The 109,977-nt window shown below is 72.1% G+C and carries 111 protein-coding genes, 1 rRNA gene, 1 pseudogene and 1 riboswitch (1 of these 114 only partly in view); of the genes and pseudogenes, 47 read left to right on the top strand and 66 right to left on the bottom strand.

Going from position 1 to position 109,977, the window contains the following annotated elements:
• Together purB and mug are read left to right on the top strand one after the other, a co-directional pair.
• Nucleotides 1-1,071: the 3' portion of an adenylosuccinate lyase gene (purB, locus tag ACZ4SW_RS12440; RefSeq protein WP_468241508.1), read on the top strand. 372 nt of this gene lie to the left of the window's left edge; 1,071 of the gene's 1,443 nt are visible here — the last part of the coding sequence; the start codon falls outside the window, past its left edge; the stop codon is at nt 1,069-1,071.
• Complete coding sequence (gene mug / locus ACZ4SW_RS12435) at nt 1,068-1,658, top strand: G/U mismatch-specific DNA glycosylase (protein WP_468242001.1); 591 nt, start codon at nt 1,068-1,070, stop codon at nt 1,656-1,658. Before purB ends, mug begins: the two co-directional genes overlap by 4 nt.
• 166 nt (nt 1,659-1,824) lie before the next feature.
• Here the strand turns inward: mug and ACZ4SW_RS12430 are convergent, their stop codons facing one another.
• Nucleotides 1,825-2,268, bottom strand: coding sequence for a hypothetical protein (locus ACZ4SW_RS12430; protein ID WP_468241505.1), 444 nt, complete (start codon nt 2,266-2,268; stop codon nt 1,825-1,827).
• A 208-nt stretch (nt 2,269-2,476) separates the two neighbouring features.
• On the opposite strand from ACZ4SW_RS12430, the gene ACZ4SW_RS12425 reads away from it, so the two are divergent.
• Nucleotides 2,477-3,631, top strand: a complete 1,155-nt coding sequence (locus tag ACZ4SW_RS12425; protein WP_468241503.1) for an ROK family transcriptional regulator — start codon at nt 2,477-2,479, stop codon at nt 3,629-3,631.
• 131 nt (nt 3,632-3,762) lie between these two features.
• Here the strand turns inward: ACZ4SW_RS12425 and ACZ4SW_RS12420 are convergent, their stop codons facing one another.
• Entirely contained in the window at nt 3,763-4,518 is a 756-nt protein-coding gene (locus ACZ4SW_RS12420; protein WP_468241501.1) for a GntR family transcriptional regulator, read from the bottom strand.
• A 394-nt stretch (nt 4,519-4,912) separates the two neighbouring features.
• Here ACZ4SW_RS12420 and ACZ4SW_RS12415 point away from each other — a divergent pair, with 394 nt between their 5' ends.
• From ACZ4SW_RS12415 to ACZ4SW_RS12405, 3 genes are all read left to right on the top strand, one after another.
• Entirely contained in the window at nt 4,913-5,743 is an 831-nt protein-coding gene (locus ACZ4SW_RS12415) for an alpha/beta fold hydrolase (protein ID WP_468241498.1), read from the top strand.
• Nucleotides 5,744-5,938: 195 nt separating this feature from the next.
• Nucleotides 5,939-7,525: an alkaline phosphatase D family protein gene (locus tag ACZ4SW_RS12410; protein WP_468241496.1), complete on the top strand. Its 1,587-nt coding sequence runs from the start codon at nt 5,939-5,941 to the stop codon at nt 7,523-7,525.
• A 236-nt stretch (nt 7,526-7,761) separates the two neighbouring features.
• Nucleotides 7,762-9,147: a GNAT family N-acetyltransferase gene (locus tag ACZ4SW_RS12405; RefSeq protein ID WP_468241999.1), complete on the top strand. Its 1,386-nt coding sequence runs from the start codon at nt 7,762-7,764 to the stop codon at nt 9,145-9,147.
• Between the two features lie 78 nt (nt 9,148-9,225).
• Here the strand turns inward: ACZ4SW_RS12405 and ACZ4SW_RS12400 are convergent, their stop codons facing one another.
• Nucleotides 9,226-10,443, bottom strand: a complete 1,218-nt coding sequence (locus ACZ4SW_RS12400; protein ID WP_468241494.1) for a trans-sulfuration enzyme family protein — start codon at nt 10,441-10,443, stop codon at nt 9,226-9,228.
• 60 nt (nt 10,444-10,503) lie between these two features.
• Here ACZ4SW_RS12400 and ACZ4SW_RS12395 point away from each other — a divergent pair, with 60 nt between their 5' ends.
• The gene (locus ACZ4SW_RS12395; protein ID WP_468241492.1) at nt 10,504-10,989 is read left to right on the top strand and encodes an Lrp/AsnC family transcriptional regulator; all 486 of its coding nucleotides are present in this window, start codon (nt 10,504-10,506) and stop codon (nt 10,987-10,989) included.
• Between the two features lie 186 nt (nt 10,990-11,175).
• Nucleotides 11,176-12,870: a DUF885 domain-containing protein gene (locus ACZ4SW_RS12390; protein WP_468241489.1), complete on the top strand. Its 1,695-nt coding sequence runs from the start codon at nt 11,176-11,178 to the stop codon at nt 12,868-12,870.
• Nucleotides 12,871-12,909: 39 nt separating this feature from the next.
• Here the strand turns inward: ACZ4SW_RS12390 and ACZ4SW_RS12385 are convergent, their stop codons facing one another.
• Nucleotides 12,910-13,755 carry an SDR family oxidoreductase gene (locus ACZ4SW_RS12385; RefSeq protein ID WP_468241486.1) on the bottom strand — a complete coding sequence of 282 codons (846 nt, stop codon included), beginning with the start codon at nt 13,753-13,755 and terminating at the stop codon, nt 12,910-12,912.
• Nucleotides 13,756-13,831: 76 nt separating this feature from the next.
• The gene (locus tag ACZ4SW_RS12380) at nt 13,832-14,308 is read right to left on the bottom strand and encodes a rhodanese-like domain-containing protein (protein WP_468241997.1); all 477 of its coding nucleotides are present in this window, start codon (nt 14,306-14,308) and stop codon (nt 13,832-13,834) included.
• Between the two features lie 129 nt (nt 14,309-14,437).
• On the opposite strand from ACZ4SW_RS12380, the gene ACZ4SW_RS12375 reads away from it, so the two are divergent.
• Nucleotides 14,438-14,884 carry an Lrp/AsnC family transcriptional regulator gene (locus ACZ4SW_RS12375; protein WP_468241483.1) on the top strand — a complete coding sequence of 149 codons (447 nt, stop codon included), beginning with the start codon at nt 14,438-14,440 and terminating at the stop codon, nt 14,882-14,884.
• Nucleotides 14,885-14,890: 6 nt separating this feature from the next.
• Here ACZ4SW_RS12375 and ACZ4SW_RS12370 read toward each other — a convergent pair whose 3' ends face one another.
• The 3 genes from ACZ4SW_RS12370 to ACZ4SW_RS12360 all read right to left on the bottom strand — a co-directional run bounded on the left by ACZ4SW_RS12370 (nt 14,891) and on the right by ACZ4SW_RS12360 (nt 19,812).
• Nucleotides 14,891-17,884: an AAA family ATPase gene (locus ACZ4SW_RS12370; protein WP_468241480.1), complete on the bottom strand. Its 2,994-nt coding sequence runs from the start codon at nt 17,882-17,884 to the stop codon at nt 14,891-14,893.
• Nucleotides 17,885-17,915: 31 nt separating this feature from the next.
• Entirely contained in the window at nt 17,916-19,079 is a 1,164-nt protein-coding gene (locus ACZ4SW_RS12365; RefSeq protein ID WP_468241478.1) for an exonuclease SbcCD subunit D, read from the bottom strand.
• Nucleotides 19,080-19,185: 106 nt separating this feature from the next.
• Entirely contained in the window at nt 19,186-19,812 is a 627-nt protein-coding gene (locus ACZ4SW_RS12360) for a YigZ family protein (protein ID WP_468241476.1), read from the bottom strand.
• Between the two features lie 339 nt (nt 19,813-20,151).
• Here ACZ4SW_RS12360 and ACZ4SW_RS12355 point away from each other — a divergent pair, with 339 nt between their 5' ends.
• A complete protein-coding gene (locus ACZ4SW_RS12355; protein WP_468241474.1) occupies nt 20,152-22,143 on the top strand; it encodes an APC family permease in 1,992 nt (663 codons plus the stop codon).
• Between the two features lie 7 nt (nt 22,144-22,150).
• On the opposite strand, the gene ACZ4SW_RS12350 is transcribed toward ACZ4SW_RS12355, so the two are convergent.
• Entirely contained in the window at nt 22,151-22,696 is a 546-nt protein-coding gene (locus ACZ4SW_RS12350; protein ID WP_468241471.1) for a SixA phosphatase family protein, read from the bottom strand.
• Nucleotides 22,693-23,376: a hypothetical protein gene (locus tag ACZ4SW_RS12345; protein WP_468241469.1), complete on the bottom strand. Its 684-nt coding sequence runs from the start codon at nt 23,374-23,376 to the stop codon at nt 22,693-22,695. Before ACZ4SW_RS12345 ends, ACZ4SW_RS12350 begins: the two co-directional genes overlap by 4 nt.
• Nucleotides 23,377-23,545: 169 nt before the next feature.
• Between ACZ4SW_RS12345 and ACZ4SW_RS12340 the strand changes: the two genes are divergently transcribed.
• Nucleotides 23,546-23,953, top strand: a complete 408-nt coding sequence (locus ACZ4SW_RS12340; RefSeq protein ID WP_468241466.1) for a CoA-binding protein — start codon at nt 23,546-23,548, stop codon at nt 23,951-23,953.
• A gap of 356 nt (nt 23,954-24,309) precedes the next feature.
• Nucleotides 24,310-24,492 (top strand): hypothetical protein, encoded by a 183-nt coding sequence (locus tag ACZ4SW_RS12335; protein WP_103844673.1) that lies wholly within the window; start codon nt 24,310-24,312, stop codon nt 24,490-24,492.
• A gap of 18 nt (nt 24,493-24,510) precedes the next feature.
• Here the strand turns inward: ACZ4SW_RS12335 and ACZ4SW_RS12330 are convergent, their stop codons facing one another.
• The 6 genes from ACZ4SW_RS12330 to ACZ4SW_RS12305 all read right to left on the bottom strand — a co-directional run bounded on the left by ACZ4SW_RS12330 (nt 24,511) and on the right by ACZ4SW_RS12305 (nt 29,147).
• Nucleotides 24,511-25,371 carry an ABC transporter permease gene (locus ACZ4SW_RS12330; RefSeq protein ID WP_468241463.1) on the bottom strand — a complete coding sequence of 287 codons (861 nt, stop codon included), beginning with the start codon at nt 25,369-25,371 and terminating at the stop codon, nt 24,511-24,513.
• Nucleotides 25,331-26,185 carry an ABC transporter ATP-binding protein gene (locus tag ACZ4SW_RS12325; RefSeq protein ID WP_468241461.1) on the bottom strand — a complete coding sequence of 285 codons (855 nt, stop codon included), beginning with the start codon at nt 26,183-26,185 and terminating at the stop codon, nt 25,331-25,333. The genes ACZ4SW_RS12330 and ACZ4SW_RS12325 overlap by 41 nt, the downstream gene beginning before the upstream one ends.
• Nucleotides 26,182-26,637 carry a MarR family winged helix-turn-helix transcriptional regulator gene (locus ACZ4SW_RS12320; protein WP_468241458.1) on the bottom strand — a complete coding sequence of 152 codons (456 nt, stop codon included), beginning with the start codon at nt 26,635-26,637 and terminating at the stop codon, nt 26,182-26,184. The genes ACZ4SW_RS12325 and ACZ4SW_RS12320 overlap by 4 nt, the downstream gene beginning before the upstream one ends.
• A gap of 83 nt (nt 26,638-26,720) precedes the next feature.
• Nucleotides 26,721-27,731 carry a cation diffusion facilitator family transporter gene (locus ACZ4SW_RS12315; protein ID WP_468241455.1) on the bottom strand — a complete coding sequence of 337 codons (1,011 nt, stop codon included), beginning with the start codon at nt 27,729-27,731 and terminating at the stop codon, nt 26,721-26,723.
• Between the two features lie 155 nt (nt 27,732-27,886).
• Nucleotides 27,887-28,438 carry a DinB family protein gene (locus tag ACZ4SW_RS12310; RefSeq protein ID WP_468241452.1) on the bottom strand — a complete coding sequence of 184 codons (552 nt, stop codon included), beginning with the start codon at nt 28,436-28,438 and terminating at the stop codon, nt 27,887-27,889.
• Nucleotides 28,439-28,466: 28 nt separating this feature from the next.
• The gene (locus ACZ4SW_RS12305) at nt 28,467-29,147 is read right to left on the bottom strand and encodes a TetR/AcrR family transcriptional regulator (RefSeq protein ID WP_468241450.1); all 681 of its coding nucleotides are present in this window, start codon (nt 29,145-29,147) and stop codon (nt 28,467-28,469) included.
• Between the two features lie 150 nt (nt 29,148-29,297).
• On the opposite strand from ACZ4SW_RS12305, the gene ACZ4SW_RS12300 reads away from it, so the two are divergent.
• From ACZ4SW_RS12300 to ppk2, 4 genes are all read left to right on the top strand, one after another.
• Nucleotides 29,298-29,855, top strand: coding sequence for an NAD(P)H-dependent oxidoreductase (locus tag ACZ4SW_RS12300; protein WP_468241447.1), 558 nt, complete (start codon nt 29,298-29,300; stop codon nt 29,853-29,855).
• A gap of 193 nt (nt 29,856-30,048) precedes the next feature.
• Nucleotides 30,049-31,203, top strand: coding sequence for an inorganic phosphate transporter (locus ACZ4SW_RS12295; protein ID WP_468241445.1), 1,155 nt, complete (start codon nt 30,049-30,051; stop codon nt 31,201-31,203).
• A gap of 19 nt (nt 31,204-31,222) precedes the next feature.
• The gene (locus ACZ4SW_RS12290; protein WP_468241443.1) at nt 31,223-31,456 is read left to right on the top strand and encodes a hypothetical protein; all 234 of its coding nucleotides are present in this window, start codon (nt 31,223-31,225) and stop codon (nt 31,454-31,456) included.
• Between the two features lie 41 nt (nt 31,457-31,497).
• Entirely contained in the window at nt 31,498-32,385 is an 888-nt protein-coding gene (gene ppk2 / locus ACZ4SW_RS12285) for a polyphosphate kinase 2 (RefSeq protein ID WP_468241441.1), read from the top strand.
• 12 nt (nt 32,386-32,397) lie between these two features.
• Here ppk2 and ACZ4SW_RS12280 read toward each other — a convergent pair whose 3' ends face one another.
• Nucleotides 32,398-32,787, bottom strand: a complete 390-nt coding sequence (locus tag ACZ4SW_RS12280) for an ArsR/SmtB family transcription factor (protein WP_468241438.1) — start codon at nt 32,785-32,787, stop codon at nt 32,398-32,400.
• 167 nt (nt 32,788-32,954) lie between these two features.
• On the opposite strand from ACZ4SW_RS12280, the gene ACZ4SW_RS12275 reads away from it, so the two are divergent.
• A complete protein-coding gene (locus ACZ4SW_RS12275; protein WP_468241995.1) occupies nt 32,955-34,040 on the top strand; it encodes a cation diffusion facilitator family transporter in 1,086 nt (361 codons plus the stop codon).
• A gap of 28 nt (nt 34,041-34,068) precedes the next feature.
• On the opposite strand, the gene ACZ4SW_RS12270 is transcribed toward ACZ4SW_RS12275, so the two are convergent.
• Complete coding sequence (locus ACZ4SW_RS12270) at nt 34,069-34,623, bottom strand: YbaK/EbsC family protein (RefSeq protein ID WP_468241435.1); 555 nt, start codon at nt 34,621-34,623, stop codon at nt 34,069-34,071.
• Between the two features lie 51 nt (nt 34,624-34,674).
• Complete coding sequence (locus ACZ4SW_RS12265) at nt 34,675-35,247, bottom strand: helix-turn-helix domain-containing protein (protein WP_468241433.1); 573 nt, start codon at nt 35,245-35,247, stop codon at nt 34,675-34,677.
• Between the two features lie 93 nt (nt 35,248-35,340).
• Between ACZ4SW_RS12265 and ACZ4SW_RS12260 the strand changes: the two genes are divergently transcribed.
• Nucleotides 35,341-36,198, top strand: a complete 858-nt coding sequence (locus ACZ4SW_RS12260; protein ID WP_468241431.1) for an EamA family transporter — start codon at nt 35,341-35,343, stop codon at nt 36,196-36,198.
• Nucleotides 36,199-36,200: 2 nt separating this feature from the next.
• Here ACZ4SW_RS12260 and ACZ4SW_RS12255 read toward each other — a convergent pair whose 3' ends face one another.
• Nucleotides 36,201-36,965 (bottom strand): acyltransferase, encoded by a 765-nt coding sequence (locus ACZ4SW_RS12255; RefSeq protein WP_468241428.1) that lies wholly within the window; start codon nt 36,963-36,965, stop codon nt 36,201-36,203.
• 105 nt (nt 36,966-37,070) lie between these two features.
• On the opposite strand from ACZ4SW_RS12255, the gene ACZ4SW_RS12250 reads away from it, so the two are divergent.
• Nucleotides 37,071-37,604 (top strand): gamma carbonic anhydrase family protein, encoded by a 534-nt coding sequence (locus tag ACZ4SW_RS12250; RefSeq protein ID WP_468241426.1) that lies wholly within the window; start codon nt 37,071-37,073, stop codon nt 37,602-37,604.
• 29 nt (nt 37,605-37,633) lie between these two features.
• Here the strand turns inward: ACZ4SW_RS12250 and ACZ4SW_RS12245 are convergent, their stop codons facing one another.
• Nucleotides 37,634-38,293, bottom strand: coding sequence for a DedA family protein (locus tag ACZ4SW_RS12245; RefSeq protein WP_468241423.1), 660 nt, complete (start codon nt 38,291-38,293; stop codon nt 37,634-37,636).
• 579 nt (nt 38,294-38,872) lie between these two features.
• Between ACZ4SW_RS12245 and ACZ4SW_RS12240 the strand changes: the two genes are divergently transcribed.
• The 3 genes from ACZ4SW_RS12240 (at nt 38,873) to ACZ4SW_RS12230 (ending at nt 41,938) form a co-directional block, all read left to right on the top strand.
• Nucleotides 38,873-39,289, top strand: a complete 417-nt coding sequence (locus tag ACZ4SW_RS12240; protein ID WP_468241420.1) for a DUF485 domain-containing protein — start codon at nt 38,873-38,875, stop codon at nt 39,287-39,289.
• The gene (locus tag ACZ4SW_RS12235; RefSeq protein WP_468241418.1) at nt 39,283-40,893 is read left to right on the top strand and encodes a sodium/solute symporter; all 1,611 of its coding nucleotides are present in this window, start codon (nt 39,283-39,285) and stop codon (nt 40,891-40,893) included. Before ACZ4SW_RS12240 ends, ACZ4SW_RS12235 begins: the two co-directional genes overlap by 7 nt.
• 241 nt (nt 40,894-41,134) lie before the next feature.
• A complete protein-coding gene (locus ACZ4SW_RS12230; protein WP_468241415.1) occupies nt 41,135-41,938 on the top strand; it encodes an acetate uptake transporter family protein in 804 nt (267 codons plus the stop codon).
• Nucleotides 41,939-42,394: 456 nt separating this feature from the next.
• On the opposite strand, the gene ACZ4SW_RS12225 is transcribed toward ACZ4SW_RS12230, so the two are convergent.
• From ACZ4SW_RS12225 to tuf, 3 genes are all read right to left on the bottom strand, one after another.
• Nucleotides 42,395-42,832: a DUF4442 domain-containing protein gene (locus tag ACZ4SW_RS12225; RefSeq protein WP_468241993.1), complete on the bottom strand. Its 438-nt coding sequence runs from the start codon at nt 42,830-42,832 to the stop codon at nt 42,395-42,397.
• A gap of 88 nt (nt 42,833-42,920) precedes the next feature.
• A complete protein-coding gene (locus ACZ4SW_RS12220) occupies nt 42,921-43,766 on the bottom strand; it encodes a spermidine synthase (RefSeq protein WP_468241413.1) in 846 nt (281 codons plus the stop codon).
• Nucleotides 43,767-43,826: 60 nt separating this feature from the next.
• Nucleotides 43,827-44,996, bottom strand: coding sequence for an elongation factor Tu (gene tuf / locus ACZ4SW_RS12215; RefSeq protein WP_468241411.1), 1,170 nt, complete (start codon nt 44,994-44,996; stop codon nt 43,827-43,829).
• A 377-nt stretch (nt 44,997-45,373) separates the two neighbouring features.
• On the opposite strand from tuf, the gene ACZ4SW_RS12210 reads away from it, so the two are divergent.
• Nucleotides 45,374-46,177: a TVP38/TMEM64 family protein gene (locus ACZ4SW_RS12210; protein ID WP_468241409.1), complete on the top strand. Its 804-nt coding sequence runs from the start codon at nt 45,374-45,376 to the stop codon at nt 46,175-46,177.
• Nucleotides 46,178-46,406: 229 nt separating this feature from the next.
• Here the strand turns inward: ACZ4SW_RS12210 and ACZ4SW_RS12205 are convergent, their stop codons facing one another.
• Nucleotides 46,407-47,576, bottom strand: coding sequence for a thiolase family protein (locus tag ACZ4SW_RS12205; RefSeq protein ID WP_468241407.1), 1,170 nt, complete (start codon nt 47,574-47,576; stop codon nt 46,407-46,409).
• 115 nt (nt 47,577-47,691) lie between these two features.
• Between ACZ4SW_RS12205 and ACZ4SW_RS12200 the strand changes: the two genes are divergently transcribed.
• Complete coding sequence (locus ACZ4SW_RS12200; protein ID WP_468241405.1) at nt 47,692-48,162, top strand: winged helix-turn-helix transcriptional regulator; 471 nt, start codon at nt 47,692-47,694, stop codon at nt 48,160-48,162.
• Between the two features lie 20 nt (nt 48,163-48,182).
• On the opposite strand, the gene ACZ4SW_RS12195 is transcribed toward ACZ4SW_RS12200, so the two are convergent.
• The 3 genes from ACZ4SW_RS12195 to ACZ4SW_RS12185 are packed head-to-tail and all read right to left on the bottom strand — an operon-like array spanning nt 48,183 to nt 51,093.
• On the bottom strand, nt 48,183-48,905 hold the full coding sequence (locus ACZ4SW_RS12195) for a cupin domain-containing protein (RefSeq protein WP_468241402.1): 723 nt from the start codon (nt 48,903-48,905) through the stop codon (nt 48,183-48,185).
• Nucleotides 48,899-49,828, bottom strand: a complete 930-nt coding sequence (locus ACZ4SW_RS12190; protein ID WP_468241400.1) for a DUF6807 domain-containing protein — start codon at nt 49,826-49,828, stop codon at nt 48,899-48,901. Before ACZ4SW_RS12190 ends, ACZ4SW_RS12195 begins: the two co-directional genes overlap by 7 nt.
• The gene (locus ACZ4SW_RS12185; RefSeq protein ID WP_468241397.1) at nt 49,825-51,093 is read right to left on the bottom strand and encodes a Gfo/Idh/MocA family protein; all 1,269 of its coding nucleotides are present in this window, start codon (nt 51,091-51,093) and stop codon (nt 49,825-49,827) included. Before ACZ4SW_RS12185 ends, ACZ4SW_RS12190 begins: the two co-directional genes overlap by 4 nt.
• Before the next feature lie 345 nt (nt 51,094-51,438).
• Here ACZ4SW_RS12185 and ACZ4SW_RS12180 point away from each other — a divergent pair, with 345 nt between their 5' ends.
• Entirely contained in the window at nt 51,439-52,314 is an 876-nt protein-coding gene (locus ACZ4SW_RS12180) for an undecaprenyl-diphosphate phosphatase (protein WP_468241395.1), read from the top strand.
• Nucleotides 52,315-52,399: 85 nt separating this feature from the next.
• Here the strand turns inward: ACZ4SW_RS12180 and ACZ4SW_RS12175 are convergent, their stop codons facing one another.
• On the bottom strand, nt 52,400-53,038 hold the full coding sequence (locus tag ACZ4SW_RS12175) for an ATP-binding cassette domain-containing protein (RefSeq protein ID WP_468241392.1): 639 nt from the start codon (nt 53,036-53,038) through the stop codon (nt 52,400-52,402).
• A gap of 303 nt (nt 53,039-53,341) precedes the next feature.
• On the opposite strand from ACZ4SW_RS12175, the gene ACZ4SW_RS12170 reads away from it, so the two are divergent.
• From ACZ4SW_RS12170 to ACZ4SW_RS12155, 4 genes are all read left to right on the top strand, one after another.
• Complete coding sequence (locus ACZ4SW_RS12170) at nt 53,342-54,229, top strand: MBL fold metallo-hydrolase (RefSeq protein WP_468241390.1); 888 nt, start codon at nt 53,342-53,344, stop codon at nt 54,227-54,229.
• 340 nt (nt 54,230-54,569) lie between these two features.
• A complete protein-coding gene (locus ACZ4SW_RS12165) occupies nt 54,570-55,979 on the top strand; it encodes a DUF2079 domain-containing protein (RefSeq protein WP_468241388.1) in 1,410 nt (469 codons plus the stop codon).
• A 94-nt stretch (nt 55,980-56,073) separates the two neighbouring features.
• Nucleotides 56,074-56,745 (top strand): hypothetical protein, encoded by a 672-nt coding sequence (locus tag ACZ4SW_RS12160; protein ID WP_468241385.1) that lies wholly within the window; start codon nt 56,074-56,076, stop codon nt 56,743-56,745.
• 144 nt (nt 56,746-56,889) lie between these two features.
• Complete coding sequence (locus tag ACZ4SW_RS12155; RefSeq protein ID WP_468241383.1) at nt 56,890-57,069, top strand: hypothetical protein; 180 nt, start codon at nt 56,890-56,892, stop codon at nt 57,067-57,069.
• 42 nt (nt 57,070-57,111) lie between these two features.
• Here the strand turns inward: ACZ4SW_RS12155 and ACZ4SW_RS12150 are convergent, their stop codons facing one another.
• The gene (locus ACZ4SW_RS12150) at nt 57,112-57,852 is read right to left on the bottom strand and encodes an SDR family oxidoreductase (RefSeq protein ID WP_468241381.1); all 741 of its coding nucleotides are present in this window, start codon (nt 57,850-57,852) and stop codon (nt 57,112-57,114) included.
• A gap of 286 nt (nt 57,853-58,138) precedes the next feature.
• Between ACZ4SW_RS12150 and ACZ4SW_RS12145 the strand changes: the two genes are divergently transcribed.
• From ACZ4SW_RS12145 to lnt, 3 genes are all read left to right on the top strand, one after another.
• On the top strand, nt 58,139-58,801 hold the full coding sequence (locus ACZ4SW_RS12145) for a hypothetical protein (RefSeq protein WP_468241379.1): 663 nt from the start codon (nt 58,139-58,141) through the stop codon (nt 58,799-58,801).
• A gap of 94 nt (nt 58,802-58,895) precedes the next feature.
• Nucleotides 58,896-59,372 (top strand): nuclear transport factor 2 family protein, encoded by a 477-nt coding sequence (locus ACZ4SW_RS12140; protein WP_468241376.1) that lies wholly within the window; start codon nt 58,896-58,898, stop codon nt 59,370-59,372.
• A 106-nt stretch (nt 59,373-59,478) separates the two neighbouring features.
• Nucleotides 59,479-61,077: an apolipoprotein N-acyltransferase gene (gene lnt, locus ACZ4SW_RS12135; RefSeq protein WP_468241374.1), complete on the top strand. Its 1,599-nt coding sequence runs from the start codon at nt 59,479-59,481 to the stop codon at nt 61,075-61,077.
• Here lnt and ACZ4SW_RS12130 read toward each other — a convergent pair.
• Both ACZ4SW_RS12130 and ACZ4SW_RS12125 read right to left on the bottom strand, forming a co-directional pair.
• A complete protein-coding gene (locus ACZ4SW_RS12130; protein ID WP_468241372.1) occupies nt 60,995-61,906 on the bottom strand; it encodes a Gfo/Idh/MocA family protein in 912 nt (303 codons plus the stop codon). The genes lnt and ACZ4SW_RS12130 overlap by 83 nt on opposite strands.
• Nucleotides 61,903-63,111 carry an FAD-dependent monooxygenase gene (locus ACZ4SW_RS12125; protein WP_468241371.1) on the bottom strand — a complete coding sequence of 403 codons (1,209 nt, stop codon included), beginning with the start codon at nt 63,109-63,111 and terminating at the stop codon, nt 61,903-61,905. The genes ACZ4SW_RS12130 and ACZ4SW_RS12125 overlap by 4 nt, the downstream gene beginning before the upstream one ends.
• Before the next feature lie 103 nt (nt 63,112-63,214).
• On the opposite strand from ACZ4SW_RS12125, the gene ACZ4SW_RS12120 reads away from it, so the two are divergent.
• The 3 genes from ACZ4SW_RS12120 (at nt 63,215) to ACZ4SW_RS12110 (ending at nt 64,946) form a co-directional block, all read left to right on the top strand.
• On the top strand, nt 63,215-63,805 hold the full coding sequence (locus tag ACZ4SW_RS12120; RefSeq protein ID WP_468241368.1) for a TetR/AcrR family transcriptional regulator: 591 nt from the start codon (nt 63,215-63,217) through the stop codon (nt 63,803-63,805).
• Between the two features lie 63 nt (nt 63,806-63,868).
• The gene (locus ACZ4SW_RS12115; RefSeq protein ID WP_468241366.1) at nt 63,869-64,381 is read left to right on the top strand and encodes a DinB family protein; all 513 of its coding nucleotides are present in this window, start codon (nt 63,869-63,871) and stop codon (nt 64,379-64,381) included.
• A 112-nt stretch (nt 64,382-64,493) separates the two neighbouring features.
• Nucleotides 64,494-64,946, top strand: a complete 453-nt coding sequence (locus ACZ4SW_RS12110; protein ID WP_468241364.1) for a hypothetical protein — start codon at nt 64,494-64,496, stop codon at nt 64,944-64,946.
• Between the two features lie 78 nt (nt 64,947-65,024).
• On the opposite strand, the gene ACZ4SW_RS12105 is transcribed toward ACZ4SW_RS12110, so the two are convergent.
• From ACZ4SW_RS12105 to ACZ4SW_RS12055, 11 genes are all read right to left on the bottom strand, one after another.
• Nucleotides 65,025-65,600, bottom strand: a complete 576-nt coding sequence (locus ACZ4SW_RS12105) for a hypothetical protein (protein WP_468241991.1) — start codon at nt 65,598-65,600, stop codon at nt 65,025-65,027.
• Nucleotides 65,601-65,808: 208 nt separating this feature from the next.
• Nucleotides 65,809-66,492 carry a uracil-DNA glycosylase gene (gene ung / locus ACZ4SW_RS12100; RefSeq protein ID WP_468241361.1) on the bottom strand — a complete coding sequence of 228 codons (684 nt, stop codon included), beginning with the start codon at nt 66,490-66,492 and terminating at the stop codon, nt 65,809-65,811.
• Nucleotides 66,493-66,582: 90 nt separating this feature from the next.
• Nucleotides 66,583-68,205 carry an ABC transporter substrate-binding protein gene (locus ACZ4SW_RS12095; RefSeq protein WP_468241359.1) on the bottom strand — a complete coding sequence of 541 codons (1,623 nt, stop codon included), beginning with the start codon at nt 68,203-68,205 and terminating at the stop codon, nt 66,583-66,585.
• A gap of 161 nt (nt 68,206-68,366) precedes the next feature.
• Nucleotides 68,367-69,125: an SDR family oxidoreductase gene (locus tag ACZ4SW_RS12090; RefSeq protein ID WP_468241357.1), complete on the bottom strand. Its 759-nt coding sequence runs from the start codon at nt 69,123-69,125 to the stop codon at nt 68,367-68,369.
• 19 nt (nt 69,126-69,144) lie between these two features.
• Entirely contained in the window at nt 69,145-69,906 is a 762-nt protein-coding gene (gene fabG, locus ACZ4SW_RS12085) for a 3-oxoacyl-ACP reductase FabG (protein ID WP_468241354.1), read from the bottom strand.
• 191 nt (nt 69,907-70,097) lie between these two features.
• Nucleotides 70,098-70,481 (bottom strand): DUF3037 domain-containing protein, encoded by a 384-nt coding sequence (locus ACZ4SW_RS12080; protein ID WP_468241352.1) that lies wholly within the window; start codon nt 70,479-70,481, stop codon nt 70,098-70,100.
• Complete coding sequence (locus tag ACZ4SW_RS12075) at nt 70,478-71,251, bottom strand: HipA family kinase (protein ID WP_468241349.1); 774 nt, start codon at nt 71,249-71,251, stop codon at nt 70,478-70,480. The genes ACZ4SW_RS12080 and ACZ4SW_RS12075 overlap by 4 nt, the downstream gene beginning before the upstream one ends.
• 218 nt (nt 71,252-71,469) lie before the next feature.
• Nucleotides 71,470-73,308, bottom strand: coding sequence for an MFS transporter (locus tag ACZ4SW_RS12070; RefSeq protein WP_468241347.1), 1,839 nt, complete (start codon nt 73,306-73,308; stop codon nt 71,470-71,472).
• On the bottom strand, nt 73,308-73,775 hold the full coding sequence (locus ACZ4SW_RS12065; protein WP_468241345.1) for a MarR family winged helix-turn-helix transcriptional regulator: 468 nt from the start codon (nt 73,773-73,775) through the stop codon (nt 73,308-73,310). Before ACZ4SW_RS12065 ends, ACZ4SW_RS12070 begins: the two co-directional genes overlap by 1 nt.
• 62 nt (nt 73,776-73,837) lie before the next feature.
• Nucleotides 73,838-75,712, bottom strand: a complete 1,875-nt coding sequence (locus ACZ4SW_RS12060) for a chloride channel protein (protein ID WP_468241342.1) — start codon at nt 75,710-75,712, stop codon at nt 73,838-73,840.
• 247 nt (nt 75,713-75,959) lie between these two features.
• Nucleotides 75,960-76,208 (bottom strand): hypothetical protein, encoded by a 249-nt coding sequence (locus tag ACZ4SW_RS12055; protein ID WP_468241340.1) that lies wholly within the window; start codon nt 76,206-76,208, stop codon nt 75,960-75,962.
• 139 nt (nt 76,209-76,347) lie between these two features.
• On the opposite strand from ACZ4SW_RS12055, the gene ACZ4SW_RS12050 reads away from it, so the two are divergent.
• Entirely contained in the window at nt 76,348-76,914 is a 567-nt protein-coding gene (locus ACZ4SW_RS12050) for a MarR family winged helix-turn-helix transcriptional regulator (protein WP_468241338.1), read from the top strand.
• Nucleotides 76,915-77,093: 179 nt separating this feature from the next.
• Nucleotides 77,094-77,588 (top strand): Rieske (2Fe-2S) protein, encoded by a 495-nt coding sequence (locus tag ACZ4SW_RS12045; protein WP_468241335.1) that lies wholly within the window; start codon nt 77,094-77,096, stop codon nt 77,586-77,588.
• 6 nt (nt 77,589-77,594) lie between these two features.
• On the opposite strand, the gene ACZ4SW_RS12040 is transcribed toward ACZ4SW_RS12045, so the two are convergent.
• Nucleotides 77,595-78,248, bottom strand: a complete 654-nt coding sequence (locus tag ACZ4SW_RS12040; RefSeq protein WP_468241333.1) for a cysteine hydrolase family protein — start codon at nt 78,246-78,248, stop codon at nt 77,595-77,597.
• Between the two features lie 135 nt (nt 78,249-78,383).
• On the opposite strand from ACZ4SW_RS12040, the gene ACZ4SW_RS12035 reads away from it, so the two are divergent.
• A complete protein-coding gene (locus ACZ4SW_RS12035) occupies nt 78,384-78,851 on the top strand; it encodes a pyridoxamine 5'-phosphate oxidase family protein (RefSeq protein WP_468241331.1) in 468 nt (155 codons plus the stop codon).
• A gap of 4 nt (nt 78,852-78,855) precedes the next feature.
• Here ACZ4SW_RS12035 and ACZ4SW_RS12030 read toward each other — a convergent pair whose 3' ends face one another.
• On the bottom strand, nt 78,856-79,767 hold the full coding sequence (locus tag ACZ4SW_RS12030; RefSeq protein ID WP_468241328.1) for a LysR substrate-binding domain-containing protein: 912 nt from the start codon (nt 79,765-79,767) through the stop codon (nt 78,856-78,858).
• 75 nt (nt 79,768-79,842) lie between these two features.
• On the opposite strand from ACZ4SW_RS12030, the gene ACZ4SW_RS12025 reads away from it, so the two are divergent.
• Entirely contained in the window at nt 79,843-80,778 is a 936-nt protein-coding gene (locus ACZ4SW_RS12025) for a DMT family transporter (protein WP_468241326.1), read from the top strand.
• 132 nt (nt 80,779-80,910) lie between these two features.
• On the opposite strand, the gene ACZ4SW_RS12020 is transcribed toward ACZ4SW_RS12025, so the two are convergent.
• On the bottom strand, nt 80,911-82,242 hold the full coding sequence (locus ACZ4SW_RS12020; RefSeq protein WP_468241322.1) for an aminotransferase class I/II-fold pyridoxal phosphate-dependent enzyme: 1,332 nt from the start codon (nt 82,240-82,242) through the stop codon (nt 80,911-80,913).
• A 36-nt stretch (nt 82,243-82,278) separates the two neighbouring features.
• On the opposite strand from ACZ4SW_RS12020, the gene ACZ4SW_RS12015 reads away from it, so the two are divergent.
• Both ACZ4SW_RS12015 and ACZ4SW_RS12010 read left to right on the top strand, forming a co-directional pair.
• Nucleotides 82,279-82,965, top strand: a complete 687-nt coding sequence (locus ACZ4SW_RS12015; protein WP_468241320.1) for a pyridoxamine 5'-phosphate oxidase family protein — start codon at nt 82,279-82,281, stop codon at nt 82,963-82,965.
• On the top strand, nt 82,965-83,612 hold the full coding sequence (locus ACZ4SW_RS12010; RefSeq protein WP_468241318.1) for an FMN-binding negative transcriptional regulator: 648 nt from the start codon (nt 82,965-82,967) through the stop codon (nt 83,610-83,612). The genes ACZ4SW_RS12015 and ACZ4SW_RS12010 overlap by 1 nt, the downstream gene beginning before the upstream one ends.
• 54 nt (nt 83,613-83,666) lie before the next feature.
• Here the strand turns inward: ACZ4SW_RS12010 and ACZ4SW_RS12005 are convergent, their stop codons facing one another.
• From ACZ4SW_RS12005 to ACZ4SW_RS11995, 3 genes are all read right to left on the bottom strand, one after another.
• On the bottom strand, nt 83,667-84,638 hold the full coding sequence (locus tag ACZ4SW_RS12005; protein ID WP_468241315.1) for a DMT family transporter: 972 nt from the start codon (nt 84,636-84,638) through the stop codon (nt 83,667-83,669).
• A 181-nt stretch (nt 84,639-84,819) separates the two neighbouring features.
• A complete protein-coding gene (locus ACZ4SW_RS12000; protein WP_468241313.1) occupies nt 84,820-85,824 on the bottom strand; it encodes an EamA family transporter in 1,005 nt (334 codons plus the stop codon).
• A 46-nt stretch (nt 85,825-85,870) separates the two neighbouring features.
• Nucleotides 85,871-86,413 (bottom strand): peptidase, encoded by a 543-nt coding sequence (locus ACZ4SW_RS11995; protein WP_468241311.1) that lies wholly within the window; start codon nt 86,411-86,413, stop codon nt 85,871-85,873.
• 269 nt (nt 86,414-86,682) lie between these two features.
• Here ACZ4SW_RS11995 and ACZ4SW_RS11990 point away from each other — a divergent pair, with 269 nt between their 5' ends.
• A complete protein-coding gene (locus ACZ4SW_RS11990; RefSeq protein WP_468241308.1) occupies nt 86,683-87,111 on the top strand; it encodes a type II toxin-antitoxin system Rv0910 family toxin in 429 nt (142 codons plus the stop codon).
• A gap of 82 nt (nt 87,112-87,193) precedes the next feature.
• On the opposite strand, the gene ACZ4SW_RS11985 is transcribed toward ACZ4SW_RS11990, so the two are convergent.
• Nucleotides 87,194-87,841 carry a PadR family transcriptional regulator gene (locus ACZ4SW_RS11985; RefSeq protein ID WP_468241307.1) on the bottom strand — a complete coding sequence of 216 codons (648 nt, stop codon included), beginning with the start codon at nt 87,839-87,841 and terminating at the stop codon, nt 87,194-87,196.
• A gap of 596 nt (nt 87,842-88,437) precedes the next feature.
• Between ACZ4SW_RS11985 and ACZ4SW_RS11980 the strand changes: the two genes are divergently transcribed.
• On the top strand, nt 88,438-88,953 hold the full coding sequence (locus ACZ4SW_RS11980) for a DinB family protein (protein WP_055703923.1): 516 nt from the start codon (nt 88,438-88,440) through the stop codon (nt 88,951-88,953).
• A gap of 13 nt (nt 88,954-88,966) precedes the next feature.
• Here the strand turns inward: ACZ4SW_RS11980 and ACZ4SW_RS11975 are convergent.
• Both ACZ4SW_RS11975 and ACZ4SW_RS11970 read right to left on the bottom strand, forming a co-directional pair.
• Nucleotides 88,967-89,392: pseudogene (locus ACZ4SW_RS11975) on the bottom strand (transposase); the annotation flags it as partial.
• A gap of 105 nt (nt 89,393-89,497) precedes the next feature.
• On the bottom strand, nt 89,498-90,394 hold the full coding sequence (locus ACZ4SW_RS11970; RefSeq protein ID WP_468241306.1) for an aminoglycoside phosphotransferase family protein: 897 nt from the start codon (nt 90,392-90,394) through the stop codon (nt 89,498-89,500).
• A 205-nt stretch (nt 90,395-90,599) separates the two neighbouring features.
• Between ACZ4SW_RS11970 and ACZ4SW_RS11965 the strand changes: the two genes are divergently transcribed.
• On the top strand, nt 90,600-91,409 hold the full coding sequence (locus ACZ4SW_RS11965; RefSeq protein WP_468241305.1) for a PhzF family phenazine biosynthesis protein: 810 nt from the start codon (nt 90,600-90,602) through the stop codon (nt 91,407-91,409).
• Nucleotides 91,410-91,458: 49 nt separating this feature from the next.
• On the opposite strand, the gene ACZ4SW_RS11960 is transcribed toward ACZ4SW_RS11965, so the two are convergent.
• A complete protein-coding gene (locus ACZ4SW_RS11960) occupies nt 91,459-92,259 on the bottom strand; it encodes a CPBP family intramembrane glutamic endopeptidase (RefSeq protein WP_468241303.1) in 801 nt (266 codons plus the stop codon).
• A gap of 167 nt (nt 92,260-92,426) precedes the next feature.
• The gene (locus ACZ4SW_RS11955) at nt 92,427-93,944 is read right to left on the bottom strand and encodes a glutamate-cysteine ligase family protein (protein WP_468241300.1); all 1,518 of its coding nucleotides are present in this window, start codon (nt 93,942-93,944) and stop codon (nt 92,427-92,429) included.
• 545 nt (nt 93,945-94,489) lie between these two features.
• Here ACZ4SW_RS11955 and ACZ4SW_RS11950 point away from each other — a divergent pair.
• A complete protein-coding gene (locus ACZ4SW_RS11950) occupies nt 94,490-95,077 on the top strand; it encodes a hypothetical protein (RefSeq protein ID WP_468241298.1) in 588 nt (195 codons plus the stop codon).
• A 473-nt stretch (nt 95,078-95,550) separates the two neighbouring features.
• Entirely contained in the window at nt 95,551-95,757 is a 207-nt protein-coding gene (locus ACZ4SW_RS11945; protein WP_103840200.1) for a DUF5999 family protein, read from the top strand.
• Between the two features lie 90 nt (nt 95,758-95,847).
• On the opposite strand, the gene gcvP is transcribed toward ACZ4SW_RS11945, so the two are convergent.
• A complete protein-coding gene (gene gcvP / locus ACZ4SW_RS11940) occupies nt 95,848-98,733 on the bottom strand; it encodes an aminomethyl-transferring glycine dehydrogenase (RefSeq protein WP_468241296.1) in 2,886 nt (961 codons plus the stop codon).
• Nucleotides 98,734-98,910: 177 nt separating this feature from the next.
• Nucleotides 98,911-99,006, bottom strand: a riboswitch (glycine riboswitch).
• A 126-nt stretch (nt 99,007-99,132) separates the two neighbouring features.
• Between gcvP and ACZ4SW_RS11935 the strand changes: the two genes are divergently transcribed.
• The gene (locus ACZ4SW_RS11935) at nt 99,133-99,501 is read left to right on the top strand and encodes a PRC-barrel domain-containing protein (RefSeq protein ID WP_468241293.1); all 369 of its coding nucleotides are present in this window, start codon (nt 99,133-99,135) and stop codon (nt 99,499-99,501) included.
• A gap of 37 nt (nt 99,502-99,538) precedes the next feature.
• Here the strand turns inward: ACZ4SW_RS11935 and ACZ4SW_RS11930 are convergent, their stop codons facing one another.
• From ACZ4SW_RS11930 to rrf, 11 genes are all read right to left on the bottom strand, one after another.
• Nucleotides 99,539-100,924 carry a DNA polymerase IV gene (locus tag ACZ4SW_RS11930; RefSeq protein WP_468241291.1) on the bottom strand — a complete coding sequence of 462 codons (1,386 nt, stop codon included), beginning with the start codon at nt 100,922-100,924 and terminating at the stop codon, nt 99,539-99,541.
• A gap of 55 nt (nt 100,925-100,979) precedes the next feature.
• Nucleotides 100,980-101,615, bottom strand: a complete 636-nt coding sequence (locus tag ACZ4SW_RS11925; protein ID WP_468241289.1) for a MerR family transcriptional regulator — start codon at nt 101,613-101,615, stop codon at nt 100,980-100,982.
• Nucleotides 101,616-102,052: 437 nt separating this feature from the next.
• The gene (locus tag ACZ4SW_RS11920; protein WP_004002801.1) at nt 102,053-102,526 is read right to left on the bottom strand and encodes a bifunctional nuclease family protein; all 474 of its coding nucleotides are present in this window, start codon (nt 102,524-102,526) and stop codon (nt 102,053-102,055) included.
• 83 nt (nt 102,527-102,609) lie between these two features.
• Nucleotides 102,610-103,365: a transcriptional regulator FtsR gene (gene ftsR / locus ACZ4SW_RS11915; RefSeq protein ID WP_468241286.1), complete on the bottom strand. Its 756-nt coding sequence runs from the start codon at nt 103,363-103,365 to the stop codon at nt 102,610-102,612.
• Between the two features lie 19 nt (nt 103,366-103,384).
• Complete coding sequence (locus ACZ4SW_RS11910; protein ID WP_468241284.1) at nt 103,385-104,188, bottom strand: FHA domain-containing protein; 804 nt, start codon at nt 104,186-104,188, stop codon at nt 103,385-103,387.
• Between the two features lie 130 nt (nt 104,189-104,318).
• On the bottom strand, nt 104,319-105,173 hold the full coding sequence (locus ACZ4SW_RS11905) for a DUF881 domain-containing protein (protein ID WP_468241282.1): 855 nt from the start codon (nt 105,171-105,173) through the stop codon (nt 104,319-104,321).
• Between the two features lie 5 nt (nt 105,174-105,178).
• Nucleotides 105,179-105,511, bottom strand: a complete 333-nt coding sequence (locus tag ACZ4SW_RS11900; RefSeq protein ID WP_019708255.1) for a small basic family protein — start codon at nt 105,509-105,511, stop codon at nt 105,179-105,181.
• On the bottom strand, nt 105,508-106,344 hold the full coding sequence (locus ACZ4SW_RS11895; protein ID WP_468241279.1) for a DUF881 domain-containing protein: 837 nt from the start codon (nt 106,342-106,344) through the stop codon (nt 105,508-105,510). The genes ACZ4SW_RS11900 and ACZ4SW_RS11895 overlap by 4 nt, the downstream gene beginning before the upstream one ends.
• Before the next feature lie 168 nt (nt 106,345-106,512).
• Nucleotides 106,513-109,008, bottom strand: coding sequence for a sugar phosphate nucleotidyltransferase (locus ACZ4SW_RS11890; RefSeq protein WP_468241277.1), 2,496 nt, complete (start codon nt 109,006-109,008; stop codon nt 106,513-106,515).
• A gap of 104 nt (nt 109,009-109,112) precedes the next feature.
• On the bottom strand, nt 109,113-109,730 hold the full coding sequence (locus ACZ4SW_RS11885; protein ID WP_468241275.1) for a CDP-alcohol phosphatidyltransferase family protein: 618 nt from the start codon (nt 109,728-109,730) through the stop codon (nt 109,113-109,115).
• Nucleotides 109,731-109,886: 156 nt separating this feature from the next.
• Nucleotides 109,887-109,977: ribosomal RNA gene (gene rrf, locus ACZ4SW_RS11880) — 5S ribosomal RNA — on the bottom strand; the annotation flags it as partial.

The following is a 109,977-nucleotide window of genomic DNA, read 5'->3' as shown; positions in this document are numbered from 1 at the left end:
CTGATGCGCGACCGCACGGTGGCCGTCCTTGCGCGTCTGGGCAAGCTCGCGGGCGAGTACGGCGAGCTGGTGATGGCCGGCCGCTCCCACAACGTGGCGGCGCAGGCCACCACCCTCGGCAAGCGTTTCGCCACGGCCGCCGACGAGCTGCTCGTCGCCTACAGCCGGGTCGAGGAGCTGCTCGGCCGCTACCCGCTGCGCGGCATCAAGGGCCCCGTCGGCACGGCCCAGGACATGCTGGACCTGCTGGGCGGCGACGCCGGCAAGCTGGCCGAGCTGGAGCGCCGGATCGCCGGGCACCTCGGCTTCTCACAGGCCTTCACCTCCGTCGGGCAGGTCTACCCGCGCTCCCTCGACTACGAGGTGGTCACCGCGCTGGTGCAGTTGGCCGCGGCGCCGTCGTCGCTGGCGAAGACGATCCGGCTGATGGCCGGGCACGAGCTGGTGACCGAGGGTTTCAAGCCGGGTCAGGTCGGCTCCTCCGCGATGCCGCACAAGATGAACACCCGCTCCTGCGAGCGCGTCAACGGTCTGATGGTGATCCTGCGCGGCTACGCCTCGATGACCGGCGAGCTGGCGGGCGACCAGTGGAACGAGGGCGACGTGTCGTGCTCGGTGGTGCGCCGGGTCGCGCTGCCGGACGCGTTCTTCGCACTGGACGGGCTGCTGGAGACGTTCCTGACGGTGCTCGACGAGTTCGGCGCCTTCCCTGCGGTCGTCGCCCGCGAGCTGGACCGCTACCTGCCGTTCCTCGCCACCACCAAGGTGCTGATGGCCTCCGTGCGCGCGGGCGTGGGCCGTGAGGTCGCGCACGAGGCCATCAAGGAGAACGCGGTCGCCTGCGCCCTCGCGATGCGCGAGCAGGGCGCCGAGCGCAACGAGCTGCTGGACCGCCTGGCCTCCGACGAGCGCATCCCGCTGGACCGCGCCGAACTGGACGCGCTGATGGCGGACAAGCTATCCTTCACGGGCGCCGCGGCCGACCAGGTGGCCTCGGTCGTCGCCCGCGTCGAGGAGATCGTGAAGCAGCACCCGGAGGCCGCCGGCTACACCCCGGGGGCGATCCTCTGACCCGGTTCACCCCGGCTCAACTCGAGGCCGCCCGCGACCGTCTGGTACCGGACGTGGTCGCGGACGGCCTCGACGTGCTGTTCTGCGGTATCAACCCGGGGCTGATGACGGCGGCCACGGGCCATCACTTCGCTCGCCCCGGCAACCGCTTCTGGCCCGTACTGCACCTGTCGGGCTTCACTCCGCGCCTGTTGAAGCCGTCCGAGCAGGCCGAGTTGCCGTCGTACGGGCTCGGGATCACCAACGTGGTGGCGCGGGCGACCGCGCGGGCCGACGAGCTGACCGCCGAGGAGTACCGCGAGGGCGGACGGATTCTCCGCGCCAAGGTGGAGCGGCTGCGGCCGACGTGGCTGGCCGTGGTCGGTGTGACCGCGTACCGGGCGGCCTTCGAGGACCGCACGGCCCGTGTCGGTCCGCAGGAGCGGACGATCGGCTCCAGCCGCATCTGGGTGCTGCCCAATCCGAGCGGCCTCAACGCGCACTGGACGGCGGAGACGATGGCGGAGGAGTTCGCACGGCTGAGGCGGGCGGCGCGGGACGGCGATCTGCCGCGACAGCGGAGGGCCGGCACGGACCCGACGTCCTAGCCGGTGGCGTCGAGCGCCGTTCCGTACAGCCGGTCCACCTTCGGCCGGACGACCACTCGGCACCCTCAGCCGGATGACCACTCGGCGCTCGGCCACCAGCCGTTCCGGGAACGCGTCCCCGTCCTCCGGCTGTGCCGTGCCGTGCAACGCTGCCCGGCCCGGTCGGTCAGGGCGGGTCTATGGCCGTGACGACCGCGAGGAGTCGTATCTCGTCGGTCTCGTCGCGCTCGGCCACCCCCAGGGCGACCCACCGGCCGGTGCCGTCCGCCTGCCACATGCACACCTCGTGCACCTGGTCACCGAGGAGCGCCCAGGGCTCCGGTATCTCCTCGCCGCGCGCCCTGCGCACGCCGAGGGTCAGCATGCCCCAGCGCTGCCCCTGCCCCCACCGGTCGTTCAGCCGCTGGGCGATCGCTTCCTTCCACGCGTCGATGTCCTCCGCCGTCCGCTCCCGCGCCGCGCCGTCGCCCGTACCGAGGCCGACGCTCACCGTTAACTCGGCGATGTGGAACCCGGGCCCCCCGTAGCCCACGTCCGACCGGCCGGGCCGCGCGGGGAACTCCCGCACGCACAGCCGGTCGATCGTGGCCAGGTGATGGTCGATGGTCATGCGTCCAGTAGACCAGTCACCACTGACAATTGGCGCAGCGTCACAGGCCCGGCCCTCGGGCGTCCCGGCGCCGCACGTTCCAGGTCCGGGCGAGCAGCGTCACCGTCGCCCGCACCCCGGACCGCACGCCCGCCCCGCCCGGCCCTCGCGGGCGCGGGCGGTGCCGAGTACGATCCGGCCCACACGCGCACGAGCTGGGAGGACGACGGTGGGGCTGACCGGCGGGGACCCCTCTCTGCTGCGGCGGATCAACTCCGCGGTGGTGCTGCACGCGCTGCGCGCCTCGGACTGCGCGACGCTCACCGAGATCACCCGGGTGACCGGGCTGTCCCGGCCGACCGTCGAGGGGGTCGTCGAGGGTCTGATCGAGGCCGGGCTGGTGGTGGAGGCGGCGGCCGAGGAGGGCACGGCCCGGCGGCAGGGACGGCCCGCGCGCAGGTTCCGGTTCCGGGCGGAGGCGGGGCACCTGCTGGGGCTGGACGTCGGCGCCCACCGGGTGACCGCGCTGCTGGCCGATCTCGACGGACGTGAGCTGGGCAGCCTGACCAAGGAGGTCTCCGAGACCGCGCCGGCCGACGAGCGGCTGGAGCGGCTGCGCAGCACGGTGGCCGAACTGCTGCGCCGGTCGGGAGTGTCCCGTGCTTCACTGCGCGCGGTCGGCGTGGCCAGCCCGGGGATCGTGGAGGCGGACGGCACGGTGCGCCTCGGCACGGCCCTGCCCGAGTGGACCGGTCTGAAGCTGGGCGAACGGCTCAGCCGCTCCTTCAAGTGCCCGGTCCTCGTCGAGAACGACGCCAACGCTGCGGCCGTCGCGGAACACTGGAAGGGGGCCGCCACCGAGTCCGACGACGTGGTGTTCGTGCTGGCCGGGCTGAGCCCGGGCGCCGGTTCGCTGATCGGCGGGCGGCTGCACCGCGGCTACGGCGGGGCGGCGGGGGAGATCGGCGCGCTGCACCTGCTGGGCCGCGAGGCGAGTCCGGAGACGCTGCTGTCGACCACGGACGAGCCGCTGCAGCCGCTGGACGAGCAGCAGGTGGCCGATGTGTTCGCGCTGGCCCGCGAGGGCGACCAGCGGGCCCGCGCCGCCGTGGACCGTTTCCTGCAGCGCCTGGTGCACGACGTGGCGGCCCTCGTCCTGGCCCTGGACCCCGAACTCGTGGTGGTCGGCGGCTGGGCGGCGGGCCTGGACGCAGTACTGGATCCACTCCGTCACGAGCTGGCCCGCTACTGCCTGCGGCCGCCCAGGGTGACGGTGTCGCGGCTGGGCGAGGCGGCGGTCGCGACGGGAGCGCTGCGGCTGGCGCTGGACCACGTGGAGGAGCAGCTCTTCGCGGTGGAGGGGACGGTCACGGCGCGGCGCTGAATCCCGCCTCGTGCCCCTGCGTCTTCGCGAGGCGTCGCGCCCCTGCGTCTTCGCGTGACGTCGCGCCCCGGAGGGGCCCGGGGCGCGACGGCTGCTGCTCTCGGCGGTGGCCGCCGGCACCGGCGGCGCGGTCAGGAGGCGCGGCGCTCCGGACCGTGGTGGATCTCGATGTCGCCCCCGAACGTCAGGCGGCAGGTGTCGGCGCGGTAGGTCGCGACCGAGACCGCGGCGGTGCGTCCGCCGGCGCGGAACCGCGTGGTGACGACGAGGACGGGCGAACCGGGCAGCCGGTCGAGTTCCCTGGCGTCCTCCGCACCGGCCGAGCCGAGTTCGACGGACTGGTCCCGTCCCTCCAGCTCCAGGTGCTGCAGCTCGCGCAGCACGGCACGCGCGCGTGCCGCACCCGAGGGCGCGTCGATCGCCGAGAGGTCGGGCACGGAGGAGTGCGGGATGTAGAGCAACTCCGCGGCGACGGGCTGACCGTGCGACACGCGCGAGCGGCGCACCGTGCGCACCGGCTCCTCCCGGTCGGCCTCCAGGAGGTCGGCCACCGCGGCGGGCGGAGCCGCGTCCGTGCAGTCGGTGGGCTGCCAGTCGTCGCCGGCGGCCCCCGGCCAGGCGTGCTCCCCGGAGCCGACGGCCACCCCGACGCGCGGTGGGGCGACGGTGGTGCCGACGCCGCGGCGGCGCTGCAACCGGCCTTCCAGCTCGAGCTGTTCCAGCGCCTGACGGAGCGTGGCGCGGGCGACACCGAAGCGGGCCGCGAGGTCCCGTTCGTTGGGCAGGATCTCGCCCACCGAGAACTCCGAGTCGAGTGCTTCGGTGAGCACGGTCTTCAAGTGCCAGTACTTGGGCTCCGGCACCGATTCGAGCTGCGTGTCCCCCACCCTGTCCTCCGCGATCGCCGTGGCCCGGCGGCGTTTAAGCGCCCTTGTTTTTTAAAGGTTGTTGCAGTTCTCTGCGACCATAGGGCGACCCCCACCCTTGGTCAAGACCAATCCTCGCTCGGCCGGCGCGCTCCCGCGCGGTCCGTCACGGAGGGTTCACGGAGCGTTCGCACGGGGCGGCGCGGACGACATGCCGACGAAGCCTCCGTTCACGGTCGTCGCCGGCCGTCCCGCCCGACACGCCCCCACCCGGCCCAGGGGGCAAGGCGGTTGGGGGAACATGGCCGGCGGACCGCTTGCGGCCGACGGCATCGAGACAGGGGCTACCCGTGGGTAGCAATTGCTGACAAGCTGTCTACCGCATCGCCCGTGTCCCCAGACGAGGAGCAGCACCATGCCGGCCACGGTCTCCTTCAGCGTCCCCTCCCCGCACGGCCCGCGGACCGTGACCGTCTCCTACGCGCGCGCGGGCGCGGGCGAACCCCTCCTGCTGCTGCACGGCATCGGCCACCACCGGCAGGCCTGGGACCCCGTCGTGGACATCCTGGCGACCGAACGGGACGTGATCGCGGTCGACCTCCCGGGCTTCGGCGCGTCCCCGGCCCTGCCGGACGGACTCGCCTACGACCTGGCGACCGTGGTCCCCGCGCTCGGCTCGCTGTGCGAGGCGCTGGGCGTCGAGCGTCCCCATGTGGCGGGCAACTCCCTGGGCGGTCTGCTGGCCCTGGAGCTGGGCCGGAAGAAGCTCGTACGGTCCGTCACCGCCCTGGCGCCCGCCGGGTTCTGGACCCCCGTCGAGCGCCGGTACGCGTTCACGGTCCTCGCCGCGATGCGGCAGGCCGCGCGGACCACACCGCTTCCGGTGGTGGAGCGGCTGTCGCGCACGGCGGCCGGACGGACGGTCCTGACGAGCACCATCTACGCCCGCCCCGGCCGCCGTTCACCCGAGGCCGTCGTCGCCGAGACGCTGGCGCTGGCCCGCGCCGAGGGGTTCGCGCAGACCCTCCGGGCGGGCACGTCCGTCCAGTTCACCGAGGACGTGCCCGGGCTGCCGGTCACCGTGGCCTGGGGTACCAGGGACCGGCTGCTGCTGCACCGTCAGGGGGTGCGCGCCAAGCTGATCATCCCCAAGGCCCGGCTGGTACGGCTGCCGGGCTGCGGGCACGTCCCGATGAACGACGACCCCGCGCTGGTCGCCCGGGTCATCCTGGACGGCAGCCGCTGACGCCGCCGGGCGGGCCAGGGCAGGCGGCCGTGGCCGCTCGGGGAGGGCATGGGCCGGACGGCACGCGCGCGTCACGCGTGTCGTCCACCGTGCGGCCGCGGTGCGTTGTTCACTTGTGGTTTCCGTGCGCGCTGCGGCGCCCCAGTAGGTGTTGCGGTGTCCATTGGCCGGAACACGCCCCCGGAGGCGCATCCCATGTCACACCGTCCCTTCCCCGGCCGCCGCAGCGTGCTGCGCGGCTCCCTGGCCGCGTCGGCGGCCCTGACCCTGCCCACCACGCTCGGCGCGGCGCCGGCGTTCTCCCTGTCGGGACGCCCGCAGGCGGGATGGGGCGTCCAGGCCGGTGACGTCACGGCCCACTCGGGCCTGGTCTGGGTGCGCTCGGACCGCCCGGCCCGGATGATCGTCGAGACGGCCGCGACGGAGTCGTTCCGCAACCCGCGCAGATGGCAGGGGCCGCTGCTGGGCCCGGACACCGACTTCACCGGCACGACGCGGCTGCACGGACTGCCGGCCGGCGAGCAGATCCACTACCGGGTGCTGCTGGCCGACCCGGACGACCCGCGCCGCACCGGCGAGCCGGTGACCGGCACCTTCCGCACGACGCCGGCCGGGCGGCGCGGCGGAGTGCGGTTCCTGTGGTCGGGCGACCTGGCCGGACAGGGCTGGGGCATCAACCCCGACCTCGGCGGCTACCGGATCTACGACGCGATGGCGAAGCTGGACCCCGACTTCTTCCTGTGCAGCGGTGACAACATCTACGCCGACGGCCCCATCTCGGCCACCCAGGCCCTGCCCGGCGGCGGCACCTGGCGGAACATCACCACCGAGGAGAAGTCCAAGGTCGCCGAGACCCTGGCCGAGTACCGCGGCAACTTCCGCTACAACCTGCTCGACGAGAACCTCAAGCGGTTCAACGCCCAGGTGCCGTCGATCATCCAGTGGGACGACCACGAGGTCCGCAACAACTGGTACCCGGGCGAGGTGATCGCCTCCTCCGACACCCGCTACACCGAGAAGAGCATCGACGTGCTCGCCGCCCGGGCCCGGCGCGCGTTCAGCGAGTACTTCCCGATCTCCACGCTGCAGCCGGGCGACAAGCACGGCCGGGTCTACCGGGTCATGCGGCACGGCCCGCTGCTGGACGTGTTCGTGCTGGACATGCGCACGTACCGGAACCCGAACTCGCCCGACGACCAGACGGTCGACCCGCAGGGCATCCTCGGCGCCGAGCAGCTCGCGTGGCTCAAGCGGGAGCTGGCCGGGTCCCGCGCGGTGTGGAAGGTCATCGCCGCGGACATGCCGCTGGGCCTGGTCGTGCCCGACCCCATGGAGAACAAGCCGAACTTCGAGGCGGTGGCGCAGGGCGACCCGGGCGCCCCGCTCGGGCGGGAGCTGCAGATCGCGGAACTGCTGCGGTTCATCAAGCACCGGAAGATCACGGGCACGCTGTGGCTGACGGCCGATGTGCACCACACCTCGGCGCAGCACTACCACCCCTCCCGGGCCGCCTTCACCGACTTCGAGCCGTTCTGGGAGTTCGTCTCCGGCCCGCTCAACGCCGGCGCGTTCCCTGCGAGCGCGCTCGACGGCACGTTCGGCCCGGAGCGGGTGTTCGTGAAGGCGCCGACCGCCTCCAACGTCTCGCCCGCCGGGGGTTACCAGTTCTTCGGCGAGGTCGACATCGACGGCGACAGCGGTGAGTTGACGGTCCGTCTGCGCGAGCAGGACGGTACTGTTCTGTTCACCCAGGTGCTGCAGCCGGGCCGCGTGGGCCAGTAACGGGCCCGCCGCTCGGCTACTCTCGATCACCGCGCCGCGCACCGGCGTCATCCCCCGGTGCGCGGCATCGCGGGCGCCGCCGCGTACGAAATCTCGTACAAAAGGCAACAAAAAGGACAGATCTATACTTAACCGATCAGTCACAAAGCGTTCGTGATCACGCAACACCGTTCCTGCACAGTACTTGCATGACTCCAGACATGTCTGATGTGAGGCGCGCCAAGAACGGCCGCCCGGTGCACCACTGGCGACGCGACCTGGTGGAACTCGCCGCCCTGTTCACGGCGGTCGCGGTGGCGGACGTGACGGCCAACCTGGTCGGGCACGGGCCCGACGGCCCCGCCCTGCTGGTGATCTCGGCGGTGGCGCTGGTGGCGACGGCCGGGTTCCACGCCTGGTGGTCACGCCGCCACGGCCATGCGCCGCCCTCGGCCCATACCGGCGCCCGGCCGCTCCCCGAGACGGAGCAGGCCGGGCCGTCCGGGACCGACGCGGTCGGCGGGGCGAGCACACTGTGGCGGATGCGGACGACGGTGCAGGACGAGCCGGGCTCGCTGGCCGCGCTGTGCACGGCGCTGGCGGAGCTGCGCATCGACATCCTCAGCCTGCAGACGCACCCGCTGGCGAACGGCACCGTCGACGAGTTCCTGCTGCGCGCGCCCGCCCGCGTGGAGGCGGGTGAGGTCACCCGGGCGGTTTCGCGGGCCGGCGGCGACGGGACCTGGATCGAGCGGGCCGACGCGCACGACCTGGTGGACGTCCCGACCCGGGTGCTCGGGCTCGCCGCGCGCACTGCCCTGGACCCGGCCGAACTGCCGCTCGCACTGCGCCAGTTGCTCGGCCGATGCACCATCCGCTCCCTGCCCGCCGTCTCCCCCGGGTCCGGCCGGGCGGAGCAGGACGCTCCCGTCGAGGGCGCCCTGGAGGACACGGTGATGCGGCTGCGGGCGCCGGAGGGCGCGGTGATCACGGTCGAGCGGCCCTATCTGCCGTTCACCCCGACGGAGTTCGCACGGGCACGCGCGCTGGTGGAGCTGGACACGCGGCTCGGTCCGCGGATCCCGCGCGGCCAGGACGTGCTGACGCTGCCGGAAGGCAACGCCATCACCGTGCGGCGCGCCGACACCTCCGACCTGAAGGCGGCGAAGGAGATGCACGCCCGGTGCTCGGCGCGCACGCTCGGCATGCGCTACCACGGGCCGGTCGGTGACGCCGACCGCTATTTGGGCCACCTGCTCAGCCCGCGCTTCGGCCGCACCCTGGCGGTGCAGACGAAGTCGGGCCGCATCGTCGGCCTCGGGCACCTGCTGTGGGACGGCGACGAGACGGAGGTCGCCCTGCTCGTCGAGGACGAGTGGCAGCGGCGCGGCATCGGCGGTGAACTCCTCGGCCGTCTGGTGTCGATGGCGGTCGAGGCGGGCTGCGAGCACGTCTACGCGGTCACGCAGGCGTCCAACACGGGCATGGTCGCCGCGATGCGCGGCCTCGGGCTTCCCCTCGACTACCAGATCGAGGAGGGCACCCTCGTCATCACGGCCCGCCTCGGCGCCACCCCGGTGGCCTCCCGTCTCCCGTTCGGCGAGGCGTACGGGCGGCCCGGCTCGCGGGGAACGCACGACTGACCACGCGTACGGCGCACACGGTGCGGGAACGGCCCGGCGGAGTGCGCCGGGCCGTTCCGCTCGCCGCGGTGCGGGCCCCTACCGGCCCGCGACCTCCTCCCGGCGCCGATCGCCTCCGCCCTGTTCCGCTCCCAGGGCCCGCTCCAGGTCGGCCCACAGGTCCTCGACGTCCTCCAGCCCCACCGACAGCCGCAGCAACCGGTCGCTCACCCCGGCACCCCGGCGGTCCGCGGCGTCGACGATGCGGTGGCTGATGGACGCCGGGTGCTGGATGAGCGTGTCGACGCTGCCGAGGCTCACCGCGGGCGTGATCAGACGGACTCCTGCGATCACCGCGTGCGGGTCCCCGTGCACCTCGAAGGCGACCATCGCGCCCCCGATGCGCGGGTAGTGGACGCGGGCGATCCGCGGGTCGGCGGCGAGACGGCGGGCCAGTTCGGCGGCCGTGGCCGACGCCGCCCGCACCCGTACCGGCAGCGTCGCCAGACCCCGCAGCAGCAGATACCCGGCGAGCGGATGCAGCACCCCTCCGGTCGCGAAGCGCACCTGGCGCAGCCGGCGGGCCAGTTCCTCGTCGCAGGCCACCACCCCGCCCATCACATCGCCGTGCCCGCCGAGGTACTTGGTGGCGCTGTGCAGCACCAGGCGCGCCCCCTGCCCGGCGGGCCGCTGCAGCACCGGCGTGGCGAAGGTGTTGTCCACCAGCAGCGGAACCGTGCCGCACGCGTGCGCGACCGCCCGCAGGTCGACCTCCGCGAGCGTCGGGTTGGCCGGGGACTCGACCATGACCAGACCGGTGTCGGGCCGCAGCGCCTCCTCGATGCCCGCCGGGTCGGTCCAGGTCACCTCGGAACCCAGCAGCCCGGCGGTCAGGAGGTGGTCGCTGCAGCCGTACAGCGGTCGTACGGCGACGACATGCCGCAGGCCCAGCGCGCCCCGGGCCAGCAGCACGGCGCTCAGCGCGGCCATGCCGCTGGCGAAGGCGACCGCGCTCTCGGTGCCCTCCAGCCGGGCGAGCGCGGTCTCGAAGCGGGCGACGGTCGGGTTGCCGAGCCGCGCGTAGACGGGCGGACCCTCCAGTTCGGCTCCATCGGCCGCGAAGGCGTCGAGACGGGCGGCCTCGCCCCTGCTGTCCGGGGAGGGGTAGGTGGTGGAGAGATCGAGGGGCGGCGCGTGCAGCCCCAGGGCGACGAGGTCCTCGCGCCCGGCGTGCACGGCCTCGGTGGCGAGCGCCCGGCGCCCGGACGGACCGCCCGCGGGGAATCCGTTCCGCGTGTCATGAGTACGGGAATCCATGGACGGCAGACTGAACACAGGCCGGGGTCACAGCGGCGCATCCCGTGTTACGTTCGGCACATGCCCGAATCCGTCGTACTGGACCCGGTGGATCTGCATCTGCTGCGGCTGTTGCAGAACGACGCCCGGACCACCTACCGCGACCTCGCCGCACAGGTCGGGGTCGCGCCCTCGACCTGTCTGGACCGGGTGACCCGGCTGCGCCGCTCGGGCGTGATCCTGGGCCATCAGCTCCGGCTGGACCCGGCGAAGCTGGGGCGCGGCCTCGAAGCGCTGCTGTCGGTCCAGGTCAGGCCGCACCGGCGGGAGCTGGTGGGGCCGTTCGTGGAGCGCATCCGGGCGCTGCCGGAGTCCCGTACGGTCTTCCACCTCACCGGTCCGGACGACTACCTCGTGCACGTCGCGGTCGCGGACATGGCGGATCTCCAGCGCCTGGTGCTCGACGAGTTCACGGCACGGCGGGAAGTGGCACGGGTGGAGACCCGGCTGATCTTCCAGCAGTGGGACTGCGGCCCGCTGCTGCCCCCGGGACAGTCCGCTGCGTGAGTCCGCCGGGCATCGGCCGCCGCGTGGGACCGGCCGCCGCGTGCCCGCGGGAGGAGCCGCGCCCGGCCCCGGAGCCGTTTGCCTGCCGTGACACGGGCAGACCGTGCCGAAACCCGCTGGACAGGGCGTAAGCCGAGCGCTGAATCCGGGTGACGCGCACCACGCGGCCGTATGAGGATTGTCCGCATGTCAGACACGACCAGAAGCCCCCTGCCCCGGGAGGTCGCCGACGCCTACGTCGACGACCTCGTCGCCCTCGACCCGGTCACCGGTACGTACCTCGGCGTGAAGGAGAGTTCGAGCCGGCTGCCCGACACCTCGCCCGCGGGCCAGGAGGCGCTCGCCACGCTGGCGCGGGAGACCCTCGCCCGGCTCGACGAGGCGGAGCGCCGACCAGGCGCGGACAGTGACATCGAGCGCCGTTGCGCGCGCCTGCTGCGCGAGCGGCTCACCGCCGAACTCGCCGTGCACGAGGCCGACGAAGGCCTCAGGGCGGTGAGCAACATCCACAGTCCGGTGCACTCGGTGCGCGAGGTCTTCACGATCACGCCCACCGAGACGGAGGAGGACTGGGCCGCGGTCGCCGAGCGGCTGCGCGCCGTGCCGGCCGCCCTGCGCGGCTACCGCGAATCACTCGCCCTCGGTCTGGACCGCAAGCTGTACGGCGGGCCCCGACCGACCGCGACGTTCATCCAGCAGCTCACCGAGTGGTCGGACACGGACGGGCGAGGGCGCGGCTGGTTCGAGGACTTCGCCGCGCAGGGCCCCGATGCGCTGCGTACTGAGCTGGACGAGGCCGCCCGGACGGCGACCGCGGCCGTGGTGGAGCTGCGGGACTGGATGCGCGACGTGTACGCGCCGACGGTCCAGGGCGCGCCGAACACCGTGGGCCGTGAGCGCTACGCCCGCTTCGCGCGCTACTTCAACGGTGCCGACCTGGACCTCGACGAGGCGTACGCGTACGGCTGGTCGGAGTACCACCGCATCCTCGGCGAAATGAAGAAGGAGGCGGAGAAGGTCCTGCCCGGCGCCGCCACTCCCTGGGTGGCGCTCGCGCACCTGGACGAGCACGGCACCCACATCGAGGGCGTCGACGAGGTCCGCGCCTGGCTGCAGGGCCTGATGGACGAGGCGATCGAGGCGCTGGACGGGACGCACTTCGAACTCGCGGAGCCGGTGCGGAAGGTGGAGTCGCGCATCGCGCCGCCCGGCAGCGCGGCGGCCCCTTACTACACGGCCCCGTCCGCCGACTTCTCCCGCCCGGGCCGGACCTGGCTGCCGACCATGGGGCAGACCCGCTTCCCGGTCTACGACCTCGTCTCGACCTGGTACCACGAGGGTGTCCCCGGGCACCACCTCCAGCTCGCCCAGTGGGTGTACGTGGCGGAGAACCTCTCCCGGTACCAGGCCACGGTGGGCGGCGTCAGCGCCAACGCCGAGGGCTGGGCGCTGTACGCGGAACGCCTCATGGACGAGCTGGGCTTCCTCACGGACCCGGAGCGGCGGCTCGGTTATCTGGACGCGCAGATGATGCGTGCCGCCCGCGTCATCGTCGACATCGGCATGCACCTGGAGCTGGAGATCCCCGCGGACTCGCCGTTCCACCCGGGCGAGCGCTGGACACCGGAGCTCGCGCAGGAGTTCTTCGGTGCCCACAGCAGCCGTCCGGCGGACTTCGTGGAGAGCGAGCTGGTCCGGTATCTGTCGATGCCCGGCCAGGCGATCGGCTACAAGCTGGGCGAGCGGGCCTGGCTGCTGGGCCGTGAGAAGGCACGGGAGCGCCACGGCGACTCGTTCGACGCCAAGGCCTGGCACATGGCGGCGCTCTCGCAGGGCTCACTGGGCCTGGACGACCTGGTGGACGAGCTGTCCCGGCTCTGACCGCCCCCGGACGGCCGGACTCCTCCCCGGGTCCGGCCGTCAGCGGCGGAAGCCGCCCTCGGAGTCGATGACCTGACCGGTGATCCAGCCCGCCTCGTCCGTGGCGAGCCAGGCGATGAGGCGGGCCGGATCGTCGGGCATGCCCCAGCGCCCGGCCGGGAACCTCGCGGCGACGGCCTCGTAGGCGTCACCGGTCAGGTAGTCCGTGTCCACGGGACCGGGGTTGACCGTGTTGACGGTGACGGCGTGCTCGGCGAGGGCCGTGGACAGCGAGCGGGTGATCGAGGCGAGGGCGCCCTTCTGCAGCGCGTAGGCGATCTCGCCGGGCATGCCGCCCGCGATGTCCTGTCCCGAGGTCATCATCACCACGCGCCCGCCGGGGGTGCTCCGCGGCGGCGCGGCGCGCAGCCGGGCGTACGCCTGGACCAGCAGGATCACCGAGCGGGTGTCCACCGCCCAGTGGGCGTCCAGCATGGCGGCGTCGATGGTGTCGAGTGTGCCGTCGCTGCCGCTGAGCGCATGGTTGGCGACCAGGATGTCGATCCGTCCGCCGAGCGCCTCGGCGGCCCGCGCGATCAGCTCGGCGGGAGCCGCCGGGTCGGACAGGTCCGCGGGACCGGCCGCCACAGGTGCGCCCGGGTCGGCGAGTGCCGCGCGCACGCCGGCGACGACGTCCTCGACGCGGTCGGCGCCCCAGGGCATCGCCGCGTCGTGCGGCACATGGTGGTGCAGGTAGACGCCTGCGCCGTACGCGGCCAGCCGCCGGGCCACCGCGTACCCGATGCCGCCGCGCCGGCTCGCACCGGTGACGAGGGCGGTGCGGCCCCGCAGCGGCAGGGGATCGCGGCGGAGGTCTTCGGGCGGGGGATGCGGGAGTCGGGGCACGGTCGCCATGATGGGCACGGCGGGCGGCGCCCGCACCCGGTTTTCCACGCCCCGGGATGCGGCGGGCGACGCTCGGTCAGCAGCCGCAGTCCGCGTTCCGGGCAGGTGCCGTCAGAGGGGCGGCGGCGCGCTGCCCGGGACCCTGCCAGGTCTCGTACGCGAAGCCCTCGCGCACCCAGTACTCGAAGCCGCCCAGCATCTCCTTGACCTGGTAGCCCAGTTCGGCGAGGGCGAGGGCCGCACGGGTCGCGCCGTTGCAGCCCGGGCCCCAGCAGTAGGTGACCACCGGCACCGACCTGTCGAGGAGTTGCTCGGCCCGTGTGGGGATGAGCGCGGTGGGCAGGTGGACCGCGCCCGGGATGTGGCCCTGGTCCCAGGCCGCGGTGGAGCGCGAGTCGAGGAGGACGAACCCGGGGCCGCCGTCGGCGGCGAGCGCGGCGGCGACGTCGGACACGTCGGTGTGGAAGGCGAGACTCGCCCGGAAGTGTGCGGCGGCGGTGGCCGGCGCGGCCGCTGGGACGCGCAGGACGGGGTTCTCGGTGGTCGTGCGGATGCTCACGGGGTGACCTTTCGCCGGTGGAGTTCGCCGACCGCAAATCTAAGGCGGCTGATCGCCGCCCTGAACGGACGATCAACGGCGTACGTCTTGATCGTCCGGGGATTCCCCTGCTATCCCGCGGGGATGACCGCGTATTCCCCGGACGCCACCGACTGGCGCATCCTCGATGTCCTCCAGCGCGACGGCCGCGCCACCTACGCGGAGCTGGCCCGTGCCGTCTCCATGTCCGCGAGCGCGGTCACCGAACGGGTGCGGCGGCTGGAGGAGGCCGGCGTCATCCAGGGGTACGGGGCGGTCGTCGACCCGGAGCGGCTGGGCCTGCCGATCCTGGCGTTCGTGCGGCTGCGCTATCCGAACGGCAACTACAAGCCCTTCCACGACCTCGTGGCCGCGACCCCCGAGATCCTGGAGGCGCACCACGTCACCGGCGACGACTGCTTCGTCATCAAGGTCGCGGCCCGCTCGATGCGCCACCTGGAGGAGGTGTCCGGCAGGATCGGCACCCTGGGCTCGGTGACGACGAGCGTCGTGTACTCCTCCCCGCTCCCCCGCCGTCCTCTCGGACGCTGACCGCGCTCAGCCGACTCCCCGCTGCCGTACGACCGAGCCGGTCCGGCCCTTGACGACCTCGAGCTGCGCGTGGATCCGGCGCCGCAGGTCCGCGACATGGCTGACGATGCCCACGCTGCGGTCCCGTTCCCGCAGCGAGTCGAGCACGTCGAGGACCTCGTCGAGGGTCTGGTCGTCCAGGCTGCCGAACCCCTCGTCGATGAACAGCGTGTCCAGGCGCACGCCGCCCGCCTCGTCGGTGACGACGTCGGCGAGGCCGAGCGCCAGGGCGAGGGAGGCGAAGAACGTCTCCCCGCCGGACAGGGTCGCCGTGTCGCGCTCCCGCCCCGTCCAGGCGTCGACGACGTGCAGCCCGAGGCCGCTGCGCCCGCGTCCGGACCGGTCGTCGGAGTGGACGAGGGTGTAGCGGCCCGAGGACATGCGCTGCAGCCGTACGGTCGCGGCGGCCGCCACCTGTTCGAGGCGGGCGGCGAGCACGTACGACTCCAGGCGCATCCTGCGTTCGTTCTCGGCGGAGGTGCCGGCGGTCAGGGACGCCAGCCGGGCCACCCGGTCGTAGGCGTCCCGCAGGGGCGCGAGGCGCCGTACGGACGCGGTGGCGCGCGCTGACAGCCGGTCCAGTTCGGCGCAGCGGCGGGCCGCCTCGTCCTGGGCGGAGACCGCCGCCTGCAGCCGGCGGGCCGCGGCCTCGGCGGCCTGTTCGGCGCCGTGGAGGTCGGCTGGGGGCTGCTGGGCCGCCGCCGCGGTGTCGGCCTCGGCGAGCATCGCGCGGACGGCGGCCTCCTCCTGCTGCCAGGCGTCCAGGCGTCGTTGCAGCTCGCGATGGGCGGTGTCGTCGAGGAGGGCGGCGGCCGCGGCCTGCGGGGTGTCGAATCCGGCGCGGAAGGCCGCGTCGGCCAGGCGGGCGTCGGCCTCCTTGAGGCGCTGTGCGCAGTCCCCGGCGGTGCGGGCGGCGTCGGCGGCCTCGGTGAGGAGAGCGGCCCGGCGCTCCAGGTGCGCGGCGCGCGCGGCCACGCTCACGGCGTCGCCCAGGGCCCGGCCCAACTCCTCTTCCAGCGCCGCCCGTTCGCGCTCCAGCCCGTCCCGGCGCGAGATGCGCGCCGCCACCCGCAGTGCGGCTTCCTGCCGGGCCGTACCGCGCCGCTCCCGCTCCTGTTCGGCCCGCCGCAGCTCTTCCTGCGCGGCGTGCAGTTGCGAGGCGCCCGCGCGTGCGGCGCTGTAGAGCCGCTCCAGTTCCTCGGCCTGCGCGGCGAGTCGGCCGGTCGGCGCGTCGGACGCCTCGGCGGTGGCGGCGGCCAGTGCCTCCCGCACGGCCGCGAGCCGCCGTTCGTCCTCGGCGTGCTCCTCCTCGGCGCGCCGATAGGCGGCGAGCGCCCGCTCCTCCGCCTCCCGGTCGACGTGTCCGGCGACCTTCCGGGCGGGCGCGGGGTGGTCGGTGGCACCGCAGACGGCGCAGGGTTCGCCGTCGACCAGTCCCGCGGCCAGTTCCGCGGCGATGCCCTTCAGCCGCTGTTCCTTGAGGTCGAGCCAGTGTTCGTGGGCCTTGAGCGCGCGCTCGCGGGAGGCGAGGGCGCGGGCCCGGGCCGCCTCGCTGTCCTCGGTGAGCCGATCGCGTTCACGGGCCGCCCTGAGCCGGTTCCGGGCCGGCTCGCGCTGCACGGCGAGCTGCTCGGCCCGGGTGGCGGCCTCCTGAGCGGAGTCGATCCGTTCCTGCAGGGCGGAGCGGGTCCGCTCCCACTGGGCGAGCCAGCTCTCGGCATCCTGCAGGACCTCTTCGTCGTCGCGTTCCTGACGGTCCATCTCCGCCTGCTCGGCGGCGAGTTCGTCCAGTCGCCGCTCGGCGCGGCGGGCCGATTCCAAAGAGCCCAGTTCCTCGGCCGCCCGGCGCGCGGCGGCGGCGAGTCCGGCGGCCCCGGCGTCCGCGTAGGTCTCCGGGAGCCGGGCACGCGCGTGTGCCTCGGCGTCGGCGGCGCGACGGTGCTCGGCCTCGGCGGACTCGCGCAGCTCCAGGGCGGGCGCCACGGCCTCGGCCTTGCGGGCGCGTTCCATGCGCGTCTGCGCCTCCCGGTGGGCGTCGGCCCGCTGCTCCAGGAGGGCTGCGCGCTCCCGCGCCTCGGCGAACCTGCGCTGCAGCCGCGCCCGTTCCCGTACGTCGTCCAGGGTGCGCTCGGCGGCGGCCCGCGCCGACTCGGCCGCGGTGCGCGCGCACCGGGCGATGTCCAGCCGCTCACGGGCCGTGCTGCGGGCCACGGCGGCCCAGTTCAGGACGGCCTCGGCGAGCCCGGGGTCGCCCGGGGCGAGGTCCGGCAGGGGCGCGGGGTCACCGGCCGCCTGCTGCATGCGGTGGGCGTCGGCGAGCAACGCGGCGTCGCCGTCCCGCACTTCGGCCTCTGTCGTCCGGCGCCGCTCCGCGAGGCGTTTTTCGACCTCGGCGAAGCGGTGGGTGTCGAAGAGGCGGCCGAGCAGCTTGCCGCGGGCCTCGGCGTCGGCGCGGAGGAAGCGGGCGAAGTCGCCCTGGGGCAGCAGGACGACCTGGCAGAACTGCTCGCGGCTCATGCCGAGAAGCTGGGTGATCTCCTCGCCGATCTCCTGGTGGGAGCGGCTGAGGTCCTTCCAGGTGCGGGCGGCGCCGTCGTACTCGCGCAGCCAGGTCTGGGCCTTGTCGGTCGTCGTGCCGCTGCCGCGCTTCTTCCGGCGCTCCCAGGGCGGCTGCCGGGTGATCTCCAGCCGCCGTCCGGCGACGGTGAGTTCGAGGCGGATCTCGGTGCGCGTGCCCGGCGCGGCGTGGTCGCTGCGCAGGGTCAGGCCCTGGCCGCTCTGCCGGGCGCCGGGCACGGCTCCGTAGAGCGCGTAGCACACGGCGTCCAGGACGGATGTCTTGCCGGCGCCGGTCGGCCCGTGCAGCAGGAAGAGTCCGGCCGCCGAGAGGGCGTCGAAGTCGACCTGCTGGGTGCCGCCGAACGGGCCGAAGGCGGTGATGTCGAGTCGGTGCAGCCTCACTGGTCCCCCTCCGTTGCACGCGTGTGCGAGATCACCGGGCGCCCTCCCGGACCGCCTGGTCGGCGCGCACGGCGTCGAACGCCTCCCGCAGGACGGCCCGTTCGCGCTCGTCGGGCCCCGTCCCGCGCACATGGGCCACGAAGTCCTCCGCGATCTGCTGGTCGGATCGGCCCGCCAGCCTGCGCGCGTACGACACGCCGTGCTCCTCGGGGGCGCGCTCGGGGTCGAAGACGAGGCTGAGGGTGTGCGGGAAGCGCTCGGTCAGCCGGGCCATGGGCTCGGCGGGCCGCACCGGGTCGGTGAGCGTGGCCTCCACCCACGCCTCCTCGTGCCGCGCCAGCTCCGGGTCCGCGAGCAGCTCCTCCAGACGCCCCCGCAGCCGGGCGAGGGGCCGCGGCACCGGGCAGTCCACACGCTCGGCCGCGACCGAGCCGTCGGCGCCCAGGTCGACGAGCCACATGCTCTTGCGGTGGCCGGCCTCCGAGAACGAGTACGGCAGCGGGGAGCCCGAGTAGCGCACGCGCTCGGTGATGGTCTGGCTGCCGTGCAGATGGCCCAGCGCCACGTAGTCCACGCCGTCGAAGACGCCGGCCGGCACGGCGGCGACGCCGCCGACCGTGATGTCCCGCTCGCTGTCGCTCGGTTCGCCGCCGGTGACGAAGGCATGGGCGAGGACGACGGAACGGGTGCCCGGTGCGCGCGTGGCGAGGTCGGCGCGGACCCGGTCCATGGCGGCCGCGAGCACCGCCTCGTGGCCCGCCCTCTCGACGGCGAACTCGTCCTTGACCAGGGCGGGTTCGAGGTACGGCAGGCCGTAGAACGCCACGTCCCCGTGCGCGTCGGCCAGCACGACCGGGGTTCCGCAGGCCGCGGGCTCCGTCCGCAGATGGATGCCCGCGCGGCCGATGAGGCCGGCGCCGACACCCAGACGGCGGGCCGAGTCGTGGTTCCCGGAGATCATCACCGTGGGCACGCCGAGGTCGGCGAGGCGGTGCAGGGCGTCGTCGAACAGCTCCACCGCGGCGAGCGGCGGCACCGCCCGGTCGTACACGTCTCCCGACACCACGACCGCGTCGACACCGCGCTCGCGCACGGTGGTGACGAGGTGGGCGATGAACTCGGCCTGGGCGTCGAGCATGTTCACGCGGTGGAACGCCCGGCCCAGATGCCAGTCGGAAGTGTGCAGCAGTCTCATGATCCTCGAGACTAACGGCCGGGTCTGACATCACGGGCGGTTGCTCCCGTACCGGCCCGCGCACGGTGGAGGCGGCGCGACGGCCCGTCGGACGCCGGTGCGTCCGTCATGCGTCCCCGTAGGCCTCTGCGCCCAGTTCGAGCCGGGCCGTGCCCGCGGTCGCGTCGGCGAGCCACGCCCGGAACGCCTCCACGTCGGCGTCCGGCAGCCCGACTTCGATGGCGACGTTCTCGCCGTAGCGCACGTCCCGTACCTCACGGCCGGTCGCGCGCAGGTCGTTCTGCACCTTGCCCGCGCGCTGGTGGTCGACCGTGACCGTGGCGAGCCGGAAGCGGCGGCGGGTCAGGGTGCCGAGTGCGTCCAGGGCCTCGCCGACCGCTCCCCCGTACGCCCTGATGAGCCCGCCCGCGCCCAGCTTGACCCCGCCGTAGTAGCGGGTGACGACGGCGACGACGTACCGCATGTCGCGGCGCAGCAGCATCTGGAGCATGGGGACGCCCGCGGTGCCGCCCGGTTCGCCGTCGTCGCCCGCCTTCTGGATCGCGGCGTCGGCACCGATGACGTACGCGTAGCAGTTGTGGGTGGCGTCGGCGTGCTCCTTGCGGACGCCCGCGATGAAGTCCTGCGCCTCCTCCTCGGTGGCGGCCGGGGCGAGAGCGCACAGGAAACGGGAGCGGTTGACCTCGGTCTCGTGCACGCCCGCGCGGGCGACTGTGCGGTACTCGTCCTGCATCACGTCAGCGTATGCGGCCCGCGCGCGGGTTCCGCACGCGGGCCGGTGCCCGCCCCCGCCCGGGTCACGCGCGCGTGGTGCTCGTGCCCCGTCCCGGTCGCGCGCGCGTGGCGCTCGTCACGGTGGTGCGGGCGCCACGCGCGCGTGGTGCTCATCGCAGGTGGACGTCCTCGCGCGCGTGCCGCTCATCGCGCGCGAGAACCCCGCGCGCGTGACTGCCGCGCGGTCACCCGCATGGGCGTGTCGCAGGCGTTCGGCCCCGCCATCGGGGCACACCACCGGGTAGTGGATACTCGCTCGTCGTTGTCCGACGTCCGACGATCTGAGGGAGAGCACCGCATGACCGGCACCCAGGTGGAGAGCCCGGACGCCGCCGAGCCCGACCATGCACGGCCCTCCACCGCGACGGCCCGCTTCCGTGCCTGGCTCCTGCAGGGCCTGAGCGAGCGCGCGGCCCGCCACCCGGGCCCGCACGCCACCCGGGACGAAGGGCACGAGGGCCACGCCTGGTGGCGGGTGATGTGCCTGACCGGCGTGGACTACTTCTCCACCCTGGGCTACCAGCCCGGGATCGCCGCGCTCGCGGCCGGGTTCCTGTCGCCGCTCGCCACGCTGGTGCTGATCGCGCTGACGTTGTTCGGCGCGCTGCCGGTGTACCGCCGGGTGGCCCACGAGAGCCCGCACGGCGAGGGCTCGATCGCCATGCTGGAGCGGTTGCTGCCGTGGTGGGCGGGGAAGGTCCTGGTCCTCGTGCTCCTCGGCTTCGCGGCCACCGACTTCCTGATCACCATGACGCTGTCGGCCGCGGACGCCGCCGCCCACGTGGTGGAGAACCCTTTCGCTCCGCGCTGGATGGACGGCGGCAACACCTGGATCACCCTGCTCCTGGTCGCGGCGCTCGGCGCCGTGTTCCTGAAGGGATTCAAGGAGGCCATCGGCATCGCGGTCGCGCTGGTGGCCACGTACCTCGCGCTCAACGTCGTCGTGATCGCGGTCTCGGCCTGGGAGGTGCTCAGCCACCCGGTGCGGATCGGCGACTGGACGCACGCGATGACCGCACAGCACTCCTCGCCGCTGGCGATGATCGGGGTGGCGCTGCTCGTGTTCCCGAAGCTGGCCCTCGGCATGTCCGGCTTCGAGACGGGCGTGGCGGTGATGCCGCAGGTCAAGGGCGACCCGACGGACACCTACGCGGATCCGGCCGGCCGGGTGCGCGACACGCGCAAACTGCTCACCACCGCCGCCGTGATCATGAGCTGTCTGCTGCTGCTGTCCAGCCTGGCGACGACGATCCTGATCCCGCAGGACGCCTTCAAGAGCGGCGGCCCCGCCAACGGGCGCGCGCTCGCCTATCTCGCGCACGAGCACCTGGGCGGGGCGTTCGGCACGGTCTACGACATCTCGACGATCGCGATCCTGTGGTTCGCGGGCGCCTCCGCGATGGCCGGCCTGCTCAACCTGGTGCCGCGCTATCTGCCGCGCTACGGCATGGCCCCCGAGTGGACCCGGGCCGTCAGGCCCCTGGTGCTGGTCTTCATGGCGGCCGCGGTCCTCATCACCCTGTGGTTCCACGCGAACGTCGACGACCAGAGCGGAGCGTACGCGACGGGGGTGCTCGTGCTGATGCTCTCCGCGGCGTTCGCCTCCACGGTCGCCGTGCACCGCCACGGCCACCGGGCGGCCGCGCTCGGCTTCGGCACGATCACCGCGGTGCTCGGATACACCCTGGTCACCAATGTGATCGAGCGGCCCGACGGCATCAAGATCGCGCTGATCTTCATCGTGGCGATCCTCGTCACCTCGTTCGCCTCGCGCGTGCACCGTGCCTTCGAGCTGCGGGCGGCAACGGTCACCTTCGACGAGGCGGCGGCCCGGCTGATCGACGAAGCCGCGGCGAGCGGGCCGCTGCTGCTGATCGCCAACGAGCCGCAGGAGCACAGCACCAGGGAGTACCGCGCCAAGGAGTCCAGCCAGCGGGAGCAGACGCACATACCGGACGGGCGGCCGGTGCTCTTCCTCGAGGTCTTCGTCACCGACTCCTCGGACTTCACCGCCGATCTGACCGTCCACGGCGACGAGAAGCACGGGGTGCGCAGGCTGCGCGTCGAGGGCGCGACCGTGCCCAACACCATCGCGGCGGTCCTGATGGAGCTGCGCGACCGCACCGGCCAGGTGCCGCACGCCTACTTCAACTGGACCGAGGGCGCCCCGTTCAGCCACCTGCTGCGCTTCCTGGTGTTCGGGGACGGCGAGGTCGCCCCCGTCACGCGGGAGGTGCTGCGCCGCGCGGAGCCCGACCCGGAGCGGCGCCCCCGGATCCACGTCGGCTGAGCGGGCCCTACTTCGGTTTCCTCCCGCGCGCCACGACCACGTCCGTCAGGAGCGCCGCGCCGGGGACCAGCGCGTTCCAGGCGGGGCCGTGCCAGGCGAGGACGGCGATGGCCGCGGTGGGGAACTTGGTGCGGACCCGGTCGAGCGTGTCGTCGAGGCCGTCCCCGGCGAGTTCCAGCACCAGCTCGGCGAGCCCCGGGTTGTGCCCGATCAGCAGCAACGTCCGTACCGCGGCGGGCACTTCGTGCACGGCGTCCAGCAGATCGGGGACGTCGGCGGCGTACAGCCGCGGCTGGAGTCGTACGGGCGGCGGGGTGCCCCACTGCGCCGAGGCGAGCTCCCAGGTCTGGCGGGCGCGGACGGCGGTCGAGCACAGGGCGAGATCGGGCAGCCAGTCGGCCTCGGCGAGCGCGCGTCCGGCGGCCGGGGCGTCCCGGCGGCCACGCGCCGCGAGCGGCCGTTCGTGGTCGGGGACGCCGTCGGGCCAGGCGGACTTGGCGTGCCGCAGCACGACGAGCCTGCGCAGCGGGGCCTGCCGGGCCGGGGTGCTCATGTCCGGGTGCCAATCTCGCGGGTGAGGTCGAGTCCGAGCAGCCGGTCGGCGTAGGCGTAGGTCTCGAAGCGCGCGCCGTCCGGCACGTCGTCGGCGCTCTCCACGCACCGCAGGACATCGAGGACGGCGGGGATGTCCAGATCGTCCTCCCAGGCGGTGCGCAGCTCCTGCCGCACCTGCTCGGGGATCGGTCTGGAGGGGCGGGTCGCCCAGGTGGCGACTGCCTTGCGCCAGCGGAGCAGGGTCTCGCGCGCCGCGGTGAGGGCGGCCTCGTCCAGGTCGGCGGGCTGCCGGCGCGGGCGGGCGAGCAGGGCGAGGCGTACGGCCGACGGCGGGGCGGCGGGGTCGGCGGGGCCGGTCGCGGGGGCGACCTCGACACGCACACCGCCGGGTCCGGCGGTGTGGGCCCCGACCACGTGCAGCACCCGCCCGATGCCCGGCGCGTCCGGTTCGGCGGGGCGGATGCCGAGGTCGTCGGCGCGCGCCCGCAGCGCGGCGGGCGGTGCGCCCACCGTGACCACGGGTGTTCCGCCGAGTTCCAGGGCCCTGGCCAGTACGTCGGCCACCAGCAGCACCCGCAGCGCGGAGGTGTCGTCACCGGCGGGGTGCGCGTGGACCCTGACCAGGCCCGGACGGACGTCGGTGGGCCCGCCGCTGCGGGCGTCGGTGATTCGGAGCACGAGGCGAGCGTAGGCGGGCGACGTCCCGGGCGCAGCCGAACGGACTCCGTTCCGGCCGGGCCCGCCGACCCGGCCGCCCCTCGGGAATCAACCGCCTCCCACCGGCTGTTGCCGCCCACAGCAGGCGGCACGGGACTGCCGGGCCGCGAGACGTCGAAGGGAACCGGGCGTGTACGGCGACTCCGCAACGATCCGCAAGATCCTCACCGAGCTGGGCGACACCTGGGCGGTCGTGGGGCTGTCCACCAACCAGCGCCGGCCGGCCTACGGGGTCGCCGCCGTCCTGCAGCGCTTCGGCAAGCGCATCGTGCCGGTCCACCCCAAGGCCGAGACGGTCCACGGCGAGAAGGGCTACCCGTCGCTGGACGCGATTCCTTTCCCGGTCGACGTGGTGGACGTCTTCGTCAACAGCGACCTGGCGGGCCCGGTCGCCGACGAAGCGGTCGCGATCGGTGCCAAGGCCGTCTGGTTCCAGCTGGGCGTCATCGACGAGCAGGCCTACGAGCGGACCCGTGCGGCCGGGCTGGACATGGTCATGGACCGCTGCCCGGCCATCGAGATCCCCTCCCTGAGCTGAGGTCGCGACAACCGGCCGAGGGCCGAGGGGGCTGCGAGAGTGAACCGGCGCGCGCGCCACACGGGTCCCTGCCGTCCTCCCGGATATCTTGATACGACGAAGTAACTGGTCGGGCGGCGGCGAGGAGTTCCGCCCCGCCTCCGCCGACGTCGACGCGACCGAACCGCTCAGGGCGCCGAGCTGCTCGACGTACGGGCCCCTCACCTTCGACCGGGACCGGCACACGGGCTGCAGCAGCCGGCGCCGCCGACCCGACACAAAGCACCACGGAGATCGATCGACCTGCCTTCGTCGAGGGGCTTCGCGCCCTGCCGGAGTCTCTCGGACGCAGCGGCTGGAAATGTCCGGGAGGCGCTATGTGGTCCGTACTGGAGCAGGTGGCCGTGGCGGCCCCTCAGCTTTTCGTCTACGCCGTCGGCCTCTTCGTCGCCATGATCCTTCTGTCGCTCGCCATCAGTCTGCGGCAGGCGGAGGCGTCGCAGCGCCCGGAGATCATCAGGGCGCTGGCGGATCTCATGGCGTTCTGGAAGAAGAGGTGACCTGTCCCTTGCCCCGCCTCAGCGGGCCAGCCGGCCGAGCAGCGACGAGGCCGACGTGATGCCGAGGGCCGCCGCCACCAGCAGCACCAGGAAGTCGGTGAGCAGGTGGGAGGGCGTGCCGAGGAGGAGGCCGCGCAGGGCGTCGACCTGGTAGCTCAGGGGATTGACCTTGCTGATGGCCTGCAGCCAGCCGGGCATGACGTGCACCGGGTAGAGGGCGTTGGAGCCGAAGAACAGCGGCATCGTGATCGCCTGGCCGATGCCCATGAGGCGGTCGCGGGTCAGGACGATGCCCGCGATCGTCATGGACAGGCAGGAGAAGAACGCCGAGCCGAGGACGACCGCCACCGCGACACCCAGCAGCCGCAGCGGGTTCCAGGTGAGCGCGACTCCGAGCAGCGCCGCGATCAGGACCACCACGACCGCCTGCACCAGCGCCTTCACCCCGGCGGCGAAGGCCTTGCCGGCGATCAGAGCGGCCCGCGGGGTCGGGGTGACCAGCAGTTTGGTGAGGATGCCGGAGTCACGCTCCCAGATGATCATGATGCCGTAGAAGATCGCGATGAACATCGCGGACTGGGCGATGATCCCGGGTGCGAGGTAGTCGAGGTAGGGGATGCCGCCGGTGGGGATCGCCCTGATCCGGGTGAACGTCTCCCCGAAGATCAGCAGCCACAGCGCAGGCTGGATCGCCCGGGTGTACAGCTCGGTGCGGTCGTGGCGCAGCTTCTGCAGCTCGACGGCGCACATGGCGGCGACCCGGGCGGGGAGCACCTTCCAGCCGGTGCGGGCCCGCGGTGGGGCCACCAGCAGGTCGAGGTCCGCCGGGTGGGCGCGGTCAGCCGACGCGGGACGCGGTGCGGCGGGTGCTTCGGACATCGCGGAAGTCTCCTGACTGGTCGTCGAGTCCGCTGCCGGCGACGTCGCGGAAGACGTCCTCCAGCGTCGGCAGCGGGCCTTCGGTGCCGAGCCGCTGCGCGAGGCCGTTCCGCAGCTCCTCGGGGGTGCCGAGGGCACGGACGCGGCCGCGGTGCATCAGGGCGACGCGGTCGCAGTACTGGTCGGCCTCGTCCATGTAGTGGGTGGTGACGAGGACGGTCATGCCGGTGGCGGCGCGCACGGCGTTGATGTGCTCCCACACACTGGTCCGGGCGATCGGGTCGAGGCCGATGGTCGGCTCGTCGAGGATCAGCAGCCGGGGCGCGCTGACCAGCGCCTGGGCGAGTTCGAGGCGGCGGACCATGCCACCGGAGTACGTCTTCGCGAGCCGGTCGGCCGCGGCGGTGAGGTCGACGGCCGCGAGAGCCTGGTCCACGCGCCGGGCCCGCTCATGGCGGGAGACGTCGAAGACGCGGGCGAACAGGGCGACGTTCTCCCGGCCGGTGAGCCCGGCGTCGGCGGAGAGCTGCTGCGGTACGTAGCCCAGCAGGCGCCGCACGGCCATGCGGTCGCGTGTCGCGTCGTGGCCGAAGACGCGCACCATGCCGGCCGGGACGGGAAGGAGTGTGGTCATGCAGCGGATGGCGGTGGTCTTGCCCGCACCGTTGGGGCCGAGCAGTCCGAAGACCTCGCCGTCGCGGACGGTGAGGTCGAGTCCGTCGACCGCGTTGGTCTCCCCGAAGGAGTAGCGCAGTCCGGCACAGGTGACGGCGTCGACCGCCGGGTCCTCGCCGCCGGTCGCGTTCCGGGTCATGTCTCCTCGGCCTCCTCGTGCAGGTTCTCCGCCAGCTTGCGCAGGGCCGGAAGGGCCGCCTCGAGCGCCTTGCGGTCCGCCTCGTCGAGGCGTGCCACCTGGCCGCGTACGAGGGCCGTCCGCCGCGCGCGCCAGTCGTGCAGCCGCGCCTTGGCCGCCTCGGTGGGCAGCAGGCGCGCGGCGCGCCGGTCGGCCGGGTCCGTCTCACGGATCAGATAGCCGTCGCGGACCAGGTGTTTGACGAGCGTGGAGACCGAGTTGCCCGCCAGGAAGAGCTCCTTGGCGGCGTCCGACACCCCGACGCCCGGCCGTTCCACCACCAGGCGCAGCAGTTCGACCTCGGCTCCGCGCAGCGGCGGTGCGGCCATTCCGCCGCGCACGCGCCGGCGGATCAGCCGCTGCACTCCGATCAGCGCGGCCCCCAGGTCGTCGGCGAGGCTCTCCGATTCCATGCCTTCGACATTAGCTCTGCTTCAGAGGTATTCGGGGAAAGGGACGGTCAAGGATCGCGGGGAAGGGGGCGCGCGGCCGCCCGTCAGTGGTGGTGCGGCTCTTCGCGGTGCACGGGGCCGTGCGGGGCGTCGCAGTGCGCGGGGTCCTCCGCGGCGTCCCGGTCGCCGGGCAGGGCCACCTGCAGGATCTGTTCCGGAGCGTGGTCGACCTGGAGGGTGGTGTGGGTGATGCGGTAGTCGTGGCGCAGCACCTCCTCCAGGTCGCGGCGCACGGCGTGGCAGTCGCCGCCGGGTTCGACCAGGATGTGCGCGGACAGCGCGGCCTGGCCGGAGGTGATCTGCCAGACGTGCAGGTCGTGCACCTCGACGACGCCGGACCGGGCGACCAGCCGGTCGCCGAGCGCGTCCGGGTCCACGTCGGCGGGCGCCGCCTCGAGGAAGATGCGGCCGGAGTCGCGCAGCAGCCCGTACGCGGCCTTCACCATCAGCGCGACGACCACCAGCGTGGCGATCGGGTCGGCGCGCCGGAAGCCCGTCAGGACGACGACGAGCGCGGCGATCGCGGTGCCGATGAAGGCGAACAGGTCGTTGAGCACGTGCTGGTAGGCGCCCTCCACGTTCAGCGAGGTGCGGTTGGCCTTCGAGATGCAGTAGGTGGCGGCCACGTTGACGACGATCCCGGTGAGGGCGGTGGCCAGCATGAGGCCGCCTTCCACGCGGGGCGGCTCGATCAGGCGTCGTACGGCCTCGTACGCCAGCCAGGCGCCCAGCAGAAGCAGGGTCAGGCCGTTGGCCTGGGCGGAGAGGATCTCGGCACGCTTGAGGCCGTAGGTGAAACCGCCGCGGGCCGGGCGCGCGGCCAGCCGCATCGCGATGAGGGCGAGCACGATGGACGCGGCGTCGGTGAGCATGTGGGCCGCATCGGAGATCAGCGCCAGGGAGCCGGCGACGATGCCGACGGCCACCTCGGCCGCCATGAACACGGTGATCAGGCCGAGCGCGAGGCCGAGCCAGCGGCGGTCGGCATCCGCCGACACCCCGTGGGAGTGCCCCGAATGGCCCGCCTGGCCGTGCTCATGACCGTGGCCGCTCATGTGGTCCGCCTTCCCCCTCGCTTCCGGTGTCTCGAGGCAGTGAAACGCATGGTCACGCCCCGGGGCAAAGGCTGCACCGGTGACCGTTGTCATGTCCGATAATAAGCCGCTGACCTGCGCAAACGTTACGGCGGCGAGGGACGGGCGAAGCGGTGTCAGATTCCGATCGCCCCGTCGATGCGCTCGCGCAGGAGGTCGGCGTGGCCGTTGTGGCGGGCGTACTCCTCGATCATGTGCATGAGGACCCATCGCAGCGACACGGTTCCGCGCCAGGAGTCGTGCCCCTCGATGTCCAGGTCGGGCGCGGCGGCGACGAAGGCGTCGGCGAAGGCGATCTCCGCACGCCAGGCCTTCCAGGCCAGGGCCACGACGTCCGGGTCCGGGAGGGCGCCGGTGAAGTCGCCGTCGGGTTCGGAGGGCGAGGAGAACAGGGGCGGAGCGTCCTGACCGGCCAGGACCCGGCGGAACCAGCGGCGTTCGACGTCGGCGAGGTGCCGCACCAGGCCGAGGAGCGAGAGCGTGGACGGCGCGACCGAGCGCTGCGACAACTCGCCGTCCAGGCCCGAGCACTTGAGCTCCAGCGTGGCGCGCTGGACGGCCAGGAAGTCGGCGAGGAGCGTGCGTTCGTCACCGGTGGCGGGACCGAGGACGCGGGGGTCCCGGTCGGCGGGGACGAACATCTCGGCTCTTCTGCTCGTGGTCGTCATGCCCTCATCATGCGGGACGCGAAGTCGGTCAGTCGGCACATCGGCCCGGATGGTCGGTACATCGGCCGGTGTACCGGTCGACCAGGTCGCACCAGCCGGCCTCCACGCGCTCCAGGGAGATCCCGAGGCCGGAGACCAGGTGGTCGATGACCGCCGTCTCCAGGTAGGCCAGCAGCGCGTGGGCGACGATCTCGGTGTCGCCGCCCGCCCGCGCCTCGCGGAGCAGCATGCAGACGTGGGCCAGCCGGAACCGGTACGCCGGGTGGGCACGCCGCCGGGCCGGGTCCGTGTGCGCCGCCACGTACAGGTCCCGCTGCGCGTGTTCGTGGCGGATGACGGCACAACCGAAGGCGTGCAGGCGCTCCCGGGGCGGGGCGCCCGGGCCGAGCGGGGGCGGCCCGGAGAGGAAGGCCGACTGGAGTTGCGCCTCCTGGTGACTCAGCAGCTCCGTGAGCAGGCCGAGACGGTCGCCGAAACGCCGGAACACGGTGCCCTTGCCGACGCCCGCGCCACAGGCGATGTCCTCCATGGTGACGTTCCCGATGCCGCGCTCCGCGGCCAGGCGGGCCGCGACCTCCAGCAGGCGGGTGCGATTGCGCGCGGCGTCGGCGCGCAGCCGGCCGGTCTCCCCGGTGGGCATCAGGGCCAGGTCGGTCGGGCTGTCGACGCTGCCCGGGGGCGGCAGAAGGGGCGGGAGCGGCTCGGTCATGGCAACAGACTAACGCCCGGGGAAGACAATCGGACCCTGGTCCGTTTAAGGTGACACGGGAAGTGGACCGCAGTCCGATTAAAGTGGTACAACATTCAACGGACTTCCCCGGTCCACTTGCATTGATCACACGATTCCGGGAGTTTCGCCATGTCCGTACGCATCCTCGCCCTGGTCGGCAGCCTTCGCGCCGGTTCCCACAACCGCCAGCTCGCCGAGGCCGCCGCGAAGCACGCCCCCGAGGGCGTCGAGGTGGTCCTGCACGAGGGCCTGGGCCAGGTGCCCTTCTACAACGAGGACATCGACGTCGAGGGCACCGTCCCCGAGGCCGCGACCGCGCTGCGCAACGCCGCCGCCCAGGCCGACGCGCTGCTGCTCTTCTCGCCCGAGTACAACGGCACCATCCCCGCCGTCCTGAAGAACGCCATCGACTGGCTGTCCCGTCCGTACGGCGCCGGCGCCCTGACCGGCAAGCCGGTCGCCGTCGTCGGCACCGCCTTCGGCCAGTACGGCGGCGTGTGGGCGCAGGACGAGACCCGCAAGGCCGTGGGCATCGCCGGCGCCCACGTCGTCGAGGACGCCAAGCTGTCCATCCCCGGCTCCCTGACCCGCTTCGCCGAGACCCACCCGGCGGACGACGTCGAGGTCGTCGAGGGCCTGACCAAGGTCATCCAGCAGCTCTCCCAGGCCAAGCCGGTCGCCGCCTGACCTCCCGGACACCGGGCCGAGAACGGCCCGGAACGTGACCCGGCTGTGGGCCAGGACCGTGGAGTCCCGGCCCACAGCCGTTTCCATCCCCGGCGGGGACACCCTTGGTCCTTGCCTTTTCAACCATGAGACGCATGCTCCGGCTTTGCCTGGACGTCGCCAGGCGGTCGCCTTCGGTTGCTTGCATCGAGGAATGGACCACATCACGTTCCTCGTGGCCGTCGTCATCGTCACGGCGCTGGCCTTCGACTTCACGAACGGATTCCATGACACCGCCAACGCGATGGCCACCTCCATCGCCACCGGCGCCCTCAAGCCACGAACAGCGGTCCTGATCAGCGGGGTCCTGAACATCGCGGGTGCCTTCCTGTCCACCGAGGTCGCCAAGACGATCTCCGGCGGCATCGTGGACGACACCCTGGTGAGCCCCGGCATGATCTTCGCCGGACTGGTCGGCGCGATCCTGTGGAATCTGCTGACCTGGCTGCTCGGGCTGCCGTCGAGCTCCTCCCACGCGCTGTTCGGCGGCCTGATCGGGGCCGTCTGGGTCGGTGCGGGCAGTCATGGAGTGCACTTCGACAAGGTTGTCGAGAAGGTGTTGATCCCGGCCGTCGCCTCGCCGCTCGTCGCGGGTCTCGCCGCGCTGCTGGCCACCTACCTCGCCTACAAGATCACCGCCCGCGCCCGCAAGGAGTCCGTGACCAAGGGCTTCCGCCTCGGGCAGATCGCCTCCGCCTCCCTGGTCTCCCTCGCCCACGGCACCAACGACGCCCAGAAGACCATGGGCGTGATCACCCTGACGCTGATCTCCGCCGGCGCCCTGGGGCATGACGCGGGCCCGCCGGTGTGGGTGATCGCCTCGGCGGGACTGGCCATAGGCCTCGGCACCTACCTCGGTGGCTGGCGGATCATCCGCACCATGGGCAAGGGCCTCACCGACATCCAGTCCCCGCAGGGCTTCGCCGCCGAGGCGGCGTCCACCACCGTCATCCTGACCTCCGCCCACCTGGGCTTCGCGCTGTCCACCACCCAGGTCTGCTCCGGCGGCATCCTCGGCGCGGGCCTCGGCCGTCGGCTGGCCGAGGTGCGCTGGGGCGTCGCGGGCCGGATGGTGATCGCCTGGATGATCACCCTCCCGGCCGCGGCCCTGGTCGGCGGTCTCTCCGCGGGCGTCGTCAAGCACGGCGGCAACGCCGGCACCGTGGTGATCGCCCTGGTCGCCGCCGCCGTCGCCGCGGGCATCGTGGCCGTCTCGCGCCGCAACCCCGTGCGCGCCGACAACGTGAACGAGACCCACGAGGTCACCCTGCGCAGCACCCCGCCCGCGACCGTCGGCACCGCCGCCTGAACCCGAAGGAGTACGCGCCATGCACCTCGACTGGACCGCCCTCGGCCAGGTCACCGCGGTCAGCATCGGAGTCACCGTCGCCGTGGTCGTCGTCTTCGCGCTCGGCGTCCTCGGCCTCGCCCAGGTCGAGTCGGCCCGCGACAGGGACGGCGGCACGCCCGCCCTCGGCCTCGCCCAGGCCGGGCTGTGCTTCGTGGCCTGCGCGGCCGTGGTGGCGTACGGGATCTACCTGATCGTGCCGCAGTTCCACTGATCCCGCCGAGGCGCCCCCATGAAGGGAAGAGGGAAGGACGGATGACACCTCTGGTCACGGACGGCCTGCGGGTCGACTACACCGACCACGACGATCCCGTGCTGATCCGGCCGGACGGCAGCCCGGTGGACACCTGGCGGGAGAACTACCCGTACGACCACCGGATGGAGCGCAAGGAGTACGAGTGGCACAAGCGGCTCCAGCAGATCGAGCTGCTGAAGCTGCAGAACTGGATCAAGGAGACCGGCCGTCGGCTCGTCATCGTGTTCGAGGGGCGTGACGCGGCGGGCAAGGGCGGCACGATCAAACGTTTCACCGAGCACCTGAACCCGCGTGGCGCCCGCGTGGTGGCCCTGGAGAAGCCCACCGAACGCGAGCGCGGGCAGTGGTACTTCCAGCGGTACGTCCAGCACCTGCCGACCGCGGGCGAGATCGTGCTGTTCGACCGGTCCTGGTACAACCGGGCCGGGGTGGAGCGGGTGATGGGCTTCTGCACGGACGACGAGTACCGACGCTTCATGCGGCAGGCCCCGCTGTTCGAGCGGATGCTCGTGGACGACGGCGTGGACCTCGTGAAGTTCTGGTTCTCGGTCTCCCAGAGCGAGCAGCGCACCCGTTTCACGATCCGCCAGGTCGACCCGGTACGGCAGTGGAAGCTCAGCCCGATGGACCTGGCCTCGCTGGACCGCTGGGACGAGTACACCGCGGCCAAGGTCGCCATGTTCCGCGAGACGGACACCGACCACGCCCCGTGGACCGTGGTGAAGAGCAACGACAAGAAGCGGGCCCGGGTCGAGGCGATGCGCAGCGTGCTCGCCCGCTTCGACTACACCGACAAGGACCAGGAGGTCGTCGGCATCCCCGACCCCCGGATCGTGGGCGCCGCGGCGAACCTGCTGGAGGAGGGCGAGGACGACACCGGCCGCTGAACCGGCCTGCCCTCAGTCGTGCGCCGGGCGGTCGGTGAGGCGGTGGTCGGCCAGGCTGAGCGCCTCGTCCACGACCCGGCGCAGATGGCCGTCGCGCAGTGAGTAGATCACCCGGCGGCCTTCCTTGCGCGTGTCGACCAAGCCGGCCAGCCGCAGCCGGGCCAGGTGCTGGCTGACGGCGGGCCGGGCCGCGACGCACGCCTCGGTGAGCGTCGAGACGTCGGCCTCGCCGCCGCTCAGGGCATGCAGCAGGGCCAGACGGGTGCGATCGCCCAGCAGCGCGAGCAGCTCGGCGGCCAGCGCGAACTGTTCCTCGCCGGGCGTGCGGGGATGGCCCTGCGCGGTGCCGTCCGTGCGCGGCTGCGCATCCTGTGCAGATGATAGGTGCATGCGTGCGCTCATACGCACATAATGGCTTCCGGGACGGGTACCCGTCCACTGCCGCGCGGCGGAAGGGGCCTTGGATGGGACACGAGGACATGGGGCACGAACACATGGCGCGCACGCACATGGGGCACGAACACGTGGGACGCGAGCACATGCGGGGTGAGCATGTGGATCACAAACACATGCCGCACGACCACGGCCTGGCACCCGCCCACAGCCGCCACGCCGAATCCCATGACCATCCGCATCCGCACCCCCACCGGCACGGCCACGGGCATCCGCAGGGCCCGCTCTCCCGCCTCCGCCATCTCCTCACCCCGCACTCCCACGAGACCGCCGACAAGCTCGACGCGGCGCTGGAATCCTCCGCGCGGGGGCTGCGGGCGCTGTGGGTCTCGCTGGCCGTGCTGGGGACGACGGCGCTGGCGCAGGCGGTGGTGGTCGTGCTGTCCGGGTCGGTGGCGCTGCTCGGCGACACCGTGCACAACGCGGCCGACGCGCTGACCGCCGTACCGCTCGGCATCGCGTTCGTCCTCGGACGGCGCGCGGCCACGCGCCGTTTCACCTACGGCTATGGCCGTGCGGAGGACCTCGCCGGGATCGTGGTCGTGCTGACGATCGCCGCGTCCGCCGCGTTCGCCGCCTGGACGGCGGTGGAGCGACTGCTGGACCCGCGCCCCGTGCAGCACGTCCCGGTCGTCGCCGTCGCGGCCGTCATCGGTTTCGCGGGCAACGAGTGGGTCGCCCGTCACCGCATCCGGGTGGGCCGCGCGATCGGCTCGGCCGCGCTGGTCGCGGACGGACTGCACGCGCGGACGGACGGGTTCGCCTCGCTGGCGGTGCTGGTGGGCGCGGGCGGGGCGGCCCTCGGGTGGCAGCTCGCCGACCCGCTGGTGGGGCTCGCGATCACGGCCGCGATCGCGCTGGTACTGCGGGATGCGGCGCGCGAGGTGTTCCGGCGGGTGCTGGACGCCGTCGACCCGTCGCTGGTGGACCGGGCGGAGCGGGCGCTGCGAGAGGTGCCGGGTGTGTGCGAGGTGGGCGAGCTGCGGCTGCGCTGGATCGGGCACCGGTTGCGCGCCGAGGTGGCGGTCGTGGTCGACGGTGAGGTGAGCGTGCGGCGGGCACACGCGATCGCGGTCGAGGCCGAGCACGCCCTGCTGCACGCGGTACCGAGGCTCACCGCCGCACTGGTGCACGCGGACCCGGCTCCGGCCCCGGGCGAGACGGACCCGCACCTGGCCCTGGCGCACCACGCCCGGAGCTGACCCGAGCGCCCTCGGGGCCCGTGTCACGTCAGACGCCGAGGCCCTCCAGCACCACCGCGTTCGGCAGTTCCGCGAACGCCTTGCCGGGCACCAGCAGCTTGCCGCGCCGCCGGCCGCTGCCCACCAGGACGTACGGCAGGTCGGCGACCCTGGAGTCCACCAACACGGGCCAGCCGTCCGGCAGTCCGATCGGGGTGATGCCGCCGTACTCCATGCCGGTCTCCCCCGTCGCCACCTCCATCGGCGCGAAGGAGGCCTTGCGTGCGCCGAGTTGGCGGCGCACCACACCGTTGACGTCGACCCTGGTGGCGGACAGGACGAGGCAGGCGGCCAGCGTCGTCTCACCGCCGCGCTTGCCCGCGACCACGACGCAGTTGGCGGACTGGTCGAGCAGTTCCTTGCCGTAGTGCTCGAGGAAGACGGCGGTGTCGGCCCACTGGGGCTCGGTGTCGACGTACACGATCTGCTCGGCGGGCACACTGCCGCGCCAGTGGCGTACGGCGTCGGCGACGGGGGCGGTGAGCTCGTCGAGGCAGTCGGGTGCCGGGGTGGCGTGGTCGAAGTCTCCGATGGGTGCGCGCATGACGGCACGCTAACAGCCGGGCGTCACCCGCCCGGGTGCCCGCCGGACCTCTCAGCGGACGGGCGGCACCGAGACCGTCATCACCATCTCCATCGGGACGTCACCGTCATTGGCGTAGGTGTGGGGGGCGCTCGCCTCGAAGGAGGCGCTGGCGCCGGTGGGAACCCGGTGCTCGACGCCGTCGACGACGAGGGTCAGCTCGCCGGCGGTGACGTGCACGAGTTCCACCGTGCCGACGGGGTGCGGGTCCGAGGGGCTGCGGTCCCCGGGCATCAGCCGCCAGTCCCACATCTCCAGCGGGCCGGGCGCCTCGGTGCCGGCGAGGAGGCGGCTGAAGCTGCCGGCGTCGGTGTGCCACAGGCGTACGGCCTGCTCGGCAGGGACGATGCGGACCTTGGGGCCCTGCTCGTAGTCGAGCAGGGTGGTGACGCTGACGCCGAGCGCGTCGCCGATCTTGACGACCGTGCCGATGCTCGGGTTGGTGCGGGCCTGCTCGATCTGGATGAGCATGCCGCGGCTGACTCCGGCGCGGGCGGCCAGCGCTTCCAGGGTGAAACCCCGTTCGGTGCGCCACCGCTTCACGTTGCGCGCCAGGGACTGGGTCAGCAGGTCGAGGTCCGACACATTCCGTCCAATATTTTATATGACAGAGTTGACTTCAGTGAACTATGGTGAGGTGCACCCGATCGTTCACTGAACTGTACTGCGAGGCCGCCCATGACAGCACTCTTCGCCCTGGCCACCAGCCTTCTGTGGGGCCTGGCCGACTTCGGCGGCGGACTGCTGACGCGGCGGATGCCCGCGCTGACTGTGGTCGTCGTCTCACAGACGATCGCCACGGCCGTGCTGGGCGTGATCGTGGTGGCCACGGGCGGCTGGAGCGAGGCCGGGCCACGGCTGTGGTTCGCGCTGGCCGCGGGCCTGGTCGGCCCCGTCGCCCTGCTGTCCTTCTACAAGGCGCTCGCACTGGGCCCCATGGGCGTCGTCTCCCCGCTCGCCACACTGAGCGTGGCGGTCCCCGTCGGCGTCGGCCTCGTCCTCGGCGAGCGACCCGGACTACTGCAGGTGGCAGGCATCCTGGTCGCCGTCACCGGGGTCGTGCTCGCGGGCGGCCCCCAGCTCAGGGGCGCCCCGGTGCAGCGGCAGGCGGTCCTGCTGACACTGGTGGCGGCGCTCGGCTTCGGCACCGTGTTCGCGCTGATCGCGGAGGCGTCGACCACGGTGACCGGACTGTTCCTGGCGCTCTTCGTGCAGCGCGCCGCCAACGTCGCCGGAGGCGGAGCCGCCCTCTACGTCGCCCTGCGCCGCGGCGCCCCGGCGCTGCCCGCCGAGGGGCTCTCCCGGCGTTGCCTGCCCGCGCTCGCCTTCGTGGGCCTGGCCGACGTGGCGGCCAACGGCACCTACGCGATCGCCGCCCAGCACGGCCCGGTCACGGTGGCGGCAGTGCTCGCCTCGCTCTACCCGGTGGTCACGGCGCTCGCCGCCCGGGGCTTCCTCAGCGAACGGCTGCGCGCCGTGCAGGCGGCGGGCGCGGGCCTGGCCCTGGTGGGCACGGTGCTGCTCGCCAGCGGCTGAACTCACGACTCGGGTTCGAGTTCGGCCAGCCGGGCGACGTCCTCCTCATCGAGGTCGGCCAGCGCCAGGAGCTGCTCCGGCGTGACGCCGTCCGGGATCGGGACCGGGGCCGGGGTCCGCAACGGCGGCTGCCAGCCCTCCTCGGGCGTCCAGCGCCGTACGACCCGCGCGGGAGCCCCCGCCACCACCGCGTGGTCCGGTACCGCGCCCCGAACCACCGCTCCGGCCGCCACCACCACGTTCCGCCCGATCCGCGCGCCCGGCAGGATCACCGCGCCCGTGCCGATCCAGCAGCCCGGCCCGATCTCCACCGGCTCCATCCGGGGCCACTGCTTCCCGATCGGCTCATGGGGATCGTCGTAGGAGTGGTTGGTGGACGTCACGTAGACGTACGGCCCGAAGTAGCAGTCGCTGCCGATCGTGACCGAGGTGTCGGCGATGACATGGCTGCCCCGTCCGAGGACCACACCGTCGCCGATGCGCAGGATCGGGTCGGGGCCGAGGTCGAGACCGGGCATGAGCCCGGCGGTCAGCGTGACCTGTTCGCCGATGATGCAGTGGGCGCCGAGGTGGATCCACGGTTCGCCGAAGACCGTGCCGAGCGGGAAGGCGAGTCTGGTACCTGTTCCCATCGCCCCGAACCGGAAGCGCCCGGGGTGCTCGGCCGTCACCGACCCCGTGCGCTGCGCCCATGCCCAGCCCGCGTGGACGGCGCGCTGCGTGAGGCCACGGCACCATGATGAGAACGTGTTCCTGCTCCTGAGCACCCGCTTACCGTAGTCGGCCGGGGGTGGCTCCAGACGTCCGGGCGCCTGTGATCTTCGCCCCACCGGTGGCGTACCGTGCCGGTGTACCGACCACGAGGAGACGGCATGGCGCACAAGGCGCTGATAGCGGGGATCGGCGGCAGGGATCCCCAGGTGGACCAGGAGGCGTTCGTGTCCCCCACGTCGGTGGTGATCGGGGACGTGACGCTGCGCGCGGGCGCGAGCGTCTGGTACGGCGCCGTCCTGCGCGGCGACGTCGAGCGGATCACCATCGGTGCGGACAGCAACGTCCAGGACAACTGCACGCTGCACGCGGACCCCGGCTTCCCGGTCACGGTCGGCGAGCGGGTGTCCATCGGGCACAACGCGGTCGTCCACGGCGCGACCGTGGAGGACGACTGCCTGATCGGCATGGGCGCCACCGTCCTCAACGGGGCGGTCGTCGGCGCCGGCTCCCTGGTCGCCGCCCAGGCCCTGGTCCCGCAGGGCATGCGGGTGCCCCCGGGCTCACTGGTGGCGGGCGTTCCCGCGAAGGTCAAGCGGGAGCTGACGGCCGAGGAGCGGGAGGTCGTCACGCTCAACGGCACGATGTACGCGGACCTGGCGCGGGCACACCGCGAGGTGCACGAGGCAGGGTGAGACCCATTCGGCGACCGTGCCGGTGGGACTCACTCGGAGGCCGGCACGGTCTCCGGTTCGGTCTCCTGCTTCCCGGCCGCCGCCCGGCTCGCCTTGGCGGCCTTGCGCTTCACGAACAGCATCGAGGCGAGGCCGATCAGCACCGCCGCGACCAGCCCGAGGTAGGAGAACTTCTTCAGCCAGGACTCGGCGACGACACCCACGTAGTAGATGACCGCGGTGGTGCCGCCCGCCCAGACGACGCCTCCCAGGAAGTTCGCGGTCAGGAACTTCCAGTAGGGCATTCTCAGCACCCCGGCGAGCGGCCCGGCGAAGATCCGCAGCAGGGCGACGAACCGGCCGAAGAAGACCGCCCACATGCCCCACTTCTCGAACGACCGCTCGGCGGTCGCGACGTGGCCCTCGCCGAAGTGCTTGGGGAACTTCTTCCCGAGCCAGGCCAGCAGCGGCCGTCCGCCCTTGCGGCCGATCGCGTAGCCGATGGAGTCGCCGACCACGGCGCCGAGGCTCGCGCAGGCGCCGAGGACCACCGGGTCGATGCCGCCGTGCCGGGAGGACAGCAGGGCCGCCGACACCAGGACGATCTCGCCGGGCAGCGGGATGCCGAGGCTCTCCAGACCGATGACCAGCGCCACCACCGCGTAGACCGCGGCCGCGGGGACCGTGTCGAGCCACTCCTGGACGTGCACCGCCGGTTCCTCCCCGCTTCGCGTCCCTGCCTTCACGGCGTGCGCGCACCCGGCGGGCACCGCACGCCGTGAAGCCTACCGGCTCGGCCCGGCGTATCGCCGTCCCGGAGAGCGCACCGGTGATCGCCTCCGACGGCGGCGCCCAGGGTGTTCCCGCCCTTGGAGGCCGTCCTCACGGACAGGACGCGCCCGGCCGACCGGGCATCGCGGGCCCCCTCCCCGGCGGGGCACGGCACCCCGTTCCGGCCGGAGGGCGCCCCCCGCATCGAGCCGGCCGGAAATGCGGAAACGAATCTGTTCAAATATCCCTCCTGTACAGGCAGTTGATACTTCAAGGGCGCCGCTGCGATACTCCGCATTCCGGCCCCGTCACCACCCCGGACAGGGCCGCCCCGCCCTTGCGGTGAATCCGAGGGCGGGGGCGCCACAAACCCCCCACAAAGTCCGCACGAAAGACCGGCTTCGGCACCGCAGAAGATCTCGGCGGGCCATTCCTCCGGGGCCCACCCGCCCCAGCTCACCCTCCTCTGACCTGCTCCGAAGACGGCAGCGCGGCACACGCAGCGAAGAAGGTGCGTCATGAACGGATATCCACCGCCCGCCGACTGGTCTCCCCCGCCCGCCGATTCCACGGGAGTGCCCACCCTGTACGAGCACCCCGATTTCCAGTCGATACGCGGCGCGTTCCGCACCTTTGCGGCCGTCACCGTGACGCTTGTCGTGGGCGGCTTTCTGCTCTACGTGCTGCTGTCGAGTTTCGCCCCGGGCGTGATGAACCGGCCCCTGGCCGGCCATCTCACCGTGGGCCTCTCGCTCGGCCTCGCCCAGTTCGCCGTGATGGCCCTCGCGGTGTGGCGCCACACCGTGCACATGCGCCGGCGCGTGGACCCGGCGGCACGCCGGCTGCGCACCCTGATGGAGCGCGGCCACGCCCGGGGGACGCGTGCCCCGCGCGCCCCGCGCGCCCCGCGCTCCGGGGGGTTCGGCACGTGGTGACGGTCTCCGCGAGGGTCGTGGACCGGTTCAGCCTGCAACTGACCTTCCTCCTCTTCCTGTCCGTCGTCGTGGTCACCCTGTTCGCGGCGCTCCTGACGGCACCTCAGCGCGACGAGATCGGCGAGTTCTATCTCGGCAACCGGAGCATGTCGCCGCTGCGGGGCGGCCTGGCCATGTGCGGGGACTACCTGTCGGCGGCGACCCTCCTCGGCAGCACGGGCCTGGTCGCGCTCACCGGTTACGACGGACTGATGTACCTGGGCGGGACCACCGTCGCCTGGATGGCGGTACTGCTGGTCATCGCCGAACCCCTGCACAACTCCGGCAGGTTCACCCTCGGCGACACCCTGGCGCTGCGCCTGCCCCGCCTCCAGCGGCCCGTCCGCCTGGCCCTCGCCGTCTGCACCCTGGTCGTCACCACCCTGTACCTGGTGGCCCAGTTCGTCGGCAGCGTCGCCCTGCTGACCCAGTTCGTGGGCGAGCCGAGCCAGGCCACCCGCACCCTGTGCGTGATCGTCATCGGCACCATCGTCATCGTGTACGCCGCGCTCGGCGGCATGCCCGGTGCGACCTTCATCCAGGTCGTCAAGGCCATGATGCTGGTGTCGGGCGTGGCGATCATGGCGGTCCTGGTGCTGACCCGCTTCCACTGGAACGTCGACGCGCTGCTGTCGGCCGCGGCCCGGGGCAGCGGTCTCGGGCAGCGTTTCCTGGAGTCCGGGCTGCGCTACGGCGCCGGCACCACCAGCAAGCTCGACTTCTTCAGCCTGGAGCTGGCGATCGTGCTCGGCCTCGCCGCGCTCCCTCACGTCGTGATGCGGCTGCTCGCCCCCCGCACCACCCGGGTGCTGCGCACCTCGGTCGTCTGGGCCATGGGGCTCGTCGGCTTCGTCTGCCTGGCCGCCGGCATCCTCGGCCTGGGTGCGACCGCGATCCTGGGCCGGGAGACCATTGCGAAGACCGACCCCAAGGGCGACGCGACCGTGCTGCTGCTCGCCCAGTCCCTCGGCGGCGCCGTGCTCAGCGCGCTGATCTCCTGCCTGGCCTTCGTGACCCTGCTGGCGGTCGCGGCCGGACTGACCCTGGCCGCCGCCTCCTCGCTCGCCCACGACCTCTACGGCGAGGTCATCCGCAAGGGGCGGGCGACACAGAGGGAAGAGCTGGGGGTGGCCCGGACGGCTGCGGCCGTCATCGGTGTCCTGGGCATGCTGCTGGCCCTGCTGCCGTGGGAGATCAGCACGGCGAGCCTGGCGTTCCTCGCCTTCGCCATCGCCGCGTCGGCGATCCTGCCGGCCCTGGTCTACAGCCTGTTCTGGCGCCGCTTCTCCGCGCACGGGGCCCTGCTCGGCCTGTACGGGGGCCTGGCCTGCTCGGTGCTGCTGGTGGTGTTCTCCCCGGTGCTCTCCGGCTCCCCCACGTCGGTGTATCCGCAGATCGACTTCGCCTGGTTCCCGTTGCAGAACCCGGGCATCGTCTCCATCCCGGCGGGCTTCCTGCTGGGGTGGCTGGGGAGCGTACTGCGGCCGCAGCAGGAGCCGTCGGACTACGAGGAGTTCGAGATCCGCACACTGGTGGGCCCCACTCCTCACGGAACCCGGGACTGAGCCTGCCCTCCGGCGTCCCGCGGGTTTGCCCGGTGGCCGGTACGAGCGCCTGCGGAAGACGCCTGCGTCATGGGCCGCCGCAGACGCACCCGCCCCGCCGTGCGCGTTCGGCGCGTCCGGGTTTTGCTGGAGATGTCGGCCGCGGCGTGGCATTCGGCGCCTCGTGTCCGCATGGCCGTGCCGCCTCGCCGCCTGCCGGAGAGAAACGACCCCGCAGGCAGACCGGAGGGAAGGAGTCGCCATGACGGAACACCAGGGACAGGAGCCGCGTCCTGGAGCGCCGGCTTCGGGGGCCCGGGAACCGACGTCCGGGTCGCCTTCCGAGACCGCGGCGAACGACGCGGCCGAATACGAGACGTGGCTCGCCCGCAGCCGCGTGATGCTCACGCCCATCGCCGCCCCGTCGGTCCTGGGCCTGTTCGGCTACGCCACCGCCACCTTCATGGTGGCGTCCAACCTGGCCGGATGGTGGGGTGACAAGATCCTCTCGCCGATCGTCCTGGCGCCGCTGGTCATCTTCTTCGGCGGCGTGGCCCAGCTCGCCGCCGGCATGTGGGCCTACCGGGCGCGGGACGCCGTGGCCACCGCCATGCACGGCACCTGGGGGGCCTTCTGGCTCGCGTGGGGCACGATGCAGCTCATGGTGGCCGGCGGCCTGCTGCCGCTCAGCACCACCCTCACCGAGGCGTTCGGCTTCTGGTGGATCGGACTGTCCCTGACCACCCTCTTCGCGGCGCTCGGGGCGCTCGGCAGGAACCTGGGCATGTTCCTCACCCTGGCCCTCCTCGCCGCCGGATCGGCGTTGCAGGCCGCCGGCATCCTGGCAGGCGCCGGCAGTGTGATCACCGCCGGAGGATGGGTACTGGTCGCCTCCTCGGCCGCCGCGTTCTACACCGCGGGCGCGATGATGCTCGAGGAGTCCTTCGGCGGCCGGGTCGTCCTGCCGCTGGGCCGCTGGAGCCTGCGGGGCAATCTGCCCGGCCACAGGATGACGCGCCCCTTCGAGTACGCCGGGGGCATGCCCGGGCTCAGGGCCGGCCAGTGACGGCTGCGCACCGCCGGTGCGTGCTCGCCGACCGGGTCGCGCAGCGCCTCGGCCGCCGGGAGCCGCCCCCGTCCGGCCGCCGTCCGCGACACCGTGACCGAGGCGCGGTCGCCGCCTTGCGGCACGCACGGGAGCACGAGTGGTCCACACCGCACTGACCTCCGCGTCCCCGGCACCGTGCGGCACCCGCGCGGACCCGTGCGGCCCCCTCGCGCGGTCGACGACCCCATGCCGTCAGGCCGTCGATTCGGGACGGACGGTCCCGGTTGCAGGGCACGGGCCGACAGCGTGCACCGAGCCATGGCGGCCGGATGCGCGCCGAGCGCCCTCACTCCTGCATGAGGGCGCTGACGGCCTTCCGGGCCCCCGGTCGGCGACCAGGGAGGCCGCCGAGCGCGATGGCTCGGCGGCCCGAGGCGGAAAACGGCCGGGCGGCCCCGGCGGTCGCCGCGGCTCTCAGCCGTTGGGGCGCAGGGTCCACACCACCGTCATCTCGCCGGTCACGGCGCCGTCCTCGCGGCGGATGGCGATGGAGACGGGGAACTCGGGGCGCAGCCCGGCGTCCAGTTCGGCGACGACGTCGGCGGCGGGGCGGCCGAGCGTGGCGGTCGCGGTGACCGGGCCCATCGCCAGCTTCTTGTAGGCGATCTCGGCGCTGACGGCGAGCGGTACGGCCCGCGAGAGCTGATCCCCGAACGCGGCCAGCACGATCGCGCCGCTCGCCGACTCGCCGAGCGTGAACATCGCCCCGGCGTGCGGTCCGCCGACGTGGTTGTGGAAGTCGCTCTGGTCCGGCAGGGCCACCACGGCCTTGTCCGGCGTGGTCTGGAGGAACTCCAGGTTCAGGGTCCTGGCCATCGGCACCGTGGCGGCGAGCATCTCGCCGATCGACATCTGGTCTGCGCTCATGAGCGACACGTTACCCGCGAGTAGCTACGGCTGGAAAGGGTTCGCCGGCCCGCCCGACGGGAATGATTCTCGGTCAGCCGAGACTGAAGGCGCCGTCGGGAGGTTCGGGCGACGGGACGGCGTTCTCGTCGTGCACCGGCTCGGCCCCGCCCATGAAGTCCCGTAGCGCCGCGCCGTGTTCCACCCGGGCAGGGAACGCGTCCGCGGCGGATCGGCGGGCGAGCGGGGCCGTGTCCAGCGGGCGGTGCGCGGCGACGAGCACGGCGTTGCCGAAGCGGCGGCCGCGCAGCACGCCCGGCTCCGCGATCAGTGCCAGTTCCTGGAACACGGTGGCGAACGTGGCGAGTTGAGAGCGCAGGAAGGCGAACGGCGCGGCGTCGGCGAGGTTCGCCAGATAGACGCCGTCCGGGCGCAGCACCCGCTCGGCGGCGCGCGCGTACGCCACCGTCGTCAGATGGGCGGGGACACGGGAGCCGCCGAAGACGTCCGCGATCACGATGTCGGCCGAGGACGGCGCGGCGGCCTCCAGCCAGGCGCGGGCGTCGGCCGGGTGCAGGGTGACGCCGGAACCGGCGGGCAGCGGCAGGTGTTCGGTGACGAGGTCCAACAGGCCCCGGTCGGCCTCGACCACGTCCTGCCGTGAGCCGGGCCGGGTCGCGGCGACATAGCGCGGCAGGGTGAGCGCGCCCCCGCCGAGGTGCACCACGTCCAGGGCCCGCCCCGGCTCCGCGACCGTGTCCAGCACATGCCCGAGCCGTCGCGCGTACTCGAACTCCAGATGTGCCGGGGCGTCCAGATCGACGTACGACTGCGGTGCCCCGTCGACCGTGAGGAGCCAGGCCCGCTCACGGTCGACGTCGGGCATCAGCTTGGCGGTGCCGTAGTCGGTGGTACGGGTGACGGGTATGGGCTCGCTCACGGCTCCATTGTGCGGGTGCGGGAGGACCGCGGCCTCCCGCACCCGCTCGGAACGGCACCCTCAGGCGACGGACGTCACCGTGCCGGCGCCGATCGTCCGGCCGCCCTCACGGATCGCGAACCCCAGCCCCGGCTCCAGCGGCACCTCACGGCCCAGCTCCACCGTCATCGTGACCGTGTCGCCGGGGCGGGCGACCGCCGTCTCCCCGAGGTCGACGTCCCCGACGATGTCCGCGGTGCGGATGTAGAACTGCGGCCGGTAACCGGTCGCCACCGGTGTCGTACGCCCGCCCTCGCGCGCCGACAGCACGTACACCCGCGCCGTGAAGCGCCGGCTGGGCACCACGCTGCCGGGTGCCGCGACGACGTGCCCGCGGCGGACCATGTCGCGCGGCACGCCGCGCAGCAGCAGCGCCACGTTGTCCCCCGCCTGCGCCTCCTCCATGGGCTTGCCGAAGGTCTCCAGACCGGTGACCACCGTCTCCACCTCCGCGCCGAGCACCTCGACCCGGTCGCCGACCCGGACCGTGCCGCGCTCGACCGCACCGGTGACGACCGTGCCGCGGCCGGTGATGGTGAGCACGTTCTCCACCGGCAGCAGGAACGGCGCGTCCACGTACCGCTCGGGCATGGGCACATACGTGTCCACCGCGTCGAGCAGCGCGTCGATCGCCGCGGTCCAACGCCGGTCCCCCTCCAGGGCCTTGAGCCCGGAGACGCGTACGACCGGTACGGAGTCCCCCGGATAGCCCTGCGCGGTGAGCAGGTCGCGGACCTCCAGCTCGACCAGGTCGGTGAGTTCCTCGTCGCCCGCGTCGGCCTTGTTGAGGGCGACCACGATGTGGTCGACCCCCACCTGCCGGGCGAGCAGGACGTGTTCGGCGGTCTGCGGCATGATCCCGTCGAGCGCGGAGACGACGAGGATCGCCCCGTCGAGCTGCGCGGCCCCGGTCACCATGTTCTTGACGTAGTCGGCGTGACCCGGCATGTCCACATGCGCGTAGTGCCGGGTGTCGGTCTCGTACTCGACGTGCGCGATGTTGATGGTGATGCCGCGCGCCGCCTCCTCCGGGGCCCGGTCGATCCGGTCGAACGGCACGAAGGTGCCGGTGCCGCGCTCGGCGAGGACCTTGGTGATGGCGGCGGTCAGGGTGGTCTTGCCGTGGTCGACATGGCCCATCGTGCCGATGTTCAGATGCGGTTTGGTGCGCACGTATGCCGTCTTGGGCATGGCTGTACCTCGTAGCCTCTTCGGTGGTGCTGAGCGACGGCCCCGGCGTCGGGACTTCCGGCCGGGACGGGGACCCCGAGGTCTTGCCGACCCTCCCCCTGCGGGGTCCGCCGGACGATCCGGGAAGGGTCAGCTTCGGGCGCCGTCGACTGCGGCCACGGGGAACGGGACGGCAGCCTTCGGGGCATCCGCGGCGGCGGATGCTGCGAGGACGAAGGCGTACCGGAACATGCCCCAGAGCATCGCCGACCGGGCCGCCGGCGTCGAATGGTTTTCCGTGGCGGCGGAGTTGACGCCGCCGCGCAGCCCCCGAAGCTGTGACGCCGGTGAGACGGACCATACGGCGATCACACACATCCGTCGGTTACTGTCTCCGAATGCTCGATGCCACCACCCGCTCTGGCGGCACCGCCACGGTCCCTCCCCGGGCCGTCGTCACGACCTCTGCGCGAACCGCCGCCACGGGGCTCGTCGTTCCACCGGCCGCCCCCGTCGTCGCGTCGGCCGGTTTCGCCGCCCGTTGCACCAGAGTGCTGCTGTCGCCCTGGTCGCGCCTTGCCCTGCTGGTCGCGCTGCTCGCGGCGGCGGCGTCCTGCGTGCTGGCGTTCGAGCCGCAGAGACTGCTGGCGCACGGCTGGCCGCCGGAGCTGGGAGGCGCCGCGGCGGCGGTCGTCTTCGCGGTGGCGTACGGGTTGTGCACGGTCGCGTTCGTGCCCCGTCCGCTGCTGAACCTCGCGGCGGGAGCCCTGTTCGGCTCGCAGCTCGGCACGGGCGCCGCCCTCGCGGGCACCGTGCTCGGGGCCGGGATCGCGTTCGGGCTCGGCCGGGTGCTCGGGCAGGACGCGCTGCGCCCGCTGCTGCGCGGGCGCTGGCTGAAGGCGGCGGACGGCCAGCTCAGCCGGCATGGATTCCGCTCGATGATGGCGGCCCGGCTCTTCCCCGGGGTGCCGTTCTGGGCGGCCAACTACTGCGCGGCCGTCTCCCGGATGCGCTGGGCGCCGTTCCTGCTCGCGACGGCGCTCGGGTCGGTTCCGAACACCGCCGCGTACGTGGTCGCCGGAGCCCGCGCCGCGAAGCCGACCTCGCCGGCCTTCCTGATCGCGCTGGCGTTCATCGCGGTGCCGGCGCTCGCCGGAGCGGTGGTGGCCTGGCGCAAGCGCCACCACCTGCGCGGCCGTTAGGTCCGTCGTCCAACCACCGCCTGCCCGGCGACCCCGGGCAGGCGGCACTCCGCCGGCGCTGCGGGCGGCAATGTCTCCGGGCACCGCGTCTCGTCACGCTGCCGGATCCCCGGGGGCGCGCCCCATGCCGGTGATCCGCCCGTGCGGCGCACCTCCCAAGCCGTGCGCGCCGACCCTGCGGCAGGGGCGGACCGGCGCGCAGGACGGGACAGCGCAGGGATGGACCTGCCTACACCGCTTCGAGGATCATCGCGTTGGCGAGGCCGCCCGCCTCGCACATCGTCTGCAGGCCGAAGCGGGCTCCGCGCGCGCGGAGTGCGTGGACGAGCGTCGTCGTCAGGCGGGTTCCGCTGGCGCCCAGCGGGTGGCCGATCGCGATGGCCCCGCCGTGCACGTTGACCTTGGCGAGGTCGGCGCCCGTCTCCTGCTGCCAGGCCAGGACGACGGAGGAGAAGGCCTCGTTGACCTCGAACAGGTCGATGTCGCCGAGCGTCAGCCCCGCCCTGCGCAGCACCTTCTCGGTGGCCGGGATGACGCCGGTGAGCATCAGCAGCGGGTCGGATCCGGTGACGGCGAAGCTGTGCAGCCGGGCGAGCGGACGCAGACCGAGGCGGGCCGCGGTCTCGCCCGACATGATCAGCACCGCGGAGGCTCCGTCGTTGACCGGGCTCGCGTTGCCCGCGGTGACGTTCCACTCGATCTGCGGGAACCGCTCGGCGAACGCGGGGTCGTGGTACGCGGGCCTGAGGCCGGCGAGGATCTCGGTCGTGCTGCCGGGGCGTATGCACTCGTCGCGCGTGAGGCCCTCCAGCGGGGCCGTCTCCGCGTCGAACAGCCCGGCGTCCCAGGCCGCTGCCGCCTTGCGGTGCGAGGAGACGGCGAAGGAGTCCATCTGCTCGCGGCCGATCGACCACTTGGCGGCAATCAGCTCCGCGCTGATGCCCTGCGGGACCAGGCCCTCCGGGTACCGCTCGGCGACACCGGGGCCGAAGGGGTCCTTGCCGGCGGGCACGTTGGACCACATCGGCACCCGGCTCATGGACTCCACGCCGCAGGCCACGACGATGTCGTACGCACCCGACAGCACGCCCTGCGCCGCGAAGTGCACGGCCTGCTGGGAGGAGCCGCACTGGCGGTCGACGGTGGTCGCGGGCACCGTCTCCGGGAAGCCCGCGGACAGGACGGCGTACCGGGTGGTGTTCATGGCCTGCTCGCCGACCTGGTCGACGGTGCCGCCGATGACGTCGTCGATGAGCGCGGGATCGACGCCCGAACGCTCGACGAGGGTGCGCAGCGTGTGCGCGAGGAGTTCCACGGGGTGGACGTGGGCGAGGGCGCCGTTCGGCTTCCCCTTGCCCACCGGGGTGCGTACGGCTTCGACGATGACGGCGTCACGCATGGTGCGGGCCTCCTTGCCCGGCGGCTGCCGGTGCGGCGATTACCGGTGAGTAGGAAATCTGGACCCACCATAACGCGCAGAGTTGGAAAAACAAACCCTCGCCTAGACTGGGCACATGGCCGCTTCCAAAGACCCGCGCCCCTGCTCGATCGCCGACGCCCTGGCCCTGGTCGGCGAGAAGTACTCCCTGCTCGTCCTGCGCGAGGTGTGCCTCGGCAACGGCCGTTTCGACCAGCTCGTGCGCAACATCGGCGCCCCGCGCGACATCCTGGCCGCGCGCCTGAAGCGCCTGGTGGAGGCGGGGGTCCTGACGAAGAGGCTCTACAGCGAGCGCCCGCAGCGCTTCGAGTACCGGCCCACGACGGCGGGCCTGGAGCTGGAGCCGGTCCTGATGACGCTCATGGCATGGGGCGACCGCCATCTCAGGAAGGACGACGATCGCCCCATGGTGATCGAGCACGCCTGCGGCGACGTCCTGCTTCCGGTCGTCACCTGCTCCGCGTGCGGCGAGCAGGTGCGCCACGAGGACCTGACGGCACACCCGCAGGCGCCGGGCTGGACGGTGTCCGGCCCGGCCGCCGCGTAAGACCGTCCACACGGTCCGGACTACACTGTCCCCTTGTAGACGTCGAGCCGCCCGCACATCCCGAACTTGCCGTACGCCGACGGCTGTTGCAGCCGTACGACCGCATCGGCGAGGTGCGAGACGTCGCCGCTCTCCAGACGGGCGAGCTGGTCGCCGGTCGCCGCCGCAGCCGCCCGGGCACCGCGCTCCCACCGCTCGCGCCACTCCGCCAGACGCGGCCGCACCAGCGCGGCGGCGGCCCGGTGGAAGGCGGCGAGCGGCTCGGGTCCGTCGGCGTCCCGCAGCGCGCGGTAGCCCTCCAGCGCCAGGTCGCGGCGGGTCCGGGCGATACGCTCCTGCTCCTCCTCGGGCGCGTCGGCCGGGATCGCGGTCGCGGCGACGTACGTCTCCGGGTCGGTCAGGTACCGCGGGGGCAGGGTGAGGACGGCGTCGCCCGCCTCCGGCAGGCCGTTGTTCTGCATGAGGACGGTGATGCGCAGGTCGTCCTCGTTGACCAGCCGGTGGACGGTGCCGGGTGTGAACCAGGCGACCGTGCCGGGCTCCAGCGGTGTGACCTCGTACCCGGACGTGGTCAGGGTCTGCACCGCGCCGCGCCCGCCGGTGACGACGTACGCCTCCGAGCAGGTCAGGTGCATGTGGGGGGTGCCACCGCACACGCCGTCGGCGGCCGGCCAGTCGTAGACGGACAGGTGGGAGACGGCGACGGCGCCCGGCAGCCCCGTGAACCGCTCTGCGCTCACCACGGATGCTCCTCGAGGTACTTGGCGACCTCTTCACGTTCCCACGCGCCGTCCGCCACCACGACCCGGTAGCGGCGGCGCAGGGTGTCGCCCGGGGCCAGCTCCAGTTCGTCGTAGAAGGCCCAGGAGGGGGCGACGGCGGCGAAGGGGTCGTTGCGGACGAACCAGTGGGCGGGGTGGGTGCCGCGCTCGCCGAGGTGGTCGTTCTCGGGGGCGTGCGCGAAGACGAGGGTGGCGTGCCCGTCGGCGCCGTCGTGCTCGCCCGAGTACGCGAGCCAGGGGGCCTGCCGTCCCATCAGCCCGGGACCCTCCGCGTCGGGGGCGATGACCCGTCCGTCGCGGAAGGCGCGCGGACCGCGCCAGAACAGGCCCGTGTACCCGGCCATCTCCCGGCCCGCCGTGGTCGGGCTGCCGAACAGCAACGGCTCGTCGCGGCGGTTGGTGATCGCGGAGGTCCAGGTCAGGGCCCAGGAGCCGGAGGCGGGGTCGACGTCGTGGACCTCGATGCGGCGCTCCTCGTCGGCCCACAGCTCGCCGGTGTACGGGTGCCAGGTGAGCCGCTCGGCGATGACCGCGCGGTCGCCGTCCGCGCCGACCTCGTCGAAGGCGACGTGCGCCATGGAGCCGACGCGCTCCGGCAGCTCCAGGTAGCCCTCGCCGTGCACGTAGGTGTTGCCGCCCCACAGGTTCTGCCCGGACAGGTGCGAGGCGGTCAGCTGCAGGCCCTTGTGCCAGCGGTGGTCGTTGGGCCGGTAGTCCGTGACGACGTCACCGGCGAGCGTCCTGATCGGGTGCAGATACGGCTTGGGCGCCTCCCAGGCCGCCTCGGGGCCGTACACGTAAGCGAAGAGCTCGACGCCGGTGGCCGGTTCGGTCAGGGTGATGCGGTCGCCGTGCGCGTGCACGATGCGCAGGGTCGCGGTCATGCGGACACCTCCTGGCTCTGCGCCTCCGCGGACGCCTCGGCCGCCACGGGCGCCCAGCCGGGCGCGCCTCCGTGCAGGGCCGTGTAGTACGGGTCGCCGGGGCCGATGTCCCCGGCGCGGACGGTCGTGTCGGTGAACGCCGACTTGTACAGCGCGGTGATCAGTTCGAGGCTGGTCCGCCCGTCGGCGCCGCTGCTGCGGGGCCGCTCGCCCGCGCGCATGCTCGCGACCAGCTCGCGGAGCTGCGCCAGGTGCGAGCTCGGCACGTCCTCCCCGAAGTCCTGCCAGGCCGCGGCCTCCTCCACGGGCACGTCCGGGGCGGGGGTGATGCGCCAGTTGCCGTTGCTGTGGCCGTACAAGTGCGTCAGCTCCACCGTGGCGCGTTCGCAGTCGATGCGGATGCGGCTGACCTCGTCGGGGCTGAGCACACTGTTCACGATCGTGGCGAGAGCGCCGCTCTCGAACCGTACGAGCGCGGTGGAGACGTCCTCCGTCTCCACGTCGTGCACCAGGCGCCCCGCCATGGCCCGCACCTCGCTCCACGGCCCCAGCAGGTCCAGGAGGAGGTCCATCTGGTGGATGCCGTGGCCCATGGCCGGTCCGCCGCCCTCGGTGTGCCAGCGGCCGCGCCAGGGCACGGCGTAGTAGGCGGCGTTGCGGTACCAGGTGGTCTGGCAGTGCGCCACCAGCGGACGGCCGAGGGCCCGCTCGGACAGCAGCCGCCGTACGTGCCGGGAGCCGGAGCCGAAGCGGTGCTGGAAGACGATCGCCGCGTACGGGCCGCCGTCCGTACCCTCCTCCGCCTCGACGGCGTCGAAGTCGGCCAGCGTGGGCACCGGCGGCTTCTCGCACCACACCCAGGCGCCGGCCCGCAGCGCGGTGACGGTCTGCTCCCGGTGCAGGGTGGGCGGAGTGCAGATGCTGACCAGGTCCGGCCGCTGCTCCTCGAGCATGCGGTGCAGGTCGGTGTACGCGTGCGGGATGTCGCCTTCGGCACAGAAGCGCTCGACCGCCCCGGCGTCGATGTCGACCGCGGCCGCGATCTCGGTCTCGCCCTCCTCGGCGAGACCGGCCAGCGCGGACAGATGGGCGCGCGCGATGCCGCCCGTGCCGACGATCGCGGCCTTGATCCGGCGGCCCGCGTACGGCGGCACCGGACGGTGCGCGCGCGGCTTGGGGATCACGGTGTCGTGGGGTTGCGGGCCGGGCGGGCCCTCCGGACCCGTGGCGGCGTCGGTGGCGGAGGCGTTGTGGTCTGTGGGCATGAACGTGATCAGCGCTCCATCGGACGTGACGTCTGACGTTGGCCAACGCGTGTTGACTCCCGAGGGCCCCGGGGGACAGCAAGCGCTTTCCCTCCGCTTGAACGTAAGCGGCGCCCGAGCGGCCGGTCAACACCACGAACGTGTGAGGTTCCGACGGGGAGGCGAGGTCCGGCGCGGGCGAGCCGCCGAGCGCCCCAAGCGCGGGTAAAGCCCCGGTGATGGCATCGTCATGCCGGGACGCTACGCTGCCACCCACCACACTCGACCACCGGCTGCCCAGGGGCACGCCGTGGCCCGGTGTGCCCGTCGCCGCCTCCACGATCAGCTCTTGGACCACATCACGTCATGTCTTGGCTTGAATCCCTCATCCTCGGGCTCGTCCAGGGGCTGACCGAATTCCTCCCCGTCTCCTCCAGCGCGCACCTGCGGCTGACGGCGGCCTTCGCGGGCTGGGAGGACCCGGGGGCCGCCTTCACCGCGATCACGCAGATCGGTACGGAGTCCGCGGTGCTGATCTACTTCCGCAAGGACATCGCGAACATCCTCTCCGCCTGGTTCCGTTCCCTGTTCGACCGGAAGATGCGGCAGCATCCGGACGCGCGGACGGGCTGGCTGGTGATCGTCGGATCCATACCCATCGGCGTGCTGGGCGTCACGCTGAAGGACCAGATCGAGGGTCCGTTCCGCGATCTCCGCGTGACGGCGACGATGCTGATCGTCATGGGCGTGATCCTCGGCGCCGCGGACCGCCTCGCGGCACGCGACGAGACGGGCGGCCGGCACCGGGCCCCCAAGCAGCGCAAGACGCTTCAGGACCTCGGCATCAAGGACGGCCTGACCTACGGGGTCTGCCAGGCGATGGCCCTGGTCCCCGGCGTCTCCCGCTCCGGCGCCACGATCAGCGGCGGTCTCTTCCTCGGCTACCGGCGCGAGGCCGCGGCCCGCTACTCCTTCCTGCTCGCCGTTCCGGCGGTGCTGGCCTCGGGCGCGTTCGAACTCAAGGACGCGGCGGAGGCGGGGCAGGTGAGCTGGGGGCCGACGCTGTTCGCGACGGTGATCGCCTTCGCGTCGGGGTACGCGGTCATCGCATGGTTCATGAAGTTCATCTCGTCGAAGTCGTTCATGCCGTTCGTCTGGTACCGCATCGCGCTCGGCGTGGTCATCATCGCCCTGGTCAGCGCGGGTTTTCTGAGTCCGCACGCGGCTGAATCGGCGGGGTGAGAGACAGAGTCGAACGCCGGTGACCGCAACGTCGATCTCGCGGAAACCCGCGCCCCGTCCCGCCGGTGCTCCAGCCGTCGCAGGCTCATGCCTTCCAGCGGGTGATCACCTGAGTGATGGCCGCGCCGACCGCCGAGAAGCCCGCGGCGACGGCGAGCAGGACTCCCGTGGGCACCAGGGCATCGGTCGAGTCCGAGGTGTTCTGCAGGTGGGTGAGCATGATGTTGACCGGGGAAACGCCTTTGCCCAGCAGCGCGGCCAGCAGGAGCAGCAGAGCGACGACGAGCGCGTAGCCCTGCCGTCGGAACACCAGCCGTGAGCAGACCAGTCCAATGGCCATGCCGGTGAAAGCGCAGGTGAGTTGGGCCTCCGTCCCCAGCGCCAGGTCCGCGAGGCCGGGTGTACGGGTTCCGAACATCAGCGGCAGCACCAGACCGGCAGCCGTGAACAGCAGGCACCACACGGCGACCGTCCCGACCGTCGCGAGCAGGACGCGCAGACGGCTGCCCGCGCTGACGACCACGATCGAGCGGTGCGCCTGGTCCTCGAGTCCGGCCAGTGCCATGGTCAGCCAGGTCGAGCACAGCAGCATGGCCGGTCGGCCCGACACGCTTCCGGAGGTGGGCCGGGACAGTCCGACGAGGATTCTCAGCAAGGTCGACTTCCCTGAACCATTGCCGCCCACCACCGCGAGGACGTCACCGGTCGAGACCTCCAAGTCCACGCCCCTGAGGATCCACCGTCCTCCGCCGTAACGTTTGCCGACCGCCTGACAACGTAACAACTCGACTCCTCACCGTGGCCCGCACACCGGCCCTCCCAGCAGGACGGGAGCGCTCGACGGTCGAACCTACAGGCAGGTGGAGCGGAGCACCATTTTCGTATTTGTCAACCGCGCATGAAGAGGCTTCCGAGAGCAGCAATTTCCGGCAAAATCAACAGCATTCAGCGCTTGGTTTTCACTGCGTGACGCGTGATATTCATTTGGCCGCTGACAGCCACCATTCCCGCGCGGAGGGACCCCGCCATGAACCAGCCGTCGACCGACGCCGGTTGGCACGTCGATCGCCGCTGCACCAACTGCGACGTCGCCCGGCAACTCGCACCGGGACTGATCGCCGAGGTCGCCGGCCGATCCGCGGTCGTCCGCCGGCCACGCACCGACGCGGAGGAAAAGGCGCTGCACGCCGCGGCGTTCGCGTGCCACACCCGATCGATCCGGCACGGCACGCGCGGCCCGGACCCGGCGCTCGACCCCTTCCCGCTGCGCCTCGCGGAGCACGTGCACCTGTGCGGGCACAACTCGCCGCACACCGCCGGCGCGAATTCCTACCTGCTGCGCCGGCCGGCCGGAAACCTGATGATGATCGACACGCCGCGCTGGAGTTCCGCCCTGGCGACGAAATACGCGGCGCTCGGCCCGATTACCGATGTGCTCCTCACCCATCGCGACCACGCCGCACACGGCCGCGAATACGCCGACCGGTTCGGCGCCCGCCTCTGGATCCACGAAGGAGACCTGGCCGCCGCGCCGGACGCCGACGGCATTCTCCGGGGCACCCAGCCGACCGAGATCGCCGACGGCGTGACCGCGCACCCGCTGCCCGGGCACACCGAGGGCAGCGTGCTGTATCTCGCCGACGACACCTACTGCTTCAGCGGCGACAGTTTCTACTGGTCGCGGTCCGTCGGCGACATGGCCGTCGCCGAGTCCGTCACCTGGTACTCCATCACCGAACTGGCCGCATCGCTGGCCCGGACGGCACCGCGGGTGCGCTTCGAATGGCTGCTGCCGGGCCACGGCGACCGCAAGCGGCTGCCTGCCGACGAATTCGCCCGCCGGATGCGCGACCTGGCCGCCCGCACCGGAGAACTCTCCCCCCGGCCGATCGACTTCACCGCACTGCGCTGGTGACCCACCCCGCCCCGCACCGAGGAGGCCGGGGGACCCATCCGAATCGCCGATGCGCTCGGCCGGCGGGATCGTGCCGGCCGCACAGCGGGGCCGGCGGGACCGTGCCGGCCACGCTGCCGGGCCGGCTGCATTCCTCGGAGCCGGCCCGGCTCACCGGCGGCGACGACGGGACGGCCCACGGCCGGCTCCTCTGCGGGCAGGCGCACGCGGCCGAGCCCGCGGGGTGGGGCGCCGAGAACGCCTGGACAGGTGCACCAGGGGAGTGAGTCGGGAGCGGCTGGTGTGAATCGATTGACGGAGTCCGCTTGAGCCGTCACGCCCGAATGATGAAGCTGTACCGATGACGCTCGTATCTGGCAGACCCTCAGCCGGGCCCCGTCCCGGGGCCATCCAGCGGATACGGCTGGGAGATCCAGTACTGTGGGCGATCGTCGCCGTTGTCTTCGCCGTGTACACCACGCTGCCCGTGGCCCGGTACCTGACCGGCAACCCCGGATCCTGGGACCTGGGCATCTTCACAGAGGCCGTGGCCCACTACGCCAAAGCGCAACCGCCCACCGTGCCCATCAAAGGCATGAACGCGCTGGGCGACCACTTCTCGCCGATCCTCGCGAGCCTCGCCCCGTTCTTCGCCCTGTTCCCGTCTCCGGTGACGCTGCTCGTCGCCCAGGCCGTACTGACCGCGGTGTCCGTGGTGCCGGTGTACCGGGCGGCGCACCAGTTGCTCACGCGCAACGAGGCCCGGCTCCTGGCCGCGGCCTACGGCCTGTCCTGGGGCCTGTCCAACATGGTCTGGGTGGAGTTCCACGAGGTGGCCTTCGCCGTGCCGCTGCTGGCCTGCTCGATGTCCGCGCTGGCCCGCCGCCGCCCACGGGCCGCCGCGTGGTGGGCCGCTCCCCTGGTGTGGGTGAAAGAGGACCAGGGGTGGACGCTCGCCGCCATCGGCCTGATCCTCGCCTTCGCCTACCGTCGCCGCCTCGCCGGCGGGCTCCTCGCGGCCTGGGGCGTCACCTGGTCCCTGCTGGCGACCTACGTCCTGATCCCGGCGGTGAACCCCCACCATGCCTACCCCTACTGGAAGGACGGCCCGCAGCATCACCCGGGAATGCTCGCGGACGGCTGGGAGACCAAGGGCCCCCTCCTGGTCCTGCTGCTGCTCCCCACGGCCGGCCTCGCCCTGCGGTCACCGCTCGTGCTCGCCGCCGTTCCCGCCCTGGCCCTGCGTCTCGTCTCGTCGAACTCGGCCTACTGGGCGACGGGCTGGCACTACAGCGCCACCGCCATGCCGATCCTGTTCGTCGCCGCGATCGACGGGCTCCAGCGGCTGCGTGCCGCGAGCCGGCCGTCATGGGCGCGCGGTGTGTCGCCGTGGCTCGCCACGCACGGCCCGGCGTTGATGGTGGCCGTGTCCGCCGCCATGGTGTTCCAGTCGTCGCTGGTCCAGTTGTGGCAGCCGGGCACCTATCGCACGCCCCGCCACATCGAGGTGGCGGCGCAGGCCGCGCGGCTGATTCCGCCGGGGCAGTCCGTGGCCGCGACCATGGGCCAGTTGGCGTCGCTCGGCGCCCGCAACGACGTGTGCTGGGTGCGGTGCACGAGCGCCCCCGACTGGCTGCTGCTGGACCAGGGGAAGGGCACGTGGTGGCAGTGGCAGGTCGAGCCGTCGGCGATGACCGGCAACTATCCGCACGCCACCTACCGGACGGTGTTCCACACGGACGGGGTGTGGCTGCTCAAGCGCGTCGCCTGACGCCGGTCGCGCCAAGGGGGCTCGCAGTGCGAGCCTCCGCGAGCATGCGGGGGCCAAGGCCCCCGACGGCCGCCCGGCATGGCAGAGTCATGCCATGTCCACCTCGATGTCCCGCCCGCGCCGCACCGTGGCCGTCACGGCGCTCCTCCTGGCCGCCGCTCTGTCGCTCGACGCCTGCGGTCAGCAGCGCGCCACGAACTCGACGGCCGGAGCGGCCCCGAGCGCGTCCCGGAGTGCCGCCCCCGACGCCACGGGCACGCCGCGGGGTTCCGCGCCGGGCGCCACGAGCACGCCCCGAAGCGCCGTCTCCGCGACGGGGGGAGCCCCGGCGTACGTGGAGCCGGGGGCACACGACGGCGCTCCGCACTACAACGAGAACAACGGCTACCGCCGCCCACACGACATGTCCCCCGCCGACGCGAAGGACGCACAGCGGGAGGCCGATCGCATCGAGCCGGTGCTCAAGCGGCTGTGGCAGGAGAAGAAGTGGGACCCGGCGACGGTGCGCACGGCACTGCTGCGGCTCGGGTACCGGGAGGAACGGGCCGGGTCGACGGGGGAACGCCTCGACGGGACGCTGGCCGTCCGGGCGATGGACTCACGGTACGAGAACGGCCGCTACGTCACACCCGAAGGGGCGCGGGTCGGCCTCCGCGTCCACGACGACGCCTGCGTCACGGCTTTCGTGCAGAAGACCAACTACCAGGTGAGCACCAACGGCCCCTACCCGGAGAGCGGGTGCTTCGAGCCGCCCTTCGCCCACTGAGGTCGGGCGCACGACCGCGGACCCCTCCCCCGCGGCCACAGAACCGCCCAACTTCCCAGCACATAAAGGAGCGTGACCAACCACATACCGCACGCGTAGCCGTGCGGTAGCGCGCTGTCAGTCCCTGCCCCTAGGCTTGTTCGCATGTCCCCCGAATCCATGAGCCCTGGTTCCACGCGCTCTGCCGAGGACTTGAACGAGCGGATCCGCGCGCTCTGGCTGCGTGCGGGCGGCTCCCTGTCGGCCGAGGAGCGCGCGGAGTACGAGCTGTTGGTCGTCGAGTGGGCGGCGGCGATACGCGGCGAGGTCATAGAGGCGGCCTGAGGCGAGCCGCCGCCCCGCGAAAGACCGACGGCGGCCGAGGCGTCACCGCCCGCCGGCCACCCTCAGCACGGCGCCCGTCGTGTAGGAGGACTCCGGGGACATCAGCCAGGAGATGGCCGCGGCGATCTCCTCGGCGTGGCCGGCTCGGCCCAGGGGGATCGCCGGCGCCATCCGCCGGGGCCGGTCCGGATCGCCCATCGCCGCGTGGATCTCCGTGTCGACCAGCCCGGGTGCCACCGCGTTGACTCGGATGCCGTCCGGTCCCAGCTCCTTGGCGAGGCCCACCGTCAGGGCGTCCACGGCGGCCTTGGACGCCGCGTAGTGGACGTACTCACCGGGACTTCCCAGGGTCGCCGCACCCGACGACACATTGACGATGACACCGCTCCCGCGGGCCGCCATCTCCTGCGCGGCCCGTCGTGAACACAGCAGCGTTCCCAGGACGTTGACCTCCACCACCCGGCGCAGAACGTCCGTGTCCGTGTCCGCCAGCCGGCCCAGCGGTCCGGTCACCCCGGCGTTGTTCACCAGCCCCGTCACCGGTCCGAGGGCGTCGGCGGCCGTCGCGAAGAGCCGGTCGACGTCGGCCTCGTCGGATGTGTCCACGCGCACGGTGACGCACCGCGCCCCCGCCTCCCGTACGGCCTTCGCGGTCCGCTCCGCGGCCTCGGCGTCGCGCACGTAGCCGACCGCCAGGTCGTGCCCGTCCGTGGCGAGCCGCACGCAGGTGGCGGCGCCGATTCCGCGGCTGCCGCCGGTGACCACCGTGACCGGGCGTGTCATCTGCCGTCTCCCCCTGCCGAGTCGCACCGGAGTGGATCATCATCCTATGCCCGCACCTGCCCGCCCGTGAGCCGCCTGCCTGACGGTCAGATCCAGCGGGGTGCCGCGCCTTTGACGGGGAGACAGGCCCAGGGCCCGCCGCCATGCGCCGAGCCGCGCGTTTACACCCGACCGGCCCCCCTGGATCACACCGTGCGCTTATCCGATATGACAGCTATGTGCGGCCTCTATACGTTCGTCACAGTTCGGCTGCCCGGCCGGCGTCTCTGCGACCGAAGGAAATGACATGCGCACGCGTACCTACGCCGTGGCCGCCGCCGTAGTAGGCGTGGCCGCCCTCGCCACCGCCGGCATCACCTACGCATCGGCCGACGGCTCCTTTGAGCCCGCCTCGGCCGCCAAGCCGGCTGCCAAGCCGGCCGTCGCCCGCGTGCACCGGGCGGCCCCGCCCGTGCAGCACCCCGCCCCCGCCGCGCCGGCTCCCGCCGAGAAGGGCAAGGCGGACGAGAAGCGGGACGAGGGCCACGGCGGAGGTCGTGAGCGCGGGGAGGACCACGGCGACGAGCGCGGGGAAGGCTACGGCCGCGAACGCGCGCACGAGGGCAGGATCGAGTTCAACGACCGGACGTACTCCGCCGCCGAGGAGGGCTGCATCGTCGCGGCCAGCGGGCTCGGCTCCAGCAGTTTCAGCGTCTTCAACGACAGCGACCGGACCGTCGAGGTCTTCCGCGGGTTCACCTGCGACAACGGTGCTCCGGTGGCCGTCGTCGGCCCCCACGGCGACACCTTCGGAGTGGTGCCCCGCACTGTCCACGAGGACTACGGGGACCACGGGGATCTGGAGGGCTTGGGCGGCTACGGGGGGCTGGGGGGCTTCGGGGGTCTGTTCCCGGACGACGGTGTCGTGGGCAGCTTCCGGGTGGTCGGCCGCCACCACGACGAGTGGTGACGGCGCGCCCGGGGACACCCGCCTCCGGGCCCACGCGGGAACCCGCCCCCGCACACCCCTTGGCCATGCCTCCCCCGTCCCCGACACTGAGCCGATGACCCAGCGCGTGGAGCTCGCGACCGTGATGGACCGGCTGGCCGTCGACGAACTCGTCACCGAGTACGCGGCGGCCGTGGACGACGGGGACTGGGAGGCGTACCGGGACCTGTTCACAGGGGACGGGCGTGCCGACTACCGCTCGGCCGGGGGGATCGAGGGCGATGCCGTGCAGGTCGCCGGGTGGCTGGAGGAGACGATGCGGCTGTTTCCGGTGCGCCAGCACCTGATCGTCAACCGGCGTATCCGGTTCGGCGTGCTGGAGCAGGACATCGGCGACACGGCCGGGGTGCGGGCCGACTACGTCAACCCCATGCGCCTCGCGAGCGGGGACGGGGACGGCGGCACGCCCGAGCCGGACTTCGTCTGCGGCGGACGGTACGCGTTCACGTTCCTGCGGACGGGCGACGGGTGGCGGCTGCGCGGGGTGGTCGTCCAGGAGAAGTGGCGCCGCGCGCCGGGCCGGTCCACCTGAGCGGGCGCCACTGAGCCGTAGCGGGGCACCGCCCCCGGCGTACCCGTCCCGGGCGGCACACCGGGCCCCCTGTCGGAGCCTCCCCGAGGGCGCGCACACTGGAGACATGATCTGGGGAGGGACGCACCGCATCCGAAGGCTCAGCGACCGGCTCGCCTCCCGGTGGTGGCGCGGTGCCGCGGCCGTGGTCGCCGGTGCGCTGCCGATGCTCGCCTTCCCGGCGCCGTCCTGGTGGTGGTTCGCGTACGTCTGCCTGGTCCCGTGGATCCTGCTCATCCGCACGGCGCCGACCGCCAAGCGGGCCGCGTACGACGGCTGGCTCGGCGGCTTCGGCTTCATGACGGCCGTGCACCACTGGCTGATACCGAGCCTCAACGTGTTCACGTTCGTCATCGCGGCCCTCCTCGGGGTGCTGTGGGCGCCCTGGGGCGTGCTGGTGCGGCGGTTCCTCGCCGGGGTGCCCTCGCCGGGGCGGATCGGCGCCGCCCTCGTGCTGCTGCCGTCGGGCTGGCTGACGGCGGAACTCGTCCGCTCCTGGCAGGGGCTCGGCGGCCCGTGGGGGCTGCTCGGGTCGAGCCAGTGGCAGGTGGAGCCCGCGCTGCGGCTCGCCTCGGTCGGCGGGGTCTGGCTGCTGAGCTTCCTGGTCGTGGCCGTCAACGTCGCCGCGGCACTGCTGATATCCGTGCGCGAGTCGCGTGTGCCGGCCCTGGCCGGGCTCGTCGCGACGGCCGCCGTGACCTCGGCGGCCTGGGCCTGGTCGCCGCGGCCCGACGTCGACGGACGGGTGCGCGTCGCGGTCGTGCAGCCCGGGATCGTCGGCGGCACCGACAGCGGCATGAAACGGTTCGCCCTTGAGGAACGGCTGACCCGCGAACTCGCCGGGCGCCATGTGGACCTGGTCGTCTGGGGCGAGAGCAGCGTCGGCTTCGACCTCGGGCAGCGGCCCGACCTGGCCCGCCGGGTCGCGGCGCTGTCCAGGCAGGTGAAGGCCGACGTTCTCGTCAACGTCGACGCCCGCCGCTCCGACCGTCCCGGCATCTACAAGAGCTCCGTGCTCATCGGCCCCGACGGCCCGACCGGCGCCCGATACGACAAGATGCGGCTCGTCCCGTTCGGCGAGTACATACCGGCGCGGTCCGTGCTCGGCTGGGCCACCTCGGTCGGCAAGGCGGCCGGTGAGGACCGCAGGCGCGGCACCGAGCAGGTCGTCATGAAGGTGGGGAACGGGCTGCGGGTCGGCCCGATGGTCTGCTTCGAGTCCGCGTTCCCGGACATGAGCCGCCATCTCGCCGAGGACGGCGCCGACGTGTTGCTGGCCCAGTCGTCGACGTCGACGTTCCAGCAGAGCTGGGCGCCGGAGCAGCACGCCTCGCTCGCCGCGCTGCGCGCCGCGGAGACCGGCCGCCCCATGGTGCACGCCACGCTCACGGGCGTGTCCGCCGTCTACGGCCCGAGCGGCGAGCGCATCGGCTCCTGGCTCGGCACCGACCGGAGCACCACGGCGGTGTACGAGGTGCCGACCGCCCACGGCATCACCCCGTACGTCCGCTACGGCGACTGGCCGGTGCACGGAGCCCTGCTGGCGATCGCCGGGCTGGGCGTGGCCGATGGGCTCCGGGCGCTCAGGGTGCGACGGCGCGCTCCCGCACCGCGGTCACGACCCGCTCGCACAGCTCGTGTGTCGCCAGTGCGTCCCTGGCGCTGAGCACCTTGCCCGCGCGAACGGCGTCGAGGAAGGCGAGCGCGGCCTGCTCGATACCGCGCTGCCGGGCCACCGGCACCCAGTCGCCGCGCCGGCGCACGCTCGGCTGGCCCTTGTGGTCGACGATCTCCGCGAGATTGAGCACCTGCCGCTTGGAGTCCTGCCCGGAGACCTCCAGGATCTCCTCGGCCGAACCGCTCAGCCGGTTCATCACGCCGAGCGCGGTGAATCCGTCGCCGGAGAGCTGGAGCACCACGTGGTGCAGCAGCCCGCCCTCGACGCGGCCCCGCACGGTGACGTCGTCGACCGTCCCGGGCACCAGGAACCGCAGCGTGTCGACGACGTGGATGAAGTCGTCGAGGATCATCGTGCGCGGCTCCTCGGGCAGTCCGACGCGGTTCTTCTGCATCAGGACGAGATCGCGCGGGTGGTCGGCGCACTGCGCGTATCCGGGTGCGTAACGCCGGTTGAAGCCGACCATGAGGCTGACGTTCCGCTCCTCCGCGAGTTGGACCAGCCGTTCGGAGTCGGCGAGTTGGTAGGCGAGCGGCTTGTCGACGTACGTGGGTATGCCCGCTCGGAGGAGCCGGGTGACGATCTCCGGGTGGGTGGCGGTGGGCGCGTGCACGAACGCCGCGTCGAGGTCCTGGGCGAGCAGCGCGTCCAGATCGGCGTGCCGCCGCTCGTGCGGAAGGTGCAGGCTGTCGGCGACGCGGTGCAGGGTGGCGGGGGTGCGCGTCTGGAGGTGCAGCTCGACCCCAGGCTGCAGTGCGAGCACCGGCAGATAGGCCTTCTGCGCGATGTCACCGAGTCCGATGCAGCCGACCTTCACGGGCGCTCCTGGGAATTGCCGACGGGTGCCTGGTCCGAAGCATACGGCGGTTGCGGTGGCCGCCAGTCGGCGATGCCGTCGAAGCCCCGCAGGAGCAGTGCGGGTGCCGCCTTCGACAGCGCGGCGACCGTGGCGTCGCGTACGGCGGTCCCGGCGCGGCCGCGCATCATGTTCAGTCGGGCGGTCCGGACGGCCCGGCGGGTGAGGGCGGCCGTCCGGGGCAGTCGGGCCGCCGTGTACGCGGCGAGGTCGTCGCAGTGGTGGGCGAGCACGACCGCGTCCTCGATGGCCTGGTTGCCGCCCTGGCCGAGCGTCGGGGGCATGGCGTGCGCGGCGTCGCCGAGGAGGGCGACCCGGCCACGGTGATGGGCGGGCAGCGGCTCGGCGAGGTGGTGGACGTCGTGGCGCAGGATGTCCTCGGGGCGGGCGGCGGCGAGGACGGCGGGGATCGGCTCGTGCCAGTCGCCGAACCTCCACAGGAGTTCCGCCTTCTCGTCGTCGGGGGCGCGTTGCCCGGCGGGCACGACGGCCGCCGCGTACGCGTAGACCCGGCCGTCCTTGAGCGGATGCGTGCCCCAGATGCTCCCTCGGCCCCAGGTCTCGTGGGAGGCGAACGCGGGTCCGGGCACGGAGATCAGGACGCGCCAGGTGGTGAATCCGGAGTACACGGGCCCCGGGTGGTGCGGGAACAGCGCCCGGCGTACGCCGGAGTGGATGCCGTCGGCGGCCACGACCAGCTCTGCCTCCAGGTCTCCGCCGGCGTCTCCGTCGGCGGTGGTGACCCGGGCCGGGCGGCCGGTGTCGCCCGGGTCTGCGAGGCTCGCGGCGGCGGCCGTGCGGATGGCACCCGGCGGAAGCAGGGCGGCCAAGAGGTCGATGAGGGTCGCCCGGGGCAGCAGGACGAGCGGTCCGCCGAAGCGCTCGGCCGCGGCGGCGGCGCTGGTCCGGGCGAGCCAGCGCCCGCCGGGGGTGCGCAGCCCGCCGTCTCCCTGCCAGGCGGCGAGGTCGCGTACCGCGTCGCCGATGCCGATGACGTCCAGGGCGCGCAGGGCGTTCGGGGCGAGGGAGACGGCCGCGCCGACCGGCTCGAGGGAGGGGGCCTGCTCCAGCACGGTCACCCGCAGGCCGCGCAGGTGCAGAGCCGCGGCCGCGGTGAGGCCACCGATGCCGCCGCCGATCACGATCGCCCGCGACTGCTGTGCCATGGCTCCTCCTCGTTCCACCATGCCCCCGAGTGGGGCACTACGCCTGTAGTGCACGGCGTGTCGAGCGTACTACAGGAGTAGTGCGACGGGTAGGTTGACCTTCATGTCCGCACGTACCTCGGGCGCCTCGCGCGCCGACCTCGTCGCCGACACGGCGCTCGCCCTGCTCGCCGAGCGCGGGATGCGGGGACTGACGCACCGTGCCGTCGACGAGGCGGCGGAGCTGCCCCAGGGGTCGACCTCGAACCTGGCGCGGACCCGCCTGGCGCTCCTGGAACTCGCGGTGCGCCGCCTCGCGGAACGGGAGGCCCGGGTCCTGGCTCCCGAGGAGATGCCCGACCCCGAGGACGAACTCGGCGCGCTGGTGGACGGCCTGGCCCTGGCGGCCCACCGTTCCCTGACCCGCAACCGGGATCTGACGGTCGCCCGGTACGAACTGGCCCTGGAGGCCACCCGGCGGCCCGAGTTGCGGCGGTACTTCGACGCGGCCGGTGCCCGCTTCCGCGACCAGCTCGCCGCCCTTCTGACGGCTCTGGGCTCCTCCGACCCGGCCCGGCACATGCTGTCGCTGGTGGCCTGGCTGGACGGGCTGATGTTCTCGTGCGCGGCCGGGACCTTCACCGCGGAGGTGCCCGGCCTGGACGAGGTGCGCGCCGGGCTGCGGGAACTGCTCGACGGGATGCTCGGCGGCTGACCTGGCCGGCCCCGCCGGAAATGCGGTGGTGGGGGACGCCGGGGCCGGGCGAGGATGGGGGCCATGACTGCCGAACGCCGTGAACCCGCCCTGAACGCCGACGAACGCACCATGCTGGAGGGCTGGCTCGACTACCACCGCCAGACGCTGGCGTGGAAGTGCGAGGGCCTGACCGACGCCCAGCTCAGGACCGCTTCGGTGGAGCCGTCCGAGCTCTCCCTGATGGGGCTCGTGCGGCACATGGCGGAGGTGGAGCGGGGCTGGTTCCGCAAGGTCCTGGTGGGCGACGATCCGGGGCCGATCTACTTCAGCGACGAGGACAGGGACGGCGAGTTCCACCTGACCGACGCCGACACCTGGGAGGAGGCGTACGCCACCTGGCAGGCCGAGGTCGGGATCGCCCGGCGCAACGCGGCCGGCTTCGGCCTGGACGACCTCTCGCGGGGCACGAGCAGGTTCACCGAGGAGCGCTTCAGCCTGCGCTGGATCTACACCCACATGATCGAGGAGTACGCGCGCCACAACGGTCACGCCGACCTGATCCGCGAGCGGATCGACGGTGCCACCGGCGACTGACGTCAGCCCCGGCGGGCGCGGCGCCCTCCGTAGGGGGCCTCGGATCACCCGTGCGGGGCATCCTGCGCCGGTCTGCTCCCCAAAGCGGCGCCAAGGCAGCAGAGTTGCGCGGGTGCACCGAACGACGACGACCGCAACGCTCCTGGTCTCCGTGGCCGTCTCGGCCCTCGCCGGCTGTGTGACCGTCCAGCGACCGCCGACTCCCGGCCCGCCGCCCGCACCCTCGCGTCCCGCGTCGCCGCGCCCCGACGGCAGCGGCGCCCCACGCGTCGTCCAGGCGCCGGTACGAGAGGCGCTGGAGATGGTCGGCCCCTCCCCCCGTCCGTCACCGCCCCCGGCCACCCCGGGCGGCACGGCCCGTCCGGCCCCGACGGCCGCGCCGCACCGCACCGCGGCCGCCCCGCGTCCGCAGCAGACCCGCCCGGCCCCTCAGGTCGCGGTACCGCCGGCCGTCTCCGACGCGTTCCCGAAGAACACCGGCGTGTGCGCGCTCGGCCGCACGTACGGGGGATGGAAGCCGGACAGCCCCGAGGCGACCATCTGCCGGGACACATACGGTCGTTGAGTCCCGGGGCCGGGACCTCGCCCGGATACGGCCGGAACCCCGGGGAACCGTGAGGCCTGGGACCCCAGGGCCCGAGCCCTACGGCCGTTGTCTCGGCGGTCCCGGGGGCTGGTCTCCCGGGCCGTCCGCGGTGCCGGGTCCGGGTCTGCCGGGCATCGGTTCCTCCGCCTCCCCGGGCTCCTCCGCAGCGAGCCGTCGCTCCAGGCGTCCGATCGCCGCTCTGACGCCGTCGCCATAGCCGTCGTCCCCGAGCGTGCCGACCGCGCCACGCGCCAGGCGCAGATGGACGCGGGCGGCGTCGCGGCGGCCGAGCTTGACGTAGTCGGCGGCCAGGTTGAGCTGGAGCGAGGGGTACAGCGCGTGCGCCGCGAGCGCGCCCTCGTGGTCGGCGAGACGCTCGTCGGTGAGCTCCGCGGCGGCGGAGAGCGCCCTGAGGTCCCAGGCGAGCTCGTCGGCCGGGTCGTCCTGGGTGTCCGCCATGTAGTGCGCCAGGGTGCAACGGTGCAGGGGGTGGCCGTCCTCGCCGATCTCCGCCCACAGCACGAGGAAGCGGTCCCTGGCCTCCTCGCGGTCGCCGGCGTGGTGCAGCATGACGACCTGCCCGATACGGGTCATGACGGCGTCGGGCGCCGCCTGTTCCTGTCGCTTCGCCACCGCGCCCTCCACGCTCGTCACCGTCACCACGACGCTAACCGCCACGGCTGGCAATGAGGCTCAGGCAGCTCCGTAGGGCACTGGGCCAAGCCGGTGAGACGGGGGGCGGTCGGCGAAGGCCACCGGCCCCGGGGTCCGGCTGCCCCTCAGGCCGGGCCACCGCCGCGCCCTCCCCGCACGCGCCGGCCGCCCGGCCGGGACCCGGGCGTCAGCCCAGGTTGGGGATCGTCCAGTCGATCGGCGCGTGCCCCTGCCGGGCGACCGCCTCGTTGATCTGCGTGAAGGGGCGGGAGCCGAAGAACTTCTTCGCCGACAGCGGCGAGGGGTGCGCGCCCTTGACCACCGCGTGCCGCGTCTCGTCGATCAGTGGCAGCTTCTTCTGCGCGTAGTTGCCCCACAGCACGAACACCGCCGGGTCCGGCCGTCCGGCCACGGCACGGATCACCGCGTCCGTGAACTTCTCCCAGCCCCTGCCCTTGTGCGAGTTCGCCTCGCCGCCGCGCACCGTCAGGACCGCGTTCAGCAGCAGCACGCCTTGCTCGGCCCAGGGCATCAGATAGCCGTTGTCCGGGATCGGCGTGCCCAGCTCCTCGTGCATCTCCTTGTAGATGTTGCGCAGCGAGGGCGGGATCTTCACGCCGGGCCGCACGGAGAAGCACAGGCCGTGGCCCTGGCCCTCGCCGTGGTACGGGTCCTGGCCGAGGATGAGCACCTTCACCCTGTCGTACGGCGTGGCGTCGAGCGCGGCGAAGACCTCCTCGCGCGGAGGGTAAACGGGACCCTTGGCACGCTCGTCCTCGACGAACTCCACGAGCTCCTTGAAGTAGGGCTGCTGCAGTTCGTCGCCCAGAACGCCCCGCCAGGACTCCGGCAGCATGGCGATGTCGGTCACGTCAACTTCCTCCGATGTGCGGTCACTTCCAGGTACGGAACCTACAGGCGACCACTGACAACCGGCTTCCGGCCCCCGCGCGGGGCCGCGCTACCAGCTCGTCTTCCGGGACAGCTCCCACATCATCATGATCGTCGACGGGTCCAGCGCCCGCTCGCCACCGGAGATGTCCTCGTTCGCCGCCAGGAACTGCTTGCCCTGCCACAGCGGCAGCAGCCGGGCGTCGTCCACGAGGATCTGCTGGGCCTGCTCGAACTCCTTGACCACCTGCGCACGGTCGCTCTCGCGCCGCGACTGGGGCAGCAGCACCTTGGTGATCTCCGGCGACGGGTAGGGCGTGCCCAGCGCGTTCTGGTCGCCGACGAAGGGCGCGATGTAGTTGTCGGGGTCCGGGAAGTCGGGGAACCACCCCCGGCCGAACACCGGGTACTCACCCTTCTGGTAGCCGTCCACGTACGTCTTCCAGGACCGGCTCCTGAGGGTGACCTGGAACAGGCCGGAGCCCTCGAGCTGCTGCTTGAGCGCCTGGAACTCGGGGCCCGTCTCCGAGCCGTACCGGTCGGTGGTGTACCACAGCGTGAGCGGGACCCGCCCGGTGATGCCCGCAGCGGAGAGGATCTTGCGGGCCTTGGCGGTGCTGGGGTCCCCGTAGTCGTCGAAGAAGGGCGTGGTGTGCCCGGTCAGCCCCGCCGGGACCATGGAGTAGAGCGGTTCGACGGTGTCCTTGTAGACGTTGTGGGCGATCGCGGCCCGGTCCACCACCTGGGCGACGGCCTTGCGGACGGCGAGCTTGCCGGCCCACGGGTCCTTCGGGTTGAACACCAGGTAGCTGATCTCGATGCCGGGGTTCTCGACGAGCTGGATCCCGCCCGTGGACTCGTGGCGCTGGAGGGCCACGATGTCGGGGGAGGCGAGACCGCGGTAGGTGATGTCGATCTTGTGGTTCTTCAGGGCGTCCACCATGCCGGCGGAGTCCTGGAAGTAGCGGATGGTGACGGCGTCGTTCTTGCGGTCGGCGTATCCCTGGTAGCGGCCGTTGCGGACGAGCCGGGCCTCCTTGCCCTCCTCGTAGGACTGCAGCGTGTACGGTCCGGACCCGGTGATCCCGCCGTCCTCGCGGACCCGCGTGGCCGGGTAGTCGGCCGGGTCGACGATCGACATGGCCGGGGTGGTGAGGACGAACGGGAAGGTGGCGTCCGGTTCGCCGAGGTGGAAGAGGACCTCGCGGTCGCCCCTCGTCTCGACCCGTTCGAGGCTGCCGAGCAGGCCCGCCGGGCCGCCGCGCAGGTTGATCCGCTTGATCCGGTCGATCGAGTACTTCACGGACCGGGCGTCGAGCTTGTCCCCGTTGGAGAACGTCAGGCCCTTGCGCAGGAGGCAGCGGTAGACGAGGTTCGTCCGGTCGGTGAACCCGCAGCTCTCGGCGGCGTCCGGCCCCGGCAGGACCGAGCCGTCGGGGTAGTTCAGCAGGGTCTGGTAGACGTTGCGGAACAGCTCCCAGGAGCTGTCCCAGGACGCGGCGGGATCGAGGGTGCTCGGCGCGCTGGTGGTGCCCACGACGATCGGCCCCTTGTCGTCGGAGGACTCCGAGGAGAGCGCACCGCAACCGGCCACCAGGGAGAGGGACGTGATCGCCGCCAGCCGACGCAGACGGTTCCGGTTGAACACGCGCACACTCCTCGATCTGCCGTACCGGGGTCGGCGGGAGACCATACCGCAGCACCCCGCTTCCGGGACCGGATTCGGCGAGGGCTGTGACCAGCGCGTTCATGACGACGTTGTCATGTGTCCGGATGTCTCGGGTTACGCCGGAACGGGCGCCCATTGTGTCGATGGGCGCCCGTGTCGCGGGCCCCTGTCACGGGCCCGTGGCGTCAGACCGCGGCGTTCAGGTAGTGCCCGCCGTCGAGGACGAGGGTCTGGCCGGTGATCCAGTCGGACTGGTCCGAGGTCAGGAACGCGGCGGCGCCGCCGATGTCGGAGGGCACGCCGAGCCGGCCCAGCGGGTAGGACGCGGCGGCCTCCTCCTCACGGCCCTCGTACAGGGCCTGGGCGAACTTGGTCTTCACCACGGCCGGCGCGATCGTGTTGACCCGCACCTTGGGTGCGAACTCGTGCGCGAGCTGCAGGGTCAGGTTGATCATCGCGGCCTTGCTGATGCCGTACGCCCCTATGAACGGCGAGGCGTTCAGGCCGGCCACGGAGGCGATGTTGACGATGGCGCCCCCGTTGTCCTTCTGCCAGGCGTGCCAGGTCCTCTGGGCGAAGCCGAGCGCCGAGACGACGTTGGTCTCGAACACCTTGCGCGCCACGTTCAGGTCGAGGTCGGCGATGGGGCCGAACACCGGGTTGGTCCCGGCGTTGTTGACGAGGAAGTCGACCCGTCCGAAGGCCTCCATGGTGCGTTCCACGGCGATGGCCTGGTGGTCCTCGTCGTGCGCCTTGCCGGCGACGGCGATGACGCGGTCGGCGCCGAGCTTCTCGGCGGCCTCCTTCAGGGCCTCCTCGGTGCGTCCGGTGATGCAGACGCGGTCGCCGCGGGCGACGAGCGCCTCGGCGATGCCGTAGCCGATGCCGCGGCTGGCGCCCGTGATGAGGGCGACCTTGCCGGAAAGTGCGGGCAGCTCAGTCATGTGTGCGTGTCTCCCGGCCCTAGTCGAGCGGTCCGCCGGCGACGTACAGCACCTGGCCGGAGACGAATCCGGCGGCGTCGCCGGTGAAGAAGGCGATCGCGTTGGCGATGTCCTCCGGCTCACCGACGCGGTGCACCGGGATCTGGGTGGCGGCCGCAGCCTTGAAGTCCTCGAAGCCCATGCCGACGCGCTCGGCGGTGGCCTTGGTCATCTCGGTGGCGATGAAGCCGGGCGCCACGGCGTTGGCGGTGATGCCGAACTTGCCGAGCTCCTTGGCGAGGGTCTTGGTGAAGCCCTGCAGACCGGCCTTGGCGGCGGAGTAGTTCACCTGGCCGCGGTTGCCGAGCGCGGACGACGACGAGAGGTTGACGATGCGCCCGAAGTTCGCGTCGACCATGTGCTTCTGGCAGGCCCGGGACATCAGGAAGGCGCCGCGCAGATGGACGTTCATGACGGTGTCCCAGTCGGACACGCTCATCTTGAACAGCAGGTTGTCACGCAGCACGCCCGCGTTGTTGACGAGGATGGTCGGCGCGCCCAGCTCCTCGGCGATCCGCGCGACGGCCGCCTCGACCTGGGCCTCGTCCGAGACGTCACAGCCCACGGCGATGGCCTTGCCACCGGCGGAGGTGATCTTCTCGACGGTGTCCTTGCACGCGGCCTCGTCGAGATCGATCACCGCGACGGCGCGGCCCTCGGCGGCCAGTCGTACGGCGGTGGCGGCGCCGATGCCGCGCGCGGCGCCGGTGACCACGGCGACACGCTGATCGGTGGTGGACATTGCTGGTTCTCCTCGCCCTTGGAAAAGCCTGGAACACCTTTGGGAAGGTCTGCTTCCGAAACGTCCGCTTCGGAAGCGTCTGGCGGCTCACGGTACGTCCGCCGATGAGCGACCGCTTAGTACCTTCAGCAGACGTGACGCTAGAAGCCTTGGCACCCGGTGTCAACGGCACACCCGGCGCGTGTGATCCATTACCTCACCAGGAGGTCCAGCAATCGCTCCGCCTCGGCCGCCGGGTCGGCGGTCAGCCCGGTGTGCACGGGCCCGGGCTGCACGACCGTGGAGCGGGGCGCGATCAGCCAGCGAAAACGCCGCCCGGCGTCGTCGTGCGCCGCCTGTCCGGCCGCCCGACCCCCGACGCACACGCCCTCGACGGCACTGAGCGCGGCCCGTACGCCCGCCACATCCGCGTCCGGGTCGAGGGCCAGCAGTTTCCGCTCGTCGAGATGGGTGCGGGCGGCCACGAACGACTTGGCGCGGCAGTACACCAGCACCCCCGCGTTGATGCACTCGCCACGCTCGATCCGCGGTACGACCCGCAGCAGCGCGTACTCGTAGACGTCCCGCTCGCTCACTTCTCCCCCTGGGGGACCCGAAGGCCCTGGATGCGTTCGTGGATGACGGCGGCCCGGGCGAGCAACGGCCGTGCGTAGGCCCGGCGCAGTTCCTCCGGCGTGTCGAAGCCGGGCTCGCCGGTCAGCCACTCGTCCGGGATCTGGGCGGTCACCTCGGCCAGCAACTCCTCGGTGACGCGGGGCGCGAGGTCGGCGGCGGCACTCGCGACGTCCGGCGCGAAGGGTGCGAGGGCGTGGTCGGAGGCGTCGTAGGGGCGCGCGGAGGAGGCCTCGGCGCCGGGCCAGTTGTGGTGCCAGATCATGGTGGCGCCGTGGTCGATGAGCCACAGGTCGCCGTGCCACATCAGCAGGTTGGGGTTGCGCCAGGAGCGGTCGACGTTGCCCACGAGCGCGTCGAACCAGACGATCCTCCCGGCCTCCTGAGGGCCGATCCCGAACGCGAGCGGGTCGAAGCCGATCGCGCCGCTCAGGAAGTCCATGCCGAGGTTGCGCCCGCCGCTCGCCTTGAGCAGTTCCTGCACCTCCTGGTCGGGTTCGCCGAGGCCCAGCACCGGGTCGAGGCCGAGAGTCACCAGTCCGGGTACGCGCAGGCCGAGCCGGCGGGCGAGTTCGCCGCTGACCACCTCGGCGACGAGCGTCTTGCGGCCCTGTCCGGCGCCCGTGAACTTCATGACGTAGATCCCGAGATCGTCGGCCTCGACGAGCCCCGGCAGCGAACCACCCTCCCGCAGAGGCGTGATGTAGCGGGTCGCGGTGACTTCTGTCAGCATTTTCCCAGGTTATCCAACTTCTCGGCCTTGCAATCGCCGCCTGCTTCCAGGCAATTGCAACCGAGGAGAGGACCGGCGCGCCCTCCGCTGTCGGCCTCCGGCGGGAGGTGAGCATAGTAACGGCCGCACCCCGAAGGCGGGGCGGCCTCTCCTCTTGCCCCGAGAAGCCGACGGTCGGGGTCACGCTCGCCCGACACGCTCGACGAGCCGTCATGCCGTTACGAGAACGCGTCCGGCCGGCGCGATGCCGTCCTGCTGGGTTCGGCCGTGGCGGCGGGCCGGCCGTGCGGAGGGGTGTCGTAGGCGGGACGGACGCCGCCGCGCAGGGCCGAGGCGACGGCCGAGACCAGGGCCATGCCCGCAGCGACGCTGAAGACGATGGTCAGACCGTGGTGGAACGGCCCGGAAACCAACTGGGGGAAGAAGGCGTGGCCGGTCAGGGTGGCGCGCTGGGCCGTGGAGAGGTGCGCGAGAGTGCCGCTGGAGGAGAGCAGGTGCTCGATGGGGTTGTTGCCGAGGAAGGTGGCGAACAGCGTGCTCACCGGTGGCAGCGCTGCGGCGTGCGCTGCCGCGCCGCTCGGCACGCCGTGCGCCGTGAGCCCGCTCCTGAGCGCCGCGGGCAGCGATGAGGCCAGGCCGGAGATCATCAGGGAGAAGAACACGCCGATGGACAGGGCGGTTCCCGAGTTCTGGAAGGTGGACCGCATGCCCGAGGCGACGCCCCGGTACTCCGGCGGCACACTGCCCATGATCGAGGACGTGTTCGGCGAGGAGAACATGCCCTGGCCCACTCCGTTGAGCAGCAGGAGCGCCGCGAACAGCCCGTAGCCGAAGTCGACCGGCAGGGTGAGCAGTCCGAGGAAGGAGCCCGCCACGACGACCAGGCCGACGGTGGAGAACAGGCGGGCGCCGAACTTGTCCGACAGGTAACCGGAGACAGGGCCCGCGACGAGGAAGCCCAGCGTCAGCGGCAGCATGAAGATGCCCGCCCACAGCGGGGTGTCCTCGAACGCGTAGCCGTGCAGGGGCAGCCATATGCCCTGCAGCCAGATGATGAGCATGAACTGCAGCCCGCCGCGGGCGATCGCGGTCAGCAGCGCGGCCAGGTTGCCCGCGGCGAACGCCCGTACCTTGAACAGGGCCAGCCGGAACATGGGTTCGGCGACCCGCGTCTCGATGTGGCAGAAGAGCAGCAGCAGGACACCGCCGCCGATCAGCCCGGCCAGCACCCAGGGGTTGCCCCAGCCGGTGGCGCTGGAGCCGTAGGGCTGGATGCCGTAGGTGATGCCGGCGAGCAGGATCCCGGCACCCACCGCGAACGTGATGTTGCCCAGCCAGTCGATGCGCCCGCGGCGTCCCGTCGCGGTCTCCCGCAGGCTCAGGTACGACCAGATCGTGCCGGCCACGCTGATCGGCACGCTCACCCAGAACACCGCACGCCAGTCGACGGCGGCGAGCAGGCCGCCGGCGAGGAGTCCGAGGAACTGGCCGGCGAGCGCGGTGATCTGGTTGACGCCGAGAGCCATTCCGCGCTGCCGGGCGGGAAAGGCGTCGGTGAGGATGGCGGCCGAGTTCGCGGTGAGCATGGAACCGCCGAACGCCTGCACGATGCGCCACAGGATCAGCCACAGGGCGCCGGCGCCGGCCCGGAACGGATCGAGGGACAGCGCGACGGACGCGCAGGCGAAGATGAGGAAGCCGAGGTTGTAGATCCGAACCCGGCCGTACATGTCGCCGAGCCGGCCGAGGACGACGACGAGTACGGCCGACACCAGCAGATAGCCCAGGATCATCCAGAGCAGGTAGCCGATGTTGCCCGGCGCCAGCGGGTCGAGTCCGATCCCACGGAAGATCGCGGGCAGCGAGATGATCACGATGGAGGCGTCCATCGTCGCGATCAGCACACCGAGCGTGGTGTTGGACAGCGCCACCCACTTGTAGCCGGGGCCCGGCGGGGTGTCCTGCCGGCGCGCGGAGCGCACAGCGCGCGACGCGCACGTGCCGCTCGCTCGCGCGTGGTCCGCGTTCCGGCCGCGGGCGCCAGGAGTGCGCGCCATCAGAGCTTCTCCGCCAGCCGGTCAAGGAGCGGCAGCGCCGCTCCGAGTGTCTCGCGTTCCTCCGCGGTGAACTCGTCCAGGACGGCCGAGAGGTGCCGGACGGACTCGGAGCGGCGCTCCGCCAGGACGGCACGCCCCTCGCCGGTGATGGCCACGACGGCTCGCCGCCCGTCCACCGCGTCGGGGGTACGACTGACGAGCCCCCGCTGTTCGAGGACGGCGAGCGTGCTCGCCATCGCCTGCGGACGCACGCGCTCCAGATCGGCGAGGGATCCCGGTGAGTCGGGGCCGTCGGCGGCGAGCCGGGCGAGCACCGACACACCGGAGAGCGTCACGTCGCCGACGGCGTGCGCCTGGCGCAGTCGTCGGGTGATACGGCCCACGGCGAGCCGGAGGTCGGAGGCGAGCCGGGCGGTGTCGCTCGGACCGCCGGGGTGGTCGCGGTCTGCTGCTCCTTCTGCCTTCACGGGTGATAACACTAGGTTTAACAGCCTCGCCTGATCAACCAATTGTTAGTAATAGGGGTGGATCAGCTCGTGGCCGGTGCGGGGGTGCGCCGGGGCCGCAGAGTGAGGACGCGTTCCGCGTGGTGTTCCTCGTGGAGGTCGATGCGGCGGGCGGTGAGCAGATGGCGCAGGCTGACGATGCCCTCCACGCGGGGCCGCTCGTCCCGGGTGACGACGAGCAGACGGGTGACGTCGTGCTGGGCCATGCGGTTGGCCAGGGCCCGCAGCGTCTCGTCGGGGTGGGCGGTGACCGCCGGGACGGCGAGGTCGCCGAGCGGTGTGGGGTCGGAGGGGTCGGCGTGGATCATCCGGCTGCGGGTGACGACGCCGACGAGGTCGCCCCGGGCGTCGAGCACGGGGTACAGGCGCTGGGCGAGCAGCCGGCCGGGGTCGCCGGCGTCGTGCGCCGCCCGCAGCAGCGTGGTGATCTCCCCGGCCGTGCGGTCGCCGTCGAAGGTGACTCCGGCCGGTGTCTCCAACTGGCGGACGAGGTGGACCTCGAGCGGGTCGACGGAGTACTCGCGGGTGAGGTGCAGTCCGCGCCGCGCGAGCTTCTCGGTGAGGACCGAGCGCTTGAGGAGGATGACCGAGAGCAGATAGCCGGCCGACGCGGTGATCACCATGGGGATCAGGGCGTTGATCTCGTGGGTGAGCTCGAGGCAGAAGACGATGCCGGTGAGCGGGGACCGCATGACGCCGCCGAGGACTCCCGCCAGTGACACCAGGGCCCAGAAGCCGGGGCTGACGTGGGGGAAGACCAGGGCTTCGGCGGCCCCCAGGGCACCGCCGACCATGAACATGGGGGCGAGGACACCTCCGGAGGTGCCCGAGCCGAGGGACAGGCCCCAGATGAGGGTCTTGACGACGAGGACACCGGTGATGAGGCCCACCGTGGCGTGTCCGGTCAACAGCCGGCCGATGACGTCGTAGCCGACACCGAGGGCGCTCGGTTCGATCAGACCTCCCAGGCCGATGATCGCCCGGCCGATGGCCGGCCACCACATCCAGTGGATGCGCAGGCGGGAGAACAGGTCCTCGGAGAAGTAGACGAGGGCGGTCGCGCCCAGGGCGAGCAGTCCGGCGCCGGCTCCGGCGACGACGCACAGGCCGTAGGCGGGGAGGGAGATGTGGTCGGGCACGTGCGCACCGCCGAAGAGGGGTGCGGTGCCCAGCAGCGGTCCGCGGACCAGGGTGGCGGTCACCGCGGCGACGGTGACCGGCAGGTAGGAGCGGGGCCGCCATTCGAACAGCAGCAGTTCGACGGCCAGCAGGATCGAGGCGAGGGGTGCGTTGAAGGTCGCGGCCATGCCCGCGGCGGAACCGGCGACGAGCAGTGCCTTGCGCTCGTCGGTGGTGACCCGCAGGAACTGGGCCAGGAGGGAGCCGACGGCGCCGCCGGTCATGATGATGGGGCCCTCGGCTCCGAAGGGCCCGCCCGTACCGATGGAGACGGCTGCCGACGTGGGCTTCAGGACGGCGACGCGGGGCTGCACCCGGCTGCCGCACACCAGGATCGACTCGATCGCCTCGGGCATGCCGTGACCCCGGATCTTCTCCGAGCCGTAGCGGGCCATGAGACCGATGACCAGACCGCCGATCACGGGCATCACGAGCAGCAGCCATCGGTGCGCGGTGTCGGCCGGTACGGCGGTGCCGAAGCCGAACCGCCAACGGAAGCTGAGATTGGTGATCAGAGCTATCAGCTTGAGCAGGCCGGCGGCCACCAGGGCTGCGACGGCACCGACGGGCGCGGCCAGCGCTGCGATCATCACCACGCGCGTCGACACATGGAAGTCACCCAGGTGCGCGATCTTCAGGGCGGCATGGGGAGCCCGCTCATGACGCCGTGGGCGGCTGGGGGCACTGGGCCGGGGTCTGGTGGGTACGGACGCGGACATGGCACCTCCGGTGAATGGGGCGGCAGGGGCTGCACTGGCCGTCGGCTGTTGGGATCGGTTCTTCGAGGCGTGCCGGCCCAGGGGCAGGCCCCGGTGGACGCGGGAACGGCGGGCGGCGCTGCCCGTGCGGTCGGCCGGCCGGCATCGGGGAGTGAGGCGGACGCGTGCCGGGGCCGGGCCGGCTCCGGCACGGAAGACGGACGCGCCTCGTTGCGCGTCCGTCAACGGTGAGGAGGCAGGGCCTCGCTCAGCTCAGCGGAGGGCGTGCGGACAGCACGCGGCCGGGACGCAGGATGCGGATCCTGCGTCCCCCGCACACCCGGCAGGTGTTGTCCGTGAGCGGCGAGGACACCCGTACACCGCCTTTGACGCGGTACTCGGCGCACAGGCGCCCTTCGGCGTCCCGGACGTGCCGGATGTCGTACTGGCCCTCCCAGGCGTGCCCGCAGCGCAGGCAGACGAACGAATAGGCTTCCCGTATCGGCTCGGTTCTCATGGTCATCACCCTCGTCGCCGGCCCGGTCGCGCCCGCCCGGCCGATGTCTCGACGATCCTACCATTGCAGTCTGCAATGGTCACCATCCGTGAGCGCGTGGGACCGGCCGTCCGTGGAGAGACAGCGGAACGAGGAATGCATGACTCAGCAGGAGCACGGCGTACAGCAGCCACTGGCCCGTCCGGCCCCTCTCGAAGAGGAGGCGGACCAGGAAGCGGAACAGGTCACCCTCGCGATCATGGCCGCGTCCCGGCTCATCGTCGCGCTGTCCGCCCGCGCCCTCGCCTCGGTCGACGTGTCACTGACCCTGCCCCAGTTGCGTTCGCTGGTCGCGCTGCACACCTGCGGCCCCATCAACCTGGCCGCCCTGGCCGCCACCCTCGGCGTCAACTCCTCCACGGCCCTCCGCATGGTCGAACGCCTCGAATCCCTCGGCCTCATCGACCGGCGGGTCAACCCCGACAACCGCCGCCAGGTCGTCCTGCGGCTGACGGCCGCGGGAGGGGAACTGGTCGATCGGGTACTCAGCCATCGACGTGCCGAGATCCGCACCCTGGTGGAGCGCCTGCCCGCCCGGCAGCGCGCCGGACTCGTCCCGGCGCTCAGGGCGCTGACCGCCGCGGCGGACGACCTGGGACTGGACCTCACGGACGAAACCGGCCGCCTGGCCGGCCTCGTCGACAACCCGCTCAACCCGTCCCCGTAGAGCGGCCCCGGACGAAGGCGGCCCATGTGCGCATGTCCATCTGACAGCGCAACGACAGGCGTGTTTTACACCTTCCTCATCCCGGAGAGGTCAGGATCTCGACGAGGTCTGAACGGTCGCTGCCCACAGACCGTACCTCCGTACAGATTTACGGAACATCCGTGGAAGGGAACGTCAGCATGACCAGCGAATCGCCTCAGCCCGTCCCGGCGCCCGCCCGCCGCACCGTCGTGGCGGCGGTCGGCGCGACGGGGCTCGCCGTCGCGCTGACCGCGTGCGGAAGCTCGGACGACACGTCGTCGTCGACCTCGTCCGGTACACAGGACGGCAGCAGCGCGAGCACCGCCACCACGGGCGGGGGCAGCTCCGCCGCGGCCGGTTCCGGCGGCACGGCGCTGGCGAAGACCTCCGACATCCCGGAGGGCGGCGGCAAGGTCTTCGACGCCCAGGGCGTGGTGGTCACCCAGCCGTCGGCGGGCACGTTCAAGGCGTTCTCCTCCAAGTGCACCCACCGGGGCTGCGCGGTGACGGAGATCTCGAACGGTCTGATCAACTGCCCGTGTCACGGCAGCCAGTTCTCCGCGACCGACGGCAGCGTGAAGAAGGGTCCGGCGACCCAGCCGCTGGCCGCCGCGAAGATCACCGTCTCCGGCGACGAGATCAAGCTGGCCTGACGGGACTCAGCCCGGTGACGTCGCTCGGCGTGGTGGGGTGAGGCAGGTCAGCAGCTCGTCGGTGGTCGTGATGGTGGCGACCAGGGCGAGGGTGTGGCGGATCATCGCGGGGGTGTAGTCGGAGGGCACCCCCGCGATGGCGTCCGCGGGTACCACGGCGTTATAGCCGCGGTTGACGGCGTCGAACACCGTGTTGGGGATCGCCACGTTGGCCGAGACGCCGGTGACGATCAGGGTGCGGCATCCCAGGTTGCGCAGCAGCGCGTCGAGCTCGGTGCCCGTGAGGGGCGACAGTCCGTGCAGTCGGCGTACGACGAAGTCCTCCTCGCGTACCTCGACCGGGGCCGCCACCCGTACCGCCGTGCTGCCGGCGAGCTGCTGGACGGGGAGCCGTTCGGCCGCACGGAAGAGACGGGCGTTGCGGCTTGCGCCGCGGCCGTCCGGGCGGCGTTCGGCGATCGCGTGGATCACCTGCACCCCGCCCGCGTGCGCCGCGGCGACCAGCCGGGCCACGTTGGCGAGCGCCCCCGAGGCGCGCGCCTGCCGGGCCAGTTCGGGCAGCGCGCTGTCCGGGCCCAGCACGCCCTGCTGGCACTCGACGGTGAGCAGCACCGTGGCCGGAAGGTGCAGGAGATTCCCGAGGTGTTCACGCGACGGCATGGCTCCCCCTGTCGTCGACGGTCCGAGGCGGCGAGGGTAGCGACCGTTGCGGACGGAGGGAAGACGCCCCATTCTTTTCTGACGTGATGTCAGAGGATCTCTCTGGCACGACGTGGGAGAAGAAGAGGGGGCCGCATGACCGTCACCACGCAGCGTCGGGGCCGCAAGATCATGATGACGCCGGGTGAGCTGGACGAGTTCCTCGCCACCCAGCGCACCTGCCGGGTGGCGACCGTGTCCGCCGACGGCACCCCGCACGTCAGCGCCCTGTGGTACGTCTGGGACGGCACCTCGCTGTGGCTGTACTCGGTCGTGCGCAGCAGGCGCTGGGCGGATCTGCGCCGCGACCGACGGATCGCCGTCGTGGTGGACACGGGCGAGGAGTACGACCAGCTTCGGGGCGCCGAGCTGTCCGGCACGGCGGAGTTCGTGGGCGAGTCACCGCGCACCGGGGAGCTGTGCGCGGAACTCGACGTGCCGGAGATGCTGTTCGCCCGGAAGAACTTCGGCCTGGATGAGATGCCGCACGACGGCCGTCACGCGTGGATCCGGCTGACCCCGACGAAGGTCGTCTCCTGGGACTTCCGCAAGCTGGGCGCGTAGCGGCTCACCCCCGGGCCGTCACGGCCTCGCCCGCCGCGCGCAACGCCTCCACCGCCGCCCGGATCGACGGGCGGCGGTCGGCGTCGGCCCGCCACACCACGTAGACGTGCCGGCGCACCTGCTGCCGCACGGGCACGGTCACGACCCCCGCCGGCACCGGGTCGCGCCCGAGGCGCGGTGCGATGCACACCCCGAGTCCGGCGGCGACCAGCCCGAGCTGGGTGTGCGTCTCCCCGGCGCGGTGGCCGACGCACGGCTCGATGCCCTTGGAGCGCAGGGTGAACATGAGCCACTCATGGCAGAATTCGCCGTCGCCCCAGGTGATCCACTCGTCGTCCGCGAACTCCTCCAGGCCGACCTCCGCCCGGTCGGCGTGGCGGTGCCCGGCCGGCACCGCCACATCCGCCGGATCGTCCAGGATCGCGGCCTTCACCAGGCCGTCCGGCAGCGGCATCGGCTTGTTGTACCAGTCGAGGACGACCGCGAGGTCCAGGTCGCCGCGCACCACACCGGCCACCCCTTCCTCGGGTTCCAGCTCGCTCGAGCGCAACCGCAGCGCGGGGTGGCCGGCGCGCAGTGCGGCGAGAGCCGTGGGGAACAGTCCTCGGGCGGCTGTGGGGAAGGCCGACAGGCGCAGTTCGCCCGCCACCTGACCGCGCTGCGCCTCCAGATCGGCCTGGGCGAGTTCGACCTGTGACAGGATCCGCGCCGCGTGCTCGGCGAGCAGCCGGCCAGCGTCCGTGAGCCGCACCCCACGCCCGTTCCTGGCCAGGAGCTGCTGTCCCACCTCCCGCTCCAGTTTGGCCATCTGCTGAGAGACGGCCGAGGTGGTCACGTGCAGCCCCTCGGCGGCCCCGCTGACCGAGCCGTGCCGGGCGAGGGCGTCGAGGGTGCGCAGCCGCTCCAGGTTCAACATGTAAGCAATGCTACGAGATATCGGGTGCGAATTCTCGATTGTGCTACGAGATTGTCTTGGTCCATCGTTACGACCATGAGCACCGTGTCCACTCCGCGCACCGTCACCACCCCCACCACCGCCCCTCGCCGCCGGGCCGCCCTCGACTGGCGGATCCGCTTCGGTGCCCTCTCGCTGATCTGGGGCTTCAGCTTCCTGTTCATCAAGGTCGGCACGGAGGCGTACGCCCCGTTCCAGGTCACGCTCGGCCGGCTGGTCTTCGGCACGGCGGTGCTCGCCGTCGCCATGGCGGTCAAGCGCGAGCGTCTGCCGCGCTCCGCCCGCACCTGGGGACATCTGGCGGTCGCGGGGTTCCTGCTGAACGCGCTGCCGTTCTCCCTCTTCGCCTACGCGGAGCTGACGATCCCGTCGACGCTCGCCGGGATCTGCAACGCGACCTCACCGCTGTGGGGCATGGTCCTGTCCCTGGTGGCACTGTCGGAGGACCGGCCGACGCGGCGCCGGGTGGCGGGGCTCGGCATCGGCTTCCTCGGCGTGCTCACGGTGCTCGGCGCCTGGCAGGGCTTCCACGGCCTGGACCTGAGGGGCACGGCGCTGGCCCTGCTCGCCTCCTTGAGCTACCCGGTGGGGTGGATCTACGTCCGCCGCACCCTGGCCGGTTCCGCCCATTCCCATCTGTCGCTCACGGGAGGCCAGTTGCTGCTGGCCACGCTGCAACTGGCCGTCGTCACACCGCTGTTCACCACCCTGCCGACGCACGTCGCGGTCCTTCCCCTGCTGGCGATCGCCGCGCTGGGCGCGCTCGGCACGGGCGTGGCGATGCTGGTCCAGTACGGCCTGGTCGCCGAGGTGGGCCCGACGACGGCGCAGATGGTCACGTACTTCGTCCCGGTCGTCGCCATCGCGGCGGGCGTGGCGGTCCTGGGCGAGTCGCTGACCTGGTCGACGCCGATCGGCGCGCTGATCGTCCTGGCGGGTGCGGCACTGACCCAGTCCCGGCCGAAGGGCTAGCCCCGGAATCAGTGCCGCGGCAGGCGACCTTCGCCCGTCAAGACGCCCGGTGCGTGCTCTGGGGGTACCCCCTGCTCGAAGAGCTTGGAGAGTGCCGGGCGTTGCGACGGGCGAACGATGTCTGTCGGAGCACTAGACGTAGCTGCGCGCAGGAGCCGGGCCCAGGGCGGAGGCGACCGCGTCCGCCAGGGGCCCGGTGTCGTCCGCGGTCAGGGTGGAGACGGTGATCCGGATGCCGGGCGGCGCGCTCAGCCGGAAGCGGGCCCCGGGCGCGACGGCCCAGCCGGCGTGCAGCAGCCGTGCGACCGCGCCGGTCTCGTCCGGCACCGGCACCCACACGTTCATGCCGGTGACGCCGTGGGCCGTGACACCGCGCCCCGCGAGCGCGTGGATCAGCGCGTCGCGGCGCGCCCCGTACCGCGCGGCGACCGCCCCCGCGTCCACCGCGCCGTCCGTCCACAGCCGGACCACCGCCCGCTGCACGAGCCGGCTCACCCACCCGGGCCCGAGCCGCTGCCGCCCGCGCACCCGGTCCACGGTGACGGCGTCCCCGGTGAGCACCGCGAGCCGCAGGTCGGGGCCGTAGGCCTTGGCGACCGAACGGACGAGGGCCCAGTGCCGGGTGACCCCGGCGAGGGGGTGGAGGGGCACGTCGACGATCCCGTGGCCGTGGTCGTCCTCGATCAGCAGTGTCCCCGGATGTTCCCGCAGCACGGAACGCAGGGCACGCGCGCGGCGGGCGCTCACCGCGGCGCCGGTCGGGTTCTGCGCCCGGTCCGTGACGATGAGGGCACGCGCACCGGCCTCCAGGGCGGCGCGTACGGCGTCGGGCAGCGGCCCCTCGTCGTCGACGCCGACGGGAACCGTGCGCAGTCCGAGCGCCGGCACGAGGTCGAGGGTCCTGCCCCAGCCGGGGTCCTCGACGGCGACGGCGTCCCCGGTCTTCAGATGGACGGCGAGCACCCGTTCGACGGCGTCGAGCGATCCGGAGACCACGGCGAGCGGGCCCTCCGGCACCCCGTCGGCGTCCAGTCCGGCCCGGGCGAGGCGCGCCAGCTCCGGTTCCACGGCGACATCGCCGTAGAGCACGGGTGCGCGGTCGCCCTCGGCGGCGGCCGCCGCGAACGCCTCCGCCAGCGGGGGCAGCAGCGCCGGATCGGGGTTGCCGCTCGACACGTCGCGGACGCCCTCGGGCACGTCCACGCGGATGTGGTCCCGGCCCGTCGTGGCGGGCGCTCTGCGCACGCGCGTGCCGCGGCGTCCCGCGGTCTCGATCACGCCGCGTTCCCGCAGGATGCGGTACGCGGCCGCGACGGTGTTCGGATTGACGCCCAGCTCGGCGGCCAACTCCCGTTGCGGCGGAAGCAGTTGCCCCGGCACGAGCTCCCCGGCGCCCACCGCGCGCTCGACGCCGGCGGCAATCTCTGCTGCGCGCCGACCCGTGAACCTATATTCTCCTAGCACAAAACAGATTATGCACTAGTGCAATGGAGAGCGCACATGCAGGGGATCGAGCAGCCGACGACACCGCGACCCGCCGCCTACACCCCGACCGACCGCACCGTCCCCACGCGCTCCGCGGACCGGGCCTCGTACGACAAGGAGCTGGTGCACGCGATACTCGACGAGGGCTACGTCTGCCACCTCGGCTTCGTCCGCGACGGCGCGCCGGTCGTGCTGCCCACGCTGTACGGCCGGGTCGGCGAGCGGCTGTACGTCCACGGTTCGACGGGCTCGCGCCCGCTGCGGACGGCCGGCGAGGCCGACCCGGGCCTCCCGGTCTGTCTGACGGTGACGCACGTCGACGGCCTGGTCCTGGCCCGCTCGGCCTTCCACCACTCGATCAACTACCGTTCCGTGGTCGTGCACGGCATCGCCCGCCAGGTCACGGATCCCGAGGAGAAGCGGGCGGCCCTGGACGCGCTGGTCGACCACGTCGTACCGGGCCGCTCACGCGACTCCCGGCCCGCCAACAAGAAGGAGCTGGCCGCCACCGCCGTGATCCGCCTCGACCTGGAGGAGGTCTCCGCCAAGCTGCGCACCGGCGGTGTGAACGACGAGCCCGAGGACCTCCCGCTCCCCCACTGGGCCGGCGTGGTCCCGGTCCGCAGGGCGTACGGCAGCCCCCTCCCGGACGCCGGCCTCGCACCCGGCACCGGCCTGCCGGACTACCTGGCGGCCCTGTGATGCTGATCCACCCGTGGGACGCCCCCCGCGACGACGCCGAGTGGCAACACTGGCTGGCCGGCCGCGACTTCGGGCAGCTCGCCGTGAACGGGCCGCCGGACGAGCCGCCGTACGTGCAGCCGCTGCACTTCGCGTACGACGCCGAGCGCGGCGAGGCCGTCACCCACCTCGCCCGCCCCAACCCGATGTGGCCCGCGCTGGAGGCGAATCCCCGGGTCCTGCTCAGTGTGGTCGACGACTACGTGTACGTGCCCGGCCCCTGGCAGGCCCCGCCCGGCACCCCCTCCGAGCACGGTGTCCCGACGAGTTTCTACGCGGCCGTGCAGCTCAGGTGCATCGCCCATGTGGTGGACGACCCGGCCGGCAAGGCGGAGCTGCTGAACCGCCAGATGGGCCACTTCCAGCCGAAGGGAGTCTCGGCCCGAGTGGCGCCGGGCGAGGCGCCGTACGGCCGCATGCTGTCCGGGATCCGCGGTCTGCGGCTCGAAGTGACCGACGTCCGGGCCAAGTTCAAGTACGCGAGCCACAAGCCGGAAGAGGTGCAGGACCGGATCGTGGCGGGCCTCCGGGCACGCGGCGGCGCACGGGACGCGGCGGCCCGGGAGCACCAGCTCCGCAGGCGGGGAGTGTGGTCCCCGGACCGGTGAGACGCGGGTGCGGGCTCCTGCACCGCTGAGGGAAACCCGCACCCGTCCGCTCCGTCAGACCGGGACCGCCTCCTCCTCCGGCGCCGACGCCTTCCGCGCCTGCCGCGCCTGCCGCGCCTCCGCCCGTGCCAGTCCGGCGACCGAGGCGAGCATCAGCGCGGTGCCGGCGAGCGTCGCCGCCGTCAGCCGTTCACCGAGCAGGGCGACGGCCAGGATCGCCGCGCTGACCGGCTCGAGCAGCATGATCACGGACACGGTCGCCGACCGTACGACGGCCGCGCCCGCGAAGTACAGGGCGTAGGCCAGGGCCGTCGGGATCGCCGCGATGTACGCCAACAGCCCCAGCAGGGCGGCGGGGTGCGCGGCGTGCGGAAGAAGTCCCTCGGCCAGCGCGAACGGCAGCAGGCACAGACTGGTGACCGCGAACGCCGACGCCGTCGCGGCGGACCCGTCGGCTCCGCCGTCGCGCCCCCACCGTCGGGTGAGCAGCGTCATGACGCTGTAGCCGCCCGCCGACACGACGGCGAGCAGCACCCCCCACGGGCGCACGGCCGCGCCACCGCCGCCGAGCACGAGCACGGCGAGCCCGGCGAGCGCACCGGTGACGGCGGTCACCCCGCCGCCGCCCAGCCGCTCCCCCAGGGTGAGACGGGCGCCGAGAGCGATGAGGACGGGCCCGGCGCCGAGGGTGACGACGGTCGCCACCGCGAGCCCGGTGGCGGAGACGGCCGCGAAGTAGGCGGTCTGGAAGACGGCGAGCCCCAGCCCGGTGGCACAGGCCCGCAGCACCCTGCGGACCAGCGGTTGCCGTGCGGTGGTGCGGGCGGCGCGCGGCAGCAGCGGACGGGCGGCGGTGAGCAGCACCAGCCCGGCCGCGCAGCGCCAGAAGGACAGCGCTACGGGCCCCATGTCACTGGCCCGGTAGACCAGGGAGGCGGCGGCGCCCGCGGTACCCCAGGCGGTACCGGCGACGATCAGGTAGAGAAGGCCTCGCCCGACGGGCAGGCCGGAGGCAGCATTCGACACGAGTTGTCTCCGCAGAGGTGCAGAAGTTCGGGAAGGGACCCGTCATGCGCCGGGTCCGTGGACTTCTTCTGCGGGCAGCACACCGTCGCACCCGGCGGTGGGCCGGGCGCGGTTTCCGGAGGGCCCGCCTCAGGCGGCCGGAGGCGGAAGAACGAGCGCGTCCGAATGCATGATCGGCACCTTATGCCGCCGTGCCGCGGGCCGACAACTCCCTTTCCGTGCCCCCGCCGGCGACCGGCTCCTCGGAGCCCGGCGCGGGCGCGGAGGACTGGGCGATGAACGCGCCGACCAGGACCACCGCACCGCCGATGATCTGCGGCGCCGAGAGGTGCTCGCCGAGCAGCACCCAGGCCAGCACCGTGGCGATGACCGCTTCGAGGCAGGCCACGACGCCCGCGACCTGGGGCGAGAGCCGGCGCACGGACAGCACGCCGGTGATGTAGGCGAGGACCGTGGCGATCAGGACGATCCAGGCCAGCAGGACGACGGCCGGGACGCGCGTGCCGTTCATGTCCGCGGTGCCGCCGAGCACCGACCAGTCCATGGTCCAGGGACGGGCGACGACGGTGAGCACGACGGCCCCGACGAGCAGTCCGTACGCGATGACGCCCAGCGGGTCGGGGGCCTGGTCGCCCGCCTCGCTGCCCTGGTCGGACAGGACGAAGTAGCCGACCTGGCAGCAGGCGGCGCCGAGCGCGAGCAGCACCCCGAGGGGGTCGAAGCCGAGCCCCGACCACACCTCGACGACGCAGGCCAGCCCGCCGACCGCGAGAACCACGCCGACCGCCGCCGAACGCGTCACCGGCCGCCGCTGCACGAAGCGCACCCAGGCGAGGACGAGCGCGGGCGCCAGGTACTCGATGAGCAGGGCCACACCCACGGGTATGCGGGACAGCGCGGCGAAGTAGCAGGCCTGGACTCCGGCGACGGCCAGCAACCCGAACCCGGCGAGCAGGCCGGGACGGCGGCGCAGCAGGGCACGGTGGCGTACGGCGAGCGGCAGCATCACGAGCGCGGCGCCCGTGACCCGCAGCCACACCACGTGCAGGGGGTCGAGCCCCGCCTGGATCAGCGGCTTGGCCGCGACACCCGATCCGCCGAAGGCGACGGCCGACGCGAGCGCGAGCGCCGGCCCGACTCCCCCGCCGCGGTTGCTCTGACTGCCCTGAGACGTATGCACCGGCACATGATGGCAGGCGACGACATGAGCGTCATCCCCGATAGCTCCTGTCTCAGCGGCCGGACGGAACCGCGCCCGCCGCCTCGATCCGGTCCGCCAGCGCCGGAACGTCGACGCCCGCGCGGCCGAGGACCTCGACGGCCCGTGACTCCGGGTCCGCGACCATCGCCGCGAGCAGGTCCAGCCCGCGGGCGCAGGCGTCGCCGCGCTCGGCCGCCCGCCCGTACGCCGCTCTCAGGGCGGTGGCCGCGGCCGGGGACCAGCCGTCCGGTTCCTTCAGGAGCGGCACCGACCCCGAGTCCTCGACGGTGGTCTGCCAGCGAAGGCCGTATCCGATGGCCCGCTGGACGAGGTAGCCGAGCAGCCGGGCGACCTGCGGCCCGTCGAAGACGGCGCGCACCTCGGGGTCGGACTCCAGCAGGGTGTGCAGCAGATGGGCGGTGTCGATCTGCCGGTCCCCGTCGCGCAGCGCCCTGCGGCGGGCGCCGGAGACCACCGCTGCCAGCTCCGCTGTGACGCCGGCATCGACGTGGGACCGGTGCGTGCCGCGCTCGGCGGCCGGTCGCTGGACATGACGGGGTGACACGTCCTCCACCCCATCAGTCCCGGCGGTCCGAGTCATCCTCGGCGGGCAGCATTTCCGCGTCCGACACTGGTTGGGCATGGCTGACCCGGTTCTCCTCCTTACGGATGACAACGCGCCGTCCCCCTCAGGACCGCGCGCCGTCGTGCCCGCGGGCGGTGCGGGATCGGCACCTGCCATTTCTGACTGTTCATCAGTATTGAATATTGCGGCCCCCGTCGCTACGTTCCGCGACACCACAGCTGCGCCCGGCGCAGCAGCCGACGCGAAGGGGTGGTCGCATGGCCGAAGTCAGCGCGGAAGCTCGCATCGAGGCCCCTGCCGAGAAGGTGTGGGCCACGCTCACGGACTGGTCGGCGTACGGCGAGTGGAACTCGACCCACACCGGCTTTCCGAAGGGCGGCCCCGAAAGCCTGGAGGTGGGCGGGAGGTTCGAGGAGAACATGAGGCTCATGGGCTTCCCGGCCGAGGTCACCTGGACCATCGACGAACTCCGGCCGGGGCGTGTGCTGTCCATCCGCGGCAAGGGCCCGATGGCCGTCGACCTCGCCACCCGCTACACGCTGACGCCGGACGGCGAGGCCACCTCGGTGCGCATCGACGGGGAGTTCACGGGCGCGGCGGTCTCCCTGATGGCGGGCAGGCTGAAGGACTCGGCGACGGCCGCGCTCAACGAGTCGCTGCGCAGGCTGGGCTCACTGGTGTCCTGACCGGGCGTGCGAACGTACGCCGACACGAAGGCGCCCCGCCGGCTCGGTGCCGCGGGGCGCCCTGCGCCAACCCACCCTGCCGTCAGTGCTCGTCGGCGAGGATCAGGTACAGCTTCTTGCGGGCCTCGTTGATGACCGCGAGGGCCTTGTCGCGCTGGTCCTTGTCGCCGGTCTTCCAGACCTGGCCGAACGCCTCCATCAGACCGACACCGGCCTGCCGGATCTCGTGCAGCGCCTCCCAGTCGACGCCGCGCGAGGCCTCCTCCCAGGGCGCGTCGGGGCCCTCGTCGGCCGCGGCCCGGCCCGGCTCGGTGAGCGAGAACAGCTTCTTGCCGCCCTCGCTCTCGCTGGTGATCAGGCCCTCGTCCTCCAGTAGCTGGAGGGTCGGGTACACCGATCCCGGGCTGGGCTTCCACGCCCCGCCGCTGCGCTCGGCGATCTCCTGGATCATCTCGTAGCCGTGCATGGGCCGGTCCTTGAGGAGGGCCAGGATCGACGCGCGTACGTCGCCGCGCCGCGCCCTGCCCCGAGGTCCGCCCCTGCCGCGCCCGCCCCAGGGTCCACCCGGGCCGAAGAAGCCCGGTCCCCCGAAGCCGGGGCCCCCGGGGCCGCCCGGCCCGAAGGGGCCGAAGGCTCCGCGCCGGCTGTCGAAGCCGCCCCCCATGGGACGTCCGGGGCCGCCGTGGTGTCCGTGTCGTTCGAATCCGAAGTCCTGTCCATGGGAACGCATCGCCATCACTCCATCCCATCGTTGATCTGTCGCGATGCTTCAACGATATATCGGAACTGTTCGCGTGACAAGCCCCTGTCGATGTCGGGCCCCGGCGTCTGGACAACGAGGAGGCCGCCGAGGTCTTGGCGGTTGGCGTCACCGCAGGGAGCTGCGCCCTGGCGGGCCGACAGTTCCGGCTGGTCGGGGATCTGGGCCAATCCCCTCCGGACGAATCCGCGGTGGCCGGCGCTTCATCGGCATCCCTCGCCGCCACTGAGCATCGGTGGCGGACCGGCCGCGGAAGGTGTTCGCCGAACCGCGGCCGCTTTTCACCGGGGGCCGGGCAGGTCGGGGACCGGCCGGCGGTGTTGCCGGTGCCCTGTCGCCTGCTCCGGCGGCACGAGCTTGCGGCGGACTTGGTCCCGGCTCCCGTCGGCGCCGCCACAGTGGTGCGCCGCAATACGGCGGTCGGGCTGACCGGAATGCGGGTCCGCCCAGGGTCTGTCCGGCGGATCTACCGGGCTCTCCCTGAGCACCGCCGGTGCTGTGGCACTTGACGGTGCTTCCGATCAATTGAGTCGACACCCGTTCCGAGCTGCGGGACACTCCCCGCGATGACTCAACGAACCGACACGCCTCCCACGTGGGACGAGCGTACGCAGCTGGCCACCTTCCTGGACTACGCCCGTGATACCGCGCGAGCCAAGTGTGAGGGCGTGTCCGCCGAAGATGCTCGCAAGGCCCCACTCCCGAGTTCACCGCTGATGACGTTGTGCGGGCTGATCAGTCATCTGCGGTGGGTCGAGTACTACTGGTTCCAGGTGATGTTCCTGGGCGAGGAGCTTGCGGGGCCGCTCACCGAGGCGACCGACGATGACCCCGATCCTGAGATGCGGACAGCAGTCGACATCCCGTTGCCCCAGCTTCTCGCCGAGTACGAGGAGCAGAGTGCCCGCTACCGTCGCCTGGTGTCCGACCACGAGCTGAACTCAACGGCCAAGCGTCCCATCAGCGACGGCCGCCACGTCGATCTCCGCTGGGTGATCCTCCACCTCATTGAGGAGACGTCCCGCCACAACGGCCACCTCGACGTCGTGCGTGAGCTCGTCGACGGGCGGACCGGCGCCTGAGATCTCGTGCGAGTCACGAGCGGAGCCAGAGCCGGATCGAGGCGAGGGTGGCGGTGCCGTGGAACACATAGGCGCGTTTGTCGAACCTGGTGGCCACGGCGCGGGAGTTCTTGAGTGCCAAGATGGTCCGTTCGACTTCGTTCCTGCGCTTGTAGATCGTCTTGTCGAAGCCGGCGGGCCGTCCGCCCTTGCTGCCGCGGCGTTTGCGGTTGGCTCGCTGGTTCTTCGGCTCGGGGATGGTGTGCTTGATCTGCCGTCTGCGCAGGTAACGGCGGTTGCGGCGGGAGGAATACGCCTTGTCACCGCCGAGGTGGTCCGGGCGGGTGCGGGGGCGTTCGCCGCCGAGGCGGCCGACACGGATGCGTTCCATGACGGGGATGAACTGCGGGGCATCGCCCCACTGGCCTGGAGTGATCAGCAGGGCCAGGGGACGGAGCCCGCGCCGGGTCTCCCGTCCCGTCCCAGCCGATCTGTTCCCGTTGGTGCTGTGATCGGTGGGGGCGGCAAGCGATCGTCCCCATGACGGCCTACGACCGGGGCGACATCACTCCATCGACTCCAGAATGCGGTCGAGTGTCCGGCGCCCCATTCTGCTCATCGTCGGATTGCTCTCGACGTAGTACCAGACAACACCCATCGCCTGTTCGAACGCCCAGGCCTTGCCGCGCTCCCACTCCAGATCGTCACAGGCCAGTGTCCGCCGGAGCACTTCCCGCGGGCCTGACTCCAACAGGTGCCAGGCACCGACCAGATCCAGCGCGGGGTCGGCCGGGCCGAAGCCGCCGGTGTCGAGTACGCCGCTGAGCCGGTCTCCCGCGACCAGTACGTTGCCGGGGATCAGGTCACCATGGCTCATCACATCGGCACCCGTGCGTGGCAACTCCCGGAAGTGGCTCCACACCTGGCGCAGCCGCGGCACGTCGAGCAGCCCCTCACTCTCCTGGAAGCACTTCGCCATCCACTCGTCGTGGTCAGCGAGAACGCCGCCACGATTGTCGCCGCTGAAACGCCGCCCCCGCGTCTCGGCGTCCCGCAGGGCTGCGATGAAGGCCGCAAGGTCCTCGGCAAAAGCGTCCGACCCACTCGGGTCGGCATCGAAGGCGACCGTTCCCGGCAGCCATGTCTGGACCGACCACGGCATGGGGTAACCCGCTCCCGGCTTTCCCAAGGCGACGGGTTCCGGGGCGGGGAACCGCGACACCTGTGCCAGCTCCGCGCTCGCCCGGGCTTCCTGTTCCAGCACCGCCAGCGCCTCGGCGGCATCGGCCAGGCGCAGTGGGAAACGCGCGGAGAGGTCGTTCCCGATGCGGAAGATGGCGTTGACCGTCCCGGTCGACGACACGAGTCGGATCGCCTTGCCGCTCCACTGAGGGAACTGTTCTTGGATCAAGGTCGCAACGATTTCGGTGGTGACGTCCACTTGATCCTCGTGCATGGTCATTCGCGCAGGCCCTCCCACTAGTCCTTCGAAACGCCGCAAGCGGACCAGATCAACTGAGACGACTCCCAGTGTTCGTACGCCCGGGCCCGGATCAACCGAGTTTTGCGGCCGCCCAGGTGTCTTGCGCCGGCCGGCCGCCGACATCGGTCCACCCACCGCGCATTGGCCTTGGCCGCCCCCGGGCGTGGGCCTTTAGCGTCGGCCCATGCGGATTCGTATCGTCGACGCCTTCACCGACCGCCCCTTCGCCGGCAACCCGGCCGGTGTCCTCCTCCTCGGCTCCTTCCCGGACGACGACTGGTTGCAGCACGTGGCCCGCGAGGTCAACCACGCCGAGACCGCCTTCGCCCACCCTCTGCCCGAGGACGGGGAGGCCGACTGGGCGCTGCGCTGGTTCACCCCCGCCACCGAGGTCGCGCTGTGCGGCCACGCCACCCTGGCCACCGCCCACGTCCTGCGCACCACGGGCGCCCACGAGGGCCCGGTGCGGTTCGCCACCCGCAGTGGTGTCCTCCGCGCCGCGCCGCACGACGACGGCTCGATCACGATCGACTTCCCCACCGCGCCCCTCACCCCCGTCGAGGTCCCCGCCGGCGTGGCCGACGCCCTCGGCGCGGAGGCGCGCGCCGCCGTCGACACCGGCCCGAGCGTCGGCGACCTGGTCCTCGAACTCGCCGACGAGAAGACCGTCCTGGGCCTCGCCCCGGACCACCGCGCGCTCGCCCGCCACTCACGGCGCGGCGTCATCGCCACCGCCCGTGCCGAGGATCCCTCCCGCGGGTACGACTACGTCTCGCGCTGCTTCTTCCCGAACGTCGGCATCGACGAGGACCCCGTCACCGGCAGCGCCCACACCGCGCTGGCCCCCTACTGGTCCGAGCGCCTCGGCCGCCCCGACCTCACCGGCCTGCAGGCCTCCCCGCGCGGCGGCCTCGTCCGCACCCGACTCCGCGGCGACCGCACTCTGCTCACCGGCCACGCGGTCACCGTGATCGAGGGCGAACTGCTCGCGTAACGGCATGCCAGGGGCGTACGACGCGCTCGTACGCCCCCTGCCCGGCCCGTCACGCCGTCGGCAGCCACCCGACCTTCCCCGCCAGCAGCGCGTACCCCACGAACGCCCCGATGTCGAGCAGCGAGTGGGCCACCACCAGGGGGCCGACCCGCCCCCAGCGCCGGTACAGGTAGACGAAGACCACACCCATCGCCATGTTGCCGAAGAACCCGCCGACGCCCTGGTAGAGGTGGTAGGAGCCGCGCAGCACCGAGCTGGTCACCAGGGCGGTGCCCGGGGTCCAGCCCAACTGGCCCAGTCGGCGCAGCAGGTAGCCGACTACGATGACCTCCTCGAGGACGGCGTTCTGCACCGCCGCGAGGATCAGTACGGGGAACTTCCACCACACGTTCGGCAGCGCCTCGGGCACCACCGTCAGGTTGGCGCCGAGTCCCCGGGCGGCCAGGTAGAAGGCGATGCCCGTGGAGCCGATCACCGCGGCGATCGCCGCCCCGCGCCCGAGGTCCGGCCAGGGCCGGCTCCGGTCGAAACCGAGCGTGCGCAGCGAGGCGCCCTCCCGCAGCAGGAAGTGCGCGACCAGCGCGACCGGCACCAGCGCCGTGGCGATCCCGAAGAGCTGCCAGGCGAGATCGAGCCAGGGGCGGCCGGGCGCGGCGGAGGCGTTCATGGTCGCCGCCTGGTCCTTGAGGCCGCCGGGCTTGGTGACCGACCCCACAAAGCTGATCAGCGCGGAGACCCCGCTCGCACCGAGCGAGACCCCCAGCACCAGCAGCGTCTCGGCACGGAAGATCCGTCGCGTCGGCCGTTCCGCCGTCGAGGAATCGGTCCCCGGCCCTGCCTCCACCCGCACTCCGCCTCCAGTTGAGCTGTCCCGCCTCGTCCCCATCTTCTGCCATACGGCTGTCTTTCGGCACGGGCTCAACGGGGCGGCGCTTCGCGTCAGGGAGACGGGCGAGGGTGACCGGGCGGCCGGTCCTCCCGGCCGCCCGGATCCCTCACCTCATGCGGCCGGATCCCTCACCTCACGCCGGCCGGTTCCGGTAACCCGACCGGCCAGGTGTGGACCGGCTCCCCGGCGTGCATCAGCTCGCGGTACCGCACGGTCGTCGCGGCCAGTGCGGCGTCCCGGTCGAGCCCGCGTTCCAGGGCCCGGTGGAAGGTGGCGGCCTGCCAGCTCGCGCCGTTGACCCGCCGTCGGCACCGCTCCTCGATCACTCCCAGGTAGAAGTCCCGGTCGGCGGGTTCGACCCCCCACGCGTCCAGCCCCGCCTCGGCGAGCGGCAGCAGTTCCTCGCGCACCAGGTCCACGGCCGCCACCTCGGTGACCGAGCCGTACCGCCCGCGCTTCGGCCACCTCAGGCGTGCCTCGATGCCGTACCGGCAGGCCGCGTCGAAGTTGGCGGCGGCGGCCTCGAACGGCAGCCGTGTCCACACCGGCCGTGCCTCCTCGGCGAGGGCGCGGACCAGTCCGTAGTAGAAGGCCGCGTTGGCGATCACGTCGGTGACGGTGGGTCCGGCAGGCAGCACGCGGTTCTCCACGCGCAGATGCGGGACGCCGTCCGCGATGCCGTATACGGGCCGGTTCCAGCGATAGATGGTGCCGTTGTGCAGGACGAGTTCGGAAAGCTTCGGGACGCCGCCCTCGTCGAGGACGCGCAGGGGCTCCTCCTCGTCGCAGATCGGCAGCAGTGCCGGGAAATAACGCAGGTTCTCCTCGAACAGGTCCCGGGCCGAGGTGATCCAGCGCTCTCCGAACCAGGTGCGGGGCCGCACACCCTGCGCCTGGAGTTCCGGCGGCCGGGTGTCGGTGGACTGCTGGAACAGCGGCGGCCGGGACTCCCGCCACAGCTCGCGTCCGAACAGGAACGGCGAGTTGGCACCCAGGGCGACCTGCGGCGCCGCGACCGCCTGGGCCGCGTTCCACAGGTCGGCGAAGCGGTTCGGGGTGACCTGGAGGTGCAGTTGGACGGAGGTGCAGGCGGCTTCGGGCGTGATCGACCGCGCGCTGCACTCGAGTCGTTCGACGCCCTCGATGTCGAGCCGGAAGTCCTCGCCGCGCGCGGCCACGATCTGGTCGTTGAGCAGGGTGTAACGGTCGACGGCGGAGAGGTTGGAGGAGACCAGGTCGTCGCGGTCGAGCGTCGGCAGAATGCCGATCATCAGGATCGAGGCATCCAGCTCGTTCGCTTTGCGGTCCGCGTAGGCGAGAGAGATCCGCAGCTCCTCGGCGAGCTGGTCGAAAACCCGGCCACCCAACCTGTGTGGAGCTATGTTCACTTCGAGGTTGAACATGGCGAGTTCTGTTTGGAAATCTCGGCTGGCAATCCTTTCCAGTACCTGGGCATTCATCATTCTCGGAGTCCCGTCATGCCCGACGAGATTCAACTCGATCTCCAGGCCCATCAGGTTCTTGGGGCGATCGAACCGCTTCTCCTCCAGCAGTCGCGCGAGTCCCGCGAGGCACTGCCTGAGCTTGTCGCGGTAGTGCTGGCGATCGGACAGGTCGAACGGCCCTGCCACGACCTTCTCTCCCATCGAAGCGTCCCTCCTGAGATGGGCAGGCCGATGTCACGGCCGCTGCTGTCCCGGGTCACGGGGGATGATGCCCAGGCAACGCGATCGATAACGTCCAGGTGTCGACCGTCACCCGCTACGCTGGAGGCCGCGCACCGCCGGGCACATTCACGAGGCATGGGGCAAGGCGCAGTTTCACGGTGCAACCGAGTCGTGAAAAACGCCGACGAGAATCGGCCGACCGCTAAGGACAAGTATTCCGAGGTCGCCGCCCTGACGCCTGTCCAAGACTGGGACGAACCCCGCTTTTTCGGCGTCCGGATATCACCTTGCCGCCATAAGATCGTCGCCCCGATGAAACAGTGTATGAACACGCGTCGTATAAACTTTGCGCACGGGGCAGAGAGTTGGCGCTCACGGTTCTGGGCCCTGTCGTCAAAGCGCCGCCATTCGTCCGGGCTCGGTAATTCCCTTCCCTCCCTCTGACCCCGAGAGCTGACAGCGCCGTCCGCCCGCCCCACCACGCCCTCGCGCCCCTGTGCCTGTCGAATGAGAGGCGACCCACCATGCAGCTGCATGTCCCTCAGGCTCCCGCGCCCGCTCTCCGTTCCGTCCTCACGGCACTCGGTTCCCCCACCGCGGTCCGGGAGGCTCCCACTCCCTCCCTGCGCTCCGCCCAGGGACCTGCGACCCCCGAGCTTCCGCTGCCCGTCCATGTCCTGGACCGGATCACCCCGGCCGGCACCGCCGCCACCCGACTCGCCGGGTGGCGCTTCCTCATCCGCTCCGGGGGCCGCGCCGTGGCCGCCGCCGAGACCATGCTGACGCCCGACGGCTGGGCCTTCTCACGCTTCTTCGAGGGCCCCTACGTGGCCGCCACCGAGCGTGCCGTGCTCCAGGCGGAGGCCTCGCTGACACAGCCCTACCAGGCCCGGCTGCTGTCCGTGCCGGAGCTGTACATGCTCACGCTGTGGCTGCACGGCGACTGCACCGCCGACGGCGCGACGGGCCATCCCGCCGCGACCGACCTGCTGGTGCCGCTCGCCCCCGCGCCGCCCGGCATCGCGGCGCACCGCCCGCACCGCGTCGCCGATCTCCTGCCGGTCCTGACCCACCGGGTCACCCGCACCCCGCTGCTCGGCCAGCCCGCGTAGGTTCCGAGGGTCCCCTTGACACCGTGCCCCGCCGCCGGAGACGGCCGCGGGGCACGTCACGTGTTCGGGGTACCGAACAGCTCCCGTCACGGTCGCTCGTTCGTGCCCGAGCAGCTCCAGGCACAGTTGCTCCTTCGTGCCGGACGGCTCCCGTCACCGTTGCTCGTTCGTGCCCGATCGCGCTCGTACGAGGACCGACGTGCGGGTCGGCCCGCACGAACTAGCCCCTTCCGGCCACCGAGAACCATCCGAAGTGACCGTGCGGTAGGGCTGAACCGTCCGGTCGGGGGATGCGTCATGAACCTGTGAGAAGCGGTGCTGCGAAATCCCTGCGGATCGACGCCCGTGGGGCAACACTGGGTTCCTGACCGACGTATGACCGACGGGGGGCGGCGATGAGCGACACCACAAGCCGCGGGACAGACACGACAGCCATCTCACACATACCGACAGAGCGAAAGATCCCCACCACCATGTGCCAGCACCAGCCACCGTGCCCGACCGCCGAATCCGCCGACCGGGAGTCCGCCCGTCTCGTGGCGCACCACCCGGAGCAGGGATGGAGCCTGCTGTGCAACGGCGTGCTCCTCTTCGAGGACACCGGTGAGCTTCTGCCCGACGGCCAGATCATCGCCCCGCACCGCCCGCTGGGCACCGACCAGGTGATGACCGCCGCCTGAGCGCACACCAGGGCATCCGCTGTCCTGACACACCAGGGGCCGGCCGGAGACACGCGCTCCGTACCGGCCCCGACGCATGCCCGAAGGCGATCAGTCCGCGTAGGCGTCCAACGGCGGGCAGGAGCAGACCAGGTTCCGGTCGCCGAAGGCCTGGTCGATGCGGCGCACCGGCGGCCAGTACTTGTCCGCGGCCGACACACCGGCCGGGAAGACGGCCTCCTCACGCGTGTAGGCGTGCTTCCACTCCCCGCCCAGCGCGGCCGCTGTGTGCGGCGCGTTGCCCAGCGGGTTGTCGTCGGCCGGCCACTCGCCCGAGCCGACCTTCTCGATCTCCGCCCGGATGGCGATCATCGCGTCGCAGAACCGGTCCAGTTCGGCCAGGTCCTCCGACTCGGTGGGCTCGATCATCAGCGTGCCTGCCACCGGGAACGACATCGTCGGCGCGTGGAAGCCGTAGTCGATCAGCCGCTTGGCCACATCGTCCACGCTCACACCGGTGGCCTTGGTCAGCGGCCGCAGGTCGATGATGCACTCGTGTGCGACCAGGCCGCCGGGCCCGGTGTAGAGGACCGGGTAGTGCGGCTCCAGACGCTTGGCGATGTAGTTGGCGGACAGCACGGCCACCTGCGTGGCGCGCTTGAGGCCCTCGCCGCCCATGAGCCGGACGTACGCCCACGAGATCGGCAGGATGCCCGCGGAGCCCCAGGGGGCGGCGGAGATCGGGCCGACGCCCGTCTCCGGACCGGCGGCGGGCTGCAGCGGGTGGTTCGGCAGGTAGGGGGCCAGGTGCTCGCGGACGGCCACCGGGCCGACGCCCGGACCGCCGCCGCCGTGCGGGATGCAGAAGGTCTTGTGCAGGTTCAGGTGCGAGACGTCACCGCCGAAGTGGCCCGGCTTGGCGAGGCCGACCAGGGCGTTGAGGTTGGCGCCGTCGACGTACACCTGGCCGCCGGCCTCATGGACCTGGGCGCAGATGTCGGCGACGTGCTCCTCGAACACGCCGTGCGTGGACGGGTACGTGATCATCAGCACCGCCAGTTCGTCGCGGTACTGCTCGATCTTGGCGCGCAGGTCCTCCACGTCGATCTCGCCGTCCTCGGCGGTCTTCACCACGACGACCTTCATGCCGGCCATCACGGCGCTGGCCGCGTTGGTGCCGTGCGCGGAGGACGGGATGAGGCAGACGGTGCGCTGGTCGTCGCCGTTGGCGCGGTGGTAGCCGCGTACGGCCAGCAGACCGGCCAGCTCGCCCTGGGAGCCGGCGTTGGGCTGGAGGGAGACCTTGTCGTACCCGGTGACCTCGGCGAGACGTTCCTCCAGCTCACGGATGAGCGTGAGGTAACCCTCGGCCTGCTCGGCGGGCGCGAAGGGGTGCAGTTGGCCGAACTCAGGCCAGGTCACCGGCTCCATCTCGGTGGTGGCGTTGAGCTTCATGGTGCAGGAGCCCAGCGGGATCATGCCGCGGTCGAGCGCGTAGTCGCGGTCGGCCAGCCTGCGCAGGTAGCGCAGCATCGCGGTCTCGGAGCGGTGCTCGTGGAAGACCGGGTGGGTGAGGTAGTCGTCGGTGCGCAGCAGCGACTGAGGGAGCGCGTCCTCGGTGATCGCGTCCAGCGCGTCGATGTCGCCCCCGACGCCGAACGCGGTCCACACCGCGCGCAGCTGCGCCCGCCCGGTGGTCTCGTCGCAGGCGATCGAGACGTGGTCGGCGTCCACGAGACGCAGGTTGACGCGGTTCTCCCGGGCGGCGGCGACGACGTCGGCGGCCCGCCCCGGGACCCGGGCGGTCACGGTGTCGAAGTAGGTGCCGTGGACGACCTCGACCCCGCCGGCCCTCAGGCCCGCGGCGAGGACCGTGGCGTACCGGTGGGTGCGCCGGGCGATGCTGCGCAGTCCCTCGGGCCCGTGGTAGACGGCGTACATCCCGGCCATCACGGCGAGCAGCACCTGCGCGGTGCAGATGTTGCTGGTGGCCTTCTCGCGGCGGATGTGCTGCTCGCGCGTCTGCAGGGCGAGCCGGTAGGCCTTGTGGCCGTCCGCGTCCACGGAGACGCCCACGAGCCGGCCGGGCAGGCTGCGGGCGAACTTCTCACGCACCGCCATGTAACCGGCGTGCGGGCCGCCGAAGCCCATCGGGACGCCGAAGCGCTGCGTGGTGCCCACGGCGATGTCGGCGCCCAGCTCACCGGGGGACGTCAGCAGTGTGAGCGCGAGCAGGTCGGCCGCGACGGTGACGACGGCGCCCAGCTCATGGGCCCGGTCGATGACGGGCTTGATGTCGCGTACGGCACCGGAGGCGCCCGGGTACTGGATCAGTACGCCGTTGATCTCCCGCTCGGCTACCTCGGCCGGGATGCCGGCGCTGAGGTCGGCGACGACGACCTCGACACCGGTGGGCTCGGCGCGGGTCTGGATCACCGCGATGGTCTGCGGCAGCGCGTCCGCGTCGACCAGGAACAGGCCCTTCTTGTTCTTGCCCATGCGCCGGGACAGGGCCATCGCCTCCGCGGCGGCGGTGCCCTCGTCGAGCAGGGACGCGCCGGAGGTCGGCAGCCCGGTGAGCTCGGCGACCATCGTCTGGAAGTTCAGCAGCGCCTCGAGCCGGCCCTGCGAGATCTCCGGCTGGTACGGGGTGTAAGCGGTGTACCAGGCCGGGTTCTCCATGACGTTGCGCAGGATGACCGGCGGGGTGAAGGTGCCGTGATAGCCGAGACCGATCATCGAGTCGAGGACCTGGTTGCGGTCGGCGAGGGAGCGCAGCTCGGCCAGCACCTCGGCCTCGGTGCGGGCGCCCGGCAGGTCCAGGGCGTCGGCGTTCTTGATCACATCGGGGACCGCGGCGGCGGTGAGCTCGTCGAGCGAGCCGTAGCCGACCTGGGCGAGCATCTTGGCCCGCGCTTCCTGGTCGGGGCCGATGTGACGGTGCTCGAACGGGATGCCCTGTTCGAGCTCGGAGAGCGGAATGCGCTGGGCGGTCATTGCGGAGGCCTCCTGGTCTGACGCGACCTTCGAGGGGCACCACGGCGCGGGTACCCCGACGGCCTCCCCCTCTGTCATCTCGACCTGAGAGCTTCACCGGTCCGCCCGAAGGCGCTCCGGCTTTCACCGTCGGTGAGAGCGGAAGCCGTCGACACCCGCCCTGCTTTCCAGAGTGACCTCGTCCGTGCGGTACCTGGGCCTGAGAGATTCCGGGGAGGATTTGCTCCTTCGGCGCCTCCGGATCGCTCCGGAGGACTCTCCCGCACGGGGTCAACAGCCGCTTGCCAGACTACCAGCGAGGACGAGTCGGCAGCCTGCGCGGGAATCTTCAAGTGGCCGCCTTGCTGAATGTGCTCTTTCGTAGTGCTTACGGATGGGTTGCGACCAGTTGGAGGTACCGTGCAGACCGACATCGATCCGCGGAATCTGATCGGCCGCAAGGCGTTCGACCGCAATGGCCACAAGATCGGCACGATCGACGAGGTGTACCTCGACGACGCCACGGGTGCGCCGGAGTGGGCGGCCATACGAACGGGCCTGTTCGGCAGGGACGCGTTCGTCCCCCTGGAGCCCAGCGAGCTGGTCGAGGGCGCGCTGTACGTCCCCTTCGAACGCGCGCTGATCAAGGAGGCCCCCGACTTCGGCGTCGGCCGCCATCTGTCCCCCGAGCAGGAGCTGCAGCTCTACCACCACTACGGCCTGGACGTGTCGGCACCACCGCCGCCGGACCGCGACTTCGGCCATCTGGCGGGGTCGGACGAGACATGACGGGGCGGAGGCGGAACTCCGCGCCCGCCCGCCCGGGTCAGACGTCCGCCCCCGTGGGGGCCGGGCGCCCCTCGGTCCCCGGGAGCTCGGGCACCAGCGGCAGCGGGTCCGCCGGCTCCAGCGCGGGGTCGTCGACGCTGAACGTGCGGACCCGCCCCGGCTCCGACTGCGGCGTCTCGAACCGTACGGTCACCCGGCCCAGCCCGCTGCCCTGCACCCACCCCGGCCCGTACTCGGCGTGGCGGACGTCGTGCCCCGCGAGCCAGACCCGCTCGGGCGGTGCCACCGGCTCCGCGGCGGGCGCCTCCTCCGCCTCCGGCCGCTCGTCCGTCACGGCCTCGGCCGCCGCCAGGTGGGCCTGCGCGAACAGATCCTCCTGCGTGTAGTCGGCGAGTCCGCTGACCCCCACGCCCAGCAGACGCACCCCGCCGGTCGTGTCCACGGACTCCAGCAGCCGCGCCGCGGCCTCCCGCACCACCGCGGGATCGTCCGTGGGTCCCCGCAGGGTCTCGGACCGGGTCAGGGTGGAGAAGTCGTATCTCCGCACCTTCAGCACGATGGTGCGCCCCGACAACCCGGCCTCCCGGAGCCGCCGCACACAGCGGTCCGCCAGCCGCTGCACCTCCAGGCCGATCCGGAGGCGGTCGTGGATGTCGACGTCGTACGTGTCCTCGACGGACACCGACTTGGCCTCCCGCTCGGCCACCACCGGCCGCTCGTCGTGGGCCAGCGCCATCGCGTACAGCGCCTGCCCGTGCGCCTTGCCCAGCAGCCGTACGAGCTCGTCCTCCCCCGCCTCGGCGATCTCGTCGATCGTGGTGATCCCGGCCCGCCGCAGGTGGTCACCTGTCGCCGGGCCCACCCCGGGCAGCGTGCGCACCGACAGTGGACCGAGCAGCGCGCGCTCGGTCCCCGGCCGTATCAGCACCAGTCCGTCCGGCTTCGCCTGCTCCGACGCGATCTTGGCGAGCATCTTCGAGGCGGCGAGGCCCACGGACCCCGTCAGCCCGGTCACGGCTCGGATGTCCGCGCGCAGCTTCACCCCGGTCAGCCGCGCCGACTCCTCGTCCCAGGCGGCTCCCCCGGCCTCGAGATCCACGAACGCCTCGTCCAGGCTCAACGGCTCCACCAGCGGCGACAGGCCGCGCAACAGCGTCATCACCTGCTCGCTGATCCTGCGGTAGAGCCCGAAACGCGGTACCAGATACGCGGCATTGGGTGCGAGCCGGCGTGCCTGGCCCATGGGCATCGCCGAGTGCACCCCGAACACGCGCGCCTCGTACGACGCGGTGGCCACCACTCCGCGCGGTCCCAGCCCGCCCACGACGACCGCCTTCCCGCGCAGGCTCGGCTTGGCTGCCTGCTCCACCGAGGCGTAGAAGGCATCCATGTCGAGATGCAGGATGGTCGGCGCGGTTCTCACATCTCCGATGCTGCCCTACGCCACTGACAATGCGGCCCTGCCGCGGCCCGCGCGCTCAGACGGCCCGGTTGCGCCGCCGTGCCAGTTCGTCCGCCGGGTTGTGGCCCACGATGGTCTCGCCCGTGTCGACACGTTCGCCGTGCAACTGGGACAGCGCGTTCTCCACGTCCCGCCACACCACGCCCACGGCGATGCCGAAGATGCCCTGGCCGCCCTGGAGCAGGGCGTGGACCTCGTCCGGGGACGTGCACTCGTAGACCGTCGCGCCGTCGCTCATCAGCGTCATCCGCTCCAGGTCGCGGAAACCGCGTTCCCTGAGGTGCTGGACGGCGGTGCGGATGTTCTGCAGCGACACGCCCGTGTCGAGGAAACGCTTGACGATCTTCAGAACGACGACGTCGCGGAAGCTGTACAGCCGCTGCGTCCCCGACCCGTAGGCGGGGCGCACGCTCGGTTCGACGAGGCCCGTCCTGGCCCAGTAGTCGAGCTGCCGGTAGGTGATGCCCGCCGCGGCGCACGCGGTGGGTCCGCGATAGCCGATCTGCTCGGAGGCCGCCCCTCCGCCGGCCGGCACGGGCGTCGGCCGCTGAGCAGCGGAGTCGGCCGTGTCGCCGTGAAGCCGGTACGGACCGCTCTCCCCCAGACTGCGTCCAGGGGCACCCCCAGCCGTACCGCCGCCGCTGCTTCTCACGCCGACCTCCGTCCTTGACCTGCCTTCTCGACGGTAGGCAGTCACCAGGGGTGCGTCAACGATCGCCACACTCGGCACGCCGAGTGATAATCACCCTAGGAGTGGTTTCCCGTGCCCTCCCGCGGGGAAAGGCTAGCCGAATGCTCTTGCGAGCCCTCGAGAGCCGCAGGGCCGGCCGCCGGCCGCTCCGTCACACGCCCCGACGACCGTCACACACACCGACGTCTGTCACACCGCCCGACGATCCCGCTCGGCGGCGAGACCCCTCCGTCTCCCGGCACGCACCGCTCCGGTCTCCGGGCCCTTCAGCGAAGGAGGGCGAGCACCTGCACGGTCGGCCGACTCGGCCCGCGCCCTCCGGGAGCCCCGCGGACGCGCGGATGCGCGGCACGAGCCGCGGGCGCCGCGCCGCCCGCCGGCCCACCCCGGAGGGACCGTCACTGGCTGCTGGTCCCGAAGTCCTCCGGTGAGATCTGGTCGAGGAACTCGCGGAACTTCTCGACCTCGTCCTCCTGCTCGTCCGGGATGGCGATCCCCGCGTCGTCCAGCACCCCGTCACTGCCGTAGATCGGCGTTCCGGTGCGCAGCGCCAGCGCTATGGCGTCGGACGGGCGGGCGCTCACCTCGACCCCGCTGGCGAAGACCAGCTCCGCGTAGAAGACGCCTTCACGCAGATCCGTGATGCGTACTTCCGTGAGCTCCTGTCCGACGGCCTCCAGCACGTCCTTGAACAGGTCGTGCGTGAGAGGTCGCGCGGGGGCCATGCCCTGCTGGGCGAACGCGATGGCCGTCGCCTCCCCGGGGCCGATCCAGATGGGGAGGTAGCGGTCGCCTCCCACTTCACGCAGGAGCACGATCGGCTGGTTGGAGGGCATCTCGACCCGGACACCTACGACATCGAGCTCGTTCACACAGCAACCCTAGGCCGTGCTCGGGATGTTTGGGTAGTCGGGCACAGAACGCCTGGCCGATCCGCCCACGGCGAACGCCCGGATCAGGGCAGCCGCACACCCAGCGCGGACTGCACCAGCGCCGCGTGCAGCTTCACCGCGAGCCCCGCCAGCTCCTTCGTGCGGGCCTCGGCATGCGCCCTGGTCTGCGGGTTGCGGTGGCGGCGCAGCGGGGCCACCACCTGGTCCACCAGGCCCGCCTCGCGGTCCGCGGCGGCCTTCATCGCGCGCAGATGGCGTGGCTCGATCCCGTGCCGTCCCAGTTCCACCACGAGAGTGGCCACGGTGATCGCCTCGGCGTCGTACGTGCCGTCCGGCAGCGGCGCGAGCAACCCGTACGACTCCCACTCCTGAAGCTGCCCGGCGCCGATCCCGGCGGTCGCCAGCAGCTCCTCGCGGTCGATCCGGGCGGGCCCGGCGCTCTCCGGCTCGCCCAGAAGACCTCCGAGCAGCTCTCCCGCGCCGGTCTCCCCCGTCCGGCCCAGGGACGGCAGCCGTACCTCCTCGCCGCGCTCCAGGGCGTCCAGGTACTCGCGGATGACCTTCAACGGCAGGTAGTGGTCCCGCTGCATCCTCAGCACCTGGCCCAGCCGCTCGACGTCACGCGCGCTGAACTTGCGGTACCCGGAAGGGGTCCGCTGCGGCTCGATGAGGCCCTCCGCCTCCAGGAAGCGGATCTTGGAGATGGTGACCTCGGGGAACTCCTCGCGCAGCAGGTTCAGCACCGTGCCGATGCTCATCAGCCGGCCGTCCGCGGCGGCGGTGCCGCTGTCGGCACCGCCGCTCGGTGTGTGAAGCATGGACCCTTCCCCGTGCGGGTCAGATGCCCCGCTGGCTCGCGTAGAAGACCAGCCTGTACTTGCCGATCTGCACCTCGTCGCCGTTGTGGAGCGCGACCTGGTCGATCCGCTCGCGGTTGACGTACGTGCCGTTGAGGCTGCCGACGTCGGCGACCGTGAACATGCCGTCGGGGCCCCGGCGGAACTCGACGTGGCGGCGCGAGACCGTCACGTCGTCCAGGAAGATGTCGCTCTGCGGATGGCGCCCCGCCGTGGTCAGGTCGCTGTCGAGCAGGAAGCGGCTGCCCGAGTTCGGGCCGCGGCGGACCACGAGGAGTGCCGAGCCGAACGGCAGCGCCTCCACGGCCGCCTGTGCCTCGGGGGACAGCGTCGGCAGCGGCGTCTGGCCGGTGGCCTCCGCGTCGTACGCCTCGAGGCCCGAGATGGAGATCGTGGACGTCGTCTCCGACGCACGCTCCGGCACCGCCCCGGCCCGCAGCGGCGCACCGCAGTTGGAGCAGAAGCGGCTGTTCTCCGCGTTGCGGTGACCGCACCGCGTACACACCAGGGCCGACATGTCCCCGAAACCTATGCCGCCGGACGCGGCAGGGTCAACAGACGGCGCGCCCTGACCTCCCGAAATGTCACCACCCGGACCAGCGACCTGATCGCGGAACAGGGGCCGCCGGCCCTCCGCGTCTCCCGGCTGTGCGCGATGGCGGGCAGTCGCGTTGTCGCTGCCCTCTCGCGCGCTCTTGCCGAACAACTTCGCAAACAACTTCACGGGCGATTCCCCTTGACCGAAACAGACCCGCCCGTGGGGCAGGACGAACCCTGACTGCATACGCCGGTCGACCCGGACATCCTCACAACGTCCGTATCCACCAGACAGTTTCCACCACGCACCACCCGATCGGTGCGCCGACCCCCCGCAACCTCATGCCCCTGCCGGACGGCCGCCATGCACCCCCGGTTCACTGGGAGGACGACCGAGCGTAGTCAGGCCGCTTCGCCGCTCGCAAGGCGTCCACGACGATCTTCGTGGACGGCTCCACGGTGACCGTGGCCTGCTCCTTCTCCAGGGTCTGCACCACGCCTCCGGGGATGTTGAGCGCCGGTTCGAGGTCCTGCGGTTTGCCGATGACCTTGAAACGATAGGGCTGGGTGATCTTGTTCCCGTCGACGCTCACACTTTTGCCGGAGTCCGACAGGTAGGTGCCGGCGACGACCCGTACGCCGTTGACCTCTATCGCCTCCGCGCCGGCCGCGCGCAGCTCCTGGACCGCGTCAAGCAGCATGTCCGCCTGGACCGTCCCTTTCGTGTCCTGGATCGTCATCGTGATCCCGGGCCCCTCGGCGGCCACCGTGCCCGCAAGGATGCCGAGTTGCTTCTCCTTCTCGGCGGTCTGCTTGCGGGCCTCCTCGGCCCGGTCCGAGCTGTTCTCCAACTCGGCCCGCTGATCCTCGAGACCCTGCTTCTCGTCCTGAAGACGCTGAGTGCGGTCGTCGAGTTCATCGAGGATACGTACAAGATCCTCTTGGCGTGCACCGCGCAGGGCGCTGCTGCCGTCGCTGTTGGAGGCGACCTGGACGGCCAGGCCGAAGCCGAGGCCGAAGAGCAGGACCGCCACGATGAGTTGGGCCCGGGAGACGCGCGGCGGCCAGAGCCCCTGCACCAGACGCTGACGGCCGGTCAGCCCGGTGGCCTGCTTCTCGTCGGCCGTCCCCGGTGTCTCGGGGACCGCGGCCGGAACCTCCTCGGGCAGTTCCTTGCGCAGCCGGTTCTCGGGGGCCCGCGGCGCCTCGTTCGTCACGTCCTCGCTGCTCATCGGCCTCACGCCCGGAACACATGCCGGCGGATCGCCGCGGCGTTGGAGAAGATGCGGATGCCGAGGACGACCACCACCCCGGTGGACAGCTGGGCGCCGACGCCCAGCTTGTCGCCGAGGAACACGATCAGCGCCGCCACCACCACGTTGGACAGGAACGACACCACGAAGACCTTGTCGTCGAAGATGCCGTCGAGCATGGCGCGCAGACCACCGAACACGGCGTCGAGCGCTGCCACGACGGCGATCGGAAGGTAAGGCTCGACGACCGCCGGGACCTCGGGCCGGACCAACAGGCCGACCACCACTCCGACGACGAGACCCAGTACCGCGATCACGATGTGCCCTTCTCTGTGCTTGGCTGTGCTGTTCGTACGATCACACTGGGTGCGGCGGGCAGCCGGAGGTCACCCTCGGTGGAAATTCCGGTCCGGATTCCGTAGTTCTCCTGCAGCGCGTGCAGGTAGAGCCCGTCGGCGCTGTTCTGGAACCGGGTGCTGAGCCGTTGCCCGTCCCCCACCGCGAGCACCGTGTACGGCGGCACCAGCGGCCTGTTGTCCACCAGTATCGCGTCACCCGCGGCCCTGATCGCCGACAGGGCCGTCAGCCGCTGCCCGTTGATCGCGATCGCCTCGGCACCCGACTCCCACAGCCCGTTGACGACGCGCTGCATGTCCCGGTCACGGACGCGCCCGGTGTCGGAGAACCCCGAGGTCTCACGCGGGTTGCCGTCGCCACCCGTGGTGGCTTCCTTGGCGTCGTCGACGACGAGTTTGACCCCGGGGCCGTGCACCGCGACGGCACCCGACAGGATCCCGACCAGATCGGCCGGATCCGCGCCCCCGTCCTGCCGCAGAGCCGCGCGCTGCCGTGCGCTCACGTCGTCGCGCAGCTTGTCGACGGTGCCCTCGAGCTTGTCCGCGGCGGCGGTCTCCCGCTGGATCCGGTCGATGAGTTCCTGACGCTCCTTGGCGACCGTCGGTGCGGCGATGCGGGCCTGCGCGGCGCCCACGGTCACCACCAGGGCGGCGAGGACGAGGCCGGCCGCGAGACCGAGCTTGGCCCGCACCGTCCTGGGCATACCCGCAGCGCCCTCGGACCTCTTCCGGGCGGCGGCCTCGGCGTATCCGTCGTCGAGGCTGTGGTCCATGACGTTGGTGAGCAACGACATGGAGGCGTCCGGGCGCGAGGGGCGCGTCGGTGTGCTCCGAACGGGGGGCGGATGCGGCATGCCGCACATCGTCGCACGTCGCGCGCGCTACCTCCGAATGGCCCCGCCCGCGTGCCGGACAGGCCCCCTTGGGGACACTTGTCCGGCACGCGCGCGTGCCTGCGCGTTCTACCGTCCGGCGCTGTCCACCACGACCGACCACTCGTCCAGCAGGGCCTGCGCCGAGGCGTCGTCGGGGCCTTCGGCCCACAGATGGGTGACGGCCTCCGCCGGGTCGGGCAGGACCAGCACCCAGCGCCCGTCGGTCTCCACGACCCGTACGCCGTCGGTCGTGTCCACGAACCGGTCCCCGGCGGCCTCCACGACCCGGCGCATCACCAGTCCCTTGACGGCCCACGGAGTCGCCAGATCGCGCTTGAGGACGTGGGCTCGCGGAATCCGCGCGTCGATCTGGCTGAGAGTGAGCTGCGTCCGCGCCACCAGCCCGATCAGCCGCACGAACGCGGCCGTGCCGTCGAAGACGCTGCTGAACTCGGGCACGATGAACCCGCCGCGGCCGTCGCCACCGAAGATCGTCGACTCGTCGCGGCCCACGCGGGTGAGATCGTCGGGCGAGGTCGTCGTCCACTCGACCTGCGTCCCGTGGTACGCCGCCACCTGCTCGGCGATCCTCGTCGTCGTCACCGGCAGCGCCACCCGCCCGCTGCGCCGCTCGGCGGCCACCAGGTCGAGCATCACCAGCAGCGCCCGGTCGTCCTCGACGATGCGCCCCTTCTCGTCGACGAGGGACAACCGCTCACCGACGGGATCGAACCTGACGCCGAACGCGGCGCCCGACGACGCGACGATCTCACCGAGCCGTACCAGTCCTGCCCGCCGCGCTTCCGCGGACTCGGTGGGCCGGGACTCGTCCAGACCGGGGTTGATCGTCAGCGAGTCCACACCGAGCTTCCCCAGCAGGCTGGGGAGAACCAGCCCCGCACTGCCGTTCGAGGCATCCACGACCACCTTGAGACCCGATTCGGCGATCCCCGTGGTGTCGACGCTCCGCAGCAGCGAACCGGTGTACGAGTCGAAGACGCTGGACGGGAAGTACAGGTCCCCGATCTCACCCGGGAACGCTCGCCGGTACTCCTGGCGCGCGAAGATCCGGTCCAGCTTCCGCTGGCCGGCCTGCGACAGATCGGCGCCCTGGCCGTCGAAGAACATGATGTCGACCGAGTCCGGCACGCCGGGCGAGGTCCGGATCATGATGCCGCCGGCGCTGCCTCGCGCGGTCTGCTGCCGGGCCACGGGCAGCGGTACGTTCTCGAGGTCGCGTACGTCGATGGCACTGGCCTGGAGCGCAGAGATGACCGCGCGCTTCAGCGCACGCGCACCCCGGGAGTGGTCACGCGCGGTGGTGACCGTGGACCCCTTCTTGAGGGTGGTGGCATACGCGCCCGCGAGCCGAACGGCCAGCTCCGGCGTGATCTCCACGTTCAGGATGCCCGACACACCGCGGGCGCCGAAGAGGTGCGCCTGTCCACGGGACTCCCAGATGACCGAGGTGTTGACGAAGGCACCGGCCTCGATCGTCTTGAACGGGTAGACCCGCACATTGCCCTGGACGATCGATTCCTCGCCGATGAGGCACTCATCGCCGATCACCGCGCCGTCCTCGATCCGGGCCGCTCGCATGATGTCGGTGTTCTTGCCGACGACACAGCCCCGCAGATTGCTGTGCTGGCCGATGTACACGTTGTCGTGAACAACGGCCTTGTGCAGAAACGCCCCGCTCTTGACGACCACGTTCGAGCCGACGACGGTGTGTTCCCGTATTTCGGCGCCCGCCTCGACCTTGGCGTAGTCACCGATGTAGAGCGGTCCCCGCAGGACGGCGTCGGGGTGTACCTCCGCACCCTCCGCGACCCAGACACCGGGCGAGATCTCGAATCCGTCGATCTCGACGTCGACCTTGCCCTCCAGGACGTCGGCCTGGGCCTTCACATAGCTCTCGTGGGTGCCGACGTCCTCCCAGTAGCCCTCGGCGACATAGCCGTAGATCGGCTTGCCTTCCTTCATGAGCTGTGGGAAGACATCGCCGGACCAGTCGACCGGAACGTCGGGCTCGACGTAGTCGAAGACCTCGGGCTCCATGACGTAGATGCCCGTGTTCACGGTGTCGGAGAAGACCTGGCCCCAGGTCGGCTTCTCCAGGAAGCGCTCGACCTTCCCCTCCTCGTCGACGATGGTGATGCCGAATTCGAGTGGGTTGGGCACACGCGTCAGACAGACGGTGACCAGGGCGCCCTTTTCCTTGTGGAAATTGATCAGCTCGGTGAGGTCGAAGTCGGTCAGGGCATCACCGGAGATCACCAGGAACGCGTCGTCCTTGAGTGCTTCTTCGGCGTTCTTGACGCTCCCGGCGGTACCGAGTGGCTTCTCCTCGTTGGCATATGTGAGCTCCATACCGAGCTCCTCGCCGTCACCGAAGTAGTTCTTGACGAGTGAGGCCAGGAACTGCACGGTTACGACGGTCTCGTTGAGCCCATGCCTTTTGAGCAGCCGCAGCACATGCTCCATGATCGGCCGGTTGGCCACCGGCAGGAGCGGCTTGGGCATGCTCGAGGTCATGGGGCGAAGGCGCGTGCCTTCGCCTCCGGCCATCACGACGGCCTTCATGTCGGAAGCGTCCTCCTCCAAGAGACGACGGTCCAGCCGACTTCACCCGTGTTGATTGTCCCGCAGTTTCCCTGGGCGGGCCATCGAGCCGCGTAGGCGGCCAATCAGCCGGCTGAATCGGCCATGGCGTCCGCCCTGACGAGTCGGCGGACTTGGACCACGTAGAGGACTCCTGCCCACCAATAGAGCGTTGTACCCCATCCGGCGAACGCCCATCCGAAAATAGCAGCGAGTGACGCGATCCATCCACTTCCGTCACTGAGGAGCAGCAGCGGGAAGGCGTACATCAGGTTGAAGGTGGCGGCCTTCCCGAGGAAGTTCACCTGAGGCGGCGGATAGCCGTGGCGCCTGAGGATGCCCACCATCACCAGCAGAACCAGTTCTCGCGCCACCAGTACAGCCGTCAGCCACAGGGGCAGAATCTCGCGCCAGGTGAGACCGAGCAGGGTGGAGGCGATGTACAGCCGGTCGGCGGCGGGGTCGAGAAGCCGGCCGAGACTGCTGATCTGGTTCCAGCGCCGGGCCAGCTTTCCGTCGAGGTAGTCGCTGACGCCGCTGAACACCAGCACCAGCAGGGCCCAGCCGTCGCTCTTCGGCCCGCCGAACTCGGGCCTGAGGATCAGCCACAGGAAGACGGGCACGCCGACGAGCCGCGCCATGCTGAGGATGTTCGGGATGGTGAGGACGCGGTCCGTCTGGACACGGGTCTCCTGGACCTCCACCCGGGGGCCTCCTGCGGGAACGAACCAACGATGCCCCCTGACCTTACCCGGCGCGTTACGCCCCGGGTACGGAGGGGCTGACTTGCGGCCCAGGCTGAGAGCTCCTGAACGCAGAAAACCCCCGTGCCGAATAGCACGGGGGTTTTCTCAAGAATTGTTCGGCGGCGTCCTACTCTCCCACAGGGTCCCCCCTGCAGTACCATCGGCGCTGTGAGGCTTAGCTTCCGGGTTCGGAATGTAACCGGGC

This window comes from Streptomyces sp. NPDC028331 (assembly GCF_055565775.1).
Note: the sequence above shows the minus strand (reverse complement) of the source record. Positions and strands in the feature narration are given on the sequence as shown.

Excerpts from the sequence above, each read along its gene's own strand:
- ACZ4SW_RS12210 (WP_468241409.1), top strand. The coding sequence starts at position 45,374 with ATGCTCGATGCCACCACCCGCTCTGGCGGCACCGCCACGGTCCCTCCC.
- ACZ4SW_RS12270 (WP_468241435.1), bottom strand. The coding sequence starts at position 34,623 with ATGCGCGCACCCATCGGAGACTTCGACCACGCCACCCCGGCACCCGAC.
- ACZ4SW_RS11890 (WP_468241277.1), bottom strand. The coding sequence starts at position 109,008 with ATGAAGGCCGTCGTGATGGCCGGAGGCGAAGGCACGCGCCTTCGCCCC.
- ACZ4SW_RS12390 (WP_468241489.1), top strand. The coding sequence starts at position 11,176 with ATGTCAGACACGACCAGAAGCCCCCTGCCCCGGGAGGTCGCCGACGCC.
- ACZ4SW_RS12375 (WP_468241483.1), top strand. The coding sequence starts at position 14,438 with ATGACCGCGTATTCCCCGGACGCCACCGACTGGCGCATCCTCGATGTC.
- ACZ4SW_RS12025 (WP_468241326.1), top strand. The coding sequence starts at position 79,843 with ATGAGCACCGTGTCCACTCCGCGCACCGTCACCACCCCCACCACCGCC.
- ACZ4SW_RS12200 (WP_468241405.1), top strand. The coding sequence starts at position 47,692 with ATGGCCGCTTCCAAAGACCCGCGCCCCTGCTCGATCGCCGACGCCCTG.
- ACZ4SW_RS12190 (WP_468241400.1), bottom strand. The coding sequence starts at position 49,828 with ATGACCGCGACCCTGCGCATCGTGCACGCGCACGGCGACCGCATCACC.
- ACZ4SW_RS12070 (WP_468241347.1), bottom strand. The coding sequence starts at position 73,308 with ATGGCGCGCACTCCTGGCGCCCGCGGCCGGAACGCGGACCACGCGCGA.
- ACZ4SW_RS12310 (WP_468241452.1), bottom strand. The coding sequence starts at position 28,438 with ATGACGACCACGAGCAGAAGAGCCGAGATGTTCGTCCCCGCCGACCGG.
- ACZ4SW_RS12275 (WP_468241995.1), top strand. The coding sequence starts at position 32,955 with ATGCCGCACGACCACGGCCTGGCACCCGCCCACAGCCGCCACGCCGAA.
- ACZ4SW_RS12140 (WP_468241376.1), top strand. The coding sequence starts at position 58,896 with ATGACCCAGCGCGTGGAGCTCGCGACCGTGATGGACCGGCTGGCCGTC.
- ACZ4SW_RS12295 (WP_468241445.1), top strand. The coding sequence starts at position 30,049 with ATGGACCACATCACGTTCCTCGTGGCCGTCGTCATCGTCACGGCGCTG.
- ACZ4SW_RS11950 (WP_468241298.1), top strand. The coding sequence starts at position 94,490 with ATGCAGCTGCATGTCCCTCAGGCTCCCGCGCCCGCTCTCCGTTCCGTC.
- ACZ4SW_RS12315 (WP_468241455.1), bottom strand. The coding sequence starts at position 27,731 with ATGAGCGGCCACGGTCATGAGCACGGCCAGGCGGGCCATTCGGGGCAC.
- ACZ4SW_RS12075 (WP_468241349.1), bottom strand. The coding sequence starts at position 71,251 with ATGCTGACAGAAGTCACCGCGACCCGCTACATCACGCCTCTGCGGGAG.
- ACZ4SW_RS12060 (WP_468241342.1), bottom strand. The coding sequence starts at position 75,712 with ATGTCCGCGTCCGTACCCACCAGACCCCGGCCCAGTGCCCCCAGCCGC.
- ACZ4SW_RS11980 (WP_055703923.1), top strand. The coding sequence starts at position 88,438 with ATGACTCAACGAACCGACACGCCTCCCACGTGGGACGAGCGTACGCAG.
- fabG (WP_468241354.1), bottom strand. The coding sequence starts at position 69,906 with ATGTCCACCACCGATCAGCGTGTCGCCGTGGTCACCGGCGCCGCGCGC.
- ACZ4SW_RS12055 (WP_468241340.1), bottom strand. The coding sequence starts at position 76,208 with ATGAGAACCGAGCCGATACGGGAAGCCTATTCGTTCGTCTGCCTGCGC.
- ACZ4SW_RS12305 (WP_468241450.1), bottom strand. The coding sequence starts at position 29,147 with ATGACCGAGCCGCTCCCGCCCCTTCTGCCGCCCCCGGGCAGCGTCGAC.
- ACZ4SW_RS12260 (WP_468241431.1), top strand. The coding sequence starts at position 35,341 with ATGACAGCACTCTTCGCCCTGGCCACCAGCCTTCTGTGGGGCCTGGCC.
- ACZ4SW_RS12170 (WP_468241390.1), top strand. The coding sequence starts at position 53,342 with ATGAACCAGCCGTCGACCGACGCCGGTTGGCACGTCGATCGCCGCTGC.
- ACZ4SW_RS12095 (WP_468241359.1), bottom strand. The coding sequence starts at position 68,205 with ATGGTCTCCCGCCGACCCCGGTACGGCAGATCGAGGAGTGTGCGCGTG.
- ACZ4SW_RS12335 (WP_103844673.1), top strand. The coding sequence starts at position 24,310 with ATGTGGTCCGTACTGGAGCAGGTGGCCGTGGCGGCCCCTCAGCTTTTC.
- ACZ4SW_RS12410 (WP_468241496.1), top strand. The coding sequence starts at position 5,939 with ATGTCACACCGTCCCTTCCCCGGCCGCCGCAGCGTGCTGCGCGGCTCC.
- ACZ4SW_RS12040 (WP_468241333.1), bottom strand. The coding sequence starts at position 78,248 with ATGCCGTCGCGTGAACACCTCGGGAATCTCCTGCACCTTCCGGCCACG.
- ppk2 (WP_468241441.1), top strand. The coding sequence starts at position 31,498 with ATGACACCTCTGGTCACGGACGGCCTGCGGGTCGACTACACCGACCAC.
- lnt (WP_468241374.1), top strand. The coding sequence starts at position 59,479 with ATGATCTGGGGAGGGACGCACCGCATCCGAAGGCTCAGCGACCGGCTC.
- ACZ4SW_RS12395 (WP_468241492.1), top strand. The coding sequence starts at position 10,504 with ATGCCCGAATCCGTCGTACTGGACCCGGTGGATCTGCATCTGCTGCGG.
- ACZ4SW_RS12225 (WP_468241993.1), bottom strand. The coding sequence starts at position 42,832 with ATGTCGATCGGCGAGATGCTCGCCGCCACGGTGCCGATGGCCAGGACC.
- ACZ4SW_RS11970 (WP_468241306.1), bottom strand. The coding sequence starts at position 90,394 with ATGACCATGCACGAGGATCAAGTGGACGTCACCACCGAAATCGTTGCG.
- ACZ4SW_RS12125 (WP_468241371.1), bottom strand. The coding sequence starts at position 63,111 with ATGGCACAGCAGTCGCGGGCGATCGTGATCGGCGGCGGCATCGGTGGC.
- ACZ4SW_RS12240 (WP_468241420.1), top strand. The coding sequence starts at position 38,873 with ATGAACGGATATCCACCGCCCGCCGACTGGTCTCCCCCGCCCGCCGAT.
- ACZ4SW_RS12365 (WP_468241478.1), bottom strand. The coding sequence starts at position 19,079 with ATGAGACTGCTGCACACTTCCGACTGGCATCTGGGCCGGGCGTTCCAC.
- ACZ4SW_RS11905 (WP_468241282.1), bottom strand. The coding sequence starts at position 105,173 with ATGAGCAGCGAGGACGTGACGAACGAGGCGCCGCGGGCCCCCGAGAAC.
- ACZ4SW_RS11965 (WP_468241305.1), top strand. The coding sequence starts at position 90,600 with ATGCGGATTCGTATCGTCGACGCCTTCACCGACCGCCCCTTCGCCGGC.
- ACZ4SW_RS11895 (WP_468241279.1), bottom strand. The coding sequence starts at position 106,344 with ATGTCGTTGCTCACCAACGTCATGGACCACAGCCTCGACGACGGATAC.
- ACZ4SW_RS12090 (WP_468241357.1), bottom strand. The coding sequence starts at position 69,125 with ATGACTGAGCTGCCCGCACTTTCCGGCAAGGTCGCCCTCATCACGGGC.
- ACZ4SW_RS11990 (WP_468241308.1), top strand. The coding sequence starts at position 86,683 with ATGGCCGAAGTCAGCGCGGAAGCTCGCATCGAGGCCCCTGCCGAGAAG.
- ACZ4SW_RS12290 (WP_468241443.1), top strand. The coding sequence starts at position 31,223 with ATGCACCTCGACTGGACCGCCCTCGGCCAGGTCACCGCGGTCAGCATC.
- ACZ4SW_RS12035 (WP_468241331.1), top strand. The coding sequence starts at position 78,384 with ATGACCGTCACCACGCAGCGTCGGGGCCGCAAGATCATGATGACGCCG.
- ACZ4SW_RS12155 (WP_468241383.1), top strand. The coding sequence starts at position 56,890 with ATGTCCCCCGAATCCATGAGCCCTGGTTCCACGCGCTCTGCCGAGGAC.
- ACZ4SW_RS12320 (WP_468241458.1), bottom strand. The coding sequence starts at position 26,637 with ATGGAATCGGAGAGCCTCGCCGACGACCTGGGGGCCGCGCTGATCGGA.
- ACZ4SW_RS12150 (WP_468241381.1), bottom strand. The coding sequence starts at position 57,852 with ATGACACGCCCGGTCACGGTGGTCACCGGCGGCAGCCGCGGAATCGGC.
- ACZ4SW_RS12300 (WP_468241447.1), top strand. The coding sequence starts at position 29,298 with ATGTCCGTACGCATCCTCGCCCTGGTCGGCAGCCTTCGCGCCGGTTCC.
- ACZ4SW_RS12120 (WP_468241368.1), top strand. The coding sequence starts at position 63,215 with ATGTCCGCACGTACCTCGGGCGCCTCGCGCGCCGACCTCGTCGCCGAC.
- ACZ4SW_RS12015 (WP_468241320.1), top strand. The coding sequence starts at position 82,279 with ATGCAGGGGATCGAGCAGCCGACGACACCGCGACCCGCCGCCTACACC.
- ACZ4SW_RS12325 (WP_468241461.1), bottom strand. The coding sequence starts at position 26,185 with ATGACCCGGAACGCGACCGGCGGCGAGGACCCGGCGGTCGACGCCGTC.
- ACZ4SW_RS11945 (WP_103840200.1), top strand. The coding sequence starts at position 95,551 with ATGTGCCAGCACCAGCCACCGTGCCCGACCGCCGAATCCGCCGACCGG.
- ACZ4SW_RS12415 (WP_468241498.1), top strand. The coding sequence starts at position 4,913 with ATGCCGGCCACGGTCTCCTTCAGCGTCCCCTCCCCGCACGGCCCGCGG.
- ACZ4SW_RS12180 (WP_468241395.1), top strand. The coding sequence starts at position 51,439 with ATGTCTTGGCTTGAATCCCTCATCCTCGGGCTCGTCCAGGGGCTGACC.
- ACZ4SW_RS12250 (WP_468241426.1), top strand. The coding sequence starts at position 37,071 with ATGGCGCACAAGGCGCTGATAGCGGGGATCGGCGGCAGGGATCCCCAG.
- ACZ4SW_RS12115 (WP_468241366.1), top strand. The coding sequence starts at position 63,869 with ATGACTGCCGAACGCCGTGAACCCGCCCTGAACGCCGACGAACGCACC.
- ACZ4SW_RS12350 (WP_468241471.1), bottom strand. The coding sequence starts at position 22,696 with ATGAGCACCCCGGCCCGGCAGGCCCCGCTGCGCAGGCTCGTCGTGCTG.
- ACZ4SW_RS11910 (WP_468241284.1), bottom strand. The coding sequence starts at position 104,188 with ATGCAGTCAGGGTTCGTCCTGCCCCACGGGCGGGTCTGTTTCGGTCAA.
- ACZ4SW_RS12230 (WP_468241415.1), top strand. The coding sequence starts at position 41,135 with ATGACGGAACACCAGGGACAGGAGCCGCGTCCTGGAGCGCCGGCTTCG.
- ACZ4SW_RS12010 (WP_468241318.1), top strand. The coding sequence starts at position 82,965 with ATGCTGATCCACCCGTGGGACGCCCCCCGCGACGACGCCGAGTGGCAA.
- ACZ4SW_RS12400 (WP_468241494.1), bottom strand. The coding sequence starts at position 10,443 with ATGGATTCCCGTACTCATGACACGCGGAACGGATTCCCCGCGGGCGGT.
- ACZ4SW_RS11955 (WP_468241300.1), bottom strand. The coding sequence starts at position 93,944 with ATGGGAGAGAAGGTCGTGGCAGGGCCGTTCGACCTGTCCGATCGCCAG.
- ACZ4SW_RS12050 (WP_468241338.1), top strand. The coding sequence starts at position 76,348 with ATGACTCAGCAGGAGCACGGCGTACAGCAGCCACTGGCCCGTCCGGCC.
- ACZ4SW_RS12330 (WP_468241463.1), bottom strand. The coding sequence starts at position 25,371 with ATGTCCGAAGCACCCGCCGCACCGCGTCCCGCGTCGGCTGACCGCGCC.
- ACZ4SW_RS12355 (WP_468241474.1), top strand. The coding sequence starts at position 20,152 with ATGACCGGCACCCAGGTGGAGAGCCCGGACGCCGCCGAGCCCGACCAT.
- ACZ4SW_RS12045 (WP_468241335.1), top strand. The coding sequence starts at position 77,094 with ATGACCAGCGAATCGCCTCAGCCCGTCCCGGCGCCCGCCCGCCGCACC.
- ACZ4SW_RS12160 (WP_468241385.1), top strand. The coding sequence starts at position 56,074 with ATGTCCACCTCGATGTCCCGCCCGCGCCGCACCGTGGCCGTCACGGCG.
- ACZ4SW_RS12030 (WP_468241328.1), bottom strand. The coding sequence starts at position 79,767 with ATGTTGAACCTGGAGCGGCTGCGCACCCTCGACGCCCTCGCCCGGCAC.
- tuf (WP_468241411.1), bottom strand. The coding sequence starts at position 44,996 with ATGCCCAAGACGGCATACGTGCGCACCAAACCGCATCTGAACATCGGC.
- ACZ4SW_RS12185 (WP_468241397.1), bottom strand. The coding sequence starts at position 51,093 with ATGCCCACAGACCACAACGCCTCCGCCACCGACGCCGCCACGGGTCCG.
- ACZ4SW_RS12430 (WP_468241505.1), bottom strand. The coding sequence starts at position 2,268 with ATGACCATCGACCATCACCTGGCCACGATCGACCGGCTGTGCGTGCGG.
- ACZ4SW_RS12165 (WP_468241388.1), top strand. The coding sequence starts at position 54,570 with ATGACGCTCGTATCTGGCAGACCCTCAGCCGGGCCCCGTCCCGGGGCC.
- ACZ4SW_RS12280 (WP_468241438.1), bottom strand. The coding sequence starts at position 32,787 with ATGAGCGCACGCATGCACCTATCATCTGCACAGGATGCGCAGCCGCGC.
- ACZ4SW_RS12205 (WP_468241407.1), bottom strand. The coding sequence starts at position 47,576 with ATGCGTGACGCCGTCATCGTCGAAGCCGTACGCACCCCGGTGGGCAAG.
- ftsR (WP_468241286.1), bottom strand. The coding sequence starts at position 103,365 with ATGCTTCACACACCGAGCGGCGGTGCCGACAGCGGCACCGCCGCCGCG.
- ACZ4SW_RS11985 (WP_468241307.1), bottom strand. The coding sequence starts at position 87,841 with ATGCGTTCCCATGGACAGGACTTCGGATTCGAACGACACGGACACCAC.
- ACZ4SW_RS12145 (WP_468241379.1), top strand. The coding sequence starts at position 58,139 with ATGCGCACGCGTACCTACGCCGTGGCCGCCGCCGTAGTAGGCGTGGCC.
- ACZ4SW_RS12360 (WP_468241476.1), bottom strand. The coding sequence starts at position 19,812 with ATGCAGGACGAGTACCGCACAGTCGCCCGCGCGGGCGTGCACGAGACC.
- gcvP (WP_468241296.1), bottom strand. The coding sequence starts at position 98,733 with ATGACCGCCCAGCGCATTCCGCTCTCCGAGCTCGAACAGGGCATCCCG.